Raw genomic sequence first — 111,147 nt, 5'->3', positions numbered from 1 at the left:
GGCGCGCCTGGTCGCTATGGCCGCTGTCGATGCTCTATGGGCTCGCGGCGCGCCATCGGCTGCAGACTGCGCCGCGCAAGAAGATCGACGTTCCTGTGCTGTGCATCGGCAACCTGACGGTTGGCGGCACCGGCAAGACGCCGGTCGCGATCGCGTTTGCCCGGCAGGCCAAGGAGATGCGGCTGAAGCCTGGCTTCCTGTCGCGTGGCCATGGTGGCTCGGTTTCCGGCGCGCATCTCGTCAATCTGCATCATGACGGCGCGCGCTATGTCGGCGACGAGCCGCTGCTCCTGGCCGCTCACGCGCCGGTCGCGGTTTCGGCCAACCGGGCCGAGGGCGTGAAGTTGCTGCTCGGCGAGGGCTGCGACTTCGTCATCATGGATGACGGCTTCCAGAGCGCGCAGATCCATATCGACTACGCGCTGGTGGTCGTCGACGCCGAACGCGGCATCGGCAATGGCCACACGATCCCGGGCGGGCCGATGCGCGCCTCGCTTGTCGATCAGATGCGCCATCTGACGGCTCTGCTCGAAATGGGCGAGGGCAACGCGGCATCGACCGTCGTGCGTCATGCCGCCCGCGCCGGCCGGCCGGTCTATCGCGCGAAGACCCGTCCTCTGCCGCTGGAGACGATCCGCGGCAAGCGCTGCCTCGCCTTCGCCGGCATCGGCAATCCGGACAAGTTCTATCGCACGGTGCGCGCGCTCGGCGGCGAGGTTGTCGTGACCCGCAGCTTCGCCGACCATCACTTCTACAGCGCCGACGAGGCGCGGGACTTGATGCAGGATGCTGCAAGGGACGGTTTGGTGCTGGTGACGACGGCCAAGGACGCGATCCGCCTCGCGCATGGCTCGAAGGCGCTGGAGGAGCTGCATCATCGTGCAGAAGTGGTGGAGATCGATGTTGCCTTCGAGACGGACGTCACGCCCGGCGCGGTTATAGGCGAGACTTTGAAGGCCTGGCGCAGGCGGCGGCTGGAGAGTTAGTCCTTCGCCCGCGTCCGCAAATCCGGGTTCTCCTGCAACTCGCGGTTCAGCGAGATTTCGGCGTTCGCATAGGGCTCCTGCCGCGCGACGCTCCAGTATTTGAGCTCGTCGAGCGGGATCGACTCGCCTGTCACCGCGCAGCGCACGAACGATCCCGGCGTCATCACCTGGAAATCGCCGTCGAGATAACGGATGCGGGCTTCCTTGCCGCCGGGGCCTTCGAAACGGTTCATGGAGACTGCCTTCTGGTCCCGGAGGTTCCGCCACAAATGCGGGCGAAGGTCAAGCGCCCGGTTGCGGATAGCTGCACCTAGCGACGCCCGAAAAGCCGCTCGATGTCGGCGAGCTTCAGTTCGACATAGGTCGGCCGGCCGTGATTGCAGGTGGCCGAACCGGGCGTCGCCTCCATCTGGCGCAAGAGCGCGTTCATCTCGTCGGGCTTCAGCCGCCGGCCCGAACGCACCGAACCGTGGCAGGCCATGGTGGCGGCGATGTGGTGGAGGCGGGCGGTGAGCGTTTCGACGGTGTCGTGCTCGGCGATCTCGTCGGCAAGGTCGCGGATGAGCCTTTGCACGTCCATCTCGCCCAGCATCGCCGGCGTCTCACGAACCGCGACCGCGCCCGGTCCGAAGCGCTCGATGGAAAGTCCAAAGCGCGCGAGCGTTTCGGCCTGCGCGGCAAGGCGTGTCGCATCTTCTTCCGAAAGGTCGACGATCTCCGGCAGGAGCAGCATCTGCGCGGCGAGCGGCTTGGAGTGAAGCGCGTTTTTCAGCGCCTCGTAGACGAGCCGTTCATGCGCCGCGTGCTGGTCGACGATGATGAGCGAACGGTCGGTCTGGGCGATGATGTAGTTCTCGTGGACCTGCGCACGGGCGGCGCCTAGCGGCTGGGCGAGCGCTTCCGGGGCGGGTTCCGACAGGCCCGCGCGGTGGTCTGCGGAGGCGATGGTATCGGCGAACACGCTCTGCGCCGCTTCTGCGAATCCGGTGTCGAGCGGGCGCTGGAACGAGGTGGCGGCGTCGAATGCGACTGGCGCATGGTGGCCATTGCCGATGCGCGGTGGCGGTGCGCGGAACATTTCGGCCATCGAGCTTGCGGCCGAGGTCGAAGCGCGGATGCCGGCGGCGGCGAGCGCCTGCCGGATCGCGCCGACCATCAGCCCGCGCACGAGCCCCGGATCACGGAAGCGGACGTCGGCCTTCGCGGGATGGACGTTGACGTCGACCAGCGCCGGCTCGATGTCGACGAAGAGGGCAGTCACCGCATGCCGGTCGCGTGGCAGGACGTCGGCATAGGCGCCGCGGATCGCGCCGGCGAGCATCTTGTCGCGCACCGGCCGGCCATTGACATAAACATATTGCTGGAGCGCGTTCGCCCGCGTGAAGGAGGGGATCGACGCATGGCCAGACAGCCTGACATCGGTACGCTCGGCGCGGATTTCGAGCGCATTGTCGGAAAAGTCGCGGCCTATCACCTGCGCGATGCGCTCGCGCTGGCCGGAGGCGTCGTCCGTGCATGCGGCCAGGTCGAGCGTCGTGCGGTCGGGTCCCGATAGCGTGAAGCGCACATGCGGGAAGGCGATGGCGATGCGCTTGACCATCTCGGAGATGGCGGCGGTCTCGGCGCGCTCGCTCTTCATGAATTTCAGCCGCGCGGGCGTGGCGAAGAAGAGATCGCGCACCTCGACCACCGTGCCCGGATTGGCCGCGGCAGGGCGGACGGGAAAGACGCGCCCGCCCTCGACGACGATCTCCGCGCCGTCTCCGGACCGGGCCCGCGAGCGGATCGTCAGCTTTGCAATCGATCCTATGGATGGCAGCGCCTCGCCGCGAAAGCCGAGCGAACGGATGTCGTGAATGTCGTCGGAAAGCTTCGACGTGCAGTGGCGTCCGATGGCAAGCGCAAGGTCGGCTGCGTCCATGCCCGAGCCGTCGTCGGTGACGCGGATCAGTTGCAGCCCGCCGCCGGCCGTCGCAATCTCGACACGGCGCGCGCCGGCGTCGAGGGCGTTCTCGACCAGCTCCTTCACCACGCTGGCAGGCCGTTCGATGACCTCGCCGGCGGCGATCTGGTTGACGATGGTTTCGGACAATTGGCGGATGGGCATGGGCGAAATCTAGCCGGAATTGGCAGGCCGCGCGAGGGCGCGGCGGCGCTTATGGACAGGTTCGGGTCGGTCGCGGCCCTTGGCGGGGCTTCCTGGATGCGCCTAGAGTGCGTGACGCAGGGAGAGGAGCCCGACATGCTGGATGAAGTGCACGGCAAAAGACGCGAGCGCGGCGGACGGGAGGCGCGGCGCGAGGCGCGCTCGGGCGGGCAGGCGGGGCCGGGCAGGCCCTATATCGTCCGCAACATCCCCACCTACGACATCCTCTCCGAGGAAAACCTTCTGCGCATCGAGGCGACGGCGGAGCGCATACTTGCCGAGATCGGCATCGAGTTCCGCGACGACGAAATTGCCCTTGCCCATTGGCGCAAGGCCGGCGCGAAAGTCGATGGCGTGCTCGTGCGGTTCGAGCCGGGAATGCTGCGCGAAATCCTGAAATCCGCCCCGGCCGAATTTACGCAGCACGCGCGCAATCCGGCAAATTCGGTGCGCATCGGCGGCCGGAACGTCGTCTTCTCGCCCGCCTATGGCTCGCCCTTCGTCATGGATATCGAGCGCGGACGGCGCTACGGCACGCTGGAGGATTTCGAGAATTTCATCAAGCTGGCGCAGGCCTCGCCCTGGCTGCACCATTCGGGCGGCACGATCTGCGAGCCGGTCGACGTACCGGTGAACAAGCGCCATCTCGACATGGTCTACGCTCATGTCCGCTATTCCGACCGGCCGTTCATGGGCTCGGTGACGGCCGAACACCGGGCGGAAGATTCGATCGAGATGGCGCGCCTCGTCTTTGGCCGCGACTTCGTCGACCGGAACTGCGTCATCCTCGGCAACGTCAACGTCAACTCGCCCCTCGTCTGGGACGGCACGATGACGAACGCGCTGCGCGCCTATGCCCGCGCCAACCAGGCGGCGGTGATCGTGCCCTTCATCCTGGGCGGCGCGATGGGGCCGGTGACCAATGCCGGCGCGATCGCGCAATCGCTGGCCGAAACCATGGCCGGCTGCGCGCTGACGCAGTTGGAGCGGCCCGGCGCGCCGGTCATCTTCGGCAATTTCCTGTCGTCCATGTCGCTCAGGTCCGGCTCGCCGACTTTCGGCACGCCCGAGCCGGCGATCGGCTCGATGGTGATCGGGCAACTGGCGCGAAGGCTCAACCTGCCGCTCAGATGCTCCGGCAATTTCACCACCGCGAAACTGCCGGACGGCCAGGCGATGAATGAGGGCACCATGTCGATGCTCGCCGCCGTCCATTGCGGCGCGAACTTCATCCTGCACTCGGCCGGCTTTCTCGACGGGCTCCTGTCGATGTCCTACGAGAAATTCGTGATGGACGCCGATTTCTGCGGCGCGCTTCACACCTATCTCGACGGCGTCGTGGTCGACGACAACCAGCTCGCCTTCGACGCCTTCGCCGAGGTCGGGCCGGGCAGCCATTTCTTCGGCTGCGCGCACACGATGGCGAATTACGAGACGGCATTCTGGGATTCGAGCCTCGCCGACAACGAGGCCTTCGAGAAATGGGAAGACGCCGGCGGCGAGGACGCCATGGACCGCGCCAACCGGCTGTGGAAGAAGCAGCTCGCCGACTACGTCGCCCCGCCGCTCGATATCGCGATCGATGACGGCCTCAAGGACTTTATCGCGCGGCGCAAGGCGGCGAACGATGATGCGTGGTACTAGCAACTGATCCGCGGGCCGGCGACCGGTCTTCTACCGCGGCGCCAGCGTTTCCAGCTCCTCCGCCCGGTCTCGGGTGAGCGCGAACATGCACACATTGCCCTCGATTGCCGCGATCGTGCCTTCACCGGATCGGTAATAGCCGCAGCTTGCGTCGCGATAGGCGATCCAGGCGCGCTGGACGTCACGGAACTGCGTGCGACGCGCGCCTTCCAGCGGTTCGATGGCGGTGCGGTAGGCGGCATTGAGCCGTGCATCCCATTCTTCATAGAGTTCGCCGACGCACATGACGATGCCGGTGGTGGTGCCTTCGTCGGCGCAGCGTTGGTAGTCGCCCTCGTACCAGTCCGATGCGAAAGCCGGCACGGCTGAAAGGAGGGCGGAAATTGCAATGGCGATGGCGCGCATGGACTTGCTCCGTTGGTCTGGAGCGTCGAACAATGCGATGCCCGCATACGCATCGCAAGCGAGACCCGATGTCCAACGATCCGCTGCTCCAGCCCTTCGCCCTCAAGCACCTGACCTTCAAGAACCGCGTGATGTCGACCTCGCACGAACCGGCCTATTCCGAGGACGGAATGCCGAAAGAGCGCTACCGGCTCTATCACGCGGAAAAGGCGAAGGGCGGCATGGCGCTGACGATGACGGCCGGTTCCGCGCTCGTCTCGCGCGATAGTCCCGCCGCGTTCGGCAATCTGGAAGCCTATCGCGACGAGATCGTGCCGTGGATGCGCGAACTGACCGATGCCTGCCACGAGCATGACTGCAAGGTGATGATCCAGTTGACGCATCTGGGCCGACGGACAGGGTGGAACCGGGCCGACTGGCTGCCGGTCCTGTCGGCCTCGCCGGTGCGCGAGGCGGCGCACCGGGCCTTTCCGAAGGAGGTCGAAGAGTGGGACATCGACCGCATCGTCGCCGATTATGCGTCGGCCGCAGAGCGCATGAAGGCGGCCGGGCTCGACGGCATCGAGCTCGAGGCCTACGGCCATCTGATGGACGGCTTCTGGTCGCCCGCGACCAACCGGCGCGATGACATCTATGGAGGATCGCTGGAAAACCGGATGCGGTTCTCGATGCGGGTGTTGGATGAGGTGCGCGCGGCAGTCGGGCCGGATTTCGTCGTCGGCATCCGTATGGTGGCGGACGAGGATTTGGAAGCCGGGCTCTCCCGCGCTCAAGGCGTGGAGATCGCGCAAATTCTGGCGCGGTCGGGCAAGGTCGATTTCCTCAACATCATCCGCGGCCATATCGACACCGATGCGGCCCTCGTGGACGTCATCCCGGTAACGGGGATGCGCTCGGCGCCGCATCTGGATTTCGCCGGCGAGGTGCGGGCCGCGACGAAGTTCCCGGTCTTCCATGCCGCGCGCATTTCCGACGTCGCGACCGCGCGGCATGCGATCGCCGATGGCAAGCTCGACATGGTCGGCATGACGCGCGCTCATATCGCCGAGCCGCATATCGTCGCGAAGGTGAAGGCCGGCGCGGAGCATCGCATCCGCCCTTGCGTCGGCGCGACCTACTGCCTCGACCGTATTTATGAAGGCGGCGGAGCGCTGTGCATCCACAATGCCGCGACGGGCCGCGAGGCGCAGATCCCGCATGTGATCGCGAAGACGGATGGCGCGCTGAAACATGTCGTCGTCGTTGGCGCGGGTCCGGGCGGTCTGGAGGCGGCACGGGTCGCGGCCGAGCGGGGGCACAAGGTGACGGTGCTCGAAGCCTCATCGAAGGCAGGGGGTCAAATCGGCCTTGCGGTGCAGAACCCGCGCCGCCGGGAACTCGTCGGCATCGTCGACTGGCGGCTGGCCGAACTCGACCACCTCGGCGTGACGGTGCGCTACGACTGCTGGGCCGAGGCGGGGGACGTACAGGAACTGGCGCCCGACGTCGTGGTGATCGCGACCGGGGGCCTTCCGCAGAACCCGCCGTTTGAAGCCGGCGACGAGCTCGTCGTGTCGAGCTGGGACATCCTGTCGGGCGCGGTGAAGCCGGCCGAAAACGTGCTTCTCTATGACGACAATGGCGGACATCAGGGCATGTCGGCGGCCGAGATGATCGGCAATGCCGGATCGAGGCTCGAACTCGTTTCGCCCGAGCGGCTATTCGCGCCCGAAATGGGCGGCATGAACCATGTCCCCTACATGCGCGCCTTCCACGAGCGCCATGTGCAGGTGACGATCAATACGCGGCTCGTTGCGGTCCGGCGTGAAGGCAACGGTCTGGTGGCGACGCTCGGCTCGGACTATGCGAAGGGCTGGTCGCAGGAACGGCGCGTCGACCAGGTGGTGGTCGAGCATGGAACGTCGGCGAACGACGAACTTTACCACGCGCTCAAGCCCCATTCGAAAAACGGCGGCGCGGTTGATTATGAAAGCCTCGTCGGCGGGCAGGGTGCGCTCTTTCCGCAGGTCAACGCGGCCGGCAGGTTCGATCTCTTTCGGATCGGCGACGCGGTCGCGGCGCGCAACATCCACGCGGCGATCTACGATGGAATCCGCTACGCGATCCGGTTGTAAATTCCCCAGCTTCGGCCGATCGGGCACAAAAACTGTTTCGCCAGCCGTCCAATGGCTCTAAGTTGCGCTCCAATTCCGCTTTTTTGGCAATCTGCAACTCCCGACGGTGACGAAATGAACATGGAAGTTAGGGCCAAGGACACGTCCGCGGCTTTCGCGTGGAACGATCCTTTTCTTCTCGACGATCAACTGACCGAAGACGAGCGGATGATCCGCGACACGGCCGCCGCATTCGCTGCCGACAAGCTCGCGCCGCGCGTGCAGGAGGCGTATCTGGAAGAAAAGACCGATCCCGCGATCTTCCGCGAGATGGGTGAGTCCGGCCTGCTGGGCGTCACGATCCCCGAGGAATATGGCGGCGTCGGCGCCGGCTACGTGGCCTATGGCCTCGTCGCCCGCGAGGTGGAGCGCATCGATTCGGGCTACCGCTCGATGATGAGCGTCCAGTCCTCGCTCGTCATGCACCCGATCTATGCCTACGGCTCGGAAGAGCAGCGCAGGAAGTACCTGCCCAAGCTGGCCTCGGGCGAATGGATCGGCTGCTTCGGCTTGACCGAGCCGGATGCCGGCTCCGACCCGAACGGCATGAAGACGCGCGCCGTGAAGACGGCCGACGGCTACCGTCTGTCGGGCTCCAAGATGTGGATTTCGAACGCGCCGATCGCCGACGTCTTCGTCGTCTGGGCGAAGTCGGAAGCACACGACAACAAGATCCGCGGCTTCGTGCTCGTAAAGGGCATGAAGGGGCTTTCCGCACCGAAGATCGGCGGCAAGCTGTCGCTGCGCGCATCCATCACCGGCGAAATCGTCATGGACGGCGTGGAAGTGGGCGAAGACGCGCTTCTGCCGAACATTTCGGGCCTGTCGGGTCCGTTCGGCTGTCTCAACCGCGCCCGCTACGGTATTTCCTGGGGTGCGATGGGCGCTGCCGAGGATTGCTGGTTCCGCGCCCGCCAGTACGGCCTCGACCGCAAGCAGTTCGGCAAGCCGCTCGCCGGCACGCAGCTCTTTCAGAAGAAGCTCGCCGACATGCAGACGGAAATCGCGCTTGGCCTTCAGGGTAGCTTGCGCGTCGGTCGCCTGATGGACGAGCACAAGTTCGCGCCGGAGATGATCTCGCTCGTCAAGCGCAACAATTGCGGCAAGGCGCTCGACATCGCTCGCCAGGCTCGTGACATGCACGGCGGCAACGGCATCCAGATCGAATACCATGTGATGCGCCACGCGCAGAACCTTGAGACGGTGAACACCTATGAGGGCACGCACGACGTTCACGCGCTGATCCTCGGACGCGCGCAGACCGGCCTCCAAGCGTTTTTCTAGGCGCAACCGGGAACGAGGGATCGGGCGCTTCGGCGCCCGATTTCATAAGAAGAAAATCCAAGAAGAATAGGGAGAACACTTTGATGGCAATGGGAAAAATTGCAGCCCTGACGACCGTTCTGGCCATGCTCGGCTCGCCGGTGATCGCGGGCGAGACGCTTGACCGCGTGACGTCCGCCGGCAAGCTGGTCATGTCGAGTGATCCTGAATATCCGCCGCAGTCCTTCTTGAACGACGCCAACGAGATGGACGGTTTCGATATCGACGTCGGCAAGGCGATCGCCGAGAAGATGGGAGTGGAGCTGGAAATCGTCACCCCGTCCTGGGAAGTGATCACCGCGGGCAGCTGGGGCGGACGCTGGGACATGTCGGTCGGCTCGATGACCCCGACCAAGGCGCGCGCCGAAGTGCTCGACTTCCCCGCGATCTACTACTACACGCCCGCCTCATTCGCCGTTCACACGGATTCGGACGTCCAGTCGATCGACGAGCTCAACGACAAGATCATCGGCTCATGCGGCGGCTGCACGTATGACGCCTACCTGAACAAGGAACTGGTGATCGACGCCGAGGGCGTGCCGGAGTTCGAGTATCAGGTGACGCCGGCCGAAATCCGCACCTACGAGACCGACACCAACGCCTTCGACGACCTGCGCCTTGGCGACGGCGTGCGCGTCGACGCGGTGTTCTCGGCCCTGCCGACCATCCAGGCCGCGATCGATGCCGGCTATCCGATGCGCATCGTCGGTGAGCCGGCGTTCTACGAGCCGCTGTCGGTCGCGACCGACAAGGGCGATGAGGAGTTCAACCAGAAGATCGCCGAGATCGTCGCCGGACTGCACGAGGACGGCACGCTCTCCGAGCTGTCGCAGAAGTGGTACAAGGTCGACCTGACCACCGTCGAGTAATGGCTGCGAGCGACACCATGACCGGCGCGCCGGCTCTCCGCAAGGAAAGCTGGCTCGTCCGCGCGCGCCCGTCCCGCGTCGAGGCGGGCGTGGTTCTCCTCATCACCATCGTCCTCGTCTGGATGGGGCTCGGCGGCACGCGTGCCGGCGGCCTCGTCGCGCCGCTGCTCGGCGGGGCGACGGGCGAGGGCCAAGAGGTTGGCTTCGGCCTTCATCTGGCGACGGGCATCCTCCTCGGTGGCGCGATATGGGCCAACCTGATCCTCCTGAGGCTCGTGCCGTTCAAGGCCCAGATCGTGATTGTCTGGGTGGAACTGGTGCTGCTTTTCGCGCTTTTCATCACCAGCTTCGACCGCAATCTGGGCATCTGGTTTGCGCCGACCCGCGATGGCGGCACCAACCTGTCGTTCATGATCACGACCGGCGCGGTGACGACGCTCTACGTCTCGCTGATCTCGATCGTCATCGCCTCGGCGATCGCGCTCGCTGCCGCGCTCGGCAAGCTGTCGAAATCGGGCCCGGCCTATGCGCTCGCGACATTCTACATCTCCTTCTTCCGCGGCACGCCACTGTTGCTGCAGGTCTATCTGATCTATCTCGGCCTGCCGCAGCTCGGGCCGCAATTCGCAATGTCGGCCGTGCCGTCGGGCGTCATCGCACTGTCGCTGTGCTACGGCGCCTATCTGGCGGAAATCTTCCGCGCCGGCATCGTCGGCGTGGCGCATGGCCAGCACGATGCGGCCAAGGCGCTGGGCTTCACGGAGCGCCAGACATTCCGCCTGATCATCTTCCCGCAGGCGATGCGCCTGATCGTGCCGCCCACCGGCAACCAGTTCATCGCCATGCTGAAGGATTCCTCGCTCGTTTCCGTCATGGGCGTGTGGGAATTGACCCGAACCGCGCAGATCATCGGCCGGCGCGACTTCACCGTCTTCGAGATGCTGATCGCCGCCGCGCTGATCTACTGGGCGATGTCGATCTGCTTTGAATTGATCCAGTCGCGGCTGGAGAAGCACTACGGCAAGGGTCATGTGAGGTAGGGCAGGAGCGGGGGTGTGGAGTTTTCCGGATCAAGAGCGTAGGAGACGCCGATGACCAGGACCTTCCTTGCCCACCTCTCCAGCGAACTCGACGCCTTGAAGACGCAAGGGCTCTACAAGTCCGAGCGTGTGATCTCGTCGATGCAGTCGGCTGAGATCGCCGCCGACGGGCGCGACGTCCTGAACTTTTGCGCCAACAACTATCTCGGCCTTGCCGACAATGCCGAGCTGCGCGAGACGGCGAAACACGCGCTCGACCGCTACGGATACGGCATGGCCTCCGTGCGCTTCATCTGCGGCACGCAGGAAGAGCACAAGGAACTCGAGACGCGTATTTCGTCCTTCCTCGGCTTCGAGGACACGATCCTTTATTCCTCCTGCTTCGACGCCAATGCGGGCCTCTTCGAGACGCTCCTGTCGGACGAGGACGCGATCATCTCGGACGCGCTCAACCACGCTTCCATCATCGACGGCGTGCGCCTGTCCAAGGCCAGGCGCTACCGCTACGCCAACAACGACATGGGCGAACTGGAAGCGCGGCTGAAGGAGGCGGCCGACGCGCGTTTCCGGCTGATCGCGACGGACGGCGTCTTCTCGATGGACGGCATCATCGCGAACTTGCAGGGCGTCTGCGACCTTGCCGAAAAATACGACGCGATGGTGATGGTCGACGACAGCCACGCGGTCGGCTTCGTGGGCGCGCATGGGCGCGGCTCGATCGAGCATTGCGGCGTCGAGGGGCGGGTCCACATCGTCACCGGCACGCTGGGCAAGGCGCTCGGCGGGGCATCGGGCGGCTATACGTCCGCCAGGCGCGAGGTCGTCGACTGGCTGCGCCAGCGCTCGCGGCCCTATTTGTTCTCCAACACGCTGGCGCCGGTGATCGCGGCGACTTCGCTCAAGGTTTTCGACATGGTCGAGAACGGCGACGCGCTGCGCCGGCACCTTGGCGACAACGCCGCGCGCTTCCGCGCCGGCATGAAGAAGGCCGGCTTCACCCTCGCTGGCGCCGACCATCCGATCATCCCCGTCATGCTGGGCGGCGCACAGGTGGCCAAGGACATGGCCGACCGGCTCATGGATCACGGCATCTACGTCATCGGCTTTTCCTTCCCCGTCGTGCCGAAGGGCCAGGCGCGGATCAGGACGCAGATGTCGGCGGCGCATTCGGCCGAGGATATCGACCGCGCCGTCGCCGCGTTCGCGGCGGTGGGAAAAGAGATGGGAGTGGTCTGATGTCCAACATGATGCGGGCGCTGGTGAAGGCGAAGGCCGAACCCGGCATCTGGATGGAAGAGGTGCCGTTGCCGGAGGTCGGCCCCAACGACGTCCTGATCAAGGTCAGGAAGTCAGCCATTTGCGGCACCGATGTCCACATCTACAACTGGGACCAGTGGGCCCAGAAGACCGTGCCGGTGCCGATGGTGACGGGGCATGAATTCGTCGGCGAGGTCGCCGATTTCGGCGCGGCCGTCAGTGAGTACACGGTCGGCCAGCGTGTTTCGGGCGAGGGGCATATCGTGTGCGGTCACTGCCGCAATTGCCGCGCCGGGCGCGGGCATCTGTGCCGCAACACGCTCGGCGTCGGCGTCAACCGGCCGGGGTCCTTCGCCGAATATGTCGTTCTGCCCAAGCACAACGTCGTGCCGATCCCCGACGACGTGCCGGACGAGATCGCCGCGATCATCGACCCGCTCGGCAACGCCGTCCACACCGCGCTCTCCTTCGACCTCGTCGGCGAGGATGTGCTGGTGACGGGGGCCGGACCCATCGGCATCATGGGTGCGCTGGTGGCGCAGGTAGTCGGTGCGCGCAAGGTCGTCATCACCGACATCAACCCGGTGCGGCTCGACCTTGCCCGCAAGATGAAGATCCACCACGTCGTCGATGCCTCGAAGGAGAAGCTGCGCGACGTGATGCGAGAGGAGGGCATGACCGAGGGGTTCGATGTCGGGCTCGAAATGTCAGGCTCGGCACAAGCGTTCCGCGACATGATCGACACGATGAACAATGGCGGCAAGATCGCAATCCTCGGCATCGCGCCAACCGGATTCGAAATCGACTGGAACAAGGTCATCTTCAAGATGCTGACGCTGAAGGGCATTTACGGGCGCGAGATGTTCGAGACCTGGTACAAGATGATCGCCCTGGTCCAGGGCCCGCTCGACGTTTCGGGCCTGATCACCCACCGCATCGGCATCGATGACTACCGGGAAGGCTTCGACGCCATGCGCTCGGGCAATTCCGGCAAGGTCGTGATGGACTGGTAGGCGATGCGGCGTCTCGCGCGTATATTGCTGAGCCGGCACGAAACGCCGGTCGGGCTCGGCTCCAACATCAAGGCCGGCATCGGCGCCGCGCTCGGCATGACCTTCGTCGGCTATCTGGCGTCGGCAACGGGGCTGCCTTTGCTTTTGGCGCCGCTCGGTGCGACGGCAGTGTTGCTCTTCGGCCAGCCGTCGAGCCCGCTCGCCCAGCCGATCAACGTGATGCTCGGCTTCCTCGTCGGGACGATCATCTGCGAATTGTCGTTCTCGCTCTTTCCCGGGGAATGGCTGGCGGCCGCGCTCGCGCTCGGCGTAACGATCGTCGCCATGCGCACTTTGCGCGTCACGCACCCGCCCGCAGGTGCGATGCCCATCCTGACGTTCGGCGATCCGATCCACGGCCTTCAGCTTTTCTCGGTGGTTCTGATCGGCTGCGTGGTGCTGATCGCGCTGGCGGTGCTGGTTCACAACATCCCGCCGAAGCGCGAATACCCGCTACGGGCCGACTGAGAATTCAGCCGCCGCCCGCGCGTTCCAGCGCGGCGAGGCCGCGCAGGACGGCGTCGCGGTCCCCGGTCGACATGTTGGCGAGCAGGTTCTCCTCAAAGGATTTCGCAAAGGGTACGAGTTCGCGATAGGCGGCGTGTCCGGCCTTCGTAAGCGATAGATACTCCACGCGCCGGTCTTCGTCGCTCGGCGCGCGCTTCAGCCAGAGCCGCTTCTCCAGTGCCGAGACGGCGCGCGACACTTTCGTCTTGTGCATCGCAGAATGCTGGCCGACGGCCGTCGCAGTCATCGTCTCGTACTGGCCGAGCGCGGCCAGCAACCGCCATTCCGGACGGGTGAGGCCATAGCGGTCACGATAGATTTTCGCGAAATCCCGGCTGATGACATCCGCCAGCCGGTTCAGCCGGTAAGGGAGGAAGCGTTCCAGTTCGAGCGTCATCGGCACCGTTGATGGTTACATTTTCAATGGTTACAAATGCAACGAAATGCACGGAACGTCAAATCCGGGACCGATCGGGAGGTTGACATGAACGAGATGAGCAAGGTGCTCGGGCACACGTCGCCGGAAAGGAAGCCGAAAGCGGGCTTCGACTACATGCCGGGCTTCGGCAACGATTTCGAGACGGAGAGCCTGCCCGGCGCGCTGCCGCAGGGCATGAACTCGCCGCAGCGCCCCGCCTACGGGCTTTACGCCGAGCAATTGTCGGGCTCGCCCTTCACCGCGCCGCGCGGCACCAACGAGCGCTCATGGCTCTACCGCATCCGGCCATCCGTCAAGCATCACCGCCGCTTCAAGCCCTACGATCTGCCGCTCTGGCTATCGGCGCCGTCGAAGGGCGAGCATGAATTGCCGCTCGGCCAGTTCCGCTGGAACCCGGTGCCGATCCCGGCGGAGAAGACCGATTTCATCTCCGGCATGCGCACCATGACGCTCGCCGGCGACGTGCTCGGGCAGGCGGGCATGGCGGCCCATGTCTACGTCGCCAATGCCGACATGGTGGACGACCACTTCTTCAACGCCGACGGCGAAATGCTGGTCGTCCCGCAGGAAGGCGGCGTCCGCTTCCTGACCGAGATGGGCGTAATCGAAGTCGAGCCGGGCGAGATCTGCATCCTGCCGCGCGGCTTGACCTTCAAGGTCGAGCTGATGGGCAAGACCGCGCGCGGCTATCTGTGCGAAAACTACGGCGCCAAGTTCACGCTGCCCGATCGCGGGCCGATCGGCGCGAACTGCCTTGCCAATCCGCGCGACTTCAAGACGCCCGTCGCCTGGTACGAGGACAAGGAAACGCCGTGCAGGATCATCGTCAAATGGTGCGGCCAGTTCCACGTCACGGAAATCGGCCATTCGCCGCTCGACGTCGTGGCGTGGCACGGCAACTACGCTCCCTACAAGTATGATCTGTCGACCTTTTCGCCCGTCGGCGCGATCCTGTTCGACCATCCCGACCCGTCGATCTTCACGGTGCTGACGGCGCCGAGCGGCGAGGAGGGGACGGCGAATATCGACTTCGTCATCTTCCCCCCGCGCTGGATGGTGGCCGAAAACACGTTCCGCCCGCCCTGGTATCACCGCAACATCATGTCCGAGTTCATGGGCCTGATCCGCGGCCAGTATGACGCCAAGGAGGAGGGGTTCGTGCCCGGCGGCATGAGTCTTCACAACATGATGCTGGCGCACGGCCCGGACGCGGGCGGCTTCGAAAAGGCCTCGCGCGCGGATTTGAAGGCGGTGAAGCTCGAAAACACGATGGCCTTCATGTTCGAGACGCGCTTCCCGCAGCTCGTCACAAAATACGGGCTCGGGCTGGAGACGCTTCAGGACAACTACATCGATTGCTGGAGCGATCTGAAGAAGCGCTTCAACGGCACGATCGAGGGCGACTGGAGCTGAGAAGTTCCGTACTGTCCAACGCATCCGGCCGTCAGTGCCGGCGGGCGCATGAACTTTTAGGGATGGAGACTGCATGAAACTTGCCACGCTGAAGAACGGCACGCGCGATGGTAAACTGGTGCTCGTGTCGCGCGATCTGACGCGCTACACGGATGCCTCGTTCCTCGCGCCCACGCTGCAGGCCGCGCTCGACGACTGGCGCCGGATCGCGCCGCACCTCGAAGCGCTGGCCGAGAGCCTCGAGCATGGCGCGGTGCCGGCAGAACGCTTCCACGAGCATGACGCGATGTCGCCCTTGCCGCGCGCCTATCAGTGGGCGGACGGCTCGGCCTACGTCAATCACGTCGAACTCGTGCGCAAGGCGCGCAATGCCGAGATGCCGGCAACGTTCTGGACCGACCCGCTCATGTATCAGGGCGGCTCGGATTCGTTCACCGGCCCGCGCGATCCGATCGTCATGGCCGACGAGGCCTACGGCATCGACATGGAGGGCGAGATCGCCGTGATCGTCGACGACGTGCGCATGGGTGCGAGCGTCGATGAAGCGCGCGAGGCAATCCGCCTGGTCATGCTCGTCAACGACGTGTCGCTGCGCGGGCTCATCCCGGCCGAACTCGGCAAGGGCTTCGGCTTCTTCCAGTCCAAACCGTCCTCCGCCTTCTCGCCGGTCGCGGTCACGCCTGAGGAACTTGGCGATGCCTGGGACGGCGGCAAGCTCTCGCTGCCCTTGATGGTCGACTACAATGGCAGGCCCTTCGGCCGCGCCGATGCGGGTGTCGACATGACCTTCGACTTCCCGACCCTGATTGCCCATGCGGCAAAGACGCGGCCGCTTTGCGCGGGCTCGATCATCGGCTCGGGCACGGTGTCGAACAAGCTCGATGGTGGTCCAGGCAAGCCGGTCGATGGCGGCGGTGTGGGCTATTCCTGCATCGCCGAAATCCGCACCATCGAGACGATCGAGACTGGCAAGGCCGTAACGCCCTTCATGCGCTTCGGGGATACGGTGCGCATCGAGATGAAGGACAAGGCCGGCCATTCAATCTTCGGCGCGATCGAGCAGGTGGTCGAGAAATACGAGCGCTGAGGGCTGACCAGGGACCTCGTCCCGGCTCGCCCTCAACATGCGCGGTCTTGGCCGGAATGAAACGGACAAGACCAGCATCGAAACTGGAGCAGACATGACCAAGAACTTCGCATCCACCGGCGACATGGCCGAAAAGAACATCTCCTTCACCGAGATCGGCCGCGACCTTTGGGCCTTCACCGCCGAGGGCGACCCCAACACCGGCGTCATCATCGGCGACGACAGCGTGATGATCGTCGACGCGCAGGCAACGCCGCGTCTGGCCAACAAGGTCATCGAGAAGATCCGGACCGTCACCGACAAGCCGATCAAGTATGTGACGCTGTCGCACTATCACGCAGTGCGCGTGCTGGGCGCCTCGGCCTATGGCGCGTCGGAAATCTTCATGTCGGAAAAGGCCCGTTCGATGGTGGTCGAGCGCGGGCAGGAGGACTGGGATTCCGAGTTCGGCCGCTTCCCGCGCCTCTTCCAGGGCCATGAATCCATCCCCGGCCTGACCTGGCCAACCATGACCTTCAACGACCGGCTGACCGTCCACATGGGCAAGCGCCGCGTCGACCTGATGTTCCTCGGCCGCGCCCATACGGCGGGCGACATCGTCGCCTATGTGCCGGACGAGAACGTGATGTTCACCGGCGACATCGTCGAATACCACTCCGCCTGCTATTGCGGCGACGGGCACTTTTCCGACTGGCCGATGACGCTGGAGGAAATCCGCGCCTTCGATCTCGACGCCATCGCGCCCGGCCGCGGCGACGCGCTGGTCGGCTCGGCCATGGTCAATGACGCGATCGACAATACCGCCGATTTCGTCATGTCGACCTACCGCCCGATCGCGCGCGTGGCGCAGGGCGGCGGCTCGTTGAAGGACGCGTGGGACGCCTGCCGCGAGGTGTGCGACCCGAAATTCGGCGACTACGCGATCTATGAGCACTGCCTGCCGTTCAACGTCGCCCGCGCCTATGACGAAGCCCTCGGCATCGACACGCCGCGCATCTGGACCGCCGAGCGCGACAAGGCGATGTGGGCGCAGTTGCAGGGGTGAGGCAAGTTTGCGGGCTTCAGGTACCCCCACCTTCTATTCCTCCCCACAAGGGGGAGGAAGGATGTCAGCGTCGCACCTCACCTCAGATGGATTGATCTGATTTGAACAGTGGGGCTCGACGCCGACGTCTTCCTCCCCTTGTGGGGAGGGGTGTGGGGTGGGGGTATTGAAGCCCGCATTGCTTCAGTAACGGGAGGATCACGTGACCAACCTGCAGCGACATTTCTCGGCCATGGCGCGCAACAATCGCTGGTCGAACCACGTCCTTCTGCGCGCCTGCGCGAATCTCGACAGCGCATCGTTCACCGCGACCCGCACCTCCTTCTTCCCCTCCATCGCCGCGACCCTTTCCCACAACCACTTCGTCGACCTCTACTACATCGACGCGCTGGAAGAGGGCGGACGCGGAGAGCGGGTCTATGACGACGAGATCGTGTTCGCCCACGCATCCGAACTCCTGCCGCTGCAAAAGGCGGCGGATGAGCGGCTGATCGCATTCTGCGACGGGCTCGCCGATGCGGACGCCGGGCGGACCGTCATCACGGATCGCGGCCAGAAGGGGCAATTCCCCGAGCGGATCGCCGATCTTCTCGCCCACCTCTTCCAGCACCAGATCCACCATCGCGGGCAGGCGCATGCGATGCTGGCCGGGACCGACGTGAAGCCGCCGCAACTCGACGAGTTCTTTCTCGATTTCGAGCGCGATCCGGAGATCGGCCGCATGGGGCTCGCCTGATGCCGCGCTACCAGTACCAGCCCTTTCCCTATGCGACGCCGCCTGAACTCTCCGGCGGGGCGGGCGCGCGCCGGAAAGTCGTCATCGTCGGCGCTGGCCCGGTCGGATTGGCAGCGGCGATCGACTGCGCGCTGCACGGCATCGAATGCGTGGTGCTCGACGACAATGACGTCGTATCTCTCGGCTCGCGCGCCATCTGCTGGTCGAAGCGCACGCTCGAGATCATGGACCGGCTCGGCATAGGCCAGCGCATGGTGGAAAAGGGCGTGACGTGGAAGGTCGGACGGCTGTTCCACCGCGACCGGGAGGTGTGGAATTTCGACCTCTTGCCCGAGCCCGGCCACAAGATGCCGGCCTTCATCAACCTCCAGCAATATTATGTCGAACAGTATCTGGTCGAGCGCGCAGCCGACTTCCCGGATCTGATCGACCTTCGATGGAAGAACCGCGTAACGGCGGTGGTGCCATCCGATGACGGCGTGCGCATTTCGGTCGACACGCCGGACGGACCTTACGAACTTGGAACCGAATGGCTGATCGCCTGCGATGGGGCGCGCTCGCCCGTTCGCGCGATGATGGGGCTCGATTTTGCCGGGCGAGTCTTCGAAGAGCGGTTTTTGATTGCCGATGTCGAGATGAAGGCGGATTTCCCGCCCGAGCGCTGGTTCTGGTTCGAGCCGCCCTTCCACAAGGGACAATCTGCGCTTTTGCACAAGCAGCCGGACGACATCTACCGCATCGATTTGCAACTTGGCTGGGACGCCGATCCGGAGGTGGAGAAGCGGCCCGAGAACGTCATCCCGCGCATCGAGGCGATCGTCGGCCACCGCGATTTCACGCTCGACTGGGTCTCGGTCTACACTTTCCAGTGCCGCCGGCTCGACCGCTTCGTCCACGGCCGCGTGGTGTTCGCGGGCGATTCGGCCCATATCGTCTCGCCTTTCGGTGCGCGCGGCGGCAATGGCGGTATCCAGGACGTCGACAACCTGATCTGGAAACTGGCGCTCGTGGTGAAGGGCGAGGCGCAGCAGAGCCTGATCGACTCCTATGACGAGGAACGCATCCACGGCGCCGACGAGAACATCTTGAATTCATCGCGCGCGACCGGCTTCATGACGCCCAAGAGCGAGATGGAGCGCATCTTCCGCGACGCGGTGCTCGACCTTGCAGGCGAGCACGAGTTCGCGCGAAAACTGGTCAATTCCGGCCGTCTTTCGCGGCCATGTTCGCTGGCGGGCCTCTCCTTGCAGGGACCCGGCGAGGGCGTCGGGCAAGCGATGACGGATGCGCCGGTCGAAGGCGGATGGCTGCTCGACCATTTCGGCGGACGCTTCGCGGTGATGGCGGTTAAGGCGGACCTGCCGGAGGGGCTGCCCGACGAGATTGGGCGCGTCCTCGTCGCCACCGACGGCACACGACGGGACGATGCGACAATCCTGAACGATGCCGAAGGACTGGTCGTCAGGCGTTATGGCGCCGGCACGGTCTGGCTGATCCGGCCGGATCAGCATCTTGCGGCCCGGTTCGACAATCCGTCGGCCTCCGAAATTGTCGCCGCTTACGAACGCTCAAGGGGGATGACATGAGCGAAATCGGCAAAGACCGGCTGGGCGCGGCTGGCGACGATTTCTACGCGGCGCTGATGGCCGCGCATGACGGTCTGGGCCTTGAGGAAAGCGCGCGGCTGAATGCTCGCCTGGTGCTTCTGCTCGCCAACGAGGTGGGCGAGGCTTCGCGCATTCGTCAGATTCTCGAAGCCGCTAAAAAGTAGGGCCCCGCCGCAAGGCGAGGCCCTTCCTCCACTTGGTCGAACGCGCAGCCTATTCGGCGGCCTCGACCTTGATGACGCCGCGCCGGATCTGGTCTTCCTCGATGCTCTCGAACAGCGCGCGGAAATTGCCTTCGCCAAATCCCTCGTCGCCCTTCCTCTGGATGAATTCGAAGAAGATCGGGCCGATCACGGTCTTGGAGAAGATCTGCAGCAGGATCTTGGTCGTGCCGCCGTCGACCACGCCTTCGCCGTCGATCAGGATGCCGTGCTTCATCATGCGATCGATCGGTTCGTCATGGCCGATGACCCGATCGCGGCTCTTCTCGTAGTAGGTTTCCGGCGGCTTCGGCATGAATTTGAGGCCGTTCGCGTCGAGCCTGTCGGTCGCGTCATAAATGCCGTCCGTGCCGACCGCGATGTGCTGGATGCCTTCGCCCTTGTACTTGCGCAGATATTCCTCGATCTGGCTCGTCTCGTCCTTGGACTCGTTGAGCGGAATGCGGATCTTGCCGCACGGGCTCGTGATCGCCCGGCTCATCAGGCCGGTAATGCGCCCGTCGATGTTGAAGAAGTGGATCTGCTTGAAGCCGAAGAGTTCGCGGTAGAAAGCCCACCACTTGTCCATGTTGCCGCGAAAGACGTTGTGGGTGAGGTGATCGAGATAATAGAAGCCGACGCCCTCGGGCTTCGGGTTCTTCTCGCCCAGCCACTCGAACTCGGCGTCATAGGCCGAGCCGCGTTCGCCGTAGGTTTCGACGAAATAGAGGAGGGAGCCGCCGATGCCGACGATAGCCGGCACGTCGAGCGTCTTGTCATCACCCTCATAGGGCTCCGCGCCCTTGGCGACGGCATGGTCGAAGGCGTGCTTCGCGTCGACCACGCGCCAGGCCATGGCGGGGGCGCATGGGCCGTGCTCGTCGACGAAGCGCATGGCGTGCGAGCCGGGCTCCGCATTGACCACGTAGTTGATGTCGCCCTGCCGCCAGACGTCGATCTTCTTCGTCTTGTGGGTCGCGACCTTTGCGTAGCCCATGCGCGTGAAAAGCTCGGCGAGCTTTTCGGGCTCGGGATGCGCGAACTCGACGAATTCGAAGCCGTCCGTGCCGGCCGGGTTGGCGCGCGTGATCGCGGCTGGCGGTGCGTCGTGCGGGAAGGGACCCATTTCATCCTCTTGAAAATCGATTGGACAAATCTTAACCGAGCCAGGGCGCAAACGGCTTGCATTTTGACGCGCAGGAGAAGCACAGTATGCGCGAAACATGCATGGAGTGCGCCGAATATGGCTGAGATGAACGCAATTGATCAGTTCGACCGCAGTATACTCGCGCTCTTGCAGCAAGATGCGAGGCTGACCAACAACGACCTTTCCGAGCGCGTTCACCTGTCCCCTTCGCAATGTTCGCGGCGTCGCCAGCGCCTTGAGGAAGCGGGGTTCATCAAGGGCTATCGCGCGACGCTCGACCGCGAACGGCTCGGCTTCCCGTTGGTCAACGTCATCTCGGTGACGCTTGCCACCCACAACCGCGACAATGCGCGACGCTTCTCCGAACTTCTGGCGCGGTTGCCGCAGGTCCAGGAGGCCTATGCACTGACCGGCGAGATGGACTATTTCCTGAAGGTCGTGACGCCCGACCTGAAGTCGCTCGCCGATTTCGTCAACGAGGTGCTTTTGCCGCATGAGTCGGTGCAGCACGTGAAGACGGCGATCGTGCTCCAGACCTTGAAGGAAACCGATGCGCTGCCGCTGTGACGTGTTACGAAAATCACGTCTGTCCGCTCTTTATTGTTACATAAATCCATGTAGGATCGCGACCTGAAGACCGGCTATCGTGGGAGAGCGGCCGGTCCGCAGCATCAGGGAGGAAATCGATGCAGATGAAGTCTTTCAAGGCGGCGCTTGCCGCCGGTGTGCTGGCCTCGGCGACGTGGCTGGCGGGTTCCACATCCGCGCTGGCGCAGGAGGTGACGCTGCGGCTGCACCATTTCCTGCCGGCGCAGGCAAACGTGCCGACCCATGTCCTCGACGTGTGGGCCGACAAGGTCGAGGAAGCTTCCGGCGACCGCATCAAGATCGAGCGCTACCCGGCCATGCAGCTCGGCGGCACGCCACCGCAGCTCTACGACCAGGCGGCCGAAGGCACGGTGGATATCGTCTGGACGCTGCCCGGAAGCACGCCAGGGCGCTTTCCCTCGGTGGAGGTCTTCGAACTGCCTTTCATGATGACCAATGCCGAGGCCACTTCGCGCGCCTATTGGGACATCTTCGATTCGAAGCTGCGCGACACCGAATTCGCCGATACCCACATTCTGGGTACCTGGGTGCACGGTCCCGGCATCATTCATTCGAGCGAGCCTGTCGAGACGATGGAAGATCTGTCGGGCATGACGGTCCGCGCGCCGACGCGCGTGATCACGGCCCTTCTGACCGAACTGGGCGCCAACCCCATCGGAATGCCGATCCCGCAGGTCCCCGAGGCCCTGTCGAAGGGCGTCATCCAGGGCGCTGTCGTGCCGTGGGAAGTGACGCCGGCGCTTCGCGTGCCCGAGCTCGTCAAGAACCACACCGAGTTCGGCGGCGACCACGCGCTCTACACGACGACTTTCGTGCTGGCGATGAACAAGGCCAAGTATGACAGCCTGCCGGACGATCTGAAAAAGATCATCGACGACAATTCGGGCGCCGAGTTCTCGGCCTTCGCCGGCCGCACCCAGCAGGAATACGATGCTCCGGGCCGCAAGCTGGCCGAAGGCAACAACATCATCGAGCTCTCGGCCGAGGAATCGGCCAAGTGGCAGGAGGCCGCCCAGCCGGTGATCGACAACTGGGTCGCGGAGATGGATGGCAAGGGCGTCGAAGGTCAGGCGCTGCTCGATGAAGCGCGCGGTCTGATCGAGAAGTACACCGCCGAATAGGTGTTGAGAACGGGCGGAGGCCAGAGGTTTCCGCCCGTTCCATATTTCCTTTTCGACCTCCCGGACGCACGCTTTCGATCGTGGGCGCGCACGTGCCGCCGGCTTGATTCCTAACGTTATATTCTATAACAATCCGCGTCTGGGAGTTCATTGCTCCGGGGCGGGCGCGACTATAGCTTGCCTGCTGGAGCGGTGTGTTTGAGGGAGGAGAGGATGAACCTCTCGAGATTCATGACCGGGCTCGCCCGCGGTCTGGCGATTATCGGCGGCTTCGCACTGGTGGCGATCACGGTCATCACCGTGGTCTCGATCACCGGGCGCGGTCTGACGGCGTTCGGCTTGAAGCCGGTGCCGGGCGATTTCGAACTGGTCGAGGTGGGCACCGCCTTTGCCGTCTTCGCCTTTTTGCCCTGGTGCCAGCTGACCCGTGGCCACGCTACGGTCGATGTCTTCACCAGCTTCCTGTCACCAGCCATCAATCGTGTGATCGACCTCGTCACGGAACTGCTGATGACGGCGGTCATCGTGCTTATCGCGGTGCAGCTGTGGCACGGCATGTGGGACAAGATCCGCTACCAGGAAACGACTTTCATCCTGCAGTTCCCCGTCTGGTGGGGCTTTGCCGCGGCCATGGTGGCGGTCTGCGTGGCCGTCCTGGTCTCGTTCTACGTCCTGTTCGTGCGCGTTCAGGAAGTGCGGGCCGGCCGCGCCATTCTCGGCCCCGGCCAGGGAGCAGTCCATTGAGCAATCTTGAACTCGGCCTCTGGTCGTTCCCGGCGCTTCTGTTCCTGATCTTCCTGCGCATTCCGATCGCGCTCGCCATGCTGATCACAGGCCTCGTCGGCACCTATCTCATCATGGGCTCGCCGACGCCGATCCTGTCGCGGCTGAAGGGCGAGACCTACTCGACCTTTTCGTCCTATTCGCTGTCGATCATCCCGCTGTTTCTCCTGATGGGGCAGTTCGCCTCGCTCGGCGGCATGTCGCAGTCGCTCTTCAACGCCGCGAATTCCTGGCTGGGGCATCGCAAGGGCGGCGTCGCCATGTCGGCGATCGGCGCCTGCGCCGGCTTCGGCGCCATTTGCGGCTCTTCGCTCGCAACGGCGGCGACGATGGCACAGGTCGCGCTGCCTGAGCTGAAGCGCCACGGCTATTCCGGCGCTCTGGCGACGGGCACGCTCGCGGCCGGCGGAACGCTCGGCATCTTGATCCCGCCCTCGGTCGTCTTGGTCATCTACGCGATCCTCGCCGAGCAGAACATCGCCAAGCTCTTCGTCGCGGCCTTCGTGCCGGGCATCCTGGCGGCCATCGGCTATATGATTGCCATCGCGATCTATGTCCGCCTCTATCCCGAATCCGCCGGCTCGAGCGAGCGCCAGCCCTACAGCCAGCGCTTCCGCGCGCTCTTCGACGTGTGGCCGGTTCTTCTCGTCTTCATCGCCGTCGTCGGCGGCATCTACACGGGTTGGTTCACGCCCACCGAAGCTGCTGCGATCGGCGCGGCCGGCACGGGCCTCATCGCCTGGATCAATGGCGGCCTGACCCGCAAGACGATGATCGATTCCATCCTGATGACGGCGTCGGCGACCGCGATGATCTTCTTCATCGTCTTCGGCGCGGCCTTCTACAATTCCTTCCTGGCGCTCTCGCAGATGCCGGTCGCCGCCGCGACCTTCATCACCAGCCAGGGCTTCGACCCCATGATGGTCTTGATCGGCATCCTGATCTTCTACATCGTCCTCGGCTGCTTCATGGACTCTCTGTCCATGATCCTGCTCACGATCCCGATCTTCTTTCCCATCGTCTCGCAGCTCGACTACGGCCTCGGACCCGAGGAATTCGCGCTCTGGTTCGGCATCCTGGTGCTGATCGTCGTCGAGGTGGGGTTGATCACGCCGCCGGTTGGCATGAACCTGTTCGTGATCAACTCGATGGACCGGTCGACGCCCATCGTGCAGACCTACAAGGGCGTCATGCCGTTCGTGACCAGCGACATGATCCGCACCATCGTCCTGCTCGCGTTCCCGCCGATCACGCTGTTTTTGGTGCGGTTGCTCTACTGAGCGCTGGAAAGCACAAAAAAGGGCCGCGTCGAGCGGCCCTTTTCAATTCCGGTGGCTGCGTGAGGCTCACAGCCCCATCTGCTGGATCGCCGCGTGGAGATTGGCGCAGCGTGTGCCCGAGCGGCAGTAGGCGAGAACGGGCTTCGGCAGTTCCTTCAACATCGCGGCCTGGTCGCGCGCATTGTCCTCGGTCATCTGTCCGGAGATCACCGGCAGGTGACGAAAGGCGAGGCCGGCTTCCTCGGCGGCTTTGCGGATAATTTCGACCGAAGGCTGGCCTGGATCCTCGTCGTCGGGGCGGTTGCACACGATGCTCTTGAAGCCCGCGCCGGCGATGAGCGGCACATGCTCGACACCGATCTGCGGGGCGACGGAATAGTCCTCGGTGATCTGGCGGATTTGCATGTCTCGTCTCCTGCGGGCGTCTTTGGGGACCGCAGATTTGGCATGGCCGGCCGCACGAGGCAACCGGCCATGTCGGGGCTCACGCTGCCTCGAACAGGCCTTGGCCGCTGGCAAGCGCGCGCAGGTGGAAGTCGGCATCGCCGAACTGCGTGTCGATCATCGTCATGCGTTTGAAATAGTGCCCGACGGCATATTCCATCGTCATGCCGACGCCGCCATGGAGCTGGATCGCGTTCTCGCCGCACACGCGCCCGCCGCGTCCGATCTCGGCCTTGGCGGCGTGCATCGCCTGCGCCCTCGCGGCCGCATCTTCGCTGTCGGCCATCATCGTGGCGTAAAGCGTGATGGAGCGCGCCTGCTCGATGGCGACGAACATGTCGACCGCCTTGTGCTGCAGAACCTGGAATGCGCCGATGGCGACGCCGAACTGCTTGCGCACCTTCAGATAATCGACCGTCAGATCGTGCATCGCGGACATGACACCGACCGATTCCGCCGCCAGCGCGGCGATGGCGCCGTCGATGGTCGCCCGAAGCGCGGGCAATCCGTTCGCCGGATCGCCAAGTGCTTCGGCGGGCACGTTGTCGAGACTGATTTCGGCCGCGCGCGAGCCGTCCTGCGTCGGGTATCCGCGTCGCGTCAGGCCCTCGGCTGCGGCGTCCACGATGAAGAGCCCGATGCCGTTCTCATCGCGCGTGTCGCCGGCGGTGCGAGCGACGACGATGATCCTGTCGGCAGCCTCGCCATGGAGCACGACGCTCTTCTGGCCGGTAAGGCGCCAGCCATCCCCGTCCTTCGCCGCCTTCGTCTCCACATGGTGAAGGTCGTAGCGCGAATTGCGCTCGGTGTGGGCGAGTGCGAGCTTGAGCGATCCGTCGGCGATCTGCGGCACGAGTTCGGCCCGCTGGTCGGCCGACGCCGCAGCCCGCAGCGCACCGCCGCCGAGGATCACGGTCGCGAAATAGGGCTCCAGCGCCAATGCCCGGCCGAGCGATTCCATGACGATCATGGTCTCGACCGGGGTGCCGCCGAGCCCGCCGTCTTCTTCCGCAAAGGGCAGGGCCATCAGCCCCATCTCGGCATAGGCGTCCCACATCTCGGCGCTGAAGCCGGTTGGCTCCGCCATGTGCTTGCGCCGCTGCTCGAAGCCGTATGAGTCCTTCAAGAGGCGGTCGAGCGAGTCCTTGAGCATGGTTTGCTCTTCGGAAAGGTCAAAGTCCATTTGTGCGTTCCTTAGAGCCCGAGCACCGCCTTGGCGATGATGTTCTTCTGGATCTCGTTCGAGCCGCCATAGATCGAGACCTTGCGGAAGTTGAAATAGCCCGGCGCGGCGGTGGCGGCGTAGTCGGGCTCGATCGGCAGTTCGTTCGAGCCGTCCATGTCGCCCGAATGATACGGCATGGCGTGGGGGCCCATGACCTGCATCAACAGATGCGTGGTCGCCTGCTGGATTTCCGAGCCCTTGATCTTGAGGATCGAGGAGGCAGGGTCCGGCTTGCCGGTGTTGCCGCGCTTGGCGTCAGCGGCGACGACGCGCAACTGCGTCAGTTCCAGCGCCTTCAGGTCGATCTCGACGGAGGCGAGCTTTTCGCGGAAGCGCTCATCCTCGATCAGCGGCCGGCCGGAAGACATTTCCTTGCCCGCAAGCTCGCGGATGCGCGCCAGGCGCTGCTTCGACATGCCGACGCGGGCGATGTTGATGCGCTCGTTTCCGAGCAGGAACTTGGCGTAGTCCCAGCCCTTGTTCTCCTCGCCGACGAGGTTTTCGACCGGCACCTTCACGTCGGTGAAGAAGACCTCGTTGATCTCGCGTCCGCCGTCGATGGTGATGATGGGACGGACCTCGATTCCCGGCGTCTTCATGTCGATCAGCAGGAACGAGATGCCGGACTGCTTCTTGGCCTCCGGATCGGTGCGAACGAGGCAGAAGATCCAGTCGGCATGCTGCGCCAGCGTGGTCCAGGTCTTCTGGCCGTTGACGACGTAATGATCGCCCTCGCGCACGGCCTTGGTCTTGAGCGAGGCAAGGTCGGAGCCCGCGCCGGGCTCGGAAAAGCCCTGGCACCACCAGTCGTCGAGATTGGCGATGCGCGGCAGATAATGCGCCTTCTGCTTCTCGTTGCCGAACGTGTAGATGACCGGGCCGACCATGTTGACGCCGAAGGCGAGCGGCTGCGGCGCCGGCCATTTCTGCGTTTCCTCCAGGTAGATGTATTGCCGCATCGGGTCCCAGCCCGTGCCGCCATACTCGGTGGGCCAGTGCGGCACCGCCCATCCCTTCTCGTTGAGGATGCGCGACCAGGTGACGAGGTCGTCCTTGTCCATGTGCTCGCCGTCGATCAGCTTCTGGCGGATCTCGGCGGGCAGCTTGTCCTTCAGGAACTGGCGCACCTCGTCGCGGAAGGCGAGTTCCTCGGATGTGTAGCGAAGGTCCATTTCGGTCTCCTCAAACGATCTCGAACAGCCCCGCCGCGCCCATGCCGCCGCCCACGCACATGGTCACGACGGCATATTTGACGCCGCGGCGCTTGCCTTCGATCAGGGCGTGGCCGGAAAGGCGGGCCCCGGACATGCCGTAGGGGTGGCCGAGCGCGATGGCCCCCCCGTTAACGTTGAGCTTGGCCGGGTCGATGCCAAGCTTGTCGCGGCAGTAGATGACCTGCACGGCAAAGGCCTCGTTCAGTTCCCAAAGGCCGATATCGTCGACCTTTAGGCCGTGACGTTCGAGCAGGCGCGGCACGGCGAAGACCGGCCCGATGCCCATCTCGTCGGGCTCGCAGCCGGCGACGTTGAAGCCGCGCATGATGCCGAGCGGGGTCAGCCCGCGGCGCGAGGCCTCCTTGTCGCTCATCATGACATGCGCCGAGGCGCCGTCGGAAAGCTGGCTGGCGTTGCCGGCGGTGATGGTGCCGCCCTCGCGCACGGGCTTCAGGGCGGCGAGACCCTCGGCGGTGGTATCCGCTCGCGGGCCTTCGTCATGGGCGATTTCGACCTCGCGATGCGAGATTTCCTTGGTTTCCTTGTCGACGACGGCCATGCGCGTCTTCATCGGCGCGATCTCGTCTGAAAACCTGCCGGCCTCGCGCGCGGCGGCGACGCGGCGTTGGCTCTCGAGGCCGTATTCGTCCTGTTGCTCGCGTGTGATGCCATAGCGCTTGGCGACGTTTTCGGCCGTGTCGATCATCGGCAGATAGACGTCGGCGGCGGGGCCCGTCAGCGACTTGTCGACAAGGCGGAACGTGTTGCGGTGGTCGTTCTGGACGAGCGAGATGGATTCGATGCCACCGGCGATGCCGACCGGCACGCCGTCATTGCGAATGGCGTTGGCGAGCAGCGCCATGGACTGCATGCCCGATGAGCATTGGCGGTCGATCGTGGTGCCGGCAGCGGTGACGGGCAGGCCTGCGACGAGTGCGGCGCGGCGCGCGACATTGAGGCCGGTGGTGCCTTCCTGCATGGCGCAGCCCATGATGACGTCTTCGATCTCCCCGCCATCGACGCCTGCGCGCGCAAGCGCGTTGCGAATGGCGTGGGCGGCAAGGTCCGCCCCGGACGTGTCGTTGAAGCCACCGCGATAGGCCTTGCCGATCGGCGTGCGGGCTGTGGAGACGATAACCGCGTCTGTCATGAATTCCTCCTCATTGGGCGGCCAGTGCGGCCACCTCGCGTTTCAATTCGAGCTTGGAAAGCTTGCCGACGGGCGTGCGCGGCAGCGCCTGGCGGATTTCGAGCGCGCCGGGCATTTCGTGCGGGCCGATCTTGCCCTTCAGGAAGGTGCGCAGCGCGTCGAGCGTCAATTGCGGCGCGCCGTCATGCAGCTTGGCGAACACTTTCGGCGTCTCGCCGCGATAGGCGTCGGGAATGCCGACCACCAGCGCCTCCTCGATGTCGGGATGCGTGTAGACGGCCTGCTCGATCAGCTGTGGATAGACGTTGAAGCCGCCGCAGATGATCATGTCCTTCTTGCGGTCGACGATGGTGAAGAACCCGTCCGCGTCCATGAAACCGATGTCGCCGGTCAGGAACCCGCCATCGGAGAAGACAGTGTCGTTGTCGCTTTCGCGCCGCCAGTAGCCCGACATGACGTTCGGCCCGAAGATGCGCAACTCGCCGGTCTCGCCGGCCGGCAGGATGCGGCGGGAATCGTCGAGTGCGACGACGTCGACATAGATGCCGGGCAGAGGGACGCCGATCGTGGCGACGCGGTCCGGATGGGTCATCGGAATGTTGGTGCCGGCGGGCGACGTCTCGGTCATGCCCCAGCCGCCGAGAATGTCGTGGCCGGTGGCGCGCTTCAGCCTGCGCGCGACCTCGACCGGAAGCGGTGCGCCGCCCGATGCGCAGTAGCGCAGCGAGGAGAGGTTCCGCTTTTCGAAACCCGGCGTGGCGGCAATCGCGATCCACATGGTCGGCACGCCCGGAAAGCTCGTCGCGCCGGCCTCGATTTCGGCAAGCGCCGTCTCTGGGTCAAATCGCGTGTGGAGGAGGAGCGTCAGCCCGTTCTTGATCCCCCGCAACATGACTGCCGTGAGCGCATAGATGTGGAAGAGCGGAAGGAACAGAAGCACACGATCCTCGCCGGGGCGGATGAGGCCATGCGCGGTGAACCATGCATCGTAGCTCGAAACGGCGGCGGTCAGGTTGGCGTGCGTCAGCATCGCGCCCTTGGGCAGACCGGTCGTCCCGCCCGTGTATTGCAGCAGCGCAAGGTCGCCGGCTTCGACGCGGGGGAGGGCGGCGGACGCGCCCGTTTCGATGCCGTGCCAGCGCGTCCCCGAACCGTCGAGGGCAGCATCGCTGCCGATGATGACACGCTCCACCAGACCGGCCTCGCGCAGCGCTTCGGCCCTGATGGAAAGCCCGCCGAGATCGGTCGTCGCGATCGCCCGCGCGCCGCTGTCGGCGATCTTGTGCTTCAGCACGATTTCGCCGTCGAGCGGCGAGAGATGCACGACGGTGAGCCCCGCCTTGAGCGCGCCGAAGAAGGCGATGGGATGGTAGAGCGTATTGGGCAGGAGAAGCGCGATCCGTTCGCCCTTCGCATAGCCCGCCGTGGCAAGCGCGTTGGCGAATGTGTCGACTTCGCGCTGCAGGTCGTGATGGGAAAACTCCCGGCCGCGAAAGACGAAGGCCGCCTTGTCGCCCCAGATGCCCGCCGATCGCTCCACGAGCTCGTGCACCGGATAGGTGTCGAGCGGCACGTCCGGCGAGAGGCCCGCCGGATAGATGCCTTTCCAGGGCGCGTCGGCGAGCCGGCTCATGCCGCCTTCTTTTTCGGCGCGGTGAAGCCCGCCTCCTCGTCGGCGAGGCGGCGCAGGAGGGCGGACGGCTTGAAGACGTCCTTGCCGGTCTTGCCGTGCCAATGGTCGAGCCGCTCGACGATCTTCTTCAGCCCGACAGTGTCGGCGTAGAACATCGGCCCGCCCTTGCCGATCGGGAAGCCGTAGCCGTTCGTCCAGACGATATCGATGTCGGACGGCCGCGCGGCGATCTCCTCCTCGAGGATCAGCGAGCCCTCGTTGATCAGCGGGTAGAGCGTGCGTTCGATGATCTCCTCGTCGGAGATGTCGCGGCGGTTGACGCCCTTTTCGCGCGCCTTGTCCTCGATCAGCTTCTCGACATCCGGATCGGTCTTCGGCGCGCGCGAGCCGGCCTCATAGAGATAGAAGCCCTTGCCCGTCTTCTGGCCGAAGCGGCCCTGTTCGCACAGCGCGTCGGCGATTGCGGCCGTCTTGCCAAGCGCCTTACGGTTGCGCCAGCCGATGTCGAGACCGGCAAGGTCGCCCATCGCGAAAGGACCCATCGGCCAGCCGAAATCGGTGAACACCTTGTCGATCTGCGCCGGTGTCGCGCCTTCCATCAAGAGGTCCTCGTTTTCCGCCGAGCGGGCCGAGAGCATCCGGTTGCCGACGAAGCCGTGGCAGACGCCGACGACGACCGGCACCTTGCCGATCTTCTTGGCGACGGCGAGCGCGGTCGCCAGCACGTCCGGCGCGGTCTTGGCGCCGCGCACGATCTCGAACAGCTTCATCACATTGGCCGGCGAGAAGAAGTGCAGCCCGACGACATCCTCCGGCCGCGACGTCGAATCCGCGATCTCGTTCACGTCGAGATAGGAGGTGTTGGAGGCGAGGATCGCGTCCGGCTTGGCGATCTGGTCGAGCTTGCCGAAGACCTCCTTCTTCACCGACATCTCCTCGAAAACCGCCTCGATGATGAGGTCGCATTCGGCAAGGTCGGCATAGTCGGTCGTCGGCTTGAAGGCGGCGAGACGCTGGTCCTTCGCCTCGGTCGTCATGGAGCCGCGCTGGACGGAAATATCGTAGTTCCTGGCGATCGTGGCGAGGCCGCGGTCGAGCGCTTCGCGGTTCATCTCCAGAAGCGTGACCGGGATGCCGCCATTGACGAACGACATGGCGATGCCGCCACCCATCGTGCCTGCGCCGATGACGCCGACGCGCGCGATCGGGCGAGGCTTCACGTCGGCCTCGACGCCCTTGACCTTGGCCGCCTCGCGCTGGGCGAAGAACAGGTGGCGCTGCGCGCGCGACTGCGTGCCCTGGACGAGATCGAGAAAGAACTGGCGCTCCGCCTTCAGCGCCGCGTCGAAATCCATGGTGACGGAATTGCGGACCGACTGGGCACAAGCAAGCGGCGCGTCGAGCCCGCGGGCCTTCTTCTTCACCTCGCCGACGGCGGCATCGAACGCCGCCATGTCGACATTGTCGATCTTGTCCCGGCGGTCGCGCACGGCGACGAGATTTTCCCCGATCTTCGAGCGCGCGAAGGTGATCGCGGCTTCGACGAGATCCCCATCCACCACCTGATCGACGACGCCGAGCTTGTGCGCCTTGTCGGCCGGGATCGGATTTCCGGTCGTGATGATCTTCAGCGCCTCGACCGGACCCGTCAGTCGCGGCAGGCGCACCGTGCCGCCCGACCCCGGCAGGAGGCCGAGCTTGACCTCGGGCAGGCCGACCTGCGCCGACTTGACCGCCACGCGGTAGTGGCAGGAAAGCGCGAGCTCCAGCCCGCCGCCGAAGGCCGTGCCGTGAATCGCGGCGACTGCCGGCTTCGGCAACGTCTCCAGCAGCTTGCAGAGTTCCGGCAGCGAAGGCGAGGCGAGCGCTTTGGGCGAGCCGAATTCGGTGATGTCCGCGCCCGAGATGAAGGTGCGGCCCGCACATGCGATGACGATGCCCTTGATGGTTTCATCATCGCGCGCAGCCTCGATCGCGGCGAAGAGCGGCTCGCGCAGATGGTGGCTGAGCGCATTGACGGGCGGGTTGTCGAGCGTGATGACCGCGATCTCGTCCGCGCGCGTCACCTTTACGTATTCGGTCATGGTCTCGTCCTTGTGTGCGAACGCAGAAAATCCTGCAGAAGCCGGGCCGTCTCGGCCGGCTTTTCGATGCAGGGCAGGTGTCCGGCATCGGCGATGATCTCGAAACGGGATCCGGAAACGAGGTCTGCGGTCGAGCGCACGAGGTCGGGCGGGGTCGAGCCGTCCTGATCGCCGACGACGCACATCACGGGCATCTTCAGGGCGGCGGTCGATTGCGTCAAATCGGCGTCTCGCAGCGCCGCGCAGGTGCCGGCATAGCCGTCGACCGTCGTGCGCGTCAGCATGGCGGCGTACCCGACGAAGTCGGCATTGTCGGAGCGGCGATAGGCGGGCGTGAACCAGCGCTCCAGGATCGCGTCCGCCATCGCGCCGATGCCCTTGGAGGTCACCGTGTCGATGCGCGCGTTCCACATATCGGCTGTGCCGATCTTGTGGGCCGTGTCCATCAAGACGAGCGCGGAAACGAGGTCAGGGCGCTTGGCTGCAATGCCCTGCGCGATCAGCCCGCCGACCGATAGGCCGACGATGGCCGCTCGGGTGATGCCGAGATGATCCAGCAGGGCGGAAAGGTCCCCGACATGGTCGTCGAGCCGGTAGGGCGCGGGTGTCGCCTCCGAAAGCCCGTGGCCGCGCTTATCGTAGAGAACGACGCGGTAATCATCGCCAAACCTGGCGACGACGTCGTTCCAGATGCGGAAATCGGTGCCGAGCGAATTGGAAAAGACGAGGGCTGGCGCTGTCGCCGGACCGCGGACTTCATGATGTAAAACGACGCCGTTGACGCGCGCGAACGCCATCCCGGACCTCCCTTCCGGTTGAACATACCGCAAAGTATGTCGCAAGCGCCGCCCGCGTCAATCGAAGGCGGCGAAATTCACATCCGGTCGATGGCGGACAGGTCGAGTTCGTCGGGCAGGGGCGCGAAATAGGCATCGACATCGGCATCGCTGACCTCGGCGAGAGTGGCTGGACGCCAATCCGGCCTGTTGTCCTTGTCGATGATGACGGCGCGCACGCCCTCGAAGAATTCGTGTCCCTCGATCACGCAGCTGACGATCCGGAACTCGATCTTCATGCAGGTTTCGAAATCCGCTCTCGCGCCTTCCTGCATCTGGCGCAGCGCGATCTTGAGGCTCGTCGGCGACTTTGTGCGGATGATGGACGCCTGTTTGGTCGCCCATTCGCCGCCGTCGGCTTCGAGCGCGGCGACAATGGCCTCGACCGTCTCGCCGGCAAAGCAGCGCTCGATCGTCGGCGCGAGGTCCGGCAGCGTCGCCCCTTGGGGCTGGTCGGCAAAAGTGGCGAGTGCGGTGTCCGGCGCGCTGCCTTCGGCCAGCGCGGCCTCGATCTCGCCAAAGCGCTCGGCCGGCGCGGCATGGGTTGTCAGACCGCACCACAGCGCGTCGGCCTGGCCAAGCCGCGCACCCGTCAGCGCCAGCCAGGTGCCGATGCGATGGGGCAGGCGCGGCAGGAAGTAGGTGCCGCCGACATCGGGAAAGAGACCGATGCCGGTCTCGGGCATGGCGAACATCAGCCTGGCCCCGCCGACGCAGTGGCTGCCATGGACCGAGACACCGACGCCCCCACCCATGACGATGCCGTCGACCAGCGCGACATAGGGTTTCGGGTACGTCTTGATGAAGGTGTTGAGGCGGTATTCCTCGCGGTAGAAGTCGCGCATCGCCGGGTTCTTCGCCTTGCCCCAGTCGTGGAGCTGGCGAATGTCGCCGCCGGCCGAAAAGGCCTTCTCGCCCGCCGCCTTGATCACTACCGTCGCAATCGCGGGGTCGTTCGCCCACTCGACCAGCTTCGCATGAAGCTCGCCCACCATCGTCCGCGTCACCGCATTGAGCGCCTTGGGACGGTTCAGCGTGACGATGCCGGCCTTGCCGCGCGTCTCGAACAGGATTTCGGCCTCGGACATGTTCACCTCCACTTCACTGCCAGCCTAAGGTCGAATGGCCTTGCCGCCCATCGTCGGCTATGCGCAGCGGATGTGCAGAAAACGACGCGCGACCGCGCAAGGCAAGCTGGTGTGGAAGGCGATGCTGTCTTCCAGGCCCGGATTCGCGGCATGGCGCGTTGTGCATGGATTGGCCAAGGATCGCGCGACGACCCGGGCGAAATTCGCCCTTCCGCCACCCCCCGCCCTTCCCACGGCGGGAAATCGCCGCTAATCGGAATGTCCGTAAATTGAGGGAGGAGTTTGCGATGGCGATGTCCTTACCCGGAAATGAGGGGAAGTTTCGCTGATGCGCGCAGTTCTCGAACAGTTGGAGGAGCGGCGTTCGCAGGCGCGGCTCGGCGGTGGCCAGAAGCGCATCGACGCGCAGCACGCCAAGGGCAAGCTCACCGCCCGCGAGCGCGTCGAGGTCCTGCTCGACGAGGGATCGTTCGAGGAATACGACATGTATGTCGTGCACCGGACGACCGATTTCGGCATGGCCGAGCAGAAATTTTCCGGCGACGGCGTTGTCACCGGCTGGGGCACGATCAACGGCCGCCTCGTCTACGTTTTCTCCCAGGATTTTACCGTTCTTGGCGGCTCGCTTTCGGAAACGCACGCCCAGAAAATCTGCAAGATCATGGACATGGCGGTGCGCAACGGCGCGCCGGTCATCGGCCTCAATGATTCAGGCGGCGCGCGCATCCAGGAAGGCGTCGCCTCGCTCGGCGGCTATGCCGACGTCTTCAAGCGCAATGTGGACGCATCCGGCGTCGTGCCGCAGATTTCCGTCATCATGGGACCATGCGCGGGCGGTGCGGTCTACTCGCCGGCGATGACCGACTTCATCTTCATGGTGCGCGATTCTTCCTACATGTTCGTCACCGGGCCGGATGTGGTGAAGACGGTGACGAACGAGATCGTCACCGCCGAGGAACTGGGTGGCGCGCGCACCCACACGCAAAAATCGTCCGTTGCCGACGGCGCCTTCGACAACGACGTCATCGCGCTGGAGGAAGTGCGCCGGCTGTTCGATTTCCTGCCGCTCAATAACCGCGAGAAGCCGCCTGTCCGTCCGTTCCACGACGACCCGGCGCGCATCGAGGATCGGCTCGACACGCTGATCCCCGACTCGGCGAACAAACCCTACGACATGAAGGAACTGATCCACGCGCTCGCCGACGAAGGCGAGTTCTTCGAGATCCAGGAAGCCTTTGCCCGCAACATCATCACCGGCTTCATGCGCATGGAGGGCCAGACGGTCGGCGTCGTCGCCAACCAGCCGATGGTGCTGGCCGGCTGCCTCGACATCGATTCAAGCCGCAAGGCTGCGCGCTTCGTGCGCTTTTGCGACGCGTTCTCGATCCCGATCCTGACGCTGGTCGACGTGCCAGGCTTCCTGCCGGGCACCGCGCAGGAATATGGCGGCGTCATCAAGCACGGCGCGAAACTGCTCTTCGCCTACAGCCAGGCGACGGTGCCGATGGTGACGCTGATCACCCGCAAGGCCTATGGCGGCGCCTATGACGTCATGGCCTCGAAGCATATCGGCGCCGACGTCAATTACGCCTGGCCCACCGCCGAGATCGCCGTGATGGGCGCCAAGGGCGCGACCGAGATTCTCTATCGTTCGGAACTCGGCGATCCGGAGAAGATCGCCGCGCGCACGAAAGAGTATGAGACCAACTTCGCCAACCCGTTCAAGGCGGCAGAGCGCGGCTTCATCGACGAGGTGATCATGCCGCATTCGAGCCGCAAGCGCATCGCCCGCGCCTTCGCCATGCTGCGCTCCAAGAAGCTGGAGCAGCCATGGAAGAAGCACGACACGATTCCGCTTTAGGGATCGGCGGATGCCGACGGTCTTCGAATGGAAGGGATGGAAGTTTCTATTCTATAGTTTGGATGCAGTCGAACCGCCGCATATCCATGTGCGTAAGGACCGCAAGGAAACGAAAATCTGGCTGAACAGCCTCGAGATCGCGAGAAACAGGCGCTGTACGGCGCAGGAACTGAAAGTTCTGACGAAGGTGGTCGAAGAACATCGAGGCGAATTTCTGGAGCGATGGCATGAGCACTTTGGAAATTGATGAGGACCTGATCGAGCCCGTTGCCGCGCATTGCACGGATCACGAACTCGTGGTGACGCTTGCAGATGGCGTACGTCTCGTGACGCCGCTGTGGTGGTATCCCCGTCTGCTGAGGGCGGGAGACGAAGAGCGCAACCGGATCGAGCTTTCGCCCTATGGCTTGCACTGGCCGGCCATCGACGAGGATTTGAGCGTCGAAGGAATGCTCAAGGGCCGCAAGGCACCCGGTGCGATGCCGCCCGCACAGGCCGCCGAATGACCATCTTCCGTTTTTCTCCCGTGATGTGAGACAGAAAAGAATGTTCAAGAAAATCCTCATCGCCAATCGCGGCGAGATTGCCTGCCGGGTCATCAAGACGGCGAAGAAGCTGGGCATCGCGACGGTCGCCGTCTATTCCGACGCCGACCGCGACGCGCTGCATGTGAAGATGGCGGACGAGGCGGTGCATATCGGGCCGGCGCCGTCCAACCAATCCTATATCGTCATCGAAAAGATCATCGACGCGATCCGCAAGACCGGCGCCGATGCGGTCCATCCGGGCTATGGCTTCCTGTCGGAAAATCCGCTGTTCGCGCAGGCGCTTGCGAAGGAAGGCGTCGCCTTCATCGGCCCGCCCGTCAAGGCCATCGAAGCGATGGGCGACAAGATCACGTCGAAGAAGCTCGCAGCCGAGGCCGGGGTTTCGACCGTGCCGGGCCATATGGGTCTGATCGCCGATGCCGACGAGGCGGTGACGATTTCGGCCTCGATCGGCTACCCTGTGATGATCAAGGCCTCGGCCGGCGGCGGCGGCAAGGGCATGCGCATCGCATGGAACGACGCGGAGGCGCGCGAGGGCTTCCAGTCTTCGAAGAACGAGGCGAAGAACTCGTTCGGCGACGACCGCATCTTCATCGAGAAATTCGTCACCCAGCCGCGCCATATCGAAATCCAGGTTCTGGGCGACCAGCACGGCAACGTTCTCTATCTCGGCGAGCGCGAATGCTCCATCCAGCGGCGCAACCAGAAGGTCATCGAGGAGGCGCCGTCGCCGTTCCTCGACGAGGCCACGCGCAAGGCGATGGGCGAGCAGTCGGTCGCGCTGGCGAAGGCCGTCGGCTATTTCTCGGCCGGCACGGTCGAGTTCATCGTCGATGGCGACCGCAATTTCTATTTCCTCGAAATGAACACGCGCCTGCAGGTCGAGCATCCGGTGACGGAACTGATCACCGGCATAGACCTGGTCGAGGAGATGATCCGCGTTGCCGCCGGCGAGAAGCTGCGCATGGCGCAGGACGAAATTTCGCTCAACGGCTGGGCGATCGAAAGCCGCCTTTACGCTGAAGACCCGTTCCGCAACTTCCTGCCCTCGATCGGCCGCTTGACGCGCTATCGGCCGCCGGCCGAAGGCACGCTTGAGGACGGTACGATCGTGCGCAACGACACCGGGGTCTTCGAGGGCGGCGAGATTTCGATGTATTATGATCCGATGATCGCCAAGCTGTGCACCTGGGCGCCCGACCGGCTGGCGGCCATCGACGCGATGAGCGCCGCGCTCGACGATTTCGAGGTCGAGGGCATCGGCCACAACCTGCCGTTCCTGTCGGCGGTCATGGAGCACGAGCGCTTCCGCGACGGCCGCCTGACGACGGCTTTCATCGCCGAGGAGTTTCCCGAAGGCTTCAAGGGCGTCGCGCCGGATGCCGCTGACGGTCGCGTGCTGGCCGCGGTCGCCGCCTTCGTCAACTGGCGCAGCCAGAAGCGCGACGTGCTGATTTCCGGCGGCATGGACAATCACCGCCGCGCCGTCGGCCGTGACTGGATCGTCGCGATGGGCGAGAGCGAATTCGAATGCTTCCTGCGCGAGGAGGGCGGCAAGGTGCTGGTCTCCTTCGGTCCCGACAAGGCGGTCGAGGTCAGGTCGGATTGGCTGCCCGGCAAGAGCCATGCGCGCTTCACCGTCGACGGCGAGCCGGTGGGCGTGAAGATCGATCGCGTCAATTCGAGCTGGCGCCTGCGCTGGAAGGGCATCGACGAGAAGGTGCATGTTCGCACCCCGCGCATTGCCGCGCTGGCTCGCCTGATGCCCGAAAAGCTGCCGCCGGACACCTCGAAGATGTTGCTGTGCCCGATGCCGGGCGTGGTGACGTCGATCGCAGTCAAGGTCGGCGACACGGTCGAGGACGGCCAGCCGCTCGCCACCGTCGAGGCCATGAAGATGGAAAACGTCCTGCGCGCGGAGCGCCGCGGCGTCGTCAAGTCGGTTGCCGTGGAGGCGGGCGCGAGCCTTGCCGTGGACGAGATGATTTTGGAGTTCGAGTAAGGTCATGACCAACCCCAGGCTCGAAACGTGGCGCAAGGCCGCCGAAAAGGAAGTCAAGCGCGACCCTGACACGCTGGTCTGGAACACGCCCGAAGGCATCGCGGTCAAGCCGGTCTACACGGCCGACGACATCGCCGGGCTCGACCACATCCACTCGCTGCCGGGCCAAAAGCCGTTCCTGCGCGGGCCGCGCGCGACGATGTATACGGGCCGGCCCTGGACGATCCGGCAATATGCGGGCTTTTCCACCGCCGAGGCGTCGAACGCCTTCTACCGCAAGGCGCTGGCGGCCGGCCAGCAGGGCGTCTCGGTCGCCTTCGACCTCGCCACCCATCGCGGCTACGATTCGGACCATCCGCGCGTCGAGGGCGATGTCGGCAAGGCCGGCGTGGCGATCGATTCGGTCGAGGACATGAAGATCCTCTTCGACGGCATTCCGCTGGCCGAGATTTCCGTGTCGATGACCATGAACGGCGCCGTGATTCCGATCCTCGCCAATTTCATCGTCGCAGGCGAGGAACAGGGCGTCTCGCGCGCCGAGCTCTCCGGGACCATCCAGAACGACATCCTCAAGGAGTTCATGGTCCGCAACACCTACATCTATCCGCCCGAACCCTCGATGCGGATCATCGCGGACATCATCGAATACACCGCGAAGGAGATGCCGAAGTTCAACTCGATCTCCATTTCCGGCTACCACATGCAGGAAGCCGGCGCGACGTTGGTTCAGGAACTCGCCTTCACGCTGGCCGACGGGCGCGAATATGTCCGCGCGGCGCTCGCCAAGGGGCTGGACGTCGATGCGTTCGCGGGTCGCCTGTCCTTCTTCTTCGCAATAGGCATGAACTTCTTCATGGAAGCCGCCAAGCTGCGCGCCGCGCGCCTGCTTTGGACACGGATCATGGAAGAGTTCGAGCCGAAGAAACAATCGTCGCTGATGCTGCGCACCCATTGCCAGACGTCGGGCGTGTCGTTGCAGGAGCAGGATCCCTACAACAACGTCATCCGCACTGCCTACGAGGCGATGTCGGCCGCGCTCGGCGGCACGCAGTCGCTGCACACCAACGCGCTCGACGAGGCGATCGCGCTGCCGACGGAGTTTTCCGCCCGCATCGCGCGCAACACGCAGCTGATCCTGCAGCACGAGACCGGCGTCACGAAGGTCGTCGATCCGCTCGCCGGCTCCTACTATGTCGAGAGCCTGACCAACGACCTTGCCGAAAAGGCCTGGGCGCTGATCGAGGAGATCGAGGCGATGGGCGGCATGACCAAGGCGGTCAATGACGGCTACCCCAAGCGTCTGATCGAGGAAGCGGCGACGCGCAAGCAGGCCGCAATCGACCGCGGCGACGAGGTGATCGTCGGCGTCAACAAGTACCGGCTCGAGACCGAAGACGATCTCGACATTCTCGATATCGACAACAGGGCCGTTCGCGAGTCGCAGATCGCGCGCATCGAGAAGACCCGCCGACAGCGCGACCCAAAGAAGTGGGAGGAAACCATCGCCGCGTTGCGCGATGTCGCGCGCACCGGAAAGGGCAACATCCTGGAGGCCGCTGTCGAGGCCGCGCGGGCCCGCGCCACGCTCGGCGAGATATCGGATGCATTGCGCGAAGCCTTCGGCGACCATACGGCAGTGCCGAAAGTCGTGCGCAACGTCTACGGCCCCGCCTATGAGGGCGAGCCGGAATACGAGACGCTGGTCGAGCGGCTCGATGGCCTGGCGAAGGCGCTCGGCGAAACGCCGAAGGTGATGGTCGCCAAGCTCGGCCAGGACGGCCACGACCGCGGCGCCAAGATCATCGCCTCGGCGTTCGGCGACATCGGCTTCGATGTCCTCGCCGGCCCGCTCTTCCAGACGCCGGGCGAGGCGGCCGAGATGGCGGTGGCGCAAAAGGTGCATGTCGTCGGCATGTCGTCGCTCGCCGCCGGCCACAAGACGCTCGCGCCGCAACTCGTCGAGGCGCTGAAGAAGAGGGGCGCGGAGGATGTGATCGTGGTCGTCGGCGGCGTCATCCCGCGCCAGGACTACCAGTTCCTCATCGACAATGGCGTCGCCGCCGTGTTTGGCCCCGGCACCAACGTGCTCGACGCCGCCCGCGCCGTGATCGACCTGATGGAGGGCAAGCGTCGCAACACCTGAGCGTGCCTACGGCTCGAACGGATCACGGGCCGGCGCGTGCGGGTAGGTGCCGGCGGCGCGGCGGCGCTCGATCTGTTTCATCGAGCATGCGGGCGAGCACAGGATGCCCTCGTCGCAGAAATAGGCCGGGCCGTCTTCGATCCGGCCGTGATAGTACCAGAAGCCCGGATCGCCGTAGCGGCGGCGGCATTCGACGCAGAAATTCGTTTCGGGGCGCGCCAGCATGGCTATCTCCGTTTCGGTTCCAGTTTGACGTAAACGTCAAAAAAAACTAGCCATGGTTGCCACGCATTCGAGCCGGAGGAAAGCTTATGTATCGCGCGCCCGTCGACGACATCGCATTCACGTTGAAACATGTCGCGGGGCTCGACAGGGCGATGGCGGAGGGAAGTCTCGGCGATCTTTCGGCGGATCTGGTCGATGCGATACTCGGCGAAGCCGGCCGCTTCGCCTCCGAGGAACTCAGCCCCCTCTACAAGGTCGGCGACGAGATCGGCGCGGTCTGGAAGGATGCGGCGGTCACCACGCCGCCCGGCTGGCGCGATGCTTACCGCCACTGGATCGAAGGCGGATGGAACGGGCTGTCCGGCCCGGAGGAATTCGGCGGCCAGGGCCTGCCGACCATGCTCGCCATGGCGGCGATGGAGATGTGGAACTCGGCCTCCATCGCCTTCGCGCTCTGCCCGACGCTGACGGCCGGCGCAGCCGAGGCCGTGGCGAAACACGGCTCGGACGAACTCAAGGCGACCTATCTGGCAAAGCTCGTTTCCGGCGAATGGACCGGCACGATGAACCTGACCGAGCCGCAGGCAGGCTCCGACCTAGCCGCGCTGCGCACCCGCGCGACGCGCGCCGATGACGGCACCTATCGCGTCTTCGGCCAGAAGATCTTCATCACCTATGGCGAGCACGACTACACCGACAACATCGTGCACCTCGTCCTCGCGCGCTTGCCTGACGCGCCGGCCGGAACGCGCGGTATCTCGCTCTTCCTGGTGCCGAAATTCCTGGTCAACGCGGACGGCACGCTCGGCCGTCGAAACGACGCTTTTTGCGCTTCCATCGAGCATAAGCTCGGCATCCACGCCTCGCCCACCTGCACGATGATCTTCGGTGACGGCTTCGTCGAGGGCGAGGAAAAGGGCGCGGTCGGCTATCTCGTCGGCGAGGAGAATCGCGGTCTCGCCTGCATGTTCACCATGATGAACAATGCGCGGCTCGCGGTCGGCATCGAGGGCGTCGCGGTCGCTGAAGCCGCGTTCCAGAAGGCGCATGCCTATGCGCTCGACCGCCGCCAGGGCAAGGCGCCCGGCCATGCGGGCGAGGGCATGGCGCCGATCGTCCATCACCCGGATGTGATGCGCAATCTTCTGACCATGAAGGCGCTGACGCAGGTCTCGCGCGCCATCTGCTACTCGTGCGCCCATGCGATCGACATGAGCCATGCCGGCGGCGACGACGCTGCTTACTGGACCGACCGCGCCGGTCTCCTGACCCCGGTCGCCAAGGCCTTTTCAACCGACATCGGTGTGGAGATGGCCTCGGTCGGCCTGCAGATCCATGGCGGCATGGGCTTCATCGAGGAAACGGGCGCGGCTGCGCTTTATCGCGATGCGCGCATTGCGCCGATTTACGAGGGCACCAACGGCATCCAGGCGATCGACCTCGTCACGCGCAAGCTGCCGCTCGGCGGCGGCAAGCATGTGCTGCGCTTCATCGACGAGCTTCATGCCGACATCGAAGCGGTGCGCACCTCCAACCGCGACGGCTTTGGCGCGACGGCGGAAAAATGCGAGGCGGCGCTGAATGATCTGGCCGAGGCAACCGCCTGGCTTCAGGAAGCGCTCGACGGCGGACGCACCGAGGAGGCGCTGGCTGGCGCAACGCCCTATCTTCGGCTTTTCGCGCTGGCAGCTGGCGGCGCATATCTCGCGCGCGGCGCGGTGGCCGACGAGAGCGGCAAGCGCATCCCGCTTTGCCGCTTCTATGCCGAGAACCTGATCGAGGAAACCGCCGCGCTTCGCCGCCGCGTGGTCGAGGGCGCGCCGAGCCTTCGCGAAGCCGGCGCGGCTCTGGCAAGTTAGGAACGACGATGAACGAATTTGTCCAGATCGAGCGCCGCGGCCCGGTCCAGTCCATCCGCATGAACCGGCCGGACAAGAAGAACGCGATCACGCGCGCGATGTATGCCGAGATGGCGCAGGCGCTGACGGCTGGCGACAGCGACCCGGATATACGCTGCCACGTCATCCTCGGCGTGCCGGGGGCGTTCTCGTCGGGCAACGACCTCGCCGATTTCATGACGGTCGCGACGGGCGGCGAGGGTGGCAGCGAGGTCTATGATTTCCTGCTGGCGCTGGCGAAATCGCAAAAGCCGATCGTCTCCGGCGTCGACGGCATCGCGGTCGGCATCGGCACCACGATCAACCTTCACTGCGACCTGACTTTCGCTACCCCGCGCACCGAGTTCCGCACCCCTTTCGTTGATCTCGGCCTCGTTCCCGAGGCAGGCTCGAGCCTGCTCGCGCCGGCCGTCATCGGGCGCCAGCAGGCGTTCGCGCTGCTGGGGCTGGGCGAGGGATTTTCGGCCGAGCGCGCGAAGGATGTCGGCCTGATCTACGCTGTCGTGTCGGAAGCCGAACTGGAAGGCGCGGTCTTTGAAGCCGCCGAACGAATTGCCTCGAAACCGCCGGAAGCGCTCAGGATCGCACGCGATTTCCTTCTGGGCGACCGCGCTCCGCTGATTGCCCGGATCGAGGAAGAAGGCGTCCAGTTTCGCAGCCGCCTCAAATCCGAAGAAGCCCGCAACGCCTTCATGGCCTTCATGAGCCGGAAGAAATAGCCCTCACGGATAAAGCCGCTGCTTCCCCCAGCCATCGCCCTCGCGCTTGAACTGCAGACGGTCGTGCAGGCGGAAGGGGCGGTCGTGCCAGAATTCGATCTCCACCGGCTTGATGCGGAAGCCGGACCAGTGCGCCGGGCGCGGAATCTCGCCGATCGCATGCTTGGCGGTATATTCGGCGACCGCTCTTTCCAGCGCGAACCGGCCTTCGAGCGGGCGCGATTGCGCCGATGCCCAGGCGCCGATCCGGCTGCCGCGCGGCCGCGTCGCGTAATAGGCGTCGGCTTCGGCGTCCGTGACGATCTCGACCGGCCCGCGCACGCGCACCTGCCGGCGAAGGCTCTTCCAGTGAAAGCACATCGCCGCCTTCATCGAACCGAGTATTTCACGGCCCTTGGCGCTTTCGAAATTGGTGTAGAAGACGAAGCCGTGCTCGTCGAAACCCTTCAGCAGCACCATGCGCACATTGGGCAGTCCGTCGGGGTCGACCGTCGCGAGCGCCAGTGCGTTGGGGTCGTTGACCTCGCTCTTCTCGGCATCCCTCAGCCAGTCGGCGAAAAGGCGATAGGGCTCGGTCGCTTCGGTGAAATCAGTGTTTGTTAACTGTGCATCCGACATTCTAGAACCTCTGCGCGCGTAATTCCTAGGAGATGACGCATTGTTGCACCCGTTGCAAGCGATGGTGATGACGGCACGACGCCCCATTTTGCTGGCCACGATGGCGCTTTGCCTGGCCGCCTGCGGCTCGCGCGGCGTCACGCTCGAGGACGTCGCCAAGGATACGTCCATCGTCACCGGCTCGGTCAGGAAGACCGAGGCGCCGAAGGATGCGACGGAACTCTCCGACGCGGCGACCATTCGCAACGTCGTCTCCGCGCTCGATTTGGAAGCTGGCGCGCCAGACGCGCTGGCTTGGGCGAATGCCGAGACGGGCTCGCGCGGGGCGCTGCGCCAGATCAGCGAGCACAGCGACGGGGGCGCGCGCTGCCGCCGCTTCGAGGCGACGCGCGAAAGTTTCGACGGCATCGCGCTCTACCAGGGCGAATCCTGCCTCGCCTCGGGCGGCATGTGGGCGATGACGGCCTTCGACAAGCTTTGAGGCGCGTCGGGAAAATCTGGAAACTTTTCGCCGGCATGCTCATATAGCGGACAACCAATCCTCAATTCGGGCAGGCAATTCATGCGCGATCCCTATCAGGTCCTGGGCGTTGCCAAGAACGCCTCGGCCAAGGACATCAAGTCGGCTTACCGGAAGCTGGCGAAAAAATACCATCCGGACCAGAACGCCAACGATCCGAAGGCGCAGGAGCGCTTCTCCGAGGCGAGCCAAGCCTATGAGATCGTCGGCGACGACGAAAAGCGCCGCCAGTTCGACCGTGGCGAGATCGACGCGGCAGGCAAGCCGCGTTTCACCGGCTTTGAGGGCGCGGCCGGCGGCGGCGACCCGTTCGGGGGCTTTCGGCGCGCCGGTGCCGGTCCGGGCGGCGCGCGCTACGAATTCCGCTCCGCAGGCGGCGGCGATCCGTTCGGCGATGCGGGCGACGACATCTTTTCCCACATCTTCGGGCAGGCGTTTCGCCAGGGGGCCGGGCCGGGGGGCGGCGCACAGGCAGGTCCGCGGCCGGGAGCAGGCCAGCGCCGCCAGCCGCGCGGCAGCGACCTGCAGGTGACGCTGGAGGTGACGATCGAGGAAGCGGCGACCGCCGCCAAGGTCACCGCCGCCTTTCCCGACGGGCGCAAGATCGCAGTCAAGCTGCCGGCTTTCCTGGAGGACGGGCAGACGATCCGCCTCAAGGGACAGGGCGAACAGCTCGGCATTGGCGAGCCCGGCGACGCGCTGGTCAAGATCCGCTTCAAGCCGCACCCGCTCTACCGCATCGAGGGTCGCGACCTTCATGTCGACCTGCCGGTTCCACTGGAAGACGCGGTGCTGGGCGCCAAGCTGCCGGTCGAAACCCCGACCGGGCGTCTGGCGGTCGCCATCCCCGCCTGGTCGAGTTCGGACAAGCGCCTGCGCCTCAAGGGCAAGGGCCTGCCGACGAAGCATGGCGGCCATGGCGACCTTTATGTCCATGTCGCCGTGATGCTGCCGCCGGACCGCGACGAGGACCTGGAAGCCCTGATGCGCGCGCGCCGCGCCTCCTGATCCCAGGCAGCGTTCGACAGCCTCGCGGCTTGATGCCGCACACCCGCTATGCGATAGGCTCGGTCCAATCGTGATCGCGTCGAGGGAATGACATGGCAGGTGGGAATGGATTGATGGCCGGCAAGCGCGGCCTCATCATGGGCGTGGCGAACAATCGCTCGATCGCCTGGGGCATCGCGAAGGCCTGCGCCGAACAGGGCGCCGAGCTTGCCTTCACCTGGCAGGGCGACGCGTTGAAGAAGCGCGTCGAGCCGCTCGCCGCCGAACTCGGCGCGCATCTGGCCGGCCATTGCGACGTCTCCGACATGGCGACGATCGACGCCGTCTTCGCCGACCTCGAAGCCAGATGGGGCAAGCTCGACTTCGTCGTCCACGCCATCGGCTTTTCCGACAAGGACGAGCTCGTCGGCCGCTATGTTGACACGACGCACGGCAATTTCGTGAAGACGATGGACATCTCGGTCTATTCGTTCACCGCCGTCGCGCAGCGCGCCGAAAAGCTCATGGCCGAGGGCGGCTCGCTCCTGACCATGACCTATTACGGCGCCGAGAAGGTGATGCCGAACTACAACGTCATGGGCGTTGCCAAGGCCGCGCTCGAGGCGAGCGTCCAGTATCTTGCGGTCGACCTCGGCCCGAAGAACATCCGCGTCAACGCGATCTCGGCAGGTCCCATCAAGACGCTGGCGGCGTCGGGCATCGGCGACTTCCGCTACATCTTGAAGTGGAACGAGTACAACGCGCCGCTGCGCCGCACCGTCACCATCGAGGAAGTCGGCCAGACCGGCGTCTACCTTCTCTCCGACATGTCGAAGGGCATGACGGGCGAGGTGCTTCACGTCGATTCGGGCTATCACGTCGTCGGCATGAAGGCGGTTGACGCGCCGGACATCTCGACGGTCTGAGCGCGCGGCAACCGTGCGCTGGGTCACCAACAAATGACCGCCTGTAACTTGCGGCTCGGTGACGGGTCGCGCTAATTCGGCCCATGGCAACGCTCACATATTTCATCCGGCACGGCCAGACCGACTGGAACGCAATCATGCGCCTGCAGGGTCAGGCCGACACCGATTTGAACGATGTCGGCCGCGCGCAGGCCGACCGGAACGGCGAGCGGTTGGCCTCGCTCCAGCCCGACATCGGCTCGTTCCGTTTCGTCGCGAGCCCATTGAAGCGCACCTGCGAGACGATGGAGCGCGTGCGCGCCGGCGCCGGCTTGCCGCGCCGCGGTTATCTCACCGACCCGCGTCTCATCGAGGTGCATTTCGGCGACTGGCAGGGCAAGACGCTGGAAGAGGTGGAGGCGGGAAGGCCCGGTTCCACGGCCGAGCGCGAGGCCGACAAATGGCATTTCGTGCCGCCGGGCGCCTCCGGCGAAAGCTACGATCGGCTGATGGCGCGTTTCCGGCCCTTCTTCGAGGAAATCACGCAGCCGACCGTTTGCGTGACCCATGGCGGCATCGTCCGTGCCGTCTTCCGCATTGCCGGCGGCATGGGCGCGGATGAGGCCGCCGCGCTCGTCATCCCGCAGGATAGGATGCTGCGCTGGGACGGCGAAGCGCTGGAGTGGCTCTAGCTAATTCCCCGTATCCATGTCCGTGATCTGTTTCTCGCCCTCGATCTCCTCATAGGCGAGCAGCACGTCCATCCCTTCCGAGATGGCCTCGACGTCGAACTCGCCGGGCAGCTTGTAGACATTGCCGTTCTCGAGCGTGATCGTCATCGCCTCGCGGTCGATGGCGGTGATCGAGCCTTCATCGTTGGCGGCCAGGGCCGCCGAGGCGAAGAGCGTGGCGGCGGCGGTGAGAAGGGCGATCTTGCGCATCAGATGGAAACCTCCGGATGATCGAACCACCATGTTTGAATCGAAACAATGTGTCAAAACTCCGCGCGGTTTGACCCTCCGCGAAAACGCCAATAGAAGCGGTGGCAAAACGGCCCCTTGAGGGGCCGCCGGGGCAGGGACCAGCATGTCGCACAACACGTTCGGGCATCTCTTTCGCGTGACGACCTGGGGCGAAAGCCACGGGCCGGCGCTCGGCTGCGTGGTCGACGGTTGCCCGCCCGGCATCAGGTTCCAGCTCTCCGACATCCAGGCCGATCTCGACCGGCGCCGTCCCGGCAAGTCGCGCTTCGTCACCCAGCGCCAGGAGCCCGATCAGGTGAGGATCCTGTCCGGCGTTCTCGAAGACGGCGAGGAGCTGGTCACGACCGGCACGCCCGTCTCGATGCTGATCGAGAATGTCGACCAGCGCTCCAAGGATTATGGCGAGATCGCGCGGCAATACCGTCCCGGCCATGCCGACTACACCTATGACGTCAAGTACGGCCTGCGTGACTATCGCGGCGGCGGCCGCTCTTCCGCGCGCGAGACGGCAGCCCGCGTCGCTGCCGGCGCGCTCGCCCGCAAGGTCGTGCCGGGAATGGTCGTGCGCGGCGCGCTGGTCGCGATGGGAACGAAGGACATCGACCGCGCCAACTGGGACTGGGATTTCGTCCAGTCGCCGGAAAACCCCTTCTTCACGCCCGACCCGCAGTCGGTTTCCGTCTTCGAGGAGTATCTCGACGGCATCCGCAAGGCCGGCTCCTCGGTCGGCGCGATCGTCGAGATCGTCGCGGAGGGCGTCCCCGCCGGCCTCGGCGCGCCGATCTATGCCAAGCTCGACCAGGAGATCGCCTCGGGCCTGATGTCGATCAACGCCGTCAAGGGCGTCGAGATCGGCAATGGGTTCGAGGCCGCGCGCATCACCGGCGAAGAAAACGCCGACGAGATGCGCATGGGCAATGACGGCCCGCGCTTCCTGTCCAACAAGGCCGGCGGCATCCTGGGCGGCATCTCGACCGGCCAGCCGGTCGTCGCGCGCTTTGCCGTCAAGCCCACCTCGTCGATCCTCAACACGCGCCAGTCGATCGACGTCGAGGGCCAGGAAGTGGACGTGCGCACCAAGGGTCGGCACGACCCCTGCGTCGGCATCCGCGCCGTGCCGATCGGCGAAGCCATGGTCGCATGCGCGATCGCGGATCATTATTTGAGACATCGCGGCCAGACGGGCCGCATCTAGTCAGGGTTCCCTCATTCCATGCCTTACGATCAGCAAAAGACCGTCGAAGCCATCCGCGCCTTCGAGCGCGGCGAGATCGTCGTCGTCATGGACGATGACGGCCGTGAGAACGAGGGCGACCTGATCGTCGCCGCCGTTCATTGCACGCCCGAGAAAATGGCCTTCATCGTCCGCCACACTTCGGGCATCGTCTGCACGCCCATGACGCGCGAGGACGCCAAGCGGCTGAACTTGAACCCCATGGTCGCCGACAACGACGCGCCGCATTCGACCGCCTTCACCGTCTCGGTCGACTTCAAGCACGGCACGACCACCGGCATCTCGGCCGAGGATCGCACGCTGACGGCTCGAAACCTTGCCAACGGCAATGTCGGCGCGGCCGATTTCGTCCGTCCCGGCCACATCTTCCCGCTCGTCGCGCGCGAGGGCGGGGTGCTCATGCGCTCTGGCCACACCGAGGCCGCCGTGGACCTGTGCAAGCTCGCCGGCCTGCCGCCCGTCGGCGTCATCTGCGAGCTCGTCAACGATGACGGCACGGTGATGCGCGGCCCGCAGGTGCAAGGTTTTGCCCGCCAGCATGGCCTCAAGGAGGTCTCCGTCGCCGACCTGATCGCCTATCGCCAGCGACAGGAAACCCTGATCGAGCGCATTTCCGATTTTGAGATCGAGACGCCCGGCGGCAATGCGCGCGCCCTGACCTATCGCCTGCCATGGGACACGATGCACCACCTCGCCATCGTCTTCGGCGACATTCGTGACGGCCGCGACGTTCCGGTTCGCCTCCACACCGAAGATGTCGTCGCCGACGTGTTCGGCGCGGGTACCGAGCTCAAGGACCTTCTGTCGAAATTCGGCAACCAACGCGGGGTCCTCGTCTATCTGCGCGAGGGCTCGGTTGGCGTCGCGCACAGTGCGCGCAACCGGCCGATGGGCGAGCGCGAGGCGCATGAGGAAGCGTTGGTGCGCGAGGATGAATGGCGCGAGATCGGCCTTGGCGCGCAGATCCTGCGCGATCTCGGCATCTCCTCGATCCGGCTTCTGGCCTCGCGCCCGCGCCACTATATCGGCCTTGAGGGTTTCGGCATCGAAATCGCGTCGACCGAGCTCATCCAGAGCTGATCGCTGTTGATCTTCGGGGCGAAGTGAAATCGGGGCGTGGTCACGCGCCCCGATCGGCCCTATATCAAGCGCCCATGGTCACACGTCTCTACACTCACCCGATCTATCTCGAGCATCTGATGCCCGCCGGCCACCCGGAGCGGCCGGACCGGCTGCGCGCCCTTGAACGCGCACTGGAGGCGGAGGCCTTCGAGCGGCTCGACCGGCACCTGTCGCCGATGGGCGACATTGAAACCGTGCTCTACGCCCACCCGCAAAGCCATGTCGACAAGATCCGAGCGCTGATCCCCTCGGAGGGCCTGGCAAGCATCGATGGTGACACGACCGTCAGCCCGAAGAGCCTCGAAGCGGCACTCACCGCCGTCGGCGCTGCCAATGCGGCCGTGGACGACGTCTTCGCCGGCCGCGCCGACAACGTCTTCGTCGCCTCGCGCCCGCCCGGCCACCATGCCGAGAAGGTGACGGCGATGGGGTTCTGCCTCATCAACCACGCCGCCATCGCCGCCCGCCATGCCCAGAAGGCCCACGGCGCCGAACGCGTCGCCATCGTCGACTGGGACGTCCATCACGGCAACGGCACGCAGGACATCTTCTACGACGACCCGTCCGTTCTCTACTGCTCCACGCACCAGATGCCGCTTTATCCCGGCACCGGCGCGAAGTCCGAGACGGGCGCCGGCAACATCGTCAACGCCCCGCTTAATCCGGGCACCGGCAGCGAAACCTTCCGTGAAGCGTTCAATGCGCGCGTGCTTCCAGCGCTGGACGAATTCCGGCCGGACCTCATCATCATCTCCGCCGGCTTCGACGCGCATCACCGCGATCCGCTCGCCGAGATCAACCTGACCGAAGACGATTTCGACTGGGCGACGGGCGAACTCATGGAGCGCGCCGCGCGCCATTCGAACAACCGCCTCGTGTCGCTGCTCGAAGGCGGTTACGACCTGCAGGGCCTGGCCTTCTCGGCCGCCGTCCACATCGCCCGCCTGATGAAGGGATGACCATGACCGACCAAACCGCGCCGAATGCCGACATCAAGGCGATGAGCTTCGAACAGGCGCTGGAAGCGCTCGAACGCATCGTCGACGACTTGGAGCGCGGCGACGTTCCGCTCGACCAGTCGATCCGCATCTACGAGCGCGGCGAAGCCCTGAAGGCCCATTGCGACCAGCTTCTCAAGGCCGCCGAGGACAAGGTCGAGAAAATCCGTCTGTCGCGCGACGGCAAGCCGATGGGCACGGAGCCGCTCGACGGGGAGTAGCGGACAAAGCTTGCGAATGACGTCCAGCAACGCTATCTTAGTCAGGATTAGCTAAGGAGGCGGCGATGTCGACCGTCAATATGCTGGAAGCCAAAACGTCGTTGTCCCGTCTCGTCGAAGCGGTCGAGAGCGGCGTGGAAAGCGAAATCATCATTGCGCGCAATGGCAAGCCGGCGGCTAAACTTGTTCCGCTCAGCGCGCCAGGTACGAAGACGATTCGCTTTGGGCACGCGAAAGGGAAATATCCGTCACTCGACTATGAAGCCTTCCAGGCGCTTGATGCGGAGGTCGAGACGATGTTCTTCAGCGGTGAAAAGCAGAAGACGTGAAGCTTCTGCTCGACACCCATGTCGCGATCTGGGCGGCCACGACGCCTGAAAGAATACCTCCGCATATCCAGGATGCGATTGTCGCGAATTCCGGATCGATTTGGGTTTCGGCAGCCGCTGTCTGGGAAATTTCAATCAAGCATCCGCTGATGCGCCCTGACGCGCCGCCGTTCTCAGGCTACGAGGCAGTTATTGAATTCCAGGCGACAGGATTCGATCTTCTGGATGTAACGCCTGAACACGCCGCCTTCGTCGAGCGCTTGCCGCTTCTTCACGCTGATCCGTTCGACCGTTTGATGCTCGCTCAAGCCATCGTTGAAGGTATGCAATTCGTCACATACGATCGGCATTTGGCGCAATACGATGTTGCTCTGCTGACTTGGCAATGAGACGAGGCAGGAACCCATGAGCTTCTTCCCCGGAACCGACCCCGCTGCCGGCGACGCGTTCGCCTGCGATGCCATCGAAACGCTGATCATCCCGCGCACCCATGACATTGGTGGGCTGGAAGTCCGCCGCGCACTGCCCTCCGCACGCCGCCGCCTGGTCGGTCCCTTCATCTTCTTCGACCGCATGGGGCCCGCCATTTTGCGTGCGGGCCAGGCGCTCGACGTGCGCCCGCATCCGCATATCGGGCTTGCGACCGTCACTTACCTGTTCGACGGCAAAATCAGGCATCGTGATTCGCTCGGCACTGAAATGGTCATCGAACCGGGCGACGTGAACCTGATGACGGCGGGGCGCGGCATCGTCCATTCGGAGCGCTCGCCGGAGGAACTGCGCGGAGGCCCGCTTTCGATTTCCGGCCTCCAGACTTGGCTTGCTCTGCCGGAGGACAAGGAAGAGGTTGCGCCGCTTTTCGAGAACACGAGCCGCGCGGAACTGCCGAAGATCGACGGCGAGGAGGCGACCGGCCGTGTCGTCATCGGCTCTTTTTCCGGCCTCAAGGCGCCGGTACGCACTGCCTCCGACACGCTCTACGCCGACATTCGCCTGAAGCCGGGTGGGCGCATTCCCATTCCCGCCGATGCCGAAGAGCGCGCCATCTACGTCCTCGATGGCGAGGTCACGATCGCCGGCGACCGCTTTGCGGAGAACCAGCTTCTCGTCTTCCGCCAGGGCGACGAGATCGTCGTCGGATCGGAACGCGGTGCGCATTTCATGCTCTTCGGCGGCGCCTCGCTCGGCTCGCGTCGCTACATCTGGTGGAACTTCGTCTCCTCGTCCAAAGAGCGGATCGAGCAGGCGAAGGAAGAATGGCGCACCGGGCAGTTTGACATCGTGCCAGGCGACGCCGAGGAGCGCATTCCGCTTCCCGACAACTGAGCGTCGCATTTACTTTCGGCAAGCGAGCCACTATTTCCCCGGTAACGCGCGACGAGAGATCATGGCACCTGTGAAATCACCCCCCCAAACGCCGCTTCTGGATCAGGTCAAGGTTCCGGCGGACCTTCGCCGTCTGAAGGAAGGCGACCTGCTGCAACTGGCCGAGGAACTGCGTCACGAGCTGATCGACGCCGTTTCGCAGACGGGCGGGCATCTGGGCGCGGGTCTGGGCGTCGTCGAGCTGACCGTCGCGCTTCACTATGTGTTCGACACACCGGCGGACCGCATCATCTGGGATGTCGGCCATCAGGCCTATCCGCACAAGATCCTGACTGGCCGCCGCGACCGCATCCGCACCTTGCGCCAGGAAAACGGCCTTTCGGGATTCACCAAGCGCTCCGAGAGCGAATACGACCCGTTCGGCGCGGCGCATTCCTCCACCTCGATCTCCGCCGGTCTCGGCATGGCCGTCGCGCGCGATCTTGCCGGTGGCAAGAACAACGTCATCGCCGTCATCGGCGACGGCGCAATGTCTGCCGGCATGGCCTATGAGGCGATGAACAATGCCGGTGCGCTCGACGCGCGGCTGATCGTCATCTTGAACGACAACGACATGTCGATCGCCCCGCCCTCCGGCGCGATGAGCCACTATCTGGCGCGCCTCGCCTCTGGCTCCACCTATGCCGGCATCCGCGACATCGGCAAGAAGCTGACCTCATACCTGGGCAAACGCGCAGACAAGGCGATCACCCGCGCCGTCGAGCATGCGCGCGGCTACGTCACCGGCGGAACGCTCTTCGAGGAAATGGGCTTCTTCCATATCGGCCCGATCGACGGCCACAATCTGGAACACCTCGTTCCGGTCCTGAAGAATGTCCGCGACCATGGCGACGGGCCGATCCTGATCCATGTCGTGACCAAGAAGGGCAAGGGCTACGCCCCCGCCGAGGAAGCCGCCGACAAGTATCACGGCGTCTCGAAGTTCGACGTCATCTCGGGTGCGCAGGCCAAGGCGCCAGCCAATGCGCCGGCCTATACCAAGGTCTTCGCCGACGCGCTGATCCAGGAAGCGCGCGAGGATGAGAAGATCGTCGCGGTCACGGCCGCCATGCCGTCCGGCACCGGGCTCGACCATTTCGGCAAGGAGTTCCCGGACCGCACTTTCGATGTCGGCATCGCCGAACAGCATGGCGTCACCTTCGCCGCCGGCCTTGCGACCGAGGGCTTCAAGCCCTTCGCGACCATCTACTCGACCTTCCTCCAGCGCGCTTACGACCAGGTCGTCCACGACGTGGCGATCCAGAAACTGCCGGTGCGCTTTCCTATCGACCGGGCCGGCTTCGTCGGCGCCGACGGCGCGACCCATTGCGGCGCGTTCGACGTCACCTATCTCGCTTCGCTGCCCGGCTTTGTCGTCATGGCCGCCGCCGACGAGGCGGAACTCAAGCACATGGTGCGCACCGCCGTCGCCTATGATGACGGCCCCATCTCCTTCCGATACCCGCGCGGCAACGGCGTCGGCGTCGAGATGCCCGCACGCGGCGAAATTCTCGCCCTCGGCAAGGGCCGCATCGTCAAGGAAGGCACCAAGGTCGCGCTCCTGTCCTTCGGAACGCGGCTGGCGGACTGCCTTCTCGCCGCCGAGGAACTCGACGCGGCAGGTCTCTCCACCACGGTCGCGGACGCCCGCTTCGCCAAGCCGCTCGACGAGGATCTGGTCCGGCGCCTTGCGCGTGACCACGAGGTGCTGATCACCGTCGAGGAAGGCGCGATCGGCGGCTTCGCCAGCCACGTCCTGCACTTCCTCGCTCATGACGGCCTGCTCGAGACCGGCATCAAGGTGCGCCCGCTGATTTTGCCGGACGAGTTCACGGACCACGCGAAGCCCGAAAAGATGTATGCCGATGCGGGGCTCGATTCCGCCGGCATCGTGCGCACCGTCTTCGCCGCATTGGGCCGCGACCGCGCAGCCGCCAGCGCGTGAGCGCGGAAAAGATTCGCCTCGACGAACTGCTCGTCACGCGCGGGCTTTTCGCCTCGCGCTCGCGGGCGCGTGACGCGATCCTGCGCGGCACGGTCTCGGTGACCGGCACGGTCATCGCCAAACCCGGGCTCGGCGTCGCTGCGGATGCCCAGATCGCCGTCGACGACCCGGCGCAGGATTATGTTTCCCGCGCAGCGCTGAAGCTCGTCCACGCGCTCGATACCTTCAATCTCGATCCTGCCGGCGCAACCGCGCTCGATATCGGCGCCTCGACCGGCGGCTTCACGCAGGTCCTGCTCGACCGCGGCGCGGCGCATGTCTTCGCCATCGATGTCGGCCATGATCAGATGGATGCAAGCCTCGCCGCCGATCCGCGCGTGACCTCGATCGAGCGGCTCAACGCGCGCGATCTGGCGGCCGAGCACCTGAACGGCATTGCGCCTGATTTCCTCGTTTCCGACGTTTCCTTCATCTCGCTCAAGCTGGCCTTGCCGCCTGCGCTCGCGCTTGCGGCGCCCGGCGCGCGCGGTGTCTTCCTGGTCAAGCCGCAATTCGAGGCGGGCCGCGATGCGATCGGCAAGGGCGGCCTGCTGCGCGATCCGGCGCAGGCGCAAACCGTCGCCGAGAACCTGCGCGCATGGTTAGATGCCGTGCCCGGTTGGCGGGCGACCGGGCTCGTCCCGTCGCCCATCGAGGGCGGCGACGGCAACCGCGAATTTCTGCTGGCCGGAGTGAAAGAACGATGAGCACCGCGCTCACCATCGACCATCTGGGCGCGCAGGGCGATGGCGTCGCGCACACCGGCAGCGGCCAGGTCTTCGTGCCCTTCACGCTGCCCGGCGAGCGCGTCACGGCGTCGGTCGGCAAGGGCCGGGCCGATCTCCTCGCCGTGCTCGACCCGTCGCCCGAGCGCGTCGCGCCTGTCTGCCGCCATTTTGGAACCTGCGGCGGTTGTGCGCTTCAGCACATGGCAATGCCCGCCTATCTCGCCTGGAAGCGCAAGAAGGTCGTCGCCGCATTGAAGGGCAGGGGGATCGAGACGGCCGTCGGCGACATCGTCGCCTGCCCGCCGCACTCGCGCCGCCGCGTCGTCTTCGCCTTGCGCCGCACCGAGCGCGGCATGCTGCTCGGCTACAACCAGGCCCTGTCGCACCAGATCGTCGACATTGAAGAATGCCCGATCTCGGTTCCGGCCATCGTCTCCGCACTGGACGCACTGCGCGAACTCGCCCGCATCCTCGCCAGCACCGGCGACGCCTTCCGCATGGCCGTCACCGCCACCGAAACCGGCCTCGACATCGAACTGCGCGAGGCCGGCAAGCTCACCGACGATGCGCGCCACGCAGCTTCACGCTTCGCGCTCAGCGCCGGCTTCGCGCGCGTGAGCTTTGACGGCGAGATCGTCATCGAGCCGAAGAAGCCGGTGATGACTGCTGGCGAAGTCCTGGTCATGCCGCCGCCCGGCGCCTTCGTGCAGGCCGTCGCCCATGCCGAGAATGCGATGGCGATGCTCGTCACCGATCATCTGCGCAAGGCGAAGACCGTCGTCGATCTGTTTTCCGGCTGGGGCACGTTCGCGCTCAGGCTGGCAAGGCGCAGCCAGGTCCACGCCGTCGAGGGCGACGCGCCGGCGCTCGCCGCGCTCGACCGCGCGTTCCGGTTCGGCGAGGGGCTCAAGACCGTCACGAGCGAAAAGCGCGACCTCTTTCGCCGGCCGCTCACCTACAAGGAACTCGACGCCCGCTTCGACGGTCTCGTCTTCGACCCGCCGCGCGCGGGCGCTGAAGACCAGGCGAAGCAGATCGCGCGCTCGGCGGTGCCATACGTCGCCGCCGTCTCGTGCAACTCCGTCACGCTCGCCCGCGACCTCGAAATCCTGATCTCTGGCGGTTACGCGCTGAAATCCGTGACGCCCGTCGACCAGTTCCTCTGGTCGCCGCATGTGGAAGCCGTGGCCTTGCTGGAAAAACCGAGGAAGCGGCGCTAGCCCAGCAGCTTTTCCACGAATGCCGGCACGATCTCCGTCGCACGGCCGTATTGCGCTTCGGCGAAATGGCTGCGCCCCTCGGAAGGCTCCAGATTGAGCTCGACCGTATGCGCCCCGGCAATCCTCGCCTCCTCGACGAAGCCGGCCGCCGGATAGACGTTGCCGCTGGTGCCGATCGACACGAACAGGTCGCACAGCGCGATCGCGGCCGAGATGCGCTCCATCTTGTAGGGCATCTCGCCGAACCAGACGACATCCGGGCGCAGATATCCGGCCGAGTGGCATGCAGGGCAGGAATGGCCGACATCCATGTCGCCCGGCCAGTCGTGCCGCTGGCCGCAATTGGCGCAAAGCGCGCGGACAAGTTCGCCATGCATGTGGATCAGCCGCGACGAGCCCGCCCGCTCATGCAGATCGTCGATGTTCTGCGTCACGAGAAGGACGTTGCCGGCGAATTCCCGCTCGAGCCGCGCCAGCGCCGCATGCGCGGCGTTGGGGGAGACAGAAACGAGCCCGCGCCGCCGCTCGTTGTAGAATTCGTGCACCCGGTCGGGATCGCGCGCAAAGCCCTGCGGCGTCGCCACGTCGCGATAGTCGATCTTCGACCAGATGCCGTCCTTGGCGCGAAACGTGTCGACGCCCGATTCGGCCGAGATCCCGGCGCCGGTGAGGATGACGATGCGCGAATATCGTGTCATGGAGCTTTCTTGAAATGAGCGTGAATTGGGCATAGATTGAGCACCAGTGGAAAAGTTCGAGCCATAGGAGGCAGATCATGGCAACGCTTGATGCTTTCGCGTCTCATTATGGCGATGACGCGACGCCGTTCCTGTCGCCGCGCCGGGTGGCCGAGCGTCTCGGCGTCACGATGAGCGAACTCGCCGGCCTCGTCGGCATTGCACGCAACACGCTGGCTTCGGTCAAGGGCGGGCGCAAGGTGGACGCGGCGCTGAGCCCGCTCGTGCGCATCCTCGCAATGGCCGCCGAAATGACCGGCAGCGACGCCCGCGCCGCGATCTGGTTCAAGCACCAGCCCATCCCCGGCTGGGCCGGCAAGACCGCCTACGATCTGGTCGGAGAGGGCAAGGGCGACAAGGTGCTTGCCTATCTCGAATCGGTGCGCGCCGGGATCTATGCCTGACGAGGCGCCGGTCGCGCTGTGGCGCGCCTTCGTGCCGCGTTGGGCCTTCGCACCTCTGTCGGGTGAGGGGGCAGCGCGGTTCGGCGGCCGCTGGAACCCGGTCGGCGCACCGGCCATCTATGCCGCGCGTGAATTGTCGACCGCATGGGCCGAGTACAATCAGGGCTTCGTCCAGCATCCGGCCCTCATTGTTCGCCTCGAACTGACGGGGGCGACGCTTGCCGATCTGACCGATCCGAAGGTGCTGGCCGAGCACGGCCTCGACATGTCGATCCACGATTGCGAATGGCGGCAGATCATCGACGCGGGCGACGAGCCGCCCACGCACGCGCTGCGCGAAAGACTGATGGCGCATGGCATCGACGGCCTCGTCTATCCCTCTTTCATGTCGAAAGGCGGAACCTGCGTGGCGCTTTGGCGATGGAACGGGCCGGAAGGTCCGCGACTTGAGATCGTCGATCCGGAGGGCCGGCTACCGAAATCGCAGGCCTCCTGGATCTGACCTAAGCCTTCGTCCCGCCCACCGTCATCTTGTCCATTCGCAGATGCGGCTGGCCGACGCCCACCGGCACGCCCTGTCCGGCCTTGCCACACATGCCGATGCCGGTGTCGAGCTTCATGTCGTTGCCGATCATCGAGACGCGGTGCATAGCATCCGGCCCGTTGCCGATCAGCATCGCGCCCTTGATCGGCCGGGTCACCTTGCCGTTCTCGATCCGGTAGGCCTCGGTGCAGCCGAACACGAACTTGCCCGACGTGATGTCGACCTGCCCGCCGCCGAAGGAAACGGCATAGATGCCGTCCTTTACCGAGGCGATGATCTCCTCGGGCGTATGCGCGCCCCCGGTCATGTAGGTGTTCGTCATGCGCGGCATGGGCTGGTGGGCGTAACTTTCGCGGCGCCCGTTGCCGGTCGCCGCCATGCCCATCAGCCGCGCATTCTGGCGGTCCTGCATGTAGCCGACGAGCTTGCCGTCCTCGATCAAAACCGTGCGGTTTGTCGCCGTGCCCTCGTCGTCGATGGTCAGCGAGCCGCGACGCTCCGAGATCGTGCCATCGTCCACGACGGTCACGCCCTTGGCGGCAACCTGTTGACCCATGAGCCCGGCGAAAGCGGAGGTCTTCTTGCGGTTGAAGTCGCCTTCGAGCCCGTGGCCAACCGCCTCGTGCAGCATCACGCCCGGCCAGCCATTGGCGAGCACGATGTCGAACGTGCCGGCCGGCGCATCCTCGGCATCGAGATTGACCAGCGCCTGGCGCAGCGCTTCGCCGGCGGCGAACTGCCAGCTTTCATCGGCGAGGAATTCGCCGAAGCCCTTTCGCCCGCCCGCACCGTAGGAGCCGGTCTCCTGCCGGTCTCCATCGCCGACGACGACCGCGACGTTGAAGCGGACGAGGGGGCGCACGTCGGACGCGATCCGCCCGTCCGCGCGCACGATCTCGACATGCTGCCAGGAGGCGGCAAGCGAGGCCGTCACCTGCCGCACGCGCGGGTCGCGCCCGCGCAGCCAGGCGTCGATTTCCTGCAGGAGCTTCGCCTTTTCCGCAAAACCCGGCTCGGCAATCGGGTTGGCGTCGCCGTAAAGCTTCGCGTTCGTGCCCTGCGGCGCGGCGGCAAGCGTGCCTGAATAGCCGGCCTTGACCGCGCCGACCGCATCGGCGGCGCGCAGCAGCGCGGCTTGCGAAAGTTCATTGGCATGCGCATAGCCGACCGCTTCGCCGGCAACCGCGCGCAGGCCAAAGCCCTTGTCCGTGTTGAAACTCGCAGTCTTCAGGCGGCCATTGTCGAAGACGAGTGCCTCGCCCTCGCGATATTCGAGGAAGAGTTCGCCATCGTCCGTCCCCCCCACCGTTTCGGAGACGATCCGGCGCACGGCCTCTTCAGATATGTCGAACTGCTCGATGAGACGCTTGGTCAAGCGGGGCTCTCCATGGATGGATTCGTTCAGGCCTATATAGGCAGGCCTCGCGTCCGGCGCGACCTCACGAACCGACTTTGCGATGAGCGGCAATTTTCGGCAGGCTCGTTTCGATCCAGTCGGCCAGCGCGGCAACGCGTTCGGCCGCTTGCTGCCCGAGCGGGGTCAGGCTGTAGTCGACATGCGGGGGCACGACCTCATGGGCCACGCGCTTCACCAGGCCGTCGCCTTCGAGCCATTGCAGCGTTTGCGCCAGCATCCGCTCGCTGACACCCCCGACCCGCCGCCGCAACTGGCTGAAACGCAGTGTCTCGTCGCGCAGGGCGATGAGCACGAGCACGCCCCACCGACTGGTCACATGTTTCAGAACTTCGCGGGAAGGGCACGCTGCGGCCATCAGATCGCCACGCTCCATTTTGGCGGTCAGGTTCATTGAACGCTTCGTCTCCTTGAAAATCCATACTTACACAAATGTATGTACTTACGAAAAATAAGCAATCGGCCTAAATGAGGTCGACCAACGATGGAGACTAGAATGAAAATGGCAGTGACAGGCGCGACCGGGCAGCTCGGACGCATCGTGATCGACAAGCTGAAGGCGCAGACGAGCGATGAGGTCGTCGCTTTGGTTCGCTCGCCCGAAAAGGCCGCCGATCTTGGTGTCGAGACACGCCGCGCGGACTACGACGACGCAGCTTCACTGGAGTCCGCGCTGCAAGGCGTCGACACCCTGCTTTTGATTTCGTCGAGCGAAGTGGGCAAGCGCGCGGCCCAGCATAGTAACGTCATCGAGGCGGCGAAGAAGAATGGCGTGAAGCGGATCGTCTATACCAGCCTTCTGCGCGCCGACTCGTCGCCGCTCAGCCTTGCTGCCGAGCATGCCGAGACGGAGAAGCAACTGAAGGCCTCCGGCATTGCGCACACGATCCTGCGCAACGGCTGGTACACGGAGAATTATGCCGGTTCGCTGAAAGGCGCGGTCGAGGCAGGTGCGCTCATCGGCTCGGCAGGCGAGGGACGCATTTCATCGGCCGCGCGCGCCGACTATGCGGACGCTGCCGTGGCCGTGCTGACCACCACCGGCCATGACGGCAAGACGTACGAGCTTGCAGGAGACGATTCGTTCTCGCTTGCCGAATTGGCGGCGGAGGTCTCGAAGCAGTCCGGCAAGCAGATCGCCTATAACGACCTTCCGGAAGCCGACTATGCAAAAGCGCTTGAAGGCTTCGGTCTGCCGGCAGGCCTTGCGGCTTCGATCGCTGGCTGGGACGCGGCCGCCGGACAGGGCGCGCTCTTCGATGACAGCAATTCGCTCTCGAAGCTGACCGGGCGCCCGACGACGCCGTTCGCGCAGACCGTGAAGGCGGCGCTCGCCTGAGGCATATCTGGGAGGGACGGCGGATCGCTTCGCCGTTCCCTCGATCTATGAGGCGCTACGGCAGCGCGTCGAAGCCTTCGCCGAAGCCTTCCAGTTCGACAGGAATGCCGATGCCTTCCTCGGGTGTCTGGAAGACGATGAACGTCGCCGCATCGCCGTTGCGCAGCGTCTCCTTCAGTGGGTCCTCGAGGATCACCTCGGCATAGCAGCCGTCCTGGAAGCAGCGCACGAAATACGCCCGCCCGATGTCCTCGCCGTCGACATTGAGCCCTAGTCCGTTGGGCAGCAGTACGCCGAGCGGTGCGAGCACGCGCAGGATTTCAGCCTGGTTGTCGGCGGTCTTCAGGACGACGACCGACAGACCGACTTCCGGCCGGTCCTCGGCAACGACGTTTTGAATCAGCGCGCACTGCTCCGAAGTCGAGCCCGCCGGCGTGTCGCAGATCAGCGACCAGGCGCCATGTGTGGAGCGCACGGCGCCCTGCGGCGCCTGCTGGGCGACCGCGCTGCCGCTGAAGAGGGCCGCGCCGAGCGCGAGCGTGGCAAGGACCGGGCGGAGGCTTTTGGAGATCGTCATCTTTATCCTGCGAATCGCGGATGGAGGTGGAGCCAAGGTGTATCGCAAGAGGCGCATTGTCTTCCACACCTTGTTTGCCGGGGTCGGCCGAGGGCCGTTGCGGCGCTGTCCGGCAGGGTTTTTCCACAAATCGAGCGAATTGAGGGCGCTTTGCGCCGATCTGCCGCTGCGCGCGCAAAAATGCCGCACACATCCATTGATGGCTTTCTTGCGGTCGAACCCGGAGTATGATTTGAACGCGCGACGAAAGCCATGCAATCCGCGTGGCGGCTGCCGCATTGGCGCTGCGCGACGGACGATCCGGGAGACGAGAGGGTGATGAAGAAGTTCCTTTTGGGCCTCAGCACGGCAGGCGCCGCACTGGCGGCGACGGCCGCGTTGGCCGACCAGCCGCGCCCCTGGCAGCTTGGCTTCCAGGAAGCCGCGACGCCGATCATGGAGCAGATCCGCTGGTTCGAGCAGTACACGCTCTGGTTCATCGTGCCGATCACGCTGTTCGTGTCCGTGCTGCTGGCCTGGGTCATCATCAAGTACCGCGCCAGCGTGAACCCGGTTCCCTCGCGCACCAGCCACAACACGCTGATCGAGGTGGTGTGGACCGTGGCGCCGGTGGTGATCCTGCTGTTCCTCGCCGTGCCGTCCTTCCAGCTTCTGACCGCTCAGTACGATCCCGACGAGGACCCGACGATGACGGTCAAGGCGACCGGCTTCCAGTGGTACTGGGAATATGAGTACCAGGCAGACACCGAAGACGAGCAGGCTGTCACCTTCTCCTCGATCATGCTGCAGGAAGGCGATCGCGCCGCTGCCGGCAAGGAAGACATGGCCGCATATCCGCGTCTTCTGGCGGTCGACAACGAGGTCGTCGTGCCGGTCGACACGACCGTGCGCCTTCTCGTGACCGCTGCCGACGTGCTCCACGCCTTCGCGATGCCCGCTTTCGGCGTCAAGGTCGACGCTGTGCCGGGCCGCATCAACGAAACGTGGTTCCGCGCCACGCGCGAAGGTCTCTATTATGGCCAGTGTTCGGAACTGTGCGGCAAGGATCACGCCTTCATGCCGATCGCCATTCGCGTCGTGAGCCAGGGCGATTTCGACGCCTGGCGCACCGCCGCCGCCGACAATGTCGGCGAGGCGAACCGCGCGCTCTTGGCCGCGATCGAAGGCACCCAGGACGTAGCTGACGCCGGCAACTGAGCCGACGCCTAACAAGAACAAGGAACGGAGCGGGAAAATGGCAGGCGCTGCTGCTCACGACGACCACGATCACAAGCCTTATGGCTGGACGCGCTGGGTCTATTCGACGAACCACAAGGACATCGGCACCCTTTACCTGATCTTCGCGATCTTCGCGGGCGTCGTCGGCGGCTTCCTGTCCGTCATGATGCGCTGGGAACTGGCCGAGCCGGGCATCCAGATCTTCCACGGCCTCGCCTCGATGGTCTACGGCATCCCCGAGGATGCCGCGCTCGATGCCGGCAAGCACATGTACAACGTGTTCACGACCGGCCACGGCCTGATCATGATCTTCTTCATGGTCATGCCGGCGCTGATCGGCGGCTTCGCCAACTGGATGATCCCGATCATGATCGGCGCGCCGGACATGGCGTTTCCGCGCCTGAACAACATTTCGTTCTGGCTGTTGCCGCCCGCCTTCATGCTCCTGCTGATCTCGATGTTCGTCCCCGGCGCGGCCGGCGGCTTCGGCGTCGGCACCGGCTGGACGATGTATCCGCCGCTTTCGACCATGGGCTCGCCCGGACCGGCGATGGATCTCGCGATCCTGTCGCTCCACATTGCGGGCGCCTCGTCGATCCTCGGCGCGATCAACTTCATTACCACCATCTTCAACATGCGCGCCCCGGGCATGACGCTGCACAAGATGCCGCTCTTCGCCTGGTCGGTGCTCATCACCGCCTTCCTGCTCTTGCTGTCGCTCCCGGTTCTGGCCGGCGGCATCACCATGCTGTTGACCGACCGCAATTTCGGCACGGCCTTCTTCGCGCCCGAAGGCGGCGGCGATCCGATCCTCTACCAGCACCTGTTCTGGTTCTTCGGTCACCCGGAAGTCTACATCCTGATCCTGCCGGGCTTCGGCATCATCAGCCACATCATCGCAACCTTCTCGCGCAAGCCCGTCTTCGGCTATCTGGGCATGGCCTACGCCATGGTCGCGATCGGCGCCGTCGGCTTCGTCGTTTGGGCGCACCACATGTACACGACCGGCCTGTCGCTCAACACGCAGCGCTATTTCGTGTTCGCCACCATGGTCATCGCGGTGCCGACCGGCATCAAGATCTTTTCGTGGATCGCGACGATGTGGGGCGGCTCGATCTCCATGCGCACGCCGATGCTGTGGGCGATCGCCTTCATCTTCCTGTTCACCGTCGGCGGCGTCACGGGCGTCCAACTCGCCAATGCCGGTCTCGACCGCTCCTATCACGACACCTATTACGTCGTGGCGCACTTCCACTACGTCCTGTCGATGGGCGCCGTCTTCGCCATCTTTGCGGCCTGGTACTACTGGTTCCCGAAGATGAGCGGCTACATGTACAATTCGATGATCGCGCGGGTCCATTTCTGGATCACCTTCGTCGGTGTGAACCTGATCTTCTTCCCGCAGCACTTCCTGGGTCTGGCTGGCATGCCGCGCCGCTACATCGACTATCCGGATGCATACGCGGGCTGGAACCTGGTTTCCTCCTACGGCTCCTATCTTGCCGCGATCGGCGTCCTGGTCTTCCTCTACGGCGTCTTCGAAGCCTTCTCGAAGAAGCGCGAGGCCGGTGCCAATCCCTGGGGCGAGGGCGCGACGACGCTCGAATGGCAGCTTTCCTCGCCGCCGCCGTTCCACCAGTGGGAGCAGCTTCCGAAGGTCAAGTGACCTCGGAATACCGCACCGAACAACGAAACCGCCGGCCATCCGGCGGTTTCTCCCAATAGAACAGTGACGAGTAGCAGATGGCCCTGGTCGAAAAGCACAGCCTGACGGATACGCCGGAATTGCGGATATCCGAAGCCATGCCCGGCGACTTCATCGCGCTCTTGAAGCCGCGCGTCATGTCGCTGGTCGTCTTCACGGCCTTCGTCGGTCTGGCCACCGCCCCAGGTGCCATTGACCCGTTCATCGCCATCATCGCGGTCCTGGCGATCGCCGTGGGTGCCGGCGCGTCGGGCGCGCTCAACATGTGGTATGACGCCGACATTGACGCCGTCATGTCGCGCACCGCCAAACGCCCGATCCCGGCCGGCCGCGTCACGCCCGAACAGGCGCTCGCTTTCGGCGTCGTCCTGTCGGTCCTTTCCGTGATGACGCTCGGGCTTCTGGTCAACGCCTTTGCCGGTGCGTTCCTGGCCTTTACCATCTTCTTCTACGCAGTCGTCTACACGATGTGGCTCAAGCGTTCGACGCCGCAGAACATCGTCATTGGGGGCGCTGCCGGCGCCTTCCCGCCCATGATCGGCTGGGCCGCCGTAACGGGCTCGGTATCGCTCGAGAGCATCGTCCTCTTCCTCATCATCTTCCTTTGGACGCCGCCGCATTTCTGGGCTCTGGCACTCTTCAAGGCGCAGGACTATGCCAGCGTCGGCGTGCCGATGATGCCGAACGTCGCAGGCGAGGAATCGACCAAGCGCCAGATCTTCGCCTATTCCTTGCTCGTCGCCGCCATCGGCGTCGCGCCCTGGCTGATCGGCATGACGTCCGCCGTTTACGGGTCAGTCTCCATAGCGCTCGGCGCAGCCTTCGTCTGGTATGCGTGGAAGGTGCTGAAGATGCCCGCCGCCGACCGCACGATGCGCCCGGCCAAGGCGCTCTTCGGCTATTCGCTCGTCTATCTGTTTGCCATCTTCGCCGTTCTGCTTGGCGATGTGGCGATCGCGCGTCTCCTGGGGCTTTGATCATGGACCCGATCGAGACCGTCGAACTGACAGAGGCGCAGAAGAAGGCGCGCAAGCGTCGCAACGTCGCGATCGCGCTCGCGCTGGTCGCCATGGTCGTGATCTTCTACGTGGCGACGCTGACGAAGCTCGGTCCGCAGATCCTCGTGCGGCCGATGTAGGAGGCAAACGATGGCTGGGAACTATACGCTCGACGAGGACAAGCAGAAGCGCAACCGCAACGTCGCGATCGCCTGCACTGTCTTCTTTTCCTCGATGATCGGCGTCGCCTACGCAGCCGTGCCGCTCTACGAATTGTTCTGTCAGGTCACCGGCTATGGCGGCACGACGCAGCGCGCCGAGCAGTATTCGCAGACCGTTCTCGATCAGGACATCACCGTCCGCTTCGACGCCAACGTGTCGGGCGCGCTGACCTGGCAGTTCGAGCCGGTGCAGCGCTCGACGACGCTGAAGATCGGCGAGACGACGCAGGTCGCCTACCGCGCGACCAACACGTCGAAGCGCCCTGCCATGGGCCGCGCGAGCTTCAACGTCTCGCCGCATCTGGCCGGCGCCTATTTCATGAAGGTGGAATGCTTCTGTTTCACCGATACCGAATTGCAACCGGGCGAATCCATGGATATGCCGGTTGTCTTCTATGTCGATCCTGAGATCGTGAATGTTCCCGAACTCAAGGACGTCAGGACGATTACGCTGTCCTACACTTTCTTCCCCGTCGCCGAGCCTGCCTCGGTGGCCGCGAAGCCGGGTGAGGGGGACAAGACAAACGCAGCGGCCGATTCCGAATTCGGGGGTTGAAATGGCAGACGCACACGCAAAGAACCACGACTACCACATTATCGACCCGAGCCCCTGGCCGTTCATCGCCTCCGTAGGCGCCTTCATCATGATGCTGGGCGGAGTCGGATACATGCAGTATCTGAACGGCGGCCAGTTCAACCTGCTGGGCATCAACCTGGCCGGCCCCTGGCTCTTTTACATCGGCCTCGCGATCATTCTCTACGTCATGTATGCGTGGTGGTCGGACACGATCAAGGAGGGCCGCGAGGGTCATCACACGCGCGTCGTGTCGCTCCACCTGCGCTACGGCATGATCATGTTCATCGCGTCCGAGGTGATGTTCTTCGTCGCCTGGTTCTGGGCCTTCTTCGACGCCAGCCTGTTCTACGACGAGGCCGCGCAGGTGGCCCGCACCCAGTACACGGGTGGCCAGTGGCCGCCGGCCGGCATCGAGGTCCTCGATCCTTTCCACCTCCCGCTCTACAACACGATAATCCTGCTCCTGTCGGGCACGACGGTCACATGGGCACACCACGCGCTGCTGCACGATGATCGCAAGGGTCTCGTTACCGGTCTCGCGCTTACGGTCGTGCTTGGCGTCCTGTTCTCCTGCGTCCAGGCCTACGAATACACGATCGCCCCGTTCGACTTCTCGGGTTCGATCTACGGCGCCACGTTCTACATGGCGACGGGCTTCCACGGCTTCCACGTTCTGATCGGCACGATCTTCCTCATCGTCTGCCTCATCCGCGCGATGAACGGCGGCTTCACCAAGGAAAGGCACTTCGGCTTCGAGGCTGCCGCCTGGTACTGGCACTTCGTCGACGTCGTCTGGCTGTTCCTCTTCGTGGCCATCTACGTCTGGGCCTCCGCCGGCGCGCCGATCTACCACCACTGATCGCGTCGCAAGCACTGCGATGGACGGCCGCGCGTTGGCGCGGCCGTTTTGCTTTCATGGCACCTGCGTCGCCATGGCGTTGGCATCGTATCGGTGCATCCGGTAAGAAGGCGCCCATGAACCTGCGCGCAGTGAACCGAGATGGCCTCGGTAAATGAAATGACCGACCTCCAAGCTCCGCATATGAGCCGCCTCTGGGCGGTCGGTCTCGTAACAGGCAGCGTCGTCGCGCTGGTGGTCCTGCTGTTTCTCGGCACGTGGCAGGTGCAGCGGCTCCACTGGAAGGAAGACCTGCTTGCCACCATCGCCGCGCGCGTCGAAAGCGCGCCGCGTCCGCTCGCCGAGATCGAGGCGCTGGATGTCGGGACGGGCGACGTCGACTATTGGCCGGCGCGTGCCGAAGGCACCTTTGTCCACGGCGCCGAGCGCCATTTCTTCGCCACCCACCAGGGCAACTCGGGCTACTACGTCTACACCCCGCTGCGGCTCGACGACGGGCGGTTCCTGTTCGTCAATCGCGGCTTCGTCCCGTTCGACCGCAAGGATGCCGAAAGGCGCATGGAGGGGCAGATCGAGGACCGCGTCGCCATCGAGGGTCTCGCCCGCAATCGTCTGGACGAAAAGCCCTCCTTCATCGTGCCGGAGAACGAGCCCGACAGGAACATCTTCTTCTGGAAGGACATCGACCTGATGGCGGCAACCGCGGGCCTGCCCGAAGGGGCCGAGGTGCTGCCCTTCTTCCTCGATGCCGACGAGACGGCCAATCCGGGTGGCTTGCCGATCGGCGGGGTCACCATGATCGACATGCCGAACAACCATCTGCAGTACGCCATCACCTGGTACGGCCTTGCGCTCGCACTCGCTGGCGTTCTGGCCGCCTGGTTCTGGCGTTTGAGGCGCAAACCTTGACACCGGCCGGTCGAGACCGCATGTCCGGGCCTCAGCCGAGAGAGAATTCATGACCGTCGAAAAGCGCCCCCTGACGTTGAGATTGTGCGAGCCGCGCGGCTTTTGCGCCGGTGTCGATCGCGCCATCCAGATCGTGGTTCTGGCGCTGAAGAAATACGGTCCCCCGGTCTATGTCCGCCACGAGATCGTTCACAACAAATACGTGGTCGAGGGGCTGAAGGCGCGCGGCGCGGTGTTCATCGAGGAACTCGAGGAGATCCCGGCCGAACATGCCGACAAGCCGGTCGTCTTTTCCGCCCATGGCGTGCCGAAATCGGTGCCGGCCGATGCGCAGGCCCGCAATCTCTTCTATCTCGACGCGACCTGCCCGCTCGTCTCCAAGGTCCACAAGCAGGCGATGCGCCACTCGCGCCTCGGCCGCCATGTCGTGCTGATCGGCCATGCGGGCCATCCTGAGGTGATCGGCACGATGGGGCAGCTGCCGGCGGGCGACGTGACCCTCGTCGAGACCGAGGCGGATGTCGGCCTTCTCGCATTCGCGCCGGATCTGGAACTCGGCTTCGTCACCCAGACGACGCTTTCCGTCGAAGACACCGCCGGTGTCGTCCGTGCCCTGCAGGAGCGTTTTCCGCGCATCCAGGCGCCAGCCGCCGAATCGATCTGCTATGCGACCACCAACCGCCAGGAAGCGGTCAAGGAAGCTGCGCCCGGCGCCGATTTCTTCCTCGTCGTCGGCGCGCCGAACTCGTCGAACTCGCGCCGCCTGGTCGAGGTCGCCGAGCGGGCAGGGGCCGCGCGCGCGCTCCTCGTCCAGCGCGAGGCGGAGATTCCGTGGGGCGAACTCGGCGACATTTCCGTGCTCGGCATGTCGGCCGGCGCCTCGGCGCCCGAGATCATCGTCGACGAAATCATCGAGGCGTTCCGCGCCCGCTACGACGTGACGCTCGACATCGTCATCACGGCGGAGGAGACCGAAAACTTCCCCGTCATGAGCGCGCTGCGCGATGTGGAATTGACGACTGCCGACATGGCGTTCGTCAACGGAAGCGTCTAAGCATCCGAGCCGGGTTGAGCAGGATGCCGATGCCCGCTTCGAAACCAGTCGACCTCAAGCGCTGCGGACATCCATGGCCGTCTACACCGACATCAACGAGACCGAGCTCGCCGACTTCCTGACGGCCTACGACATTGGCACCTTGACCTCGTACAAGGGCATTGCCGAGGGCGTCGAGAATTCGAACTATCTGCTCCACACGACGGCCGGCGCCTATTTCCTGACGCTCTACGAAAAGCGCGTCAACCGCGACGATCTGCCCTTCTTTCTCGGCCTGAAGCAGCATTTGGCCGCGCGCGGCGTGCGTTGCCCGGTCCCGATCGCGCCGAAGAGCGGCGCGCTGATCGGCGAACTCGCAGGCCGTCCCGCCGCCATCGTCTCCTTCCTCGAAGGCATGTGGCTCCGCCGCCCGACCGCCGAGCATTGCCGCGCGGTCGGCGAAGCACTCGCCCGGATGCACATCGCCGGGGCCGACTTCAAGCTGACGCGCCCGAACGCGCTGTCCGTCGATGGCTGGCGGGCGATCTGGGACAAGGCGCAGGGCAGCGCCGACGACGTGGAACCGGGACTTGCCGCCGAAACCGACGCCGACCTTGCGCGTGTCGAGGCGAACTGGCCGCGCGACTTGCCCGTCGGCACCATCCACGCCGATCTCTTCCCCGACAACGTTCTTTTCCTTGGCGCGGAGCCGGGCCTGATCGATTTCTACTTCGCCTGCACCGATTTCCTGGCCTACGATGTCGCGATCTGCCTCAACGCCTGGTGCTTCGAGCGCGACCATGCCTTCAACCTGACCAAGGGCACCGCACTCCTCAAGGGTTACACGTCGGTCCGCGCGTTGTCCGAGGCCGAGGCCGCCGCCCTGCCGACGCTCGCTCACGGCGCGGCGCTGCGCTTCATGCTGACGCGGCTCTACGACTGGGTGAACACGCCCGCCGGCAGTCTCGTCGTCAAGAAGGACCCGCTCGAATATCTACGCAAGATGCGCTTCCACCGGCAGGTGGTTTCCGCCGCTGAATACGGACTGCCCGAATGACCAAACATGTCGAGATCTTCACCGACGGCGCCTGCTCGGGCAATCCCGGCCCCGGCGGCTGGGGCGCGATCCTGCGCTTCGGCGGCATCGAGAAGGAACTGTCCGGCGGCGAGGCTGAGACGACCAACAACCGCATGGAACTCCTTGCCGCCATCTCCGCCCTTGAGGCGTTGAAGGAGCCGGTCAAGGCCGATCTTTACACCGATTCCAACTATGTGCGTGACGGCCTGACCAAGTGGATTCACGGCTGGAAGAAAAATGGCTGGCGAACGGCCGACAAGAAGCCGGTGAAGAACGCCGAGCTGTGGCAGACGCTCGACGCCGCGCGCCAGAAGCACGACGTCACGCTGCACTGGGTCAAGGGCCACGCCGGCCACCCGGAAAACGAGCGCGCCGACGAACTCGCCCGCCTCGCGATGGCTCCCTTCAAGCCGAAGAAAAAGGCGCCTGCGGCTCCTGCCGAGACGCCCCTTGCTCCGGCCCGCAAGCCGCGCCTGATGGGCAACGCGACGCGGAAAGACTAAAGCGTTTCGAGAATCTTCGCCGCGCCGGATTCGACCGCCTTGCCGGGCGCATCGCCGCTGTGGAGCGCTGTCACCGTGCCATCCTCGACGACCATCGAGAAACGCGTCGAGCGCAGGCCCATGCCGGCGGCCGAAAGGTCGACCTCGAGCCCGCAGGCCTTGGTGAATTCGCCGCTGCCGTCGGCCAGAAATACGAGCTTGCCTTCTCCGCCTGTGAAACGCGCCCAGGCGGTCATGACGTGGATGTCGTTGACGGCGACGACGGCGATCGTGTCCACGCCCTTGTCCTTCAACGCGTCGAAATTCTCCAGATAGCCCGGCAGGTGGTTGTTCGAGCAGGTCGGCGTAAAGGCGCCAGGAACGCCGAAGAGCACCACCTTCTTGCCGGCCGTCAGTTCGGCGGTGGTGATCGAGGCGGGGCCGTCCGCGCCGATGGTCTTGAAGGTCGCCTCAGGCAGTTTGTCGCCAACCGAAATGGTCATGTTTATGCTCCGAAATTTACTGGGAGTTCCGCGATAGCGGGCAGCGCCCGCCTTGGCAATGCGTCAGCGCACGGCAAGCGTTCCGGCCACCGCCGCGTCGTCCGCGACCAGCGTATAGTCCGCAAGGACCGCACCGGCCTTTGCCGGCGACACGATGCGCGCGGTGAACGTGCCGCCCATCTCGCCGGGTGCGAATTCCGGCGCGGCGAGCATCAATCCGTCATGGCCGGCGAGGAACAGGTCGGCAGCGTCCACCCCTTCCGGCAGCGCGACGTCGATGGTCACCATGTCCCCTTCATGCGAGGCCTTGATGACTTCGAACCCGTCCTGCGGGGCGGCCGGGAGGCGGGCGAAGGCTCCGGCGATGCCCGCCTCGTCGATCGGTCCGATATCCTCGCCGGGTGTGATCGTCAGCGTTGCCTGGACCGGCACGCAGATCGTCTCGCAGACGCCGAGGAAGATGTCGACGCCGAGCGCGGCGCTTTCGTCTGCAAGGCCGGTCACGACGATCGGCAGCGTGACGTTGCCCGCATAACCCGCCCATTGCGAGGTGCCGTCGTCGAAGCGTTGCGGTGCCGGAAACAGCAGCTCGACGCCCTCGGCGGACCCCGCGCTTTGCAGCGAAATCTGCGGCGCGACGCCGGTTTCTCCTGGCTCCCGCCAATAGGTTTTCCAGCCGTCGTCGAGGCGGATTTCGAGCGCGCCGCGCAAGGTCCCTTCGGCATCCGCTGCCCTCTCGGTCAGGAGGCGCAGCTTGCCGCCGGTCATTTCATGCCAGTCGCTGGCGCCGGCTTCAGCCGCGACGGGCGAGAGCAGGAGGAGACCGGCAAAGACCGCAAGACGAGCTTTCATGCATCGGGTTGTGGACTGTCGCAGCCGTCTTGGCAATCTCCAGATCGTGCGGAAGGATCATTTCGCGGTGATGCAGGTTCAACAAATGACATCGGGTTGACTTTCGCGCCATTCCGAAACGGGGTACGCTTTCGCCATGGATATTCTTGGTCACAGGAAAGGCACCGCCGGTCAGGGATTTCTGGAGAACCAGTTCCTGATCGCGATGCCGGGCATGCAGGACGAGCGCTTCGAGCGATCGGTCGTCTATCTGTGCGCGCATTCGGAAGAAGGTGCGATGGGGCTGATCATCAACCAGCCGCAGCAGCTCCTTTTTCCCGATCTCCTGGTGCAGCTCGACGTCCTGAAGGAGGAGGAGGCGATCCGCCTGCCAGAGCCGGCGCGCTCGATCATCATCCGCAACGGCGGACCGGTCGATCGCTCGCGCGGCTTCGTCCTCCATTCCGACGACTACATGGTTGAATCCTCGCTGCCCGTCGCGGGCGACGTCTGCCTCACCGCGACCATCGACATCCTGCGTGCGATCTCGATTGGCAGGGGACCTCAGCATGCGTTGATGGCGCTCGGCTATTCGGGGTGGGGCGCGGGCCAGCTCGAGCAGGAAATCGCCCAGAACGGCTGGCTGACCTGTCCGGCAAGCCCGGGTCTTCTGTTCGACGGCGATCTTGGCAGCCAGTATGACCGGGTGCTCGCCTCGATCGGCATCGACCTCGCCCGCCTCAGCGTCCAGGCCGGCCACGCCTGACGGTTCGCTTCTGGCATTCTCCCGGCGAGCGGCCCTGCCAGGGCCGCTCCTAATTGGCTCCCAGCGACCTCAACCGGCAAGAAACTCCCCGATCCGGCCATAGAAGCCCTGCCGCTTTCCGCTAAGTTCGGCCCGCACCGCTCGCGCGGTCGTCGCTGCGCTCACCGTCGAACCGTAATGGCAGTAGCAGATGATTTCGTGCAACTGATTGTCGGTCAGTTCGAAGAACCGCTTGGCCTCGCCATAGCTGTCGTCCGTCATGCCGGCGGCCCGAAGAACCGGGTCCTCGAACGCGATCGAGATCGGCGTGTCATCGCCACGCATGGTCTGGCGCACAGCGGCTGTCTGATACTCGGTTTCGTGCAGGGTGGAGAGCAACCTGTGAGGGTTCGCTTCGAGCAATTCTGCCCAACGTTCAAGACGCTGGCTACGCGACATGTTCTTCGGATAGTCCTGATCGACTTCCGCGACCGACCGCAATTGCTCAATTGCCTGATGTTTCATCTTGACCTCCTATCTCAGGCGATAGTTGGTCCCCCGGACCATCGGTCCCAAGGTGCAACATGACTCCGATACATCGGGAAATCTAATCACGATGTGCGCGACGGCCAGGTTCCACGGAACGGACGAAGCAAAGCGCGATGCCTTCACGCTGGCTGTGACGGACGATTGCGGACGGTTACTCCGCGGCCGCCGCCTCCGCCGGCTTTTCCTTCAGCATCCGCGCGATCTCCCCTGACGACATCGGCTGGCCGAAGGCGAAGCTTTGCACGTATTCGCAGCCGACCTCGCGCAGCTCTTCCGCGTCGCTGTCCTGCGCGACGCCTTCCGCGACGACGGCAAGTCCCAATTCGTGCGCCATGTTGACCATGGAGCGCAGCAGCACCAGCCGCTTGGGGCTCGCATCTTCGACGAAGCTGCGGTCGATCTTGATCGTGTCGAAGGGAAAGCGGGTCAGGTAGGCCAGCGAGGAATAGCCGGTGCCAAAGTCGTCGAGAGAAAGTCCGATACCGATCTGGCGCAGCTTGGCGAGCACATGGGCGGCCTGCTCGGGATTGTCCATCACCAGAGATTCGGTCAGCTCCAGCCGGAAGTTGCGCGGCTTGATCGAGGCGCGCGCAACGACCGAGCGCACGTCAGAGACGAGATCGCGGCGCAGGAGTTGCCGGCTCGACAGGTTGACCGAGACGAAGAGCGGCAAGTCGCCGGCGATCTGCAGCCATCCGTGCAGGTCGTCCGCCGCCTTCTGCATGGCGAACTGGCCGAGCTGCACGATCAGCCCGCAGCTTTCTGCAACCGGGATGAACTCGCCGGGCGGGATGGCGCCGCGGCGCGGGTGCTCCCAGCGCATCAGCGCCTCGAAGCCGGCGATGGTGCCGTTTTCCAGCCGGATGATCGGTTGATAGGCGAGCTGTATCTCGCCGCGCTCCACCGCGCGGCGCATGTCGGATTCGATCTGCAGCCGGTCGCTGCCGCCGGTGCGGAAGGCCGGGCGGAACGGTTCGATGCGGTCGCCGCCGAAGCGCTTGGCCTGATGCATGGCCAGCTCGGCGTCCTTCAGCATGTCGGCGGCGCTGGTCGTGTTGATCGTCCAGGAAACGAGGCCCATCGAGGCGGTCAGCACGATCTCGCGCTTGGCAAAGGTGATGGGGGCGCTGATCGCGTCGCGCACGGCCTCGGCGACGGCGGCGACCCGCATCGGGTCCTGCTCAGAGACGAGCATCAGCGCGAACTGGTCGCCTGCGATGCGCGACAGGCTGTCCTTTGGCTTCAATATGCGATGCAGCCGCCGCGCGATGGTCAGAAGGATCGTGTCGCCGGCCGAGATGCCCAGGCTGTCATTGACCTGCTTGAACCGGTCGATGTCGATGACGAAGACGGAGGGGCGGATCGCGTCTTCCGACTTGGCCACGGACAGGAGGGCGTCGAGCCGGCTGACGAAGATCTGCCGGTTGGGCAGGCCGGTGAGATTGTCGTGCACGGCATCGTGCAGTAGGCGCTCCTCGGCCTTCTTCTGCTCGGTCGTATCCACCATGGTGCCGACACAGCGCAGGATCTCGCCGTCCGAGCCGATCACCGGCCGCGCCTTCAGCGTGAACCAGTGGAAATGCCCGTCGGCGCCGCGCAGCCGGAACGCTTGGCTGATGCGCCCGCGCCGGTGTTCCAGGATGATGTCGAGCAGGGTGCGGAACGTGTCGCGGTCTTCGGCGTGGAGCGCGGGCAGCCAGTTGCGTGCCGGACCATGCAGGCTGTTGGCTTCCAGGCCGAGCTGGCGCGCAATGTCTGGGCGGGTGACGATGCGGTCGCGCGCCACGTCCCAGTCCCAAACCGTGTCGCCGGCTCCCGTCACGGCGAGCGCCTGGCGTTCGAGATCGCTGAAGAGGCCTTGCTGCATTCCCCCGCCGGCAAAGGCGTGCTGCATCACCGTAAAGCCGATCAGCAGCACGACGAGCACGAGGCCGCCGCCGAGCGCGGGCTGGATGATGTCGTTGTCGATGCCGCCGGTCACCGCCAGATAGGCCGCCATGAGCCAGGCAAGGATCATCAGCCAGCTTGGTATCAGCATCACCGCGCGGTCGTAGCCCTGAACGGCGAAATAGCCGATGAGGCCGAGGCCGGCGACCGCCGTAACCGCGAAGGACAGCCGCGCGATGCCCGATGCGATGGCCGGGTCGAAGGTCGCGACGCCTGCGATCATCAGGAGCCCGAACACCCAGGCAAGCGCGGCATAGCTGAAATGCCAGTGCCAGCGGTTAAGGTTCAGATAGGCGAAGAGGAAGACGACCATGGTGGTGGCGAGCGCAACCTCCGCGCCCGCCCGCCAGATCTGTTCGTTGCCGGGCGTGATTTCGATGACGCGCGTCAGGAAGCCGAAATCGATCGAGATATAGGCCAGGACCGACCAGGCGAGCGCCGCCGTGGCGGGAAAGAGGGAGGTGCCCTTGACGACGAAGAGGATGGTCAGGAACAGCGCGAGCAGGCCGGCGATGCCGATGACGATGCCGCGGAAGAGCGTGTACGAGTTGACGTTGTCCTTGTAGGCCTCCGGCTCCCACAGCCGCAGTTGCGGCAGGTCGGGCGAGGCGAGCTCGGCCACGAATGTGACGATCGATCCCGGATTGAGCGTGACGAGAAAGACGTCGGCGTCGGGCGCCGCCTGCCGGTCGAGCGCGAAGCCTTCGGAGGGCGTGATGGCGGCGATGCGGCTCGATCCCAGATCGGGCCAGATCAGGCCCGAATTCACCAGCCTGAAATGGGGCGCGACGATCAGCCGGTCGAGCTGGCGGTCGGTCGGGTTGGAAATCGAGAACACCGCCCAGTCGCCCGACGAGCGCTCGTCATTGGCATCGACCTCGATGCGGCGCACGATGCCGTCGGTGCCGGGCGCAGTGGAGACCTGAAAGCTCGCACCCTGGTCGCGGTAGAGGTCGACGCGGCCCGTCAGTTCGATCGCCGCTTCGTTGCCGGTGATGGCGACGGGGTCGAGCGCGCGTGCGGGGCCGGTGGCAAGCGCCATCAGGGCTGCAAGGAAGAGCAGGATCGTGCTGGCCTTGAAACGCCCCAAAACCTCAGCCTCGTTCGTGTTTGGCCCGATGCTCTTCGGCGATCAGGGCGTAGAGAAGATGATCCCGCCACACGCCGTTGATGCGCAGGTAGGAACGCAACAGTCCTTCGCGCCGGAATCCGGCATTTTCAAGCACGCGGATGGAGCGTGCATTGTCGGGAATGCAGGCCGCTTCCAGCCGGTGCAGCTTGAGCGTGTCGAAGGCATGGGACAGGGCGAGCTTCATTGCCGCCTGCATCAGCCCCCGGCCTGCATACCGTTCCCCCATCCAATAGCCGATCTGCGCCGATTGGGCGACGCCGTGGCGGATGTTTCCAACGGAAATGCCGCCGACAAGCCGGCCGCGTTCGGTCTCGAAGATCAGGAAGGCGTGGCCGGTGCCGGCAGCGGCTTCCGCATTGTAGCGCCGCAGCCTTTGCCGCCAGGCCGAATAGTCGAGGTCGTCGGCAGGCCAGCGCGGCTCCCAGGGTTCGAGGAAGGCGCGGCTTTCCTGGCGCAGATGCGCCCATTCCTCATGGTCGCCCTTGCGCGGCGCGCGGATGGTGACGCCCCCTCCCGAAAGCACCGGCAGGGCGCCCCTGAGAAATGGCGGAAACGGCATCGTTGCGTCAGACGGCCAGCTTGCGCGCCGGCGCCGGCTGGGCGGCGAGCATCTCCGACACGGTCTCGAATGCCGGTAGCGCACCGACGGGGCCGACGGCCGCGATCGTCGGCCGGGCGGAAAAGAGGCGCGAGGAGAGGTCGGAAAGCCGGTCGGTCGTCAGTTTCGACAGCCGGTCCATCAGCTCGTCCGTGGGGATCGGTCGGCCGTAAAGCAGCAATTGCCGCGCAATTTGCGAGGCCCGGCTCGACGGGCTTTCCTGCGACATCAACAGTCCTGCGCGATACTGCGCCCGTGCCCGGTCGAGTTCCTCCTGCAAGATTGCCTCGCCGGATCTCTTCAGTTCGCCCAGGAGCACGGTCGTCAGTTCGGCGATGTCCTCCTTGCCGGTCGCGGCGTGGATGCCGAAGATGCCGGTGTCGGAAAAGCCCCAGTGGAAGGCATAGACCGAGTAGCACAGCCCGCGCCGCTCGCGCACTTCCTGGAACAGGCGCGACGACATGCCACCGCCCAGGATCATCGAGAGCACCTGCGAAGCATAGAAGTCGCGCACGTGATAGGCGCGGCCCTCGAAGCCGAGAACGATCTGCGCGTCCATCAGGTCGCGGCTCTCGCGAAAATCGCCGCCGACATAATGCGCAAGCTGGGGCAGCGTGGCCTCGCAGCGCGCCCGGAACGAGCCGAGCCGCTTTTCGACCTCGCGCACGAAGGTGTCGTGGTCCACGGCTCCGGCGGCGACGATGATCATCCGGTCGCCCGCATATTGCCGTTCCAGGAAGCCGCGCAATTGCTGCGAGGTGAAGGCGCGGACCGTTTCCGCCGTTCCGAGGATCGAACGACCGAGCGTCTGGTGACGGAACGCCGTTTCGGTAAAGCGGTCGAAGACGATGTCGTCGGGAGTGTCGTGCGCCGCTCCGATCTCCTGCAGGATGACGTGCTTCTCGCGCTCCAGTTCGTCCTCGTCGAACTTCGAATCCGTCAGGATGTCAGCAAGGATGTCGATGGCGAGCGGCACGTCGTCCTTCAGGACGCGCGCGAAGAAGGACGTGGTCTCGACACTTGTCGCGGCGTTGATCTCGCCGCCGACATTCTCGATGTCGGACGCGATCTGCCAGGCCGAGCGCTTGCCCGTGCCCTTGAATGCCATGTGCTCGAGCAGATGGGCGATGCCGTGCTCGTCGTCGCGCTCGTCGCGCGAGCCGGACTTCACCCAGATTCCCAGTGAAACGGATTCGATATGCGCAAGCGTTTCGGTGGCAACCGTCAGGCCGTTCGACAAACGGCTAACTTCAACCCCCATGCGGGTCGTACTCCCTGGACATTGCGTGTCGGTGGATGGGGACACGCCTTACTGTTTTGCGGCCGCTCTTGTGTGGCGGTCGATGTGATCTTCCAACATTTTCAGGTCGGATGGAAGGACGTCGAACTTTTCGCGCCTTGCCATCAGGTCGCCGAGCCAGACGGGAAGCGCGGGATCGATCCCGCTCGCAGCCTGAACGGCATCGGGAAACTTCGCCGGATGCGCGGTCGAAAGCACGATCATCGGCACGGCCGGATCCTCCTCGAAATCGCGCGCGACCTTGATCGCGATCGCCGTGTGCGGATCGGCGAGATAGCCTGACTTTTCAAGCGTCTGCCGGATCGTCTTCGCCGTCTCGTCGACGCTGGAGCGACCGGCGGAAAACTCCGCGCGCATCGCTTCCAGCGGACCGGCATCGATCGTGAACGCCCCGGACTGCTTCAGGCTCTCCATATAGCGCCGCACGCTCGCCGCATCGCGCCCCGCCGCCTCGAACAGGAGCCGCTCAAAATTCGACGAGATCTGGATGTCCATCGAGGGCGAGGTGGTAGCGACGACACCGCGCGTCTCGTAGCGCCCGGTCTCGAAGGTGCGCGCGAGTATGTCGTTGTCGTTGGTGGCGATGACGAGCCTATCGACGGGCAGGCCCATTTTCTTGGCGGCATAGCCGGCGAATATGTCGCCGAAATTGCCGGTCGGCACGGTGAAGGAGACAGGCCGGTCCGGCGCGCCGAGCGTGATCGCGGACGAGAAATAGTAGACGATCTGCGCCATGATCCGCGCCCAGTTGATCGAGTTGACGCCCGATAGCATCACGCGGTCCCGGAACGCGTGATCATTGAACATGCCCTTCACCAGGGCCTGGCAGTCGTCGAAATTGCCTTCGATGGCGAGTGCGTGGACGTTCGCTTCGCTCGAGGTCGTCATCTGCCGCTGTTGCACCGGCGAGACGCGGCCATGCGGGAAGAGGATGAAGATGTCGGTGCGGTCGCGTCCGGCGAATGCGTCGATCGCCGCGCCGCCCGTGTCGCCCGAGGTGGCGCCGCAGATCGTCGCGCGCTGGCCACGCTTTTCCAGCACATGGTCCATCAGCCTGGCCAGCAACTGCATCGCCACGTCCTTGAAGGCGAGCGTCGGACCGTGGAAGAGCTCGAGCACATATTCGTTCGCGCCCGTTTGCACGAGCGGGCACACCGCCTCATGCCGGAAGGTGGCGTAGGCTTCCTCGACAATGCGCCGGAAATCGTCCGCTGCGATGTCCTCGCAAACAAAGGGCGTCAGCAGCCTGATCGCCAGTTCCGGATAGGAAAGACCGCGCATCGCGCGGATGTCGTCGGCGGAGAACTGCGGCCAGGCGTCGGGAAGGTAGAGCCCGCCGTCGCGGGCAAGGCCGGCGAGAAGGACATCGGCAAAGCCAAGTTGCGGCGCCTCGCCGCGCGTACTCGAAAAGCGCATGGGATTCCGTTTCTTCGCGGTTTCGGACCTCTTTGGAAAACGCACCGGGTCCGGTCGCATTTTGATTTCGGGGTTGGTATAGAACACCAGCTTTGCGTGAGGGAAGGGCCGTCCATGCCGAATTGTCGTTCGTCGATCCGTCATCTTGCCGTGCTGGCGAGCCTCGGCTCCCTTCTGGCCGTGTCCGGCTGCCAGTCGAACGACGGCGTCGCGACGGCTGCGGCGCAGCCTGCCGAAGTCAATGTCGAGGAACTGCGCGCCTATTGTCCGCAGGTCATTTTGGAAACGGACGGCACGGTCTGGTCGCAGTACCAGCGCGGCGGCGAAGGCGACGAAGCAAAGCTCGTCCAGCGAACGACCATTTCCAACACGACCCGCGCCTGCTCCTATTCGGCCGACGCGATCACCGTGAACGTCGCAATCGCCGGCCGCATCGTGCCTGGCCCAGTCGCCAGCACTGGCCAGGTGTCGCTGCCGCTCGTCGTCGAGGCGCGCCGCGGGGGCGAGGTCATCTATTCCAACCCGGTGAATTATGGCGTGCAGGTCGCCGACACGGCAGGCGCGACGCAGTTTGTCTTCAACGACCCCGCGGTCCTCATCCCGCAGGCCGGTGCTCAGCAGACCCGCATCTTCGTGCGCATGAACGTGCCAGAGGCGCGCTGACCTTTCGCCGCGAGCAGGAAGCCACCGCTCTGCGCATCGCAGGATGCGAGGCAACGAACGCGGCGGCATGTTCAGTGATCGGTGCCAGCGCATTGCGGAAGTCGCGCGCGCCTGTGGTATGAAGGTCCGGACCGAGGCACCGCTGGGCGGCCGCGTGGCCCACGCCGCTCGATGACGGTCGCCTCCGACGTGGAGGCCCGACCATGGACATCAGATCGACCCTGCAGGCGCTGTGCGATGCTTTCAATGCGCACGACCCCGACCGCGTCATGTCCTTCTTCGCCGATGACTGCGTCCTCGAGATGCCGCGCGGAAGCGAGCCCTGGGGTGCCCGCTTCGAAGGCAGGGAGGCTGTGCGCAAGGCGATAGCATCGCGCTTCGAAGGGCTGCCGGACGTCCACTACGGCAATGAAGAGCATTTCGTCGACGAGGCCGCCCGGACGGGCATGTCGAAGTGGACCCTGACCGGGACCAGCCGCGACGGCAAGAGGACGGAGGTCAGGGGCTGCGACTTCTACACGTTTCGCGACGGCAAGGTCATCCGCAAGGATTCTTACTGGAAGATCGTGGAGTAGGCAGGAGCGGCTGCCCCGCATTGGCCGACACCCCGCGAACCGCAACCGCTACAACCGCGACATCAACCCCGGCAGCTCTGCCAGAAACCCGTCCCGCGCCCGCACGCCGCTGGGTTCGTCCGCTGGGCGCTCATCCTGGTTCAGCCTGGCGAAAATCACGGTCCGGTCGCCGCGCGTCGCCCAGCCGACATACCATCCCCAGGCCCGGGCGCGGTCGAAGCTGCGGTCGGCGCGGCGCGGATAGGCGGAGCCGGTCTTACCCTTCACCGACCATTCGCCCGCCTTCTGTCCCTCGACGATCGCAACCGTCATGTCCATGGCGACAGGCGAAACCGGCAGCGTTCGGCTCACCAGAGCATGGAGAAACCGGACCTGCTCGACTGGCGACACCTGAAGCGACGATGCGATCCATGCGCGCTCCAGCCCGTTGTCCTCTCCGGGGTCGCCGGAGAAATCGGCGTTGCCATAGCCCCAGGCACCGGCAAAGGCCGACAGCCGGTCGCCCCCCAGAGCGCGGGTGATGTGCTGCGAATACCAGAGGACGGAATGGCGCATCCATGCCGCCGGATCGGTCGGCTGACGCCATTCGGGGATCCAGTCCGGATAGCCTTCCTTGAAGTCGATCAGCGGTGCGTCGGGCGCTATCAGGAAACCTGCCTGGAAGCCCATCACCGCCAGCGGCACCTTGAAGGTGGAGGCGGGCGTGACGCGCGTGCGGCAGTCGCCGCGCTCCATCAGCACCTCGCCGCTCTTTCCATCCGCGATCAGCGTGCAGATTTCGCCTGCCGTGGCAGCCGGCATCGCTGCGAAGATCGCTGCGGCGGCGGCAACCGCCAACCCCAAGAGCCGCGCCATCGCCTCAGTCCTCCGACCAGACGCTGAGCGCGGCGAGCGTCGCCGGCAGGTCCGCATGGCGGCGGATCACGGTTTCGGCGCCCGCCTCGGTCAGCATGTCCGCATGGCCAGGATGGGTGTGCGAAGCGCCGGTAAAGCCGATCACCCGCATGCCCGCGAGCTTCGCGCCCTGAATGCCGTGGATGGAATCCTCGATGACGAAGGTCTTTGAAGGATTGGCATCGAGCGTTGCGGCAGCGTGAAGGAAGACGTCCGGCGCAGGCTTCGGCTTTTGCGACGGCGTATCGCGCGAGGAAAAGATGACGCCGTCGAAGAACGGCTTCAGCCGCACCCGGGTCAGCATCATGTCTAGCCGTTCGGCACTCGAATTGGAGCAGATGGCGCGCTTTCCCGTCACCGAGGCGACCGCCTCATGCACGCCCTCGATCGGCTTGACCTCTGCTTTCAGACGCTGGTCGACGCGCTTTTCCACTTCATCCAGCATCGAGATCTGGAACGGGATGGCTGCCTCGCGCTCGATCCGCAGCATGATTTCGCGGAACGTCAGTCCGGCATAGGTCTCCGCTAGCTCCTCGGCGCTGATCTCGTAGCCGGCAGCGGAGAGGATTTCGGCCTCGACGCGTGCGGCGATGATCTCGGAATCGACGAGCACGCCGTCGCAATCGAAAATGACGAGTTCGGGGGAGGCCATGGCAAATCCACTCAGGTTGGGAGTGCCCGCCTCCTACACGACGGTGGGCAAGGGGGCAATTCCTCAGCCTTCACACGATGTTAACGGTGATCGGTAACCATAACAGCCAGTAAATGCGTGTTGTCGAGTATCGGGTATCCTCATGTCTGCCGTGCGTCATCTTGCCGATCTTTCCCCGTCAGCCGAAAGCTCCGTCTGGCTCGACACGATCCTGAAGGGGGATTGCGTCGCGGCGCTGAACAAGCTGCCCGACCATTCCATCGACGTCATCTTCGCCGACCCGCCCTACAACCTCCAGCTTGATGGCGACCTGCATCGACCCGACCAGTCCAAGGTCGATGCGGTCGACGACGAATGGGACCAGTTCGAGAGCTTCCAGGCCTATGACGCCTTCACCCGCGCATGGCTGCTGGCCGCGCGCCGCGTGTTGAAGCCGAACGGCACGATCTGGGTGATCGGCTCCTACCACAACATCTTCCGCGTCGGCGCGATCATGCAGGATCTCGGCTTCTGGATCCTGAACGACGTCGTCTGGCGCAAGACGAACCCGATGCCGAATTTCCGTGGCCGCCGCTTCCAGAACGCGCATGAGACGATGATCTGGGCCTCGCGCGACCCGAAGGCCAAGGGCTACACCTTCAACTACGACGCCATGAAGGCGGCCAATGACGACGTGCAGATGCGCTCGGACTGGCTGTTCCCGATCTGCACCGGCCACGAGCGTCTTAAGGACGAGAACGGCAACAAGGTCCACCCGACCCAGAAGCCCGAAGCGCTGCTCGCCCGCGTCATGCTGTCGTCGACGAAGCCCGGCGACGTGGTGCTCGACCCGTTTTTCGGTTCGGGCACGACAGGCGCCGTCGCCAAGCGCCTTGGCCGCCATTTCGTCGGCATCGAGCGCGACCAGACCTATATCGACGCCGCGCAGGAGCGCATCGACCGCGTCAAGCCATTGGCAGACATGGATCTTTCGGTCCTAACCGGCAAGCGCGCCGAACCGCGCGTCGCCTTCGTCAGCCTCATCGATTCAGGCCTCATCAAACCGGGCGCCGTGCTGCACGACGCCAAGCGCCGCTGGCAGGCCCGCGTGCGCGCCGACGGCACGGTCGCGGTCGGCGACGTGTCCGGCTCGATCCACAAGGTCGGCGCCGTGGTGCAGGGCCTCGACGCCTGCAACGGCTGGACCTTCTGGCACTACGAGCGCTCCGGCGGCCTCAACCAGATCGACGAACTGCGCCGCATCGCGCGCCTGGGCATGGATCGCGCGGGGGCGTGAAGCCCTCAGATCGCGATGCCGTAATCTTCCAGATGCCGCTTCAGCGTGGCGACATCCGTAAACTGCACAGCCTGCCAGCCCGCCAATTTCGCGCCCTCCACATTCTTCGCGCTGTCGTCGATGAAGAGAGTGTGTTTCGGGTTCAGCCCGAACGTCCGCGCGTGAAGGTCGTAGATCGCGAAGTCCGGCTTGATCAGCTTGTGATCGCCTGAAACCGTGACGCCGCGCGGCATCTTCAGGAACGCAAACCGCTCCTTCGCCTCCGCAAAGGTGTCGGTCGCGAAATTGGTCAGCATGGTGACGTCGTGCCCGTCCTCGATCAGCGCTTCGAGGACCGCGACGCTGTCGTCATAGGCGTGCGGCACCATCTTGTGCCAGTTCTGCCGGAAGGCGCGGATGTTTGTCTCGTGATCGGGAAAATCGGCGACAAGCAGCGCCTCGGCCTCGTCCCACCGTCGCCCGCGATCCTGCTCCAGGTTCCAGTCGCCGGTCGTCACCGTCTCGAGAAACCACCGGCGATGCTCGGCATCGGGAATGAGGTCGCGATAGGCCAGGTCGGGATCGTAGTGGATCAGCACCCTGCCGATGTCGAAGACGATGTGGCGGATTTCTCTCAACGCGATTTTCCTTGTCTTCTGGCTTTCGTCGATCCGGGTATGGCAGCCTCGATTGCCTTCTTCATGACAGTGGGAAGCGCCTCCGTGTGGATATCTTCCAGCCGCGCCCACCAGCCACCATTTTCGGCCGGCATTTCGGCGATTTCAGCGCGAAAGACCGTCAGTTCGAGCGCGAAATGGGTGAAGACATGGCTGATCGAACCCGAATTTTCCCAGTTCGCCGCGAAAGGCGCGGCCGTGGGGACAAGTTCGCCATCGGTACGCGAATTCCAGCCGGTCGATGGCACTTCCGCCATGCCGCCGAGCAGACCCTTGGCCTCGCGCTTCCGAAGGAAGATCGCCCCGTCATGGATCGCAACGAACGCCGCGCCTCGCCGCAGCGGCTTTTCCGCCTTCGCGGCCTTGACGGGGTAGTGTTCGGGGTCACCCTGACGCAGGGCGAGGCACTCGTCATTGACCGGGCACATCAGGCATTTGGGGCGGCGCGGGGTGCAGATTGTTGCGCCCAGATCCATCGTCGCCTGCGCGAAGTCGCCGGGCCGATCTGTTGGAACGGAAAGCGCAACCAAGTCCTTGATTGCGCTCTTGGCTTTCGTCAGCGGCGTGGCGATCGCCGCAAGGCGCGTAAAGACGCGCTCGACATTGCCGTCGACCACGGCGGCCGGCCGGTCGAAGGCGATGGCGGCGATGGCAGCAGCCGTGTAGGGGCCGATGCCGGGCAGCGAGAGGAGGCCCGCTTCCGTGTCTGGAAATCCGCCTCCGCAAGTCGTTTCAATGACTTCCGCGCAGGCTTTGAGATTGCGCGCACGCGAATAATAGCCGAGCCCGGCCCACGCCTTCATGATGTCGTCGCTGTCGGCATGGGCGAGATCGGAGACGGTCGGCCAGCGCTCGACGAACTTGAGAAAATACGGCTTCACCGCCTCGACCGTCGTCTGCTGCAGCATGATTTCCGACAGCCAGACGCGGTAGGGATCGGCCCGCAGTCCGGCGGCCAGATCCCGGGGCGGGATGCGCCAGGGCAGCTCGCGATGGTGGCGGTCGTACCAGGCGATGAGCGCCGCAGCGACACGCTTGCCGCGAGCGTCGTCGAACCATGTCTCGTCGCCCGATGGCGCCATTCTTCCATTCCTGATAAGACTGCCTGAACTTCAAGCGAATAGAGGATTTATCCGATGGCAGGCAAACCAAAAGGGCCATGGGGCGCCCAGCCGGTTGCCGACCTGGCGACACGTATTCTGGATCCGGTGCTGAAAAAGCGCGCCGGCATCTCGGTCGCGCTGATCCAGTCCTGGGACGAGATCGTCGGTGAGCGCATCGCAAGTGCCTCCCGGCCGGAAAAGATCGTCTGGCCGCGCCGGATGAGCGAGGACGACCCGTTCGAGCCGGCGACGCTGATTGTGGCCTGCGAAGGCATGGCGGCGCTGGCGCTGCAGCACGAGACGGGCGAGGTGATCGCGCGGGTCAACGGCTTCCTCGGCTTTTCCGCGGTCGGACGAATCCGGATTGTGCAAAAGCCGGTCGCCAGGGAATTGCCGCGCCGCCCGCGCGGTCCGGCAAAGCTCGACGGGCGCCAGGAAGCCCATTTGAAGAGCGTGACGGCAAAGATCGAGGATGACGGCCTGCGCGCCTCGCTGGAACGCCTCGGCGCCGAGGTGATCGGCGCGAAACGTCGCAGCGCTTGAATGCGTGCCGCCGAAATCGCACCTTTGTGAACATAGTGTCGCGCTTTGGCGGTAGGAAAGGGACAATCCTTGCCGTATTCGCTCATTAGAGGGATGGAATACAGGCAACACTACAACTGGACGCAAGGTGATTCGAATGGCCTCTTACTTGTCGCGCAGACATATCCTGACCTCGCTCGTGGCCTTGCCCGTGGCCGGTCTTGCGCTTTCGGCATGCAGCGACAGCGGCAACGCCACCAATACCAATTCGGCTGCAGCGACGACGACCGATCCGGTGACGACGGGCGCGACCGCGCCGAACCCGCAGGGCACCGTCGACATGGAAGCGCTGCTCGAACCGGGCACGCTTGAGGACAAGGTGCTCGGCGAGGCCGACGCGCCGGTGACGATCGTCGAATACGCGTCGATGACCTGCGGCCATTGCGGAAATTTCCACAACAACACGCTGCCGGCGATCAAGGAAAACTACATCGACACGGGCAAGGCGCGGCTCATCATGCGCGAATTCCCGTTCGACCCGCGCGCCGAGGCCGGCGCGATGCTGGCGCGCTGCGCGGACGACAACTATTTCGCGATGGCGGACGTGCTGTTCAAGCAGCAAAATAGCTGGGTTCCGGTCGACAATGCGCGCGAAGCCTTGCTCAGGATCGCGCGTCTGGGCGGCTTTACACAGGAATCCTTCGAGGCTTGCTTGACGGATCAGGCGCTTCTCGATGAAGTCCGTGCCGTAAGAGCTCGTGGCCAGAACGATTTCGGTGTCGAGGCGACGCCGACTTTCTTCATCAATGGCAACAAGTATTCGGGAGCACTGTCGGTTGACGAGATGTCGGCCATCATCGACTCGATGCTCTGACGTCCCCATCGTGAATGCCGGGCGTGGCAAAGCTGCGCCCGGATCTCCGGTTGGGCACTGATGCGCTTCAACCGGCTCCGCCTCCTCGGCTTCAAATCCTTCGTCGATCCCGGTGAATTCGTCATCGAACGCGGCCTGACGGGCGTGGTCGGGCCGAATGGCTGCGGCAAGTCGAACCTCGTCGAGGCGCTGCGCTGGGTGATGGGCGAAAGCTCATACAAGAACATGCGCGCGTCCGGCATGGACGACGTGATCTTCTCCGGCTCGGGCACGCGGCCGGCGCGCAACACCGCCGAAGTCACGCTTTTTCTCGACAATTCGGACCGCACGGCACCCGCCGCCTTCAACAATGCCGACGAGTTGCAGGTCTCGCGCCGGATCGAGCGGGCCTCGGGCTCGGTCTACCGGATCAACGGCAAGGAGGCGCGCGCCAAGGATGTGCAGCTTCTTTTTGCCGACCAGTCGACCGGCGCGCGCTCGCCCTCGATGGTGGGGCAGGGCCGGATCGGCGAACTGATCCAGGCCAAGCCCCAGGCGCGCCGCGCGCTTCTGGAAGAGGCGGCGGGCATTTCCGGCCTTCATTCGCGCCGCCACGAGGCGGAACTTCGCCTGCGCGCGGCCGAGCAGAACCTCGAACGGCTCGACGACGTGACCGGCGAACTGACGACGCAGATCGAAAGCCTGAAGCGGCAGGCGCGGCAGGCCCAGCGCTTCAAGACGCTTTCGGCCGACATCCGCAAGGCGGAGGCGACGCTTCTTCATTTGCGCTGGACCCACGCCAAGGCCCAGGAAGGCGAGGCGAAATCGGCACTTGCGCGCGCGACGTCTCTGGTGGCGGAGCGCGCGCAGGCGCAGATCGAGGCGGCGAAGGGACAGGCCGTCGGCGCGCACAAGCTGCCGGGCCTGCGCGATGCGGAAGCGGCAGCCGCCGCCGTGCTGCAACGCCTGACGATTGCGCGCACGCAGCTCGAGGAGGAGACGAAACGCATCGCCGCGCGGCGCGATGAACTCGCCAAGCGCCTGACGCAGGCCGATGCCGACATTGCGCGCGAACGACAGTTGATGAGCGAGAATGCCGGGATTCTCGAACGGTTGGCGGCCGAAGAAGCCGAACTGACAGCGGCTGGCGAGGGGCAGGCTGAGCGCGAGGCATTTGCGGCAATGCGGCTCGGAGAAATCTCCGACCGGCTGGCGGGTCTCGAACGCGAATTGTCCTCGGTGACGGCGAAGCGGGCGGAGAGCGCGGCGATCCGCGCGCAGATGCAAAAGACGCTGCGCGACCTCGACGAGCGGCAGGAGCGGACCGAGCGCCAGAGCCAGGCGAACGCGGCGGAGCTGGCCGCGCTCGACGCCAAGGCCGCGAACCTGGCGGACCCGCTCGAAAAACGCGCCGATTTCGAGCGCGCGGAAGCCGAGCGCGTCGAGGCGGAAGACGCGGCGACGGCGGCAGAGGCGGCGGTGGCCCCGGCGCGGGCGACGGAGGCTGCTGCGCGGGCGCCGGTTCAGGAAGCGAAGAACGCGCTGGCGCGGGTGGAAACGGAAGCGCGGACGCTGGCGAAGATCCTGTCGGCCGGCGGCAGCATGAAATATCCGCCGGTTCTCGACCGGATTGCGGTTTCGCGCGGCTACGAGACGGCGCTGGGTGCCGCGCTCGGCGACGATCTCGATCTGCCACTTGATGCAGGCGCGCCGGCGCGCTGGGCGGCGGTCGAGGGGACTGGCGATGCCGATTTGCCGGCAGAGGTCGAGGCGCTGGCGGCGCATGTGACCGCGCCCGCGGAACTTGGCCGCCGGCTGCGGCAGATCGGTGTGGTGGCAAGGCAAGACGGCGCGCGGCTGCAGGGCACGCTCGCGGCAGGCCAGATGCTGGTCTCGCGCGAAGGCGACGTCTGGCGCTGGGACGGGGTCGTTGCTGGTGCCGATGCGCCGACCGCCGCCGCGCAAAGACTGGCGCAACGCAATCGCCTGGCGGAACTCGAACGCGAACAGGAGACGGCGCGGGAGGCTGTCGTGACTTCCGAAACCGCGCTGAAGCGCGCGGAAGACGCCGCACGCAATGCGGCTGACGCCGAGCGCATCGCGCGCGAACGGCTGCGCGTGGCTCAAAAGACAGTCGGTGAAAGGCGCGAGGCGCTGGCGCAGGCCGAGCGCGTGCGCGGCGACATCGACAATCGGCGGGTCGGGCTGGAAGAAGCGGCCAAGCGATTTGTCGAGACGCAGGCGGAAATTGCGCGCGTGCGCGCCGAGGCCGAGGCGGCGCTGACTGACGCGCCGGATCTGACCGCGCTCGAAGCCGAGTTTTCCAAATTCACGGCCAGGGTTTCGAGCGAGCGACAGACCGAGGCCGAGGCGCGGGGCGCACGAGACGGGCTCGCGCGAGAGGCCGAGCAGCGGTCGCGGCGGCTTGCAGCAATCGGGACCGAACGGTTGAGCTGGATGGCGCGGGCGCAAAATGCCGGCGCGCAGGTCGAAGCGCTCGCGGCACGCCGCGACGAGGCGGCGGCGGAAGCCGCGCAGCTTGCCGACGCGCCCGACGAACTGGAACTGAAGCGCCGCGCGCTCGCCGGTGAGATCGACAAGGCGGAGTCTGCCCGCAAGCTGGCCGCCGACGCGCTGGCGAGTGCCGAGACGGGACAGGTGGTTCTCGACCGCGCCGCGACCGACGCGATCGAGGGCCTGAGCCGCGCACGCGAGGAGCGCGGCCGCGCCGAGGAACGGCTTTCAGCCGCCGAAGAGCGGCGCAAGGAGGTGGAAGCGCGCATGCGCGAGGTGGTCGGCGTCGAACCGCATTTGGTGGCGCGGCAGGCCGAACTTCTGGCCGACCAGGCCGAGCCGGAAATCGCGGACGTGGAACGCCGGCTCGACCGGCTGAAGAGCGAGCGCGAGCGGCTGGGCGCGGTCAATCTGCGCGCCGAGGAGGAAGCGCGGGAACTGTCGGATCGCTATGACCTTATCACCAAGGAGCGCGTCGACGTGGTGGACGCGATCGCGCGGCTGCGCGAGGCTATCCAGAGCCTCAACCGCGAGGGCCGCGAGCGGCTTCTGGCGGCGTTCACCCGCGTCGACACCGAATTCAGGCGGTTGTTCACCCATCTTTTCGGCGGCGGCACGGCGCAGCTGCAACTGATCGAATCCGACGACCCGCTGGAGGCGGGGCTCGAAATTCTCGCCCGCCCGCCGGGCAAGCGGCCGCAGACGATGACGCTGCTTTCGGGCGGCGAGCAGGCGCTTACGGCGATGGCGCTGATCTTTGCCGTGTTCCTGACCAATCCCGCGCCGATCTGCGTGCTCGACGAGGTGGACGCACCGCTCGACGACCACAATGTCGAGCGCTTCTGCAATCTGATGGACGAGATGGCCGCGACGACGCAGACGCGCTTCGTCATCATCACCCACAATCCGATCACAATGGCGCGCATGAACCGGTTGTTCGGCGTGACCATGGCCGAGCAGGGCGTGAGCCAGCTCGTCTCGGTCGATCTTCAGACGGCGGAACAATTGCGCGAGGCGGTATGAGCGAGGACCTGGCAACGAAGGCGGCGGCGCTGTCGACCGCGCTGCGCGACCTGCACAAGGCGCTCATCCATGCCGAGGCCGGCGACGATCCGGCCTATGCGAACCCCTATACGCTTCTCTTCGACGTGATCGGCAACCCGCGCTTTGCCTGGCTCGAAAGCCTGTCGCAGCTTATCGTGGTGCTGGACGAGGCGCGCGCCGACAAGGAGGCCTTCACGGACGAAATTCTGGCCGACGCGACACGGAGCGCCGGGCGCCTGATCGGCGAGGGCGCGGACCATGATGCGCAGTTTCGATTGCGCCATCTGATGGCCGTGCAAAATGCCCCGGACGTCGCGATCGCCACGGGCAAACTGCGCGCGGTGCTGGTCCGTCTGAAGTAGCTATTCGGCCCAGACCGCGAGCTCGTTGCCGGCCGGATCGGCGAAATGGAAGCGCCGGCCGCCGGGAAAGTCGAAGATCGGCCGGGTGATTTTCGCACCGGCATCTTCGACGAGCCGAAGCGTCCTTTCCAGATCGGCCGAAAACAGCACCGGCAGCGGCTTTGCCTCCGCAGCGGCCGAGCCGTCGAAGCCGCCATCGAGGCCTTCCGAGAAGGCGGAATAGCGTGGGCCGTAATCGGTGAAGGTCCAGCCGAAGGCAGCGCTGTAGAACGCTTTGACGCCGTCGATTGCACTGCCGGCGGCCTGCATTTCGAGGTAGTCGAGTTTTCCATCCGCGCGCATACTGCATCTCCCTATGTGTTCATGTTATGTTCTAATGACTTCGAAGCGAAGTGGCAAGGAAAAGCGCTGGAAAGGGAGCGCATCCGATACTCAATCGATTGAGGTCGGGGCGCAGCCGTGGGACGCCTTGCCTTTTGCTGCGCTGCACTCTATCGCTCGAAACCCGCGAGCATGGAGGACGGCATGACGAAGTGGGTCTACGCATTCGGCGACGGCAAGGCAGAGGGACGCGCCGGCGACAAGAACCTGCTCGGCGGCAAGGGCGCCAACCTTGCGGAAATGTGCAATCTGGGCCTACCGGTGCCGCCCGGCTTCACCATCACCACCGAGGCCTGCGTCCACTATTACGGCAATGGCCGCGCCTATCCGGGCGAGCTGGAGCGAGAGGTCGACGCCGCGCTCGAAGAGGTCGGCCGCATCACCGGCAAGAAGTTCGGCGATCCGGCGAATCTGCTCCTGGTTTCGGTGCGCTCGGGCGCGCGCGCGTCGATGCCGGGCATGATGGACACTGTGCTCAATCTCGGCCTCAACGACGAGACGGTCGAGGCGCTGGCGCGCGATGCAGGCGACGAGCGCTTCGCGTTCGACAGCTACCGCCGCTTCATCACCATGTATTGCGACGTTGTCCTGGGGCTCGACCACGAGGTGTTCGAGGAGATCCTGGAGGACGAGAAGGCGCAGCGCGGGGTGGAGCTCGACACGGAACTTTCGGCGGCCGACTGGCGCCAGATCGTCGACCTCTACAAGGCGAAGGTCGTCGAGGAACTGGAAAAACCCTTCCCGCAGGATCCGCGCGAGCAACTTTGGGGCGCGATCGGCGCGGTGTTCTCGAGCTGGATGAACCATCGCGCGATCACCTATCGGCGCCTGCACGACATTCCCGAGAGCTGGGGCACGGCGGTCAACGTGCAGGCCATGGTGTTCGGCAATATGGGCGACACCTCCGCGACGGGCGTGGCCTTCACGCGCAACCCGTCGACCGGCGAAAAGGCGCTCTACGGCGAGTTTCTCGTCAACGCGCAGGGCGAGGACGTGGTGGCGGGCATCCGCACGCCGCAGAACCTGACGGAATCCGCGCGCATCGCCGCCGGCTCCGACAAGCCGTCGCTAGAAAAGGTGATGCCGGAGGCGTTCGCGACCTTCGTCGACATCGCGAACCGGCTCGAGCGGCACTATCGCGACATGCAGGACCTCGAATTCACCATCGAGCGCGGCAAGCTTTGGATGCTGCAGACCCGGTCCGGCAAGCGCACGGCGAAGGCCGCGCTCAAGATTGCCGTCGACATGGCGGGCGAGGGGCTGATCGGCAAGGACGAGGCGGTGGCGCGGATCGATCCGGCCTCGCTCGAGCAACTGCTGCACCCGACGATCGACCCCAAGGCCGAGCGCAACATCATCGGCACCGGCCTTCCCGCCTCGCCGGGCGCGGCGACGGGCGAGATCGTCTTCACCTCCGACGAGGCTGAAGAGCTGAAAGGCCAGGGCCGCAAGGTTATTCTCGTGCGCGTCGAGACGAGCCCGGAAGACATTCACGGCATGCATGCGGCCGAGGGCATCCTGACGACGCGCGGCGGCATGACGAGCCATGCGGCCGTGGTGGCGCGCGGGATGGGCAAGCCGTGCGTTTCGGGCGCGGGCGGGCTGCGCGTCGACACGCGCGCCGGCACGCTGATGGCCATGGGCGTGACGCTGAAGAAGGGCGAAGTCATCACCATCGACGGCGCGAGCGGACAGGTTCTGAAGGGCGCGGTGCCGATGCTGCAGCCCGAATTGTCGGGCGATTTCGCCGCCATCATGGAATGGGCGGACGGCGCGCGGCGCATGAAGGTGCGCGCCAATGCCGAGACGCCGGCCGATGCGCGCACGGCGCGCTCGTTCGGCGCGGAAGGCATCGGGCTTTGCCGCACCGAGCACATGTTCTTCGACGAGGACCGCATCATCTCCATGCGCGAGATGATCCTGGCCGACACCGAGGACGGCCGGCGCGCCGCGCTTGCCAAACTGCTGCCGATGCAGCGCTCCGACTTCGTCGAACTGTTCGAGATCATGGCCGGACTTCCCGTCACGATCCGTCTGCTCGACCCGCCGCTGCACGAGTTCCTGCCGAAGACGGAAGAGGAAATCGGCGAGGTCGCGAAGGTTCTCGGCGTCGACCCTGCGAAATTGACCGAACGCACCGAGGCCCTGCACGAGTTCAACCCGATGCTCGGCCATCGCGGCTGCCGCCTGGCGGTTTCCTATCCGGAGATCGCGGAGATGCAGGCGCGGGCGATCTTCGAGGCGGCGATCGAGGCGGGCAAGACCACCGGCAGCCCGGTCGTTCCCGAAATCATGGTGCCGCTCGTCGGCATCATGAAGGAACTCGACTTCGTCAAGGCGCGCATCGACGAAACGGCCAAGACGGTGATGGCGGAAAAGGGCGAGACGATCGACTACCTCGTCGGCACGATGATCGAGCTGCCGCGCGCGGCCATACGCGCCCATGTGATCGCGGAGGCGGCGGAGTTCTTCTCCTTCGGCACCAACGACCTGACGCAGACGACCTTCGGCATCTCTCGCGACGACGCCTCGTCCTTCCTCGAAACCTATCGCCAGAAGGGCATTATCGATCAGGACCCGTTCGTTTCCCTCGATCAGGAAGGCGTCGGCGAACTGGTGCGGATGGCGACGGACAAGGGCCGCGCGACAAGGCCCGACATCAAGCTGGGCATTTGCGGCGAGCATGGCGGCGACCCGTCGTCGATCCATTTCTGCGAGGAAGTCGGGCTCGACTACGTGTCCTGTTCACCCTTCCGCGTGCCGATCGCGCGACTGGCTGCGGCGCAGGCGGCCGTCAAGCGAGCCTGAAGCCAAAGCGCGCCGGGGTTTGCGCCCGGCGCGCCTGTTGCGTGTTTCCTCACGCCTTTCTTGCGTGCGGCTGCCAGAGCTCGAGAAGCGCCAGCAGCGCGACGAGTACGCCAAGACCCATGTGCCAGGCGCGAAGGTCGCCCGAATAGCCGAGCACATAGGGCGATGCGATCATCCAAAGACCGCAGATCAGTGCCACCGCCTCTTCCGAAATCCGGTGAGCTGCAAGTTCCATCAGGCCGACGGCCATGACGAGCGCGCCCGCGACGAGCGTCGTCACGAGCATGACCGTCATGCCTTCGAAGCCGGCGATGAAGGGCGACACCACGATCAGCGCGCCGAGCGCGATGGCCGCGAAGTCCTCCCAGCTCCGGTGCTCGGAGAGCCCGAGAGGTTCCATTCTGTTGAGCGTTGCCATGACAAATCCTCCTTCAGGCTACGTTCGTGCGCAGCCGGACTGCCGGAGGAAATGGCGATACGAAACTCCTCATCGGTCAGTTCGCACGCACAGATGGCATTATCCTCCCTCCTGTCATTGTTTTCAATGAGATAGATGTCGCAGGCGCGCGGCGCATCGCTCGCCGGACATACCGGCCGGCGCTCGGGTCGATGCTCGACGCCTTGGCCCGTCGATCAATCCGCGTCGATCGAGACCTTGTTCGGATAGAACGCGGCGTGGTCCTTGATCGCGGCGACTTCGTCATAGGGATGCGCATAGGTCCACATGACGTCGGGCTCGCCTTCGCCCTGTCCGGAGACGCTCCAGTAAGCGGCGTCGCCCTTGAACGGGCAGCGGGTTTTCGTGTCCGACGCGATGAGATGCTCGAAGTAAATGTCGGCGAAGGGGATGTAGAGGACCGGCGGATAGGTCGCTTCGCGAAGCTCCAGCGCGTTTCGCGTGGAGGCGATGACGACTTCGCCGAACTTGACGGTCACAGAGCCGGGATGCGGCGCGATGGTGATGGTGTGGTCGGGATCGCGTTTCAGGCCGGGTGATGGATTGGACATGGCAACCTCCTGATCTGACGGGGAAGTAGGGTCGCGATGTCGTCGGAGCAAGTCACTGGGCGAAGGCATCGCGACGGGCGCCGAGGCGCCCGTTCAGTCGGCGTGATGGTGGCCGTGGCGGTGATGGGGCGCATAGCCCTTCGCGGATCGGTATTCGGCGACGCTCTGGCGGACGATCTGCCATGCCGAGGACAGGAAAAGCCCGGCCATGCCGAAGGCGACGATGACGTCCGGCCACCCCGTCGCGGTGCCCCAAACGCCAAGGGCAGCAAGCATGACCGCGACATTGCCGATGGCGTCATTGCGCGAGCACAGCCACACCGAGCGGACATTGGCATCGCCATCCTTGTAGCGCATGAGAATGAGGACGCTCGCGACATTGGCCGCCAGCGCCATGAAGCCGATTGCGCCCATGATCTCGGCCTGGGGGGTGCCCAGATAAATGACCCGGTAGATGGTCGAGCCAAACACCCAAAGGCCCATGAGGAGGAGGCTGAGCCCCTTGGCGAGGGCGGCGGTCGCGCGCACGCGCAGGGCCGCGCCGATGACGGCGAGCGAGACGGCGTAGGTCAACGCATCGGCGATGAAATCAAGCGCATCGGCCTGTAGTGCCTGGGAGTGGGCGAGCTGGCCCGCAGTCATCTCCACCGCGAACATGCCGGCATTGATGGCGATGACCATCCACAGCCGCCGCCTGTAGTCATTGGAAATACCGTCGAAAACGGCGTCGTGGCCGCAACTTGCACTCATCATGGTCTCCTTGTCTTCGATGAGCACCAACATTAGAATCTCTAGTAACTAGAGGTTCAAGAGGATATTTCGATGCTATCGATAGGCAACGTGTCGCGGCGGGCAGGGATCAAGGTCCCCACGATCCGCTATTACGAGCAGATGGGGCTGATTGCCGAACCGGGTCGAACCGAGGGGAATCAGAGGCGCTACGGCAAGGACGAACTCGACCGCCTGATGTTCATCAAGCACGCGCGCGATCTCGGCCTGACCATAGAGGCGATACGCGAACTCCTGGAACTGAGCGATCACCCGGCGCGACCATGCGCCGATGCCGACCGCATCGCAGCCAGGCAACTTGCCGCCGTGCGCGCGAAAATCGAGCGTCTGCGCAAGCTCGAAGCCGAACTCGAGCGGATCGCGACGCATTGCGATGGCGGAACCGTGGAGGCGTGCTACGTCCTCCATGCGCTCGCCCATCACGAGCTTTGCGCGGACGAGCACGCACGAGAGAGCTAACGCCGGCGCGAGCGCCGGGCGGCCTTGATCTCGGCGATGCGGACGGTGTCGGTTTCCTGCAAGAAGCGGCCGCGCTCGAGAAGTTCGAGCGCATATTCCTCATAGGTGAGGCCGAGGGCGGCGGCACGGCGCTCGCGCATCAGGGCAATTTCCGGCGCGACCTTTTTCCATGCGGAACGGTGCGCCGCCTTCCACGAAAAATAGGTGCCGACGCCGCCCTTGCCCCATTCCGGTTCATGGGAGGGAGGGTCAAGCGGCGGCCCACCATTGTGGCCGATACGGGAACGGTTCGCGATGCGGGACAAGGCAACCGTTCCCGGTCAGCAGGGCGTCAGGCGGCCTGGCGAAGTCCTTCCTTCGAAACCCAGGCTTCGGCGTCGGCGAGCGCGAGTTCGAAGCGGTCGAACATCTCGTTCATCTCCGCCTCGGTAATGATCATCGGCGGGCAAAATGCGATGGTGTCGCCGATGGGGCGCAGGATGACGCGGCGGTTCTCGCAGAACTTGGCGATCTGGGCGCCGACGCCCTTCTTCGGGTCGAAGGAACGCTTGGTCGCCTTGTCGGCCACGATCTCGACACCGCCGACGAGGCCGGCCGAGCGCACTTCGCCGACAAGCGGATGGTCGGCGACCTTCTTGAGGCGCGCTTCGAAGATCGGCGTCATGTTGCGCACATGGCCGAGAATGTCGCGGCGCTGGTAGATCTCGATCGCCTTGACGCCGAGCGCGCAGCCGAGCGGATGTCCGCCATAGGTGAAGCCGTGGCCGAACGTGCCGATCTTCTCCGAGTGGCTGACATAGGCGTCATAGACGTCCTGCGGGACCATGACCGCGCCGAGCGGCGCATAGGCGGCGGTAAGCTGCTTGGCGGCCGAGATCGTCTTCGGCTTCATGCCCATGGTCTGGCATCCCCACCAGTTGCCGGTGCGCCCGAACCCGTTGATGACCTCGTCGGAGATCATCATGATGTCGTGCTCGTCGAGCACCTTCTGGATTTCGGCGAAATAGGTCGCGGGGGGCACGATGACGCCGCCGGCGCCCATGATCGGCTCGGCGATCATCGCGGCGATCGTGTCCGGGCCCTCGCGCTCGATCAGGTCGCGCAGCGACTTCACGAGACGGGCGACGAAATCACCTTCCGTCTCCCCGGCCTCGCCGAAGCGGTAGAAATGCGGGCAGTCGGTGTGGACGACGCGGTCGACCGGCAGGTCCCAGCCGATGTGGTTGTAGGGCAGGCCGGTGAGCGAGGCGGCCATGATGGTCACGCCGTGATAGGCCTTCTGGCGCGAGATGATCTTCTTCTTGTTCGGCCGGCCGAGCGCGTTGTTCATGTACCAGGCGAGTTTGACCTGGGTGTCGTTGGCCTCCGAGCCCGACGAGGTGAAGAACACCTTGGAGATCGGCACCGGCGCGATCTCCTTGAGCTTTTCGGCCAGTTCGATGGCGGGCTCCATGCCCTTGGCGCCGAACAGGTGGTAGTAGGGCAGGGTGCGAAGCTGCTGGTTGGCTGCCTCCACCATCTCCTCGTCGCCGAAGCCGAGGCCGGCGCACCACAGACCCGACATGCCCTCGATATAGTCCTTGCCCTGCGTGTCGTAGACGAAGACGCCCTCGCCGCGCTCGATGACGAGCGGACCGTTGGTCTTGAGCTTGTGCAGCGGCGTATAGGGATGCAGCACCGCTTCGATGTCGCGGGTCTGCAGATTCGTGAGCGGGGGCTGGTCGAGCATGGCTGTCTCCTGGGGGTTGCCCGGAGACTAGCCGTTTATCGGTTCGCGAAGAACCCCGCTGCAGGGCTTGTTCGATTGGTCCAGCCGGACTGGTCCAGTTGTGATCAGTTCAGCTCTGCCGGCAGGGTTGCGGCCAGGCCGGCATAGGCGGGAATGAGCGCTGCGATCGGTAGGTCGGAATCGGCGGCCGGCTCGATGGCGATGTCGCCGCCCTCGCTCTGGCGCACGATCAGGAAATCGGCGGTTTCGCTGTCGGCCGTAGCTATGGCGACGACGTCCAGCGCCGGTTCGAGATCGATGCGCATGTGGAAGAGAAAGTGGGCCGGCAAATCGTCGACGGCGGAACGAACGCGCTCCTCGAAGCTGGGACCGTCACCGGCGCACACGGCATCGAGAATGGCAGCGGAGAGGTCGTTCGAAGCTTCGATGGGGGCAGGGGCGGACTTTGTCCGGGCGTTTTTCGCCTTTTTCATCGCGTTTCTTCCATTTGTCGACACCGTCCCGTCCGACAGGAAAATTCGCGTTCAATCGCGGCTCGAATAAGGCGCGCACAAGCCATTGAACTTTCTGGCAATCGTGCTGGTTTTGCTGGACACGAGCCACGATACGAACAAAATAGCGCTCCGTTCGAACAGGGAGGATATAGATGCTCGGACTGATGCAGGACTGGCCGCTTCTGTGCCACAAGATTCTCGATCACGCGGCGATCCAGCACCCGAAACGTGAGATCGTCTCGCGCTCCGTCGAAGGCCCGATCGTCCGCACCAATTACCGCGACGTGCGCCAGCGCGCTCTGAAGGTGGCCAAACGCCTCGAACAGGAAGGCTACAAGGTCGGCGACCGCATCGCGACGCTCGCCTGGAACACCGCCCGGCACCTCGAGGCCTGGTACGGCATCATGGGCATGGGCGGCGTCTACCACACCTTGAACCCGCGCCTTTTCCCGCAGCAGATCGCGTGGATCATGAACCACGCCGAGGACGAGGCGCTGTTCGTCGACCTGACCTTCCTGCCTTTGGTCGAGAAGATCGCCGGTGACGTGAAGTCGCTGAAGCAGATCATCGTCCTGACCGATGGCGCGCATCTGCCGCAGACGTCGCTGCCCAACGTTGTCGCCTATGAGGACTGGATCGCACAGACCGATGACGACTACCGCTGGAAGGCGCTCGACGAGAAGGCTGCGTCCGGCATGTGCTACACGTCCGGCACGACGGGCGACCCAAAAGGCGTCGTCTATTCGCATCGCTCGAACGTGCTGCATGCCATGATTGCCTGCATGCCCGACGCGATGGGCATTTCCTCCCGCGACACCATCCTGCCGGTGGTGCCGATGTTCCACGCCAATGCCTGGGGGCTTGCCCAGTCGAGCCCGATGATCGGCGCCAAGATGGTGATGCCCGGCGGGCGCATGGACGGGGAGGCGATCTACGAACTGCTGACCACCGAGAAGGTGACCTTCACCGCCGCCGTGCCGACCGTTTGGCTGCTTCTGCTCCAGCACATGGAAAAGCACGACCTGAAACTGCCGCACCTGAAGAAGGTGGTGATCGGCGGCTCGGCCTGCCCGCGCTCGATGACCGAGAAGTTCGAGAAGAACTACGATGTCGAGGTGATCCACGCCTGGGGGATGACGGAGATGTCGCCGCTGGGCTCGCTCGCGACGATCAAGCCGGAATATGCGGAAACGACGGGCGATGCGCTGCTCGACGTCAAGCAGACGCAGGGCCATGCGCCCTTCGGCGTCGAGATGAAGGTGACCGACGACGAGAACAACGACATGCCGTGGGACGGCAAGAAATTCGGCCGCCTCAAGGTGCGCGGCCCGGCCGTCGCCGCCGCCTATTACGGCGGGGCGGGCAAGGAACAGTTCGACGAGGACAACTGGTTCGATACGGGCGACGTCGCCCATATCAACGAGAACGGCTACATGCAGATCACCGACCGCGCCAAGGACGTGATCAAGTCGGGCGGCGAATGGATCTCGACCATCGACCTGGAGAACATCGCCGTCGGCCATCCGGACGTCGCCGAAGCGGCGGTGATTGGCATCGCCCATCCCAAATGGGACGAGCGGCCGTTGCTGGTGGTCGTCAAGAAGGAGGGCAAGAACCCCTCCAAGGACGAGCTTCTGGCCTTCATGGAAGGCAAGATCGCCAAATGGTGGATGCCGGACGACGTCGCCTTCGTCGACGAAATTCCGCACACGGCGACCGGCAAGATCCAGAAGACGACGCTGCGCGACCAGTTCAAGGAATATGAACTGCCAACGGCTTCCAGCGCCGCGTGAACGTGATAGAACCCGCGCCATGGATCTGAAGAAGCAGAACTGACGACATGGCGCGGGACGACTACCGACAATATGCGCCGCAGGCGCGCCCGGCGCGGGGCATCGCGTTCTTCGCGCTGGTGCTGCTTCTCGTGGCCGGCCTCGGCCACCGCTTCGGATCGATACCGACGCCCGAATTCCTAGGGGTGCTGGGCATCGTCGCCGGGCTCGGCCTTCTGGCGCTCGTCCTCGCCGGTTTCGCCCTGCGGCGCGTCTGGGTCGAGGACGACGGGGGGACGGGGCCGGCGGTCGTCGCCGTTCTCTTGGCGCTGATCGTGCTCGCGCCCTTCGCCATGGCGGCGCGCGGCTTCCTCATGCATCCTCGGCTCGTCGACGTGACGACCGACCGAACCGCTCCGCCGCAATTCGTCGTCGCCGCCGAGAACCGCGACGCGCGCATGAACGCGATCGGCGCGATCGCGCCGGATGACGCGGACGCGATGGCGCGAGAGTATCCGGACCTCGTGACGCGCAGCTACGCCCTGCCGCTGCCGGACGTGACCCAGGCCATACTGCGGGTGGCGAGCGCGCGCGGGTTCACGCCACTGGGGCGCACGACGGCGCCGGACGGCGAGACACTGGAGTTCGTCGGCTATTCCTACATTCTCGGCTTTCCCTCGGACGTCGCGATCCGCCTGCGCGCCGAGGGCGAGACGACCCGTGTCGACATGCGCTCGGCCTCGCGCTACGGCGGCCACGACCAGGGCGAGAACGCGAAGCGGATCGACAATTTTCTCGATGCGCTCGACTATGAGGTCGATGTGATGACGGGGGTCATCGTCGAGGAGGAGTAGGCGCTCAGGCGGGGCGGTACACCGCGTCGATGGACGGCTCGGGATCGGCCGCAACCAGACGGCGGGCGACCAGGTCTTCGAGATGGGCGAGGACCGACAGGCCGGCGGCGCCGTGGAGGCGGGGGTCTGTGTCGCGATAGATCGCGGCGACGATTTCGGGGATGATCCTGTCGCCCGCCTTCAACCGCTCCAAAATCGCGCGCTCACGCATCTTGCGATGGGTGCGCAGGCCGCGCACGAAGGCGCGCGGATTGGTGACCGGCCCGCCATGGCCGGTGTGGTAGACCGCGTCATCGCGCTCCGCGAGGCGGTCGAGCGAGGCCATGAAATCCGACATCGCGCCATCCGGCGGGGCGACGATCGAGGTGGCCCACGCCATGACATGATCGGCCGACAGCAGGATGCCGGTATCCTCGACGGCGAAAGCGACGTGGTTGGCGCAGTGGCCGGGCGTGTGGATCGCGCGGACGGCCCAGCCATCGCCCTGGACAAGTTCGTCGTCGGCGAGCGCATGGTCGGGTGCAAAGTCGGTGTCGGCGCTGGCGTCGAGCGGGTTGATCTCGCCGATGCGCAAGGGGCGGGCCGAACGGTGCGGGCCTTCGGCCATGACAAGCGCACCGGTCTCGGCCTTGAGCCTGGCGGCCAGCGGAGAGTGGTCGCGGTGCGTGTGGCTGACGAAGATGTGGCTGACCGGCCTGCCGGCGATGGCTTTCAGCAGCGCGGCGTAATGTGCCTCGTCTTCGGGGCCGGGATCGACGATCGCGAGCGTGTCGGTGCCCAGAATGTAGCTGTTGGTGCCGTGAAAGGTGAACGGGCCGGGATTGTTGACGGTGAGACGCAGGAGCTTGTCGGCGACGGGAACCGCCTCGCCGTAATGCGGCTCGAACTTCGTATCGAATTCCATGGGCGCTCCTTCGCATCTGCGAAGGCGGTCTAGCACGGCGGACTTCTAACCGAGAAGGCCGAGCGCCGGGAAAGTTTCCAGGAGCCAGAAGGAGGCGGTCTGGATGCCGCCGGTGAGAAACAGGATGCCCGCGACGACGAGAAGGCCGCCCATCACCTTTTCGACCCGGCCGAGATGAACGCGGAAGCGGCCGAGGAAGCGCATGAAGGCGCCCGAAAAGAGCGCGGCGATCAGGAACGGAATGCCAAGGCCGAGCGAGTAGGCGGCAAGCAGCATCGCGCCTTCGCCGACCGTCTCGCGTCCGCCCGCGAGCGTCAGGATCGGCCCGAGGACCGGCCCGATGCAAGGCGTCCAGCCGAAGGCGAAGGCGAGGCCCATGATATAGGCGGCAAACGCATTGGCGGGCGTGACATTGGCCTGGAAGCGCGCCTCGCGCGACAGGAAGGGCAGGCGGATGATGCCGAGGAAGTTCAGTCCCATGAAGATGATGAGGACGCCGGCAACGATGGCGAGTTCCTGCTGCCAGGCGCGCAAAAGGCCCCCGATGGACGACGCACCGGCGCCAAGCGCGACGAAGACGGTGGTGAAGCCGAGGACGAAGGCGAGCGCCGAGCCGAGGAGCGCCGAGCGCGCGCGGGCAGGCTTTGCCCCTTCGCGGAACTCCTCGACCGATACGCCGGCCATGTAGCACAGATAGGGCGGGACGAGCGGCAGGACGCAGGGCGACAGGAACGAGATCGCGCCCGCCGCAACCGCACTCGCATATCCGACGTCGAGAGCCATTCGTCTTTCCCGCTTTGCTTCGGGCGCGTCATAGCGCGAAGGGGTGGCTTGCGGCCAATCATAAACGCGTGGCCAAACGTCGCGAGGAAGGCATCCAAACCCTGCGGCCAGCGTTACTGGAGACTAGACGAAGGGAGATCGAAATGATCGAGAAAAGCCGGATCAAGGAACATGCCGAAGTGATCGGCGCCGATGGCGTTCATGTGGGAACCGTTGACCACGTCGAGGGCGACCGCATCAAGCTGACAAAGAAGGACAGCGGCGAAGGCTCGCATCGCGGCCATCACCACTTCATCCCGCTTTCGCTCGTCGCAGACATCGAAGGCGACAAGGTGCGCCTGTCCGCAAATGGCGACGTGGCGGTGACCTTCGAGGAAGAGGGCGATCACCGGCCGATGTAACGTTCCGACCCTTGGACGCTCGCGTCAGACGAGCGCGAGCGTCAGGGCGGGAAAGAGCGCGATCAGGACGAGGCAGACGAGCATCACGCCGATGAAAGGCATGGTGCCAAGGAAGATTTGTTCGACGCCGACGCGCTTGTCGGCAAGCGTCGCATGCACGGTGAAGACGGAGATGCCGAAGGGGGGCGTCAACAGCCCGATCTCGACTGCCAGCACCGTGACGATGCCGAAATGGATGAGGTTGAAGCCCAGCGCCTCGGCGATGGGCGCGGCGATCGGCACCATGATGAGCAGGATCGACGAGGAATCGAGGATCATGCCCATCAACAGCACAATGACGCAGTAAAGAAGCAGGAAGCCGTAGGGTCCAAGGCCGCTTGCCTGGACCAGATCGCCGATCGCGACCGGTATGCCGGCCACCGAGAGCATGCGGCTGTAAAAGCCGGCGGCAATCAGCAGGATGAGGATGCCGACGGAGACCGAACCGGTCTGCTTGAGGACCTCCCAGATGCGGTGCCGGTCGAGCGAGCGGCGCGCGAGCGCGATGATCAGCGCACCGAAGGCGCCGATGCCGCCGGCCTCGGTGGGCGTGAAGAAACCGCTGTAGAGCCCGCCCAGCACCAGGGCGACCAGCACGAGGATCGGCACCAGCTTGACGAGGATGTCGCGTCCCGAAAGTGTCGGCCCGGTGCGTTCGGCGTGGCGCAGCTTCGCCTTTTCAACGTCGGAGAAAACGAAGGAGGGTTTGAAAAAGGCAAGCCCCATGATGACCGCGACCATGCCAAGGGCAAGCAGCGCGCCCGGTATGACTCCGGCGATGAACATGCGGCCGATCGACTGCTCGGCGAGGACACCGTAGATGATCAGGAGCAGGCTCGGCGGGATCATCATGCCGAGCACGGAACTGCCGGCGACGGTGCCGGCCGCAAAAGACGTCTTGTAGCCGTGGCGGACCATCTCGGGCACTGCGACCTTGGTGAAGACGGCAGCGGATGCGATGGACACGCCGGTGACGGCGGCAAAGACGGTGTTGGCGGCGACGGTGGCGACGCCAAGCCCGCCGAGCAGGCGGCGCAGCAGTGCCTCTGCCACCTCGAACGTATCGCGCCCGACATTGGAGATGGAGACGAGTAGCCCCATCAGGACGAAGAGCGGTATGGTGGCGAAGAGATAGTCCGCGATGCCGTTATAGGAGGTGACCGACAGCATCCGCATCGCAAGCTCGAAATTGTCGCGGATGATCCAGATGCCGACGAAGCCGGCGGCGAAGAGGGCGACGGCAATATGGAGGCCGAGAAGGACGAGCAGGATCAGGACGGCGATCAGGATCAGGCCGATGGCAAGCGCACTCATGAACCGGCTTCCGCTTCGAAATCGTCCTGCGTGGCGGCGCGCACGGTGAGGATCAGGTAGGAGATGAGGGCGGCCACAGAGCCAATGACGATGATGGCCCGGAAGGGCAGGGTGGGGATCGTGAAGATGCCCTGGACCCCGAAATATTCACCGCTGCGCCAGGCTTTCGTCATTTCGGGGAAGGCGGCATAGGTGATGGCCGCGAAGACCGCGGCGCCGACGAGCAGGAACACGACGTCGATGGCGCGCATCAGGCCGGGCGAGACCTTGCGGATATAGTTGACGAGGAAATCGGCGCGGGTCATCCGCCCGGCGAGAACGGCGGCAGAAATCTGAAGGAAGACGATGGCGACGACCGAGCGTGCGGCGATCTCCGCAACGCCGGTGATCGGGCTGTCGAGGAAGTTCCGGCCGATGACGTCGGCGACGATCAGGAACATCAAAAGAAAGATCCAGATGGTGCCGATGGCTGCGAGCGCATTGGCCGCGACGCCGAAAAGTCCCGCCGCGGCGGGCCTGCCGGTGCCTTCTTCGATATCGGGGATCGGCTCGCTCATGAAAGACCTTCAGGCACCGCTGGGAAGACAGCCGGCGGGTTCCCGCCGGCTGTCAACCGGTTGATCAGAGACCTTCGTCCCAATTGCGCAGCGGCGTCACGCCGCGCTCGCGCAATTCGGCGAAATAGGCCTTGAGCACCGTCTTCGCCGCATCGCCATTGGCCTCGAGCCAGGGGCCTACGACGTTGGGCAGGCTCTCGACCCACTTCTTCTTTTCCTCTTCGGGTAGCTCGGAAATCTTCAGCCCTTCGGCTTCCATCTTCTCGATCGCCGTATTGGCCTGCTGGGTCACATATGCGCCATGGGCGCGAGAGGTCGTCTTGCCGGCTTCGATGATGGCGTTCTGCACCTCTTCCGGCTGGCTGTCGAAGAAGTCCTTGTTGGCCGCGATGCCGCCGAAATACATCGCGCCGATGCCGACGCGGGTAAGGTGCGGCGCGACTTCGTAGACGCGGGTCGGCAGGATGCCGGAGGCGAAGGAGAGCGCTCCTTCCGAAACACCGGTCTGGATGTCGGTGTAGTAGGTGGTCAGGGCGCCGTCGACGGGCGTCGCGCCGGTCTGCTGCAGCCAGTTGGCCGAGGTGCCGGGCGCGTTGATGCGCCTGTTCGCCATGTCGGTCAGCGCGTTGATCTCGAAATTGGCGTAGACGTCATAGCTGTCGGTGATCAGCGAGGAGAGGTGAACCATGTTTTCGCCCTCCCAGGACTGGCGCAGTTCGGGCAGTTCGTCCGTGAGCTTGTCGAAGATCTCGATCAGCATCTCGTGGTCGGACGTGGCGAAAGGCGTGAAATAGGTCACGTTCTGGAGCGGCATGGCCGAACCCTCCCAGACGGTGCCCACCATGCCGATGTCGACGATGCCGTCGCTGACGGCCGCGCGCGTGTCGGTGAACTTGTAGAGCGTGCCGCCATAGGACTCGACCCACTCGACCTTGTAGTTGCCGCCGGCCTCTTCGAGCAGCCGGTCGACTTCCGGCTGGAACGAGTTCTTCATCGCATAGGCCCAGATGTTCTGGACCGGATGGCTGGAGCCGATATTGATGGTGACGGTTTCCTGCGCGAATGCAGGCCCGGCGAGCATGGTGCCCGCCAGGGCAGCGGCGATCATGTGGGCTTTGTGCTTCATGCCAGTTTCCTCCCTGAAACGTGGTTCGAGTGCGCGTATGTCTGTCAGTGCGGGATGGTCCCGAGAGCGGTCAGGATGCGCTCGGGGGTAAAGGGCATCTGGGTGACGCGGGCATTCAGCGGGCGCAGCGCGTCGTTGATGGCATTCATGATCGCGGCAGGGGCGCCGGCGGTGCCGGCTTCGCCTGCGCCCTTGGCGCCGAGCAGCGATTCCCTCGTCGGCGTCTCGACATGGCCGATGATCATGTCGGGCATCTCGGCCGCCATCGGCACCAGATAGTCGGCCATGTTGGCGTTGAGCAACTGGCCCTCGCCGTCATAGACGCATTCCTCGTAGAGCGCGCCGCCGATACCCTGGACGATGCCGCCCCGGATCTGCTCGTCGACCAGCATCGGGTTGATGACCCGGCCGCAATCTTCCACGCACCAGTGTTTCAGCAGCTTAATGAAGCCGGTTTCGACATCGACCTCGAGGTAGCTCGCCTGGACGCCGTTGGTAAAGGCGAAGGGATAGTCGCTGGTGATATAGTGGCGGGTGGCGACGAGTTCGCGCGGCAGGCCCTTGGCGAGCGTGTCGCCGCGGAAATAGACGATGCGGCCAAGCTCCTCGAGCGGCATGCGCGCCTCGCGGGTCGCCTTGTCAACGACCTGGCCGTCAGCGACATCGAGCGCGTCGGGCGAAGCCTGAAGCATGGAGGCGGCGATGACGAGGATGTTCTCGCGCAGCGCAAGGCCCGCCTGGAGCGCAGCCTCGCCGCCAATGCCGGCGCCGCGCGAGGCCCAGGTGCCGCCGCCATAGGGCGTCGTCTGCGTGTCGCCGGTGATGATCCTGACCTTGGAGACCGGCACGCCGACGCCCTCGGCGACGATCTGCGCCAGCATTCCTTCCGTGCCCTGGCCCTGTTCGGTGACGCCCGACATGGCGACGACCGACCCGTCCGGGTCCATGCGCACGGTGCAGCCGTCCTGCGCGGAAATGCGCGCGCCGCCGATGCCGTACATGAAGGGGCTCGGATTGGTCAGCTCGATGAACGAGGCGAAGCCGATGCCGCGATGGACGCCGCGCTTGCGCGCCTCGGCCTGGTCGGCGCGCAGCGCGTCGTAGTCGATCATGGCGAGGAGCTTGTCGAGGCTGGCATGATGCGACAGTCCCTCGAAGCGCATGTTGGCGGCAGAGGTGTAAGGGTAGGCATCGTCGGGAACAAGATTTCGTCGGCGGATTTCGACAGGATCGAGGCCAAGCGCTTCCGCCGCCATGTCGACGAGGCCCTCGGTGACGGCGGTTGCGATCGGATGGCCGACCGCGCGGTACTGGCAGGTCGGCGCCTTGTTCTGCAGGACGACCGTGGTGCGGGCGCGGTAGGTCTGGAAGTCGTAGGGGCCGCCGCACAGATTGACGACCTGGTTGCCCTCGATGGCGCTGGTGCGCGGATAGACCGAATAAGGGCCGATGCCGGTCAGATCGTCGATGTCGAGCGCCAGGATCCGGCCCGTCTCGTCGACCGCGATGCGGCCGTCGATCTCATGGTCGCGGGCGTGGATGTCGGAAGCGAAGGATTCGAGACGGTCCGCGACGAACTTGACCGGGCGCCCCATGATCTTCGCGATCGCCGCGGTCGCGACCTCGTCGGGATAGACGTGGACCTTGATGCCGTATGAGCCTCCCACGTCGCCGCAGATGACGCGGACCTTCGCCTCGGGCAGATCGAGGTGCTTGGCGAAGACCGTCTGCATCATGTGCGGGGCCTGCGTCGAATGATAGACGGTGAGCTGGCCCTCGGAGCGGCTGTAGTCGGCAAGGATCGAGCGCGGCTCCAGGCACACGCCGGTGTGGCGGCCGGTCTTGAAGCGGGCCTCGACGACCTTGTGCGCGGATGCGAACACGGCGTCGATCTCGCCCTTCTCGTGCAGGCGCTGAAAGGTGAGGTTGTCGCCCAGTTCGGGATGGATGAGGGGTGTGCCGGCGTCGAGCGCGCTGCGCATGTCGACCACGACCGGGAGAGGATCGAAAGACGCCTCGATGGCGGCGAGCCCGTCTTCGGCAGCGGCGCGGCTGTCGGCGACGACGGCGGCGACCGGCTCGCCGACCCATGTCGCGTGATCGACGGCGACGGCGTGCTGCGGCGCGGATTTGAGGCCCTTCAGATGCGCCAGGACGGCGACCCAGGGCGTGCAGGCCTCGGCAATATCGGCACCGGTGAAAACGCGGATGACGCCGGGAACTTCCAGCGCTGCGGTCACGTCGATCGCCTCGATCCTGGCGCGGGCATGAGGGCTGCGCAGGAAGGCGACATGAACCATGCGCGGCAGGACGACGTCATCGACATAGCGGCCCGCACCGGCGACGAGCTTGCCGGCATTTGGCCGTGGAACAGAGCGACCGATATAGGAATTGGGGCGGTCGGGATTGCCGAGGGCGATGGTCATTCGGCAGCCTCCTTCAGGGCAGGGACGGGCATGCCGCAGCGCCTGGCCGTGGTCGCCTCGATGGCGTCGACGATCGCCTCGTAGCCGGTGCAGCGGCAGTAATTGCCGGAGATGTGCTCGCGTATATGCGCGCGGGCGGGCGCTGCGTCAGCATTCAGAAGCTCGGCGGCGGTGAGCAGCATGCCGGGGGTGCAATAGCCGCATTGCAAGGCGTTGCGGGCAACGAACTCGTCCTGCAGATCGGCAATCTCGCCGGTCTCGGTGACACCTTCGACGGTCCACACATCGGCGCCGTCGAGCTGGGCGGCGAGCGTCAGGCAGCCGCGCACGATGGTGCCGTCGACACGCACGGTGCATGCGCCGCACACGCCCTGCTCACAGCCGGCATGCGAGCCGGTGAGGCCGAGATCGAGCCGCAGGAAATCGATCAGGTGCCGGCGCGCATCGACCATGCGGCGCACGCGCTCGCCATTGACCTTGAGGCTGATCTCGACGCTTTGCGAAAATGGTGCCGTCATCGCGCCCTCCTTCATGCGGCTTCGAACTGCCGGTCGACCGACAGCGCGCGCTTCAGGAGCACGCGAGAAATGTGCTTCTTGTAGCCCGCCGACCCGTTGATATCGTCGGCGGGGTCGAGATCGCCCTCCAGCGCCAGCGCGGCCTCGTCGATCGAACCGCCGCCGGCCAGGACCGCCATCGCGTTGCCAGCGACGACCGGCGCATCGCCGACGCCGAAGAAGACGAGGCGCGGAGCATCTGCGGGTCCGGCGAGAGCAAGGCCCGCCAGCGCATAGTCGCCGGAACGGCGCACCAGTTCGCGGATCGACTGACGCTCGCCTGGCTTGATCGTCGGGACCTCGATGGCGATGAGAAGTTCGTCGTCCCGGCGATCGGTCTCGAACAGGCCGAGGAAGAATTCGGCAGCTTTCACGCGGCGCTCGCCGCCCGCCTTCGAGGCGAGGACGATGGTGGCGTCGAGCGCGACCACGCAGGCCGGCAGTTCGGCTGCAGGATCGGCATTGGCGATGGAGCCGCCGATCGTGCCGCGCGTGCGAATGGCGGCATGGGCGATGAGCGGCGCAGCTTCGCGCAGGATAGGGACATGGCGGGCGACGACGTCCGAGGCCATCAGTTCGCAATGGCGCGTCAGCGCGCCGATGCGAACGACGTCGCCTTCGACGCCGATGCCACGAAGTTCGTCGAGGCCGTTGATGTCGATGAGGTTCGGGCTTTCGATCAGCCGCAGATTGAGCGACGCGACGAGGCTCTGGCCGCCGGCCAGCACCTTTTCCTCGCCATCGCCTTCGGCCAGAAGGTCGAGCGCATGGGCAAGGCTGGTCGCCCGGACATAGCCGATCGGCGATGGCTTCATAGTCGATTTCCTCCCGAACGGTCCAGCTCGTCGGCCGGACCGTCTGCAAGCGCCCGGCGGCTGCCGGTTCCTCATTGCGCTCTTATTGATCAAATGATCTATTATGATCTCGGACTTGGCAAGCGGAAAATTTTCGCTTCGCCGGGCGAGGCGAACAGCGCTATGAGGGCTAGAGCTAAAAGGGGGCGCCATGACGGGACAGGGGGCGAGCGAGCGCAAGCGTTACGCGCCCGACGAGCGTCGTCAGATGATCGTCGATGAGGCGGCGGCCTTCTTTTCCGAGGTCGGGCTGGAGGGCACAACGCGCGAGCTCTCGCAAAGACTCGGCGTCACGCAGTCGCTGCTCTACGCCTATTTCGCTTCGAAGGCGGACCTTCTGGAGGCCGTGTTCGAACGGGTCTATCTCGACCGCCTGTCGCCCGACTGGCCGATGCTGATCGCGGACCGGTCGCTACCGGTTCGCGCGCGGGCCAAGCACTTCTACCGTGAGTATACCGGCGCGATCTTCACCTATGAGTGGATGCGCATCTTCATGTTCTCCGGCCTTGCCGGCGCCGAACTCAACCGG

General features: G+C 65.0%; 113 protein-coding genes (2 of these 113 only partly in view). 67 read left to right on the top strand and 46 right to left on the bottom strand.

The annotated features are described in order from the left end of the window. On the top strand, positions 1-986 hold the 3' portion of the coding sequence (gene lpxK, locus GTK01_RS04010; RefSeq protein ID WP_252924560.1) for a tetraacyldisaccharide 4'-kinase. 40 nt of this gene lie to the left of the window's left edge; the window shows 986 of its 1,026 coding nt (coding positions 41-1,026); its start codon lies beyond the left edge, outside the window; its stop codon occupies positions 984-986. On the opposite strand, the gene GTK01_RS04005 is transcribed toward lpxK, so the two are convergent. Then, positions 983-1,219, bottom strand: a complete 237-nt coding sequence (locus tag GTK01_RS04005) for a DUF2093 domain-containing protein (RefSeq protein ID WP_252924559.1) — start codon at positions 1,217-1,219, stop codon at positions 983-985. The genes lpxK and GTK01_RS04005 overlap by 4 nt on opposite strands. Positions 1,220-1,296: 77 nt before the next feature. Further along, positions 1,297-3,093 (bottom strand): DNA mismatch repair endonuclease MutL, encoded by a 1,797-nt coding sequence (gene mutL / locus GTK01_RS04000; RefSeq protein WP_252924558.1) that lies wholly within the window; start codon positions 3,091-3,093, stop codon positions 1,297-1,299. A 135-nt stretch (positions 3,094-3,228) separates the two neighbouring features. Here mutL and GTK01_RS03995 point away from each other — a divergent pair, with 135 nt between their 5' ends. Next, complete coding sequence (locus GTK01_RS03995; protein ID WP_252924557.1) at positions 3,229-4,776, top strand: trimethylamine methyltransferase family protein; 1,548 nt, start codon at positions 3,229-3,231, stop codon at positions 4,774-4,776. A 30-nt stretch (positions 4,777-4,806) separates the two neighbouring features. Here the strand turns inward: GTK01_RS03995 and GTK01_RS03990 are convergent, their stop codons facing one another. Then, positions 4,807-5,181, bottom strand: a complete 375-nt coding sequence (locus GTK01_RS03990; protein WP_252924556.1) for a lysozyme inhibitor LprI family protein — start codon at positions 5,179-5,181, stop codon at positions 4,807-4,809. A gap of 68 nt (positions 5,182-5,249) precedes the next feature. Here GTK01_RS03990 and GTK01_RS03985 point away from each other — a divergent pair, with 68 nt between their 5' ends. From GTK01_RS03985 to GTK01_RS03955, 7 genes are all read left to right on the top strand, one after another. Then, entirely contained in the window at positions 5,250-7,295 is a 2,046-nt protein-coding gene (locus GTK01_RS03985) for an NADH:flavin oxidoreductase (protein WP_252924555.1), read from the top strand. A 120-nt stretch (positions 7,296-7,415) separates the two neighbouring features. Beyond that, positions 7,416-8,618, top strand: coding sequence for an acyl-CoA dehydrogenase (locus GTK01_RS03980; RefSeq protein WP_252924795.1), 1,203 nt, complete (start codon positions 7,416-7,418; stop codon positions 8,616-8,618). 83 nt (positions 8,619-8,701) lie between these two features. Further along, positions 8,702-9,526, top strand: a complete 825-nt coding sequence (locus GTK01_RS03975) for a transporter substrate-binding domain-containing protein (RefSeq protein WP_252924554.1) — start codon at positions 8,702-8,704, stop codon at positions 9,524-9,526. 17 nt (positions 9,527-9,543) lie between these two features. After that, a complete protein-coding gene (locus GTK01_RS03970; protein WP_252924553.1) occupies positions 9,544-10,566 on the top strand; it encodes an amino acid ABC transporter permease in 1,023 nt (340 codons plus the stop codon). Between the two features lie 51 nt (positions 10,567-10,617). Then, positions 10,618-11,802, top strand: a complete 1,185-nt coding sequence (locus GTK01_RS03965) for a glycine C-acetyltransferase (protein ID WP_252924552.1) — start codon at positions 10,618-10,620, stop codon at positions 11,800-11,802. Continuing rightward, a complete protein-coding gene (gene tdh / locus GTK01_RS03960; RefSeq protein ID WP_252924551.1) occupies positions 11,802-12,836 on the top strand; it encodes an L-threonine 3-dehydrogenase in 1,035 nt (344 codons plus the stop codon). Before GTK01_RS03965 ends, tdh begins: the two co-directional genes overlap by 1 nt. Before the next feature lie 3 nt (positions 12,837-12,839). Further along, on the top strand, positions 12,840-13,343 hold the full coding sequence (locus tag GTK01_RS03955; RefSeq protein WP_252924550.1) for an HPP family protein: 504 nt from the start codon (positions 12,840-12,842) through the stop codon (positions 13,341-13,343). 4 nt (positions 13,344-13,347) lie between these two features. On the opposite strand, the gene GTK01_RS03950 is transcribed toward GTK01_RS03955, so the two are convergent. After that, positions 13,348-13,779 carry a MarR family winged helix-turn-helix transcriptional regulator gene (locus GTK01_RS03950; protein ID WP_252924549.1) on the bottom strand — a complete coding sequence of 144 codons (432 nt, stop codon included), beginning with the start codon at positions 13,777-13,779 and terminating at the stop codon, positions 13,348-13,350. A gap of 96 nt (positions 13,780-13,875) precedes the next feature. Between GTK01_RS03950 and hmgA the strand changes: the two genes are divergently transcribed. The 6 genes from hmgA to GTK01_RS03920 all read left to right on the top strand — a co-directional run bounded on the left by hmgA (position 13,876) and on the right by GTK01_RS03920 (position 19,873). Next, the gene (hmgA, locus tag GTK01_RS03945; RefSeq protein WP_252924794.1) at positions 13,876-15,234 is read left to right on the top strand and encodes a homogentisate 1,2-dioxygenase; all 1,359 of its coding nucleotides are present in this window, start codon (positions 13,876-13,878) and stop codon (positions 15,232-15,234) included. Between the two features lie 73 nt (positions 15,235-15,307). After that, positions 15,308-16,321, top strand: a complete 1,014-nt coding sequence (locus GTK01_RS03940; protein WP_252924548.1) for a fumarylacetoacetate hydrolase family protein — start codon at positions 15,308-15,310, stop codon at positions 16,319-16,321. 94 nt (positions 16,322-16,415) lie between these two features. Further along, positions 16,416-17,366: an MBL fold metallo-hydrolase gene (locus GTK01_RS03935; RefSeq protein WP_252924547.1), complete on the top strand. Its 951-nt coding sequence runs from the start codon at positions 16,416-16,418 to the stop codon at positions 17,364-17,366. Positions 17,367-17,568: 202 nt separating this feature from the next. Next, the gene (locus GTK01_RS03930) at positions 17,569-18,102 is read left to right on the top strand and encodes a DinB family protein (RefSeq protein ID WP_371924263.1); all 534 of its coding nucleotides are present in this window, start codon (positions 17,569-17,571) and stop codon (positions 18,100-18,102) included. Next, positions 18,102-19,688 carry an FAD-dependent oxidoreductase gene (locus GTK01_RS03925; protein WP_252924546.1) on the top strand — a complete coding sequence of 529 codons (1,587 nt, stop codon included), beginning with the start codon at positions 18,102-18,104 and terminating at the stop codon, positions 19,686-19,688. Before GTK01_RS03930 ends, GTK01_RS03925 begins: the two co-directional genes overlap by 1 nt. Continuing rightward, complete coding sequence (locus GTK01_RS03920; protein WP_252924545.1) at positions 19,685-19,873, top strand: DUF2783 domain-containing protein; 189 nt, start codon at positions 19,685-19,687, stop codon at positions 19,871-19,873. The genes GTK01_RS03925 and GTK01_RS03920 overlap by 4 nt, the downstream gene beginning before the upstream one ends. Positions 19,874-19,922: 49 nt before the next feature. Here the strand turns inward: GTK01_RS03920 and hppD are convergent, their stop codons facing one another. Then, the gene (gene hppD / locus GTK01_RS03915) at positions 19,923-21,035 is read right to left on the bottom strand and encodes a 4-hydroxyphenylpyruvate dioxygenase (RefSeq protein ID WP_252924544.1); all 1,113 of its coding nucleotides are present in this window, start codon (positions 21,033-21,035) and stop codon (positions 19,923-19,925) included. Between the two features lie 117 nt (positions 21,036-21,152). Between hppD and GTK01_RS03910 the strand changes: the two genes are divergently transcribed. The 4 genes from GTK01_RS03910 to GTK01_RS03895 all read left to right on the top strand — a co-directional run bounded on the left by GTK01_RS03910 (position 21,153) and on the right by GTK01_RS03895 (position 24,849). Next, on the top strand, positions 21,153-21,623 hold the full coding sequence (locus GTK01_RS03910) for an Lrp/AsnC family transcriptional regulator (protein ID WP_252924543.1): 471 nt from the start codon (positions 21,153-21,155) through the stop codon (positions 21,621-21,623). Between the two features lie 125 nt (positions 21,624-21,748). Next, positions 21,749-22,786, top strand: coding sequence for a TRAP transporter substrate-binding protein (locus tag GTK01_RS03905; protein WP_252924792.1), 1,038 nt, complete (start codon positions 21,749-21,751; stop codon positions 22,784-22,786). Positions 22,787-22,999: 213 nt separating this feature from the next. After that, positions 23,000-23,530, top strand: coding sequence for a TRAP transporter small permease (locus GTK01_RS03900; RefSeq protein WP_252924542.1), 531 nt, complete (start codon positions 23,000-23,002; stop codon positions 23,528-23,530). Further along, on the top strand, positions 23,527-24,849 hold the full coding sequence (locus GTK01_RS03895; protein ID WP_252924541.1) for a TRAP transporter large permease: 1,323 nt from the start codon (positions 23,527-23,529) through the stop codon (positions 24,847-24,849). Before GTK01_RS03900 ends, GTK01_RS03895 begins: the two co-directional genes overlap by 4 nt. Positions 24,850-24,915: 66 nt before the next feature. On the opposite strand, the gene GTK01_RS03890 is transcribed toward GTK01_RS03895, so the two are convergent. The 8 genes from GTK01_RS03890 to GTK01_RS03855 form a co-directional block, all read right to left on the bottom strand. After that, entirely contained in the window at positions 24,916-25,254 is a 339-nt protein-coding gene (locus tag GTK01_RS03890) for a TIGR01244 family sulfur transferase (protein ID WP_252924540.1), read from the bottom strand. Between the two features lie 79 nt (positions 25,255-25,333). Further along, a complete protein-coding gene (locus GTK01_RS03885; RefSeq protein WP_252924539.1) occupies positions 25,334-26,476 on the bottom strand; it encodes an acyl-CoA dehydrogenase family protein in 1,143 nt (380 codons plus the stop codon). A gap of 11 nt (positions 26,477-26,487) precedes the next feature. Continuing rightward, the gene (gene pimC, locus GTK01_RS03880; protein ID WP_252924538.1) at positions 26,488-27,690 is read right to left on the bottom strand and encodes a pimeloyl-CoA dehydrogenase large subunit; all 1,203 of its coding nucleotides are present in this window, start codon (positions 27,688-27,690) and stop codon (positions 26,488-26,490) included. A gap of 10 nt (positions 27,691-27,700) precedes the next feature. Beyond that, positions 27,701-28,882, bottom strand: a complete 1,182-nt coding sequence (locus GTK01_RS03875) for an acetyl-CoA C-acyltransferase (protein ID WP_252924537.1) — start codon at positions 28,880-28,882, stop codon at positions 27,701-27,703. Positions 28,883-28,892: 10 nt separating this feature from the next. Beyond that, the gene (locus GTK01_RS03870) at positions 28,893-30,515 is read right to left on the bottom strand and encodes an AMP-binding protein (RefSeq protein WP_252924536.1); all 1,623 of its coding nucleotides are present in this window, start codon (positions 30,513-30,515) and stop codon (positions 28,893-28,895) included. After that, positions 30,512-32,599 carry a 3-hydroxyacyl-CoA dehydrogenase NAD-binding domain-containing protein gene (locus GTK01_RS03865; RefSeq protein ID WP_252924535.1) on the bottom strand — a complete coding sequence of 696 codons (2,088 nt, stop codon included), beginning with the start codon at positions 32,597-32,599 and terminating at the stop codon, positions 30,512-30,514. Before GTK01_RS03865 ends, GTK01_RS03870 begins: the two co-directional genes overlap by 4 nt. Beyond that, a complete protein-coding gene (gene pcaD / locus GTK01_RS03860; protein WP_252924534.1) occupies positions 32,596-33,396 on the bottom strand; it encodes a 3-oxoadipate enol-lactonase in 801 nt (266 codons plus the stop codon). The genes GTK01_RS03865 and pcaD overlap by 4 nt, the downstream gene beginning before the upstream one ends. 77 nt (positions 33,397-33,473) lie before the next feature. Then, positions 33,474-34,523 (bottom strand): enoyl-CoA hydratase/isomerase family protein, encoded by a 1,050-nt coding sequence (locus GTK01_RS03855; protein ID WP_252924533.1) that lies wholly within the window; start codon positions 34,521-34,523, stop codon positions 33,474-33,476. A gap of 328 nt (positions 34,524-34,851) precedes the next feature. Here GTK01_RS03855 and GTK01_RS03850 point away from each other — a divergent pair, with 328 nt between their 5' ends. The 5 genes from GTK01_RS03850 to scpA are packed head-to-tail and all read left to right on the top strand — an operon-like array spanning position 34,852 to position 41,077. Next, positions 34,852-36,384: an acyl-CoA carboxylase subunit beta gene (locus GTK01_RS03850; protein WP_252924532.1), complete on the top strand. Its 1,533-nt coding sequence runs from the start codon at positions 34,852-34,854 to the stop codon at positions 36,382-36,384. A gap of 10 nt (positions 36,385-36,394) precedes the next feature. Then, entirely contained in the window at positions 36,395-36,631 is a 237-nt protein-coding gene (locus GTK01_RS03845) for a DUF4160 domain-containing protein (RefSeq protein WP_252924531.1), read from the top strand. Next, complete coding sequence (locus GTK01_RS03840) at positions 36,612-36,890, top strand: DUF2442 domain-containing protein (protein WP_252924530.1); 279 nt, start codon at positions 36,612-36,614, stop codon at positions 36,888-36,890. Before GTK01_RS03845 ends, GTK01_RS03840 begins: the two co-directional genes overlap by 20 nt. A gap of 40 nt (positions 36,891-36,930) precedes the next feature. After that, positions 36,931-38,934, top strand: a complete 2,004-nt coding sequence (locus GTK01_RS03835; protein WP_252924529.1) for an acetyl/propionyl/methylcrotonyl-CoA carboxylase subunit alpha — start codon at positions 36,931-36,933, stop codon at positions 38,932-38,934. Positions 38,935-38,938: 4 nt separating this feature from the next. Further along, complete coding sequence (gene scpA, locus GTK01_RS03830; RefSeq protein ID WP_252924528.1) at positions 38,939-41,077, top strand: methylmalonyl-CoA mutase; 2,139 nt, start codon at positions 38,939-38,941, stop codon at positions 41,075-41,077. A gap of 6 nt (positions 41,078-41,083) precedes the next feature. Here the strand turns inward: scpA and GTK01_RS03825 are convergent, their stop codons facing one another. After that, a complete protein-coding gene (locus tag GTK01_RS03825; RefSeq protein ID WP_252924527.1) occupies positions 41,084-41,302 on the bottom strand; it encodes a hypothetical protein in 219 nt (72 codons plus the stop codon). A gap of 86 nt (positions 41,303-41,388) precedes the next feature. Here GTK01_RS03825 and GTK01_RS03820 point away from each other — a divergent pair, with 86 nt between their 5' ends. Next, positions 41,389-43,161 carry an acyl-CoA dehydrogenase gene (locus GTK01_RS03820; protein WP_252924526.1) on the top strand — a complete coding sequence of 591 codons (1,773 nt, stop codon included), beginning with the start codon at positions 41,389-41,391 and terminating at the stop codon, positions 43,159-43,161. Between the two features lie 8 nt (positions 43,162-43,169). Then, positions 43,170-43,919, top strand: coding sequence for a crotonase/enoyl-CoA hydratase family protein (locus GTK01_RS03815; protein WP_252924525.1), 750 nt, complete (start codon positions 43,170-43,172; stop codon positions 43,917-43,919). A 3-nt stretch (positions 43,920-43,922) separates the two neighbouring features. Here the strand turns inward: GTK01_RS03815 and pdxH are convergent, their stop codons facing one another. Continuing rightward, positions 43,923-44,537 carry a pyridoxamine 5'-phosphate oxidase gene (pdxH, locus tag GTK01_RS03810; protein WP_252924524.1) on the bottom strand — a complete coding sequence of 205 codons (615 nt, stop codon included), beginning with the start codon at positions 44,535-44,537 and terminating at the stop codon, positions 43,923-43,925. Positions 44,538-44,604: 67 nt separating this feature from the next. Between pdxH and GTK01_RS03805 the strand changes: the two genes are divergently transcribed. The 4 genes from GTK01_RS03805 to GTK01_RS03790 all read left to right on the top strand — a co-directional run bounded on the left by GTK01_RS03805 (position 44,605) and on the right by GTK01_RS03790 (position 47,641). Continuing rightward, positions 44,605-45,018: an RT0821/Lpp0805 family surface protein gene (locus tag GTK01_RS03805; RefSeq protein WP_252924523.1), complete on the top strand. Its 414-nt coding sequence runs from the start codon at positions 44,605-44,607 to the stop codon at positions 45,016-45,018. A gap of 81 nt (positions 45,019-45,099) precedes the next feature. Then, positions 45,100-46,065 (top strand): DnaJ C-terminal domain-containing protein, encoded by a 966-nt coding sequence (locus tag GTK01_RS03800; RefSeq protein ID WP_252924522.1) that lies wholly within the window; start codon positions 45,100-45,102, stop codon positions 46,063-46,065. Between the two features lie 92 nt (positions 46,066-46,157). Continuing rightward, positions 46,158-46,970 carry an enoyl-ACP reductase FabI gene (gene fabI, locus GTK01_RS03795; RefSeq protein ID WP_252924521.1) on the top strand — a complete coding sequence of 271 codons (813 nt, stop codon included), beginning with the start codon at positions 46,158-46,160 and terminating at the stop codon, positions 46,968-46,970. A gap of 83 nt (positions 46,971-47,053) precedes the next feature. Beyond that, positions 47,054-47,641, top strand: coding sequence for a histidine phosphatase family protein (locus GTK01_RS03790; RefSeq protein ID WP_252924520.1), 588 nt, complete (start codon positions 47,054-47,056; stop codon positions 47,639-47,641). On the opposite strand, the gene GTK01_RS03785 is transcribed toward GTK01_RS03790, so the two are convergent. Next, positions 47,642-47,890, bottom strand: coding sequence for a DUF1344 domain-containing protein (locus tag GTK01_RS03785; RefSeq protein WP_252924519.1), 249 nt, complete (start codon positions 47,888-47,890; stop codon positions 47,642-47,644). Between the two features lie 145 nt (positions 47,891-48,035). On the opposite strand from GTK01_RS03785, the gene aroC reads away from it, so the two are divergent. The 10 genes from aroC (at position 48,036) to GTK01_RS03735 (ending at position 57,133) form a co-directional block, all read left to right on the top strand. Further along, on the top strand, positions 48,036-49,127 hold the full coding sequence (gene aroC / locus GTK01_RS03780) for a chorismate synthase (protein WP_252924518.1): 1,092 nt from the start codon (positions 48,036-48,038) through the stop codon (positions 49,125-49,127). An 18-nt stretch (positions 49,128-49,145) separates the two neighbouring features. Next, positions 49,146-50,246, top strand: a complete 1,101-nt coding sequence (ribB, locus tag GTK01_RS03775) for a 3,4-dihydroxy-2-butanone-4-phosphate synthase (RefSeq protein ID WP_252924517.1) — start codon at positions 49,146-49,148, stop codon at positions 50,244-50,246. 74 nt (positions 50,247-50,320) lie between these two features. Continuing rightward, complete coding sequence (locus GTK01_RS03770) at positions 50,321-51,247, top strand: histone deacetylase family protein (RefSeq protein WP_252924516.1); 927 nt, start codon at positions 50,321-50,323, stop codon at positions 51,245-51,247. A gap of 2 nt (positions 51,248-51,249) precedes the next feature. Continuing rightward, positions 51,250-51,507, top strand: a complete 258-nt coding sequence (locus GTK01_RS03765) for an exodeoxyribonuclease VII small subunit (protein ID WP_371924262.1) — start codon at positions 51,250-51,252, stop codon at positions 51,505-51,507. 65 nt (positions 51,508-51,572) lie between these two features. Further along, complete coding sequence (locus tag GTK01_RS03760; RefSeq protein ID WP_252924514.1) at positions 51,573-51,836, top strand: type II toxin-antitoxin system Phd/YefM family antitoxin; 264 nt, start codon at positions 51,573-51,575, stop codon at positions 51,834-51,836. Then, positions 51,833-52,225, top strand: a complete 393-nt coding sequence (locus GTK01_RS03755; protein WP_252924513.1) for a PIN domain-containing protein — start codon at positions 51,833-51,835, stop codon at positions 52,223-52,225. The genes GTK01_RS03760 and GTK01_RS03755 overlap by 4 nt, the downstream gene beginning before the upstream one ends. A 16-nt stretch (positions 52,226-52,241) precedes the next feature. After that, positions 52,242-53,162, top strand: coding sequence for a pirin family protein (locus GTK01_RS03750; RefSeq protein WP_252924512.1), 921 nt, complete (start codon positions 52,242-52,244; stop codon positions 53,160-53,162). A 61-nt stretch (positions 53,163-53,223) separates the two neighbouring features. Next, positions 53,224-55,146: a 1-deoxy-D-xylulose-5-phosphate synthase gene (gene dxs, locus GTK01_RS03745; protein ID WP_252924511.1), complete on the top strand. Its 1,923-nt coding sequence runs from the start codon at positions 53,224-53,226 to the stop codon at positions 55,144-55,146. Then, complete coding sequence (locus tag GTK01_RS03740; protein ID WP_252924510.1) at positions 55,143-55,892, top strand: TlyA family rRNA (cytidine-2'-O)-methyltransferase; 750 nt, start codon at positions 55,143-55,145, stop codon at positions 55,890-55,892. Before dxs ends, GTK01_RS03740 begins: the two co-directional genes overlap by 4 nt. Continuing rightward, positions 55,889-57,133, top strand: a complete 1,245-nt coding sequence (locus GTK01_RS03735; protein ID WP_252924509.1) for a class I SAM-dependent RNA methyltransferase — start codon at positions 55,889-55,891, stop codon at positions 57,131-57,133. Before GTK01_RS03740 ends, GTK01_RS03735 begins: the two co-directional genes overlap by 4 nt. Here GTK01_RS03735 and cobB read toward each other — a convergent pair. Continuing rightward, positions 57,130-57,831 carry a Sir2 family NAD+-dependent deacetylase gene (gene cobB, locus GTK01_RS03730; RefSeq protein ID WP_252924508.1) on the bottom strand — a complete coding sequence of 234 codons (702 nt, stop codon included), beginning with the start codon at positions 57,829-57,831 and terminating at the stop codon, positions 57,130-57,132. The two genes, GTK01_RS03735 and cobB, sit on opposite strands and share 4 nt — an antisense overlap. A gap of 77 nt (positions 57,832-57,908) precedes the next feature. Between cobB and GTK01_RS03725 the strand changes: the two genes are divergently transcribed. Beyond that, positions 57,909-58,274: an antitoxin Xre/MbcA/ParS toxin-binding domain-containing protein gene (locus GTK01_RS03725; RefSeq protein ID WP_252924507.1), complete on the top strand. Its 366-nt coding sequence runs from the start codon at positions 57,909-57,911 to the stop codon at positions 58,272-58,274. Further along, entirely contained in the window at positions 58,267-58,776 is a 510-nt protein-coding gene (locus tag GTK01_RS03720) for an RES family NAD+ phosphorylase (RefSeq protein ID WP_252924506.1), read from the top strand. The genes GTK01_RS03725 and GTK01_RS03720 overlap by 8 nt, the downstream gene beginning before the upstream one ends. Before the next feature lies 1 nt (position 58,777). Here GTK01_RS03720 and tldD read toward each other — a convergent pair whose 3' ends face one another. Together tldD and GTK01_RS03710 are read right to left on the bottom strand one after the other, a co-directional pair. Beyond that, the gene (tldD, locus tag GTK01_RS03715; RefSeq protein WP_252924505.1) at positions 58,778-60,193 is read right to left on the bottom strand and encodes a metalloprotease TldD; all 1,416 of its coding nucleotides are present in this window, start codon (positions 60,191-60,193) and stop codon (positions 58,778-58,780) included. 64 nt (positions 60,194-60,257) lie between these two features. Beyond that, entirely contained in the window at positions 60,258-60,626 is a 369-nt protein-coding gene (locus GTK01_RS03710) for a helix-turn-helix domain-containing protein (protein ID WP_252924504.1), read from the bottom strand. Positions 60,627-60,728: 102 nt separating this feature from the next. Between GTK01_RS03710 and GTK01_RS03705 the strand changes: the two genes are divergently transcribed. Next, complete coding sequence (locus tag GTK01_RS03705; protein WP_252924503.1) at positions 60,729-61,571, top strand: SDR family oxidoreductase; 843 nt, start codon at positions 60,729-60,731, stop codon at positions 61,569-61,571. A gap of 55 nt (positions 61,572-61,626) precedes the next feature. On the opposite strand, the gene GTK01_RS03700 is transcribed toward GTK01_RS03705, so the two are convergent. Beyond that, on the bottom strand, positions 61,627-62,148 hold the full coding sequence (locus GTK01_RS03700) for an invasion associated locus B family protein (protein ID WP_252924502.1): 522 nt from the start codon (positions 62,146-62,148) through the stop codon (positions 61,627-61,629). A gap of 318 nt (positions 62,149-62,466) precedes the next feature. Here GTK01_RS03700 and coxB point away from each other — a divergent pair, with 318 nt between their 5' ends. From coxB to rnhA, 10 genes are all read left to right on the top strand, one after another. After that, entirely contained in the window at positions 62,467-63,345 is an 879-nt protein-coding gene (gene coxB, locus GTK01_RS03695) for a cytochrome c oxidase subunit II (RefSeq protein ID WP_252924501.1), read from the top strand. Positions 63,346-63,382: 37 nt separating this feature from the next. After that, positions 63,383-65,032, top strand: a complete 1,650-nt coding sequence (gene ctaD / locus GTK01_RS03690) for a cytochrome c oxidase subunit I (RefSeq protein ID WP_252924500.1) — start codon at positions 63,383-63,385, stop codon at positions 65,030-65,032. A 77-nt stretch (positions 65,033-65,109) separates the two neighbouring features. Beyond that, a complete protein-coding gene (locus GTK01_RS03685; RefSeq protein ID WP_252924499.1) occupies positions 65,110-66,048 on the top strand; it encodes a heme o synthase in 939 nt (312 codons plus the stop codon). A 2-nt stretch (positions 66,049-66,050) separates the two neighbouring features. Then, positions 66,051-66,209, top strand: a complete 159-nt coding sequence (locus tag GTK01_RS03680; RefSeq protein WP_252924810.1) for a hypothetical protein — start codon at positions 66,051-66,053, stop codon at positions 66,207-66,209. A gap of 10 nt (positions 66,210-66,219) precedes the next feature. Next, positions 66,220-66,846 carry a cytochrome c oxidase assembly protein gene (locus tag GTK01_RS03675; protein ID WP_252924498.1) on the top strand — a complete coding sequence of 209 codons (627 nt, stop codon included), beginning with the start codon at positions 66,220-66,222 and terminating at the stop codon, positions 66,844-66,846. A 1-nt stretch (position 66,847) separates the two neighbouring features. Continuing rightward, complete coding sequence (locus tag GTK01_RS03670) at positions 66,848-67,726, top strand: cytochrome c oxidase subunit 3 (protein WP_252924497.1); 879 nt, start codon at positions 66,848-66,850, stop codon at positions 67,724-67,726. A gap of 159 nt (positions 67,727-67,885) precedes the next feature. Further along, complete coding sequence (locus GTK01_RS03665; RefSeq protein WP_252924496.1) at positions 67,886-68,635, top strand: SURF1 family protein; 750 nt, start codon at positions 67,886-67,888, stop codon at positions 68,633-68,635. A 49-nt stretch (positions 68,636-68,684) separates the two neighbouring features. Continuing rightward, positions 68,685-69,689: a 4-hydroxy-3-methylbut-2-enyl diphosphate reductase gene (gene ispH, locus GTK01_RS03660; protein WP_252924495.1), complete on the top strand. Its 1,005-nt coding sequence runs from the start codon at positions 68,685-68,687 to the stop codon at positions 69,687-69,689. A 73-nt stretch (positions 69,690-69,762) separates the two neighbouring features. Beyond that, entirely contained in the window at positions 69,763-70,725 is a 963-nt protein-coding gene (locus GTK01_RS03655) for a homoserine kinase (protein ID WP_252924494.1), read from the top strand. Next, a complete protein-coding gene (rnhA, locus tag GTK01_RS03650) occupies positions 70,722-71,249 on the top strand; it encodes a ribonuclease HI (protein WP_252924493.1) in 528 nt (175 codons plus the stop codon). Before GTK01_RS03655 ends, rnhA begins: the two co-directional genes overlap by 4 nt. Here the strand turns inward: rnhA and GTK01_RS03645 are convergent. Both GTK01_RS03645 and GTK01_RS03640 read right to left on the bottom strand, forming a co-directional pair. Continuing rightward, positions 71,246-71,731, bottom strand: a complete 486-nt coding sequence (locus GTK01_RS03645) for a peroxiredoxin (protein WP_252924492.1) — start codon at positions 71,729-71,731, stop codon at positions 71,246-71,248. The genes rnhA and GTK01_RS03645 overlap by 4 nt on opposite strands. Before the next feature lie 63 nt (positions 71,732-71,794). Continuing rightward, positions 71,795-72,583: a protein-disulfide reductase DsbD domain-containing protein gene (locus tag GTK01_RS03640; protein WP_252924491.1), complete on the bottom strand. Its 789-nt coding sequence runs from the start codon at positions 72,581-72,583 to the stop codon at positions 71,795-71,797. 136 nt (positions 72,584-72,719) lie between these two features. Between GTK01_RS03640 and GTK01_RS03635 the strand changes: the two genes are divergently transcribed. Next, positions 72,720-73,328, top strand: coding sequence for a YqgE/AlgH family protein (locus GTK01_RS03635; RefSeq protein WP_252924490.1), 609 nt, complete (start codon positions 72,720-72,722; stop codon positions 73,326-73,328). Positions 73,329-73,397: 69 nt separating this feature from the next. On the opposite strand, the gene GTK01_RS03630 is transcribed toward GTK01_RS03635, so the two are convergent. The 5 genes from GTK01_RS03630 to thrC form a co-directional block, all read right to left on the bottom strand. Continuing rightward, positions 73,398-73,832, bottom strand: coding sequence for a hypothetical protein (locus tag GTK01_RS03630; protein WP_252924489.1), 435 nt, complete (start codon positions 73,830-73,832; stop codon positions 73,398-73,400). A 175-nt stretch (positions 73,833-74,007) separates the two neighbouring features. Continuing rightward, positions 74,008-76,845, bottom strand: a complete 2,838-nt coding sequence (locus GTK01_RS03625) for an EAL domain-containing protein (RefSeq protein ID WP_252924791.1) — start codon at positions 76,843-76,845, stop codon at positions 74,008-74,010. 52 nt (positions 76,846-76,897) lie between these two features. Next, complete coding sequence (locus tag GTK01_RS03620) at positions 76,898-77,494, bottom strand: GNAT family N-acetyltransferase (RefSeq protein ID WP_252924488.1); 597 nt, start codon at positions 77,492-77,494, stop codon at positions 76,898-76,900. A 7-nt stretch (positions 77,495-77,501) separates the two neighbouring features. Then, on the bottom strand, positions 77,502-78,794 hold the full coding sequence (locus GTK01_RS03615; protein WP_252924487.1) for a pitrilysin family protein: 1,293 nt from the start codon (positions 78,792-78,794) through the stop codon (positions 77,502-77,504). Between the two features lie 48 nt (positions 78,795-78,842). Then, on the bottom strand, positions 78,843-80,249 hold the full coding sequence (gene thrC, locus GTK01_RS03610) for a threonine synthase (RefSeq protein ID WP_252924486.1): 1,407 nt from the start codon (positions 80,247-80,249) through the stop codon (positions 78,843-78,845). Positions 80,250-80,363: 114 nt separating this feature from the next. Between thrC and GTK01_RS03605 the strand changes: the two genes are divergently transcribed. Both GTK01_RS03605 and GTK01_RS03600 read left to right on the top strand, forming a co-directional pair. Beyond that, positions 80,364-80,912, top strand: a complete 549-nt coding sequence (locus GTK01_RS03605; protein WP_252924485.1) for a hypothetical protein — start codon at positions 80,364-80,366, stop codon at positions 80,910-80,912. A 203-nt stretch (positions 80,913-81,115) separates the two neighbouring features. After that, complete coding sequence (locus tag GTK01_RS03600; protein ID WP_252924484.1) at positions 81,116-81,487, top strand: nuclear transport factor 2 family protein; 372 nt, start codon at positions 81,116-81,118, stop codon at positions 81,485-81,487. 48 nt (positions 81,488-81,535) lie between these two features. On the opposite strand, the gene blaOXA is transcribed toward GTK01_RS03600, so the two are convergent. After that, the gene (gene blaOXA, locus GTK01_RS03595; protein ID WP_252924483.1) at positions 81,536-82,342 is read right to left on the bottom strand and encodes a class D beta-lactamase; all 807 of its coding nucleotides are present in this window, start codon (positions 82,340-82,342) and stop codon (positions 81,536-81,538) included. A gap of 4 nt (positions 82,343-82,346) precedes the next feature. Next, the gene (locus GTK01_RS03590) at positions 82,347-83,033 is read right to left on the bottom strand and encodes an HAD family phosphatase (RefSeq protein WP_252924482.1); all 687 of its coding nucleotides are present in this window, start codon (positions 83,031-83,033) and stop codon (positions 82,347-82,349) included. A gap of 142 nt (positions 83,034-83,175) precedes the next feature. Here GTK01_RS03590 and GTK01_RS03585 point away from each other — a divergent pair, with 142 nt between their 5' ends. Beyond that, positions 83,176-84,309 carry a site-specific DNA-methyltransferase gene (locus GTK01_RS03585; protein ID WP_252924481.1) on the top strand — a complete coding sequence of 378 codons (1,134 nt, stop codon included), beginning with the start codon at positions 83,176-83,178 and terminating at the stop codon, positions 84,307-84,309. 5 nt (positions 84,310-84,314) lie between these two features. On the opposite strand, the gene GTK01_RS03580 is transcribed toward GTK01_RS03585, so the two are convergent. Together GTK01_RS03580 and mutY are read right to left on the bottom strand one after the other, a co-directional pair. Continuing rightward, positions 84,315-84,926, bottom strand: a complete 612-nt coding sequence (locus tag GTK01_RS03580; RefSeq protein WP_252924480.1) for an HAD family phosphatase — start codon at positions 84,924-84,926, stop codon at positions 84,315-84,317. Further along, positions 84,923-86,047: an A/G-specific adenine glycosylase gene (gene mutY / locus GTK01_RS03575; RefSeq protein ID WP_252924479.1), complete on the bottom strand. Its 1,125-nt coding sequence runs from the start codon at positions 86,045-86,047 to the stop codon at positions 84,923-84,925. The genes GTK01_RS03580 and mutY overlap by 4 nt, the downstream gene beginning before the upstream one ends. Before the next feature lie 54 nt (positions 86,048-86,101). Between mutY and GTK01_RS03570 the strand changes: the two genes are divergently transcribed. The 4 genes from GTK01_RS03570 to GTK01_RS03555 all read left to right on the top strand — a co-directional run bounded on the left by GTK01_RS03570 (position 86,102) and on the right by GTK01_RS03555 (position 91,363). Then, on the top strand, positions 86,102-86,611 hold the full coding sequence (locus tag GTK01_RS03570) for a DUF721 domain-containing protein (RefSeq protein ID WP_252924478.1): 510 nt from the start codon (positions 86,102-86,104) through the stop codon (positions 86,609-86,611). 136 nt (positions 86,612-86,747) lie between these two features. Then, positions 86,748-87,464 (top strand): DsbA family protein, encoded by a 717-nt coding sequence (locus GTK01_RS03565; protein ID WP_252924477.1) that lies wholly within the window; start codon positions 86,748-86,750, stop codon positions 87,462-87,464. A gap of 60 nt (positions 87,465-87,524) precedes the next feature. After that, on the top strand, positions 87,525-90,980 hold the full coding sequence (gene smc, locus GTK01_RS03560; protein WP_252924476.1) for a chromosome segregation protein SMC: 3,456 nt from the start codon (positions 87,525-87,527) through the stop codon (positions 90,978-90,980). Next, the gene (locus GTK01_RS03555) at positions 90,977-91,363 is read left to right on the top strand and encodes a hypothetical protein (protein WP_252924475.1); all 387 of its coding nucleotides are present in this window, start codon (positions 90,977-90,979) and stop codon (positions 91,361-91,363) included. The genes smc and GTK01_RS03555 overlap by 4 nt, the downstream gene beginning before the upstream one ends. On the opposite strand, the gene GTK01_RS03550 is transcribed toward GTK01_RS03555, so the two are convergent. After that, entirely contained in the window at positions 91,364-91,705 is a 342-nt protein-coding gene (locus tag GTK01_RS03550) for a VOC family protein (RefSeq protein ID WP_252924474.1), read from the bottom strand. Positions 91,706-91,888: 183 nt separating this feature from the next. Between GTK01_RS03550 and ppdK the strand changes: the two genes are divergently transcribed. Then, entirely contained in the window at positions 91,889-94,552 is a 2,664-nt protein-coding gene (ppdK, locus tag GTK01_RS03545) for a pyruvate, phosphate dikinase (protein WP_252924473.1), read from the top strand. Positions 94,553-94,601: 49 nt separating this feature from the next. Here the strand turns inward: ppdK and GTK01_RS03540 are convergent, their stop codons facing one another. From GTK01_RS03540 to GTK01_RS03530, 3 genes are all read right to left on the bottom strand, one after another. Continuing rightward, positions 94,602-94,970: an SPW repeat protein gene (locus tag GTK01_RS03540; RefSeq protein ID WP_252924472.1), complete on the bottom strand. Its 369-nt coding sequence runs from the start codon at positions 94,968-94,970 to the stop codon at positions 94,602-94,604. 215 nt (positions 94,971-95,185) lie between these two features. After that, the gene (locus tag GTK01_RS03535; protein WP_252924471.1) at positions 95,186-95,560 is read right to left on the bottom strand and encodes a DUF427 domain-containing protein; all 375 of its coding nucleotides are present in this window, start codon (positions 95,558-95,560) and stop codon (positions 95,186-95,188) included. A gap of 93 nt (positions 95,561-95,653) precedes the next feature. Further along, positions 95,654-96,343 carry a cation transporter gene (locus GTK01_RS03530; RefSeq protein ID WP_371924261.1) on the bottom strand — a complete coding sequence of 230 codons (690 nt, stop codon included), beginning with the start codon at positions 96,341-96,343 and terminating at the stop codon, positions 95,654-95,656. 39 nt (positions 96,344-96,382) lie between these two features. Here GTK01_RS03530 and GTK01_RS03525 point away from each other — a divergent pair, with 39 nt between their 5' ends. After that, positions 96,383-96,808 (top strand): helix-turn-helix domain-containing protein, encoded by a 426-nt coding sequence (locus GTK01_RS03525; RefSeq protein ID WP_252924470.1) that lies wholly within the window; start codon positions 96,383-96,385, stop codon positions 96,806-96,808. Here GTK01_RS03525 and GTK01_RS03520 read toward each other — a convergent pair. From GTK01_RS03520 to GTK01_RS03510, 3 genes are all read right to left on the bottom strand, one after another. Then, positions 96,805-97,113 (bottom strand): hypothetical protein, encoded by a 309-nt coding sequence (locus GTK01_RS03520; protein WP_256483460.1) that lies wholly within the window; start codon positions 97,111-97,113, stop codon positions 96,805-96,807. The two genes, GTK01_RS03525 and GTK01_RS03520, sit on opposite strands and share 4 nt — an antisense overlap. Before the next feature lie 26 nt (positions 97,114-97,139). Beyond that, a complete protein-coding gene (locus GTK01_RS03515) occupies positions 97,140-98,537 on the bottom strand; it encodes an aminotransferase (protein WP_252924469.1) in 1,398 nt (465 codons plus the stop codon). 104 nt (positions 98,538-98,641) lie between these two features. Next, on the bottom strand, positions 98,642-99,010 hold the full coding sequence (locus tag GTK01_RS03510; protein ID WP_252924468.1) for a hypothetical protein: 369 nt from the start codon (positions 99,008-99,010) through the stop codon (positions 98,642-98,644). A gap of 173 nt (positions 99,011-99,183) precedes the next feature. Here GTK01_RS03510 and GTK01_RS03505 point away from each other — a divergent pair, with 173 nt between their 5' ends. Together GTK01_RS03505 and GTK01_RS03500 are read left to right on the top strand one after the other, a co-directional pair. Next, entirely contained in the window at positions 99,184-100,824 is a 1,641-nt protein-coding gene (locus GTK01_RS03505) for a long-chain-fatty-acid--CoA ligase (protein WP_252924467.1), read from the top strand. Positions 100,825-100,871: 47 nt separating this feature from the next. Further along, positions 100,872-101,657, top strand: coding sequence for a DUF1499 domain-containing protein (locus tag GTK01_RS03500; RefSeq protein ID WP_252924466.1), 786 nt, complete (start codon positions 100,872-100,874; stop codon positions 101,655-101,657). Between the two features lie 4 nt (positions 101,658-101,661). Here GTK01_RS03500 and GTK01_RS03495 read toward each other — a convergent pair whose 3' ends face one another. After that, on the bottom strand, positions 101,662-102,561 hold the full coding sequence (locus GTK01_RS03495; RefSeq protein ID WP_252924465.1) for an MBL fold metallo-hydrolase: 900 nt from the start codon (positions 102,559-102,561) through the stop codon (positions 101,662-101,664). 45 nt (positions 102,562-102,606) lie between these two features. Continuing rightward, complete coding sequence (locus GTK01_RS03490) at positions 102,607-103,344, bottom strand: cytochrome c biogenesis CcdA family protein (RefSeq protein WP_252924464.1); 738 nt, start codon at positions 103,342-103,344, stop codon at positions 102,607-102,609. A gap of 143 nt (positions 103,345-103,487) precedes the next feature. Between GTK01_RS03490 and GTK01_RS03485 the strand changes: the two genes are divergently transcribed. Then, positions 103,488-103,745 carry a DUF2171 domain-containing protein gene (locus GTK01_RS03485; RefSeq protein WP_252924463.1) on the top strand — a complete coding sequence of 86 codons (258 nt, stop codon included), beginning with the start codon at positions 103,488-103,490 and terminating at the stop codon, positions 103,743-103,745. 24 nt (positions 103,746-103,769) lie between these two features. Here the strand turns inward: GTK01_RS03485 and GTK01_RS03480 are convergent, their stop codons facing one another. The 6 genes from GTK01_RS03480 to GTK01_RS03455 form a co-directional block, all read right to left on the bottom strand. Then, a complete protein-coding gene (locus GTK01_RS03480; protein ID WP_252924462.1) occupies positions 103,770-105,098 on the bottom strand; it encodes a TRAP transporter large permease in 1,329 nt (442 codons plus the stop codon). Next, a complete protein-coding gene (locus tag GTK01_RS03475) occupies positions 105,095-105,655 on the bottom strand; it encodes a TRAP transporter small permease subunit (RefSeq protein ID WP_252924461.1) in 561 nt (186 codons plus the stop codon). The genes GTK01_RS03480 and GTK01_RS03475 overlap by 4 nt, the downstream gene beginning before the upstream one ends. A 64-nt stretch (positions 105,656-105,719) precedes the next feature. Next, positions 105,720-106,781 carry a C4-dicarboxylate TRAP transporter substrate-binding protein gene (locus GTK01_RS03470; protein ID WP_252924460.1) on the bottom strand — a complete coding sequence of 354 codons (1,062 nt, stop codon included), beginning with the start codon at positions 106,779-106,781 and terminating at the stop codon, positions 105,720-105,722. A 44-nt stretch (positions 106,782-106,825) separates the two neighbouring features. After that, a complete protein-coding gene (locus GTK01_RS03465; protein ID WP_252924459.1) occupies positions 106,826-109,207 on the bottom strand; it encodes a xanthine dehydrogenase family protein molybdopterin-binding subunit in 2,382 nt (793 codons plus the stop codon). Next, complete coding sequence (locus tag GTK01_RS03460; protein WP_252924458.1) at positions 109,204-109,725, bottom strand: (2Fe-2S)-binding protein; 522 nt, start codon at positions 109,723-109,725, stop codon at positions 109,204-109,206. Before GTK01_RS03460 ends, GTK01_RS03465 begins: the two co-directional genes overlap by 4 nt. Before the next feature lie 11 nt (positions 109,726-109,736). Continuing rightward, positions 109,737-110,579, bottom strand: a complete 843-nt coding sequence (locus tag GTK01_RS03455; protein ID WP_252924457.1) for a xanthine dehydrogenase family protein subunit M — start codon at positions 110,577-110,579, stop codon at positions 109,737-109,739. Between the two features lie 190 nt (positions 110,580-110,769). Here GTK01_RS03455 and GTK01_RS03450 point away from each other — a divergent pair, with 190 nt between their 5' ends. Beyond that, positions 110,770-111,147: the 5' portion of a TetR/AcrR family transcriptional regulator gene (locus tag GTK01_RS03450; protein ID WP_252924456.1), read on the top strand. 231 nt of this gene lie beyond the right edge of the window; only the first 378 of its 609 coding nucleotides appear in the window; it begins with the start codon at positions 110,770-110,772; the stop codon falls past the right edge of the window.

Source organism: Aliihoeflea sp. 40Bstr573, from assembly GCF_024105655.1.
GTDB lineage: Bacteria > Pseudomonadota > Alphaproteobacteria > Rhizobiales > Rhizobiaceae > Aliihoeflea.
Note: the sequence above shows the minus strand (reverse complement) of the source record. Positions and strands in the feature narration are given on the sequence as shown.

Bases quoted from the DNA above. Each gene is read 5' to 3' on its own strand.
- GTK01_RS03475 (WP_252924461.1), bottom strand. From the start codon at position 105,655: ATGAGCGAGCCGATCCCCGATATCGAAGAAGGCACCGGCAGGCCCGCC.
- GTK01_RS03855 (WP_252924533.1), bottom strand. From the start codon at position 34,523: ATGTCCGAGGCCGAAATCCTGTTCGAGACGCGCGGCAAGGCCGGCATC.
- GTK01_RS03840 (WP_252924530.1), top strand. From the start codon at position 36,612: ATGAGCACTTTGGAAATTGATGAGGACCTGATCGAGCCCGTTGCCGCG.
- GTK01_RS03485 (WP_252924463.1), top strand. From the start codon at position 103,488: ATGATCGAGAAAAGCCGGATCAAGGAACATGCCGAAGTGATCGGCGCC.
- GTK01_RS03640 (WP_252924491.1), bottom strand. From the start codon at position 72,583: ATGAAAGCTCGTCTTGCGGTCTTTGCCGGTCTCCTCCTGCTCTCGCCC.
- GTK01_RS03505 (WP_252924467.1), top strand. From the start codon at position 99,184: ATGCTCGGACTGATGCAGGACTGGCCGCTTCTGTGCCACAAGATTCTC.
- rnhA (WP_252924493.1), top strand. From the start codon at position 70,722: ATGACCAAACATGTCGAGATCTTCACCGACGGCGCCTGCTCGGGCAAT.
- smc (WP_252924476.1), top strand. From the start codon at position 87,525: ATGCGCTTCAACCGGCTCCGCCTCCTCGGCTTCAAATCCTTCGTCGAT.
- pimC (WP_252924538.1), bottom strand. From the start codon at position 27,690: ATGGACCTTCGCTACACATCCGAGGAACTCGCCTTCCGCGACGAGGTG.
- GTK01_RS03645 (WP_252924492.1), bottom strand. From the start codon at position 71,731: ATGACCATTTCGGTTGGCGACAAACTGCCTGAGGCGACCTTCAAGACC.
- GTK01_RS03515 (WP_252924469.1), bottom strand. From the start codon at position 98,537: ATGCTCGACCAGCCCCCGCTCACGAATCTGCAGACCCGCGACATCGAA.
- GTK01_RS04005 (WP_252924559.1), bottom strand. From the start codon at position 1,219: ATGAACCGTTTCGAAGGCCCCGGCGGCAAGGAAGCCCGCATCCGTTAT.
- GTK01_RS03585 (WP_252924481.1), top strand. From the start codon at position 83,176: ATGTCTGCCGTGCGTCATCTTGCCGATCTTTCCCCGTCAGCCGAAAGC.
- GTK01_RS03635 (WP_252924490.1), top strand. From the start codon at position 72,720: ATGGATATTCTTGGTCACAGGAAAGGCACCGCCGGTCAGGGATTTCTG.
- GTK01_RS03990 (WP_252924556.1), bottom strand. From the start codon at position 5,181: ATGCGCGCCATCGCCATTGCAATTTCCGCCCTCCTTTCAGCCGTGCCG.
- ribB (WP_252924517.1), top strand. From the start codon at position 49,146: ATGCCTTACGATCAGCAAAAGACCGTCGAAGCCATCCGCGCCTTCGAG.
- GTK01_RS03925 (WP_252924546.1), top strand. From the start codon at position 18,102: ATGCCGCGCTACCAGTACCAGCCCTTTCCCTATGCGACGCCGCCTGAA.
- aroC (WP_252924518.1), top strand. From the start codon at position 48,036: ATGTCGCACAACACGTTCGGGCATCTCTTTCGCGTGACGACCTGGGGC.
- GTK01_RS03570 (WP_252924478.1), top strand. From the start codon at position 86,102: ATGGCAGGCAAACCAAAAGGGCCATGGGGCGCCCAGCCGGTTGCCGAC.
- GTK01_RS03980 (WP_252924795.1), top strand. From the start codon at position 7,416: ATGGAAGTTAGGGCCAAGGACACGTCCGCGGCTTTCGCGTGGAACGAT.
- GTK01_RS03615 (WP_252924487.1), bottom strand. From the start codon at position 78,794: ATGGGGGTTGAAGTTAGCCGTTTGTCGAACGGCCTGACGGTTGCCACC.
- GTK01_RS03530 (WP_371924261.1), bottom strand. From the start codon at position 96,343: ATGTTGGTGCTCATCGAAGACAAGGAGACCATGATGAGTGCAAGTTGC.
- GTK01_RS03710 (WP_252924504.1), bottom strand. From the start codon at position 60,626: ATGAACCTGACCGCCAAAATGGAGCGTGGCGATCTGATGGCCGCAGCG.
- GTK01_RS03805 (WP_252924523.1), top strand. From the start codon at position 44,605: ATGACGGCACGACGCCCCATTTTGCTGGCCACGATGGCGCTTTGCCTG.
- GTK01_RS03705 (WP_252924503.1), top strand. From the start codon at position 60,729: ATGAAAATGGCAGTGACAGGCGCGACCGGGCAGCTCGGACGCATCGTG.
- ppdK (WP_252924473.1), top strand. From the start codon at position 91,889: ATGACGAAGTGGGTCTACGCATTCGGCGACGGCAAGGCAGAGGGACGC.
- GTK01_RS03670 (WP_252924497.1), top strand. From the start codon at position 66,848: ATGGCAGACGCACACGCAAAGAACCACGACTACCACATTATCGACCCG.
- GTK01_RS03820 (WP_252924526.1), top strand. From the start codon at position 41,389: ATGTATCGCGCGCCCGTCGACGACATCGCATTCACGTTGAAACATGTC.
- GTK01_RS03735 (WP_252924509.1), top strand. From the start codon at position 55,889: ATGAGCACCGCGCTCACCATCGACCATCTGGGCGCGCAGGGCGATGGC.
- GTK01_RS03835 (WP_252924529.1), top strand. From the start codon at position 36,931: ATGTTCAAGAAAATCCTCATCGCCAATCGCGGCGAGATTGCCTGCCGG.
- GTK01_RS03465 (WP_252924459.1), bottom strand. From the start codon at position 109,207: ATGACCATCGCCCTCGGCAATCCCGACCGCCCCAATTCCTATATCGGT.
- GTK01_RS03935 (WP_252924547.1), top strand. From the start codon at position 16,416: ATGACCAAGAACTTCGCATCCACCGGCGACATGGCCGAAAAGAACATC.
- GTK01_RS03790 (WP_252924520.1), top strand. From the start codon at position 47,054: ATGGCAACGCTCACATATTTCATCCGGCACGGCCAGACCGACTGGAAC.
- GTK01_RS03940 (WP_252924548.1), top strand. From the start codon at position 15,308: ATGAAACTTGCCACGCTGAAGAACGGCACGCGCGATGGTAAACTGGTG.
- GTK01_RS03550 (WP_252924474.1), bottom strand. From the start codon at position 91,705: ATGCGCGCGGATGGAAAACTCGACTACCTCGAAATGCAGGCCGCCGGC.
- GTK01_RS03540 (WP_252924472.1), bottom strand. From the start codon at position 94,970: ATGGCAACGCTCAACAGAATGGAACCTCTCGGGCTCTCCGAGCACCGG.
- GTK01_RS03525 (WP_252924470.1), top strand. From the start codon at position 96,383: ATGCTATCGATAGGCAACGTGTCGCGGCGGGCAGGGATCAAGGTCCCC.
- thrC (WP_252924486.1), bottom strand. From the start codon at position 80,249: ATGCGCTTTTCGAGTACGCGCGGCGAGGCGCCGCAACTTGGCTTTGCC.
- cobB (WP_252924508.1), bottom strand. From the start codon at position 57,831: ATGACACGATATTCGCGCATCGTCATCCTCACCGGCGCCGGGATCTCG.
- GTK01_RS03700 (WP_252924502.1), bottom strand. From the start codon at position 62,148: ATGACGATCTCCAAAAGCCTCCGCCCGGTCCTTGCCACGCTCGCGCTC.
- blaOXA (WP_252924483.1), bottom strand. From the start codon at position 82,342: ATGGCGCGGCTCTTGGGGTTGGCGGTTGCCGCCGCCGCAGCGATCTTC.
- coxB (WP_252924501.1), top strand. From the start codon at position 62,467: ATGAAGAAGTTCCTTTTGGGCCTCAGCACGGCAGGCGCCGCACTGGCG.
- GTK01_RS03965 (WP_252924552.1), top strand. From the start codon at position 10,618: ATGACCAGGACCTTCCTTGCCCACCTCTCCAGCGAACTCGACGCCTTG.
- GTK01_RS03890 (WP_252924540.1), bottom strand. From the start codon at position 25,254: ATGCAAATCCGCCAGATCACCGAGGACTATTCCGTCGCCCCGCAGATC.
- GTK01_RS03490 (WP_252924464.1), bottom strand. From the start codon at position 103,344: ATGGCTCTCGACGTCGGATATGCGAGTGCGGTTGCGGCGGGCGCGATC.
- GTK01_RS03630 (WP_252924489.1), bottom strand. From the start codon at position 73,832: ATGAAACATCAGGCAATTGAGCAATTGCGGTCGGTCGCGGAAGTCGAT.
- ctaD (WP_252924500.1), top strand. From the start codon at position 63,383: ATGGCAGGCGCTGCTGCTCACGACGACCACGATCACAAGCCTTATGGC.
- pdxH (WP_252924524.1), bottom strand. From the start codon at position 44,537: ATGTCGGATGCACAGTTAACAAACACTGATTTCACCGAAGCGACCGAG.
- GTK01_RS03870 (WP_252924536.1), bottom strand. From the start codon at position 30,515: ATGAGCCGGCTCGCCGACGCGCCCTGGAAAGGCATCTATCCGGCGGGC.
- GTK01_RS03760 (WP_252924514.1), top strand. From the start codon at position 51,573: ATGTCGACCGTCAATATGCTGGAAGCCAAAACGTCGTTGTCCCGTCTC.
- scpA (WP_252924528.1), top strand. From the start codon at position 38,939: ATGACCAACCCCAGGCTCGAAACGTGGCGCAAGGCCGCCGAAAAGGAA.
- GTK01_RS03900 (WP_252924542.1), top strand. From the start codon at position 23,000: ATGAACCTCTCGAGATTCATGACCGGGCTCGCCCGCGGTCTGGCGATT.
- GTK01_RS03765 (WP_371924262.1), top strand. From the start codon at position 51,250: ATGACCGACCAAACCGCGCCGAATGCCGACATCAAGGCGATGAGCTTC.
- GTK01_RS03500 (WP_252924466.1), top strand. From the start codon at position 100,872: ATGGCGCGGGACGACTACCGACAATATGCGCCGCAGGCGCGCCCGGCG.
- GTK01_RS03800 (WP_252924522.1), top strand. From the start codon at position 45,100: ATGCGCGATCCCTATCAGGTCCTGGGCGTTGCCAAGAACGCCTCGGCC.
- fabI (WP_252924521.1), top strand. From the start codon at position 46,158: ATGGCAGGTGGGAATGGATTGATGGCCGGCAAGCGCGGCCTCATCATG.
- GTK01_RS03885 (WP_252924539.1), bottom strand. From the start codon at position 26,476: ATGGACTTTGACCTTTCCGAAGAGCAAACCATGCTCAAGGACTCGCTC.
- GTK01_RS03665 (WP_252924496.1), top strand. From the start codon at position 67,886: ATGACCGACCTCCAAGCTCCGCATATGAGCCGCCTCTGGGCGGTCGGT.
- GTK01_RS03455 (WP_252924457.1), bottom strand. From the start codon at position 110,579: ATGAAGCCATCGCCGATCGGCTATGTCCGGGCGACCAGCCTTGCCCAT.
- GTK01_RS03625 (WP_252924791.1), bottom strand. From the start codon at position 76,845: ATGGCGCTTGCCACCGGCCCCGCACGCGCGCTCGACCCCGTCGCCATC.
- GTK01_RS03605 (WP_252924485.1), top strand. From the start codon at position 80,364: ATGCCGAATTGTCGTTCGTCGATCCGTCATCTTGCCGTGCTGGCGAGC.
- GTK01_RS03910 (WP_252924543.1), top strand. From the start codon at position 21,153: ATGGCTGAGATGAACGCAATTGATCAGTTCGACCGCAGTATACTCGCG.
- GTK01_RS03770 (WP_252924516.1), top strand. From the start codon at position 50,321: ATGGTCACACGTCTCTACACTCACCCGATCTATCTCGAGCATCTGATG.
- ispH (WP_252924495.1), top strand. From the start codon at position 68,685: ATGACCGTCGAAAAGCGCCCCCTGACGTTGAGATTGTGCGAGCCGCGC.
- GTK01_RS03510 (WP_252924468.1), bottom strand. From the start codon at position 99,010: ATGAAAAAGGCGAAAAACGCCCGGACAAAGTCCGCCCCTGCCCCCATC.
- dxs (WP_252924511.1), top strand. From the start codon at position 53,224: ATGGCACCTGTGAAATCACCCCCCCAAACGCCGCTTCTGGATCAGGTC.
- GTK01_RS03815 (WP_252924525.1), top strand. From the start codon at position 43,170: ATGAACGAATTTGTCCAGATCGAGCGCCGCGGCCCGGTCCAGTCCATC.
- GTK01_RS03685 (WP_252924499.1), top strand. From the start codon at position 65,110: ATGGCCCTGGTCGAAAAGCACAGCCTGACGGATACGCCGGAATTGCGG.
- GTK01_RS03850 (WP_252924532.1), top strand. From the start codon at position 34,852: ATGCGCGCAGTTCTCGAACAGTTGGAGGAGCGGCGTTCGCAGGCGCGG.
- GTK01_RS03655 (WP_252924494.1), top strand. From the start codon at position 69,763: ATGGCCGTCTACACCGACATCAACGAGACCGAGCTCGCCGACTTCCTG.
- GTK01_RS03995 (WP_252924557.1), top strand. From the start codon at position 3,229: ATGCTGGATGAAGTGCACGGCAAAAGACGCGAGCGCGGCGGACGGGAG.
- GTK01_RS03955 (WP_252924550.1), top strand. From the start codon at position 12,840: ATGCGGCGTCTCGCGCGTATATTGCTGAGCCGGCACGAAACGCCGGTC.
- GTK01_RS03905 (WP_252924792.1), top strand. From the start codon at position 21,749: ATGAAGTCTTTCAAGGCGGCGCTTGCCGCCGGTGTGCTGGCCTCGGCG.
- pcaD (WP_252924534.1), bottom strand. From the start codon at position 33,396: ATGGCGTTCGCGCGCGTCAACGGCGTCGTTTTACATCATGAAGTCCGC.
- GTK01_RS03875 (WP_252924537.1), bottom strand. From the start codon at position 28,882: ATGACAGACGCGGTTATCGTCTCCACAGCCCGCACGCCGATCGGCAAG.
- GTK01_RS03975 (WP_252924554.1), top strand. From the start codon at position 8,702: ATGGCAATGGGAAAAATTGCAGCCCTGACGACCGTTCTGGCCATGCTC.
- GTK01_RS03535 (WP_252924471.1), bottom strand. From the start codon at position 95,560: ATGTCCAATCCATCACCCGGCCTGAAACGCGATCCCGACCACACCATC.
- tdh (WP_252924551.1), top strand. From the start codon at position 11,802: ATGTCCAACATGATGCGGGCGCTGGTGAAGGCGAAGGCCGAACCCGGC.
- hppD (WP_252924544.1), bottom strand. From the start codon at position 21,035: ATGGGTCCCTTCCCGCACGACGCACCGCCAGCCGCGATCACGCGCGCC.
- GTK01_RS03785 (WP_252924519.1), bottom strand. From the start codon at position 47,890: ATGCGCAAGATCGCCCTTCTCACCGCCGCCGCCACGCTCTTCGCCTCG.
- GTK01_RS03720 (WP_252924506.1), top strand. From the start codon at position 58,267: ATGCCTGACGAGGCGCCGGTCGCGCTGTGGCGCGCCTTCGTGCCGCGT.
- GTK01_RS03680 (WP_252924810.1), top strand. From the start codon at position 66,051: ATGGACCCGATCGAGACCGTCGAACTGACAGAGGCGCAGAAGAAGGCG.
- GTK01_RS03920 (WP_252924545.1), top strand. From the start codon at position 19,685: ATGAGCGAAATCGGCAAAGACCGGCTGGGCGCGGCTGGCGACGATTTC.
- GTK01_RS03675 (WP_252924498.1), top strand. From the start codon at position 66,220: ATGGCTGGGAACTATACGCTCGACGAGGACAAGCAGAAGCGCAACCGC.
- hmgA (WP_252924794.1), top strand. From the start codon at position 13,876: ATGAGCAAGGTGCTCGGGCACACGTCGCCGGAAAGGAAGCCGAAAGCG.
- mutL (WP_252924558.1), bottom strand. From the start codon at position 3,093: ATGCCCATCCGCCAATTGTCCGAAACCATCGTCAACCAGATCGCCGCC.
- GTK01_RS03825 (WP_252924527.1), bottom strand. From the start codon at position 41,302: ATGCTGGCGCGCCCCGAAACGAATTTCTGCGTCGAATGCCGCCGCCGC.
- GTK01_RS03865 (WP_252924535.1), bottom strand. From the start codon at position 32,599: ATGACCGAATACGTAAAGGTGACGCGCGCGGACGAGATCGCGGTCATC.
- GTK01_RS03590 (WP_252924482.1), bottom strand. From the start codon at position 83,033: ATGGCCTCCCCCGAACTCGTCATTTTCGATTGCGACGGCGTGCTCGTC.
- GTK01_RS03950 (WP_252924549.1), bottom strand. From the start codon at position 13,779: ATGACGCTCGAACTGGAACGCTTCCTCCCTTACCGGCTGAACCGGCTG.
- GTK01_RS03620 (WP_252924488.1), bottom strand. From the start codon at position 77,494: ATGCCGTTTCCGCCATTTCTCAGGGGCGCCCTGCCGGTGCTTTCGGGA.
- GTK01_RS03565 (WP_252924477.1), top strand. From the start codon at position 86,748: ATGGCCTCTTACTTGTCGCGCAGACATATCCTGACCTCGCTCGTGGCC.
- GTK01_RS03725 (WP_252924507.1), top strand. From the start codon at position 57,909: ATGGCAACGCTTGATGCTTTCGCGTCTCATTATGGCGATGACGCGACG.
- GTK01_RS03480 (WP_252924462.1), bottom strand. From the start codon at position 105,098: ATGAGTGCGCTTGCCATCGGCCTGATCCTGATCGCCGTCCTGATCCTG.
- GTK01_RS03600 (WP_252924484.1), top strand. From the start codon at position 81,116: ATGGACATCAGATCGACCCTGCAGGCGCTGTGCGATGCTTTCAATGCG.
- mutY (WP_252924479.1), bottom strand. From the start codon at position 86,047: ATGGCGCCATCGGGCGACGAGACATGGTTCGACGACGCTCGCGGCAAG.
- GTK01_RS03555 (WP_252924475.1), top strand. From the start codon at position 90,977: ATGAGCGAGGACCTGGCAACGAAGGCGGCGGCGCTGTCGACCGCGCTG.
- GTK01_RS03495 (WP_252924465.1), bottom strand. From the start codon at position 102,561: ATGGAATTCGATACGAAGTTCGAGCCGCATTACGGCGAGGCGGTTCCC.
- GTK01_RS03750 (WP_252924512.1), top strand. From the start codon at position 52,242: ATGAGCTTCTTCCCCGGAACCGACCCCGCTGCCGGCGACGCGTTCGCC.
- GTK01_RS03470 (WP_252924460.1), bottom strand. From the start codon at position 106,781: ATGAAGCACAAAGCCCACATGATCGCCGCTGCCCTGGCGGGCACCATG.
- GTK01_RS03845 (WP_252924531.1), top strand. From the start codon at position 36,395: ATGCCGACGGTCTTCGAATGGAAGGGATGGAAGTTTCTATTCTATAGT.
- GTK01_RS03460 (WP_252924458.1), bottom strand. From the start codon at position 109,725: ATGACGGCACCATTTTCGCAAAGCGTCGAGATCAGCCTCAAGGTCAAT.
- GTK01_RS03970 (WP_252924553.1), top strand. From the start codon at position 9,544: ATGACCGGCGCGCCGGCTCTCCGCAAGGAAAGCTGGCTCGTCCGCGCG.
- GTK01_RS03985 (WP_252924555.1), top strand. From the start codon at position 5,250: ATGTCCAACGATCCGCTGCTCCAGCCCTTCGCCCTCAAGCACCTGACC.